We start from the raw sequence: 112483 nt of genomic DNA on the forward strand, positions 1-112483 counted from the left end.
GGGCAGTTTCTATTCGTGAATTTGAGGATTCGTGTCAGGCTCTGGCAGCACGGGCGACGAGCGCACTCTGGGCTACTAGCCGAATCAACTCAACATCTGATTGCAAAGAGTGCGTTTCAGCACTCGACGGTAGAAGGACATCCTGGCCTTTGTCGCCCATGTCCTGTTTGGAGTGAACGATCCGGCATCGGATAGTATAAATACGATCAGCTACTTGGTCGCGAATGTCAATCTGGTTGCCGACAAGTTGTAAGAACCCAACACCCTTAATTGCTTGGTGTTTTTTTGAGCAAAAGTGATCAGCATATTCTTCCGATGATTCAACAAAATCACGTATGCGCACCTCGGTCATGCATGCACGAATGGTTGCTCTTAGTTGTTCTCGCTCGGCCATACCGCTTCGCCCAGCTGATGCAGCCAAGTTTATTAGTCGATTCAAGGTGTTATCGTTTCTCGCATCGAAACCCGGATGAAGCAGCTCACTTCGCACAGACTGAACTGTTTGCTCCTTTGCAAAGAAAGGGAAGAAATACTCCAGCGATTGATAATAGGCCAAATACTCGAGTAGCGGGAGACCCGCGGCCGACCGACCATACTGGTAAAGCTCGAGTGCCTGCGCGGCGTACGCGTTGCGCGGAAATCTGGGAGGATGGCTTGGCCGCTCATATTGGCGCCTTCGATTCTGTCGGCGCCTCTTAGCCAGCTGCACAGGCGCTCCATAAACGACGTCAAGGTCGAAAAGCAGTGCGGCTGCATAGCGCTCCAGTGCATCACAACCCTCGTCATGGCTGGTCGTCGTGACACCATCAATTTTGATCGTGACCCCTCTTTCGAGAAGCGTCTGAAACTCAGACGACGCTGGTGAAATCTCTATTGAGACTCCGTCTTGTTCGATAGAAAGGCGCCAATTTTCCGCCGAGGAGCGGCGTGGGTCTCCTCCATCATCAAATGCCTCTATATCCAACTCTGAGTCACCTTCAGTAATGACCTCGACGCCAGGCAATTGTGAGAATATGCGTCCAGCGTTGACACGTCCGGCGACACTTGTTCCGGTCACCAGAGCTTCGATACGTCCTGAGGTCCTGTGAAGTGTAGCCACGTAGTCGCCGAGCACTATGTACTGCTCGAATTCGATAGCAAGGAAATCTTCCACATCACGTGGAAAGACTACGATCTGCCGTGTATGCCTTCCGTTCGGTAGCTGCATCCGAACATAGCGCGACCGACTAGGACTTTTGTTGTCGAGCGTTCTAACCTCGCTGGCGATTTTCGCTGCTTCGGCTCGCTGGACCAATATGTCAACTGCGGTTGGTTCGTCCAGTTTCGCGGCGTCTGCGTCGTAAATATTTGTCACATCCTGGAGCTTATCTGAAGAAAGCCAGCTTGCGGATTGTTCCACTTATTGATCTCCCACAACCAGCCGCATGCAGCACTTCACTGCATAAATTGGGATGACTTGGTGCCCTCAGGCGAGTTAACGGTCACCTGGCTGCTGCGCCCTGGATTGTCAACCACTGCCGCCGGCCGTTTTGGCAGTTCTCCTGGCGCCCCGGTGGAGGAACTTCCTGCCTGACACACCCCTTGACGTGACCCACCCCACAAGGCACACTAGATCGTATACGATTTCGTACTTGATTCAGGAGTGAGATGTCTACGAGCAGCACCGTCACACCGGAGACCCTGGCTAACGCCGGCAAGGTCATCGCCGTCCACATCAACTACCCCAGCCGGGCAGCAGAACGCGGACGCACCCCGGAACAGCCGTCCTACTTCCTGAAGCCCAGCTCCTCACTCGCCCTCACCGGCGGCACAGTGGAGCGCCCAGCCGGCTGCGAACTGCTCGGCTTCGAAGGCGAAATCGCGCTGATCATCGGCAAGACCGCCCGCCGCGTCTCCGTCGAAGACGCCTGGAGCTACGTCGGCGGCGCCACCGCCAGCAACGACCTCGGCGTGTACGACCTGCGCTGGGCAGACAAAGGCTCCAACCTCCGCTCCAAGGGCGGCGACGGCTTCACCCCCGTGGGCCCGGCCATCCTCGACGCCGCTTCCGTGGACCCCGCCGCCCTGCGCGTGCGCACCTGGGTCAACGGCGAACTCGCGCAGGATGACACCACCGGCGACCTGCTCTTCCCCTTCGCGCAGCTAGTCGCTGACCTCTCTCAGCTGCTCACCCTCGAACCCGGGGATATGATCCTCACCGGTACCCCCGCCGGCGCCTCCGTGGCCGTCCCGGGCGACGTCGTCGAAATCGAGGTGGACTCCCCCTCCACAGGCCTCACTACCGGGAAGCTCACCACCACCGTCACCGAAGGCACGACGCCGCTGGCCGCCTTCGGCGCGCAGGCCAAGATCGATGACAAGCAGCGCGAAGAAGCCTGGGGCTCCGCCGAGAAGGCAGGCATCGCACCCAAGCAGCCCGCCCTCACCCCCGAGCTCAAGGCCAAGCTGGAATCCGTGGCCACCGCCACGCTCAGCTCGCAGATGCGTGCCCGCGGCCTGAACAACGTCTCCATCGACGGCCTCACCGGCACCAAGACCGGCCGCAAGGTGGTCGGCACAGCCCGCACCCTGCGCTTCGTCCCCAATCGCGAGGACCTCTTCAAGTCCCACGGCGGCGGCTACAACGCGCAGAAACGCGCCATCGACACGGTCCGCGACGGCGAAATCCTGGTCATGGAAGCCCGCGGCGAAAAGGGCACCGGCACCCTGGGCGACATCCTCGCCCTGCGCGCCAAGCACAACGGCGCCGCAGCCATCATCACCGACGGCGGCGTCCGCGACTACTCCACCGTGGCCGGCATCGACCTGCCCGTGTACTGCGCCAACCCGCACCCCGCCGTGCTCGGCCGCCGGCACGTCCCCTGGGACACCGACCTCACCATCGCCTGCGGCGGCGCCACCGTGCAGCCCGGGGACATCATCGTGGCCGACGACGACGGCATCCTGGTCATCCCGCCGGCCATCGCCGCGGAACTCGTGGAGGCCTGCATCAAGCAAGAACACCAGGAAGAGTTCATCGCCGAGATGGTCAAGGCCGGGCACGGCGTCGACGGCCTCTACCCGATGAACGCCGCCTGGAAGGAAAAGTACGAGGCCTGGGCGGCGGAACAGGCGTGAGCCCTTCTCTGCCCAGCAACACAGCCAGCACCAGCAAGGCCGAACAGGCCTACCAGGCCGTCCAGTCCAAAATCGCCTCCGGTGAATACGGACCGGGCTACCGCCTGGTGCTCGGCCGGATCGCCAACGATCTGGGCTGCTCCGCCGTCCCGGTGCGCGAGGCGATCCGGCGGCTGGAGGCCGAGGGCCTGGTCCGGTTCGAGCGGAACGTCGGCGCCACCGTCACCGGCATCGACCCCACCGAGTACCTCTACACCATGCAGACCCTGAGCCTGGTGGAAGGCTACGCGACGGCGCTGTCCGCACCGCTCGTCACGCCCGAGGACCTGGCGAAGGCGAAGGCCATCAACGCAGAAATGCGCGGCTGCCTGGAGCACTTCGACCCGGTCCGCTTCACCGCCCTGAACCGGGACTTCCACTCCGCCCTGTTCACCAACTGCCCCAATCCACACATCCTGGACCTGGTCCACCGCGGCTGGAACCGGCTGGGCGCCCTGCGCTCCTCCACCTTCAGCTACGTTCCCGGCCGGGCCCAGGACTCCGTCGCTGAGCACGATGAGCTGCTGCGGCTCATCGAGGCAAAGGCCGACGACGGCACCATCGAGGCCGCGGCCCGCGCCCACCGCATCGCGACCCTCGACGCCTACCTGAAACACAACGCCGCTTCCCCCGAACCCGAGACCGCAACACAGACCACCCTCACCAAGACCACAGCATCAAAGGAGACGCCCCATGGCTGAGCACTACGTTCCGGAAAACCTGCCCACACACATCCAGCACTTCATCAACGGTGAGTTCGTCGACTCGATCAACGGCGCCACCTTCGACGTGCTGGATCCGGTAACCAACCAGAACTACGCCACCGCCGCCGCCGGCCAGAAGGAGGACATCGACGCCGCCGTCGCTGCCGCCCGCGAAGCCTTCGCCAACGGACCGTGGCCCAAGATGAAGCCGCGCGAACGCGCCCGCATCCTGAACAAGATCGCCGACGCCGTCGAGGCCCAGGAAGCCCGCCTGGCCGAGATGGAAACCTTCGACACCGGCCTGCCGATCACCCAGGCCAAGGGCCAGGCCCTGCGCGCCGCGGAGAACTTCCGCTTCTTCGCGGACCTGATCGTTGCCCAGTTCGACGACGCGATGAAGGTCCCCGGCAGCCAGATCAACTACGTGAACCGCAAGCCGATCGGCGTCGCCGGTCTGATCACGCCGTGGAACACGCCGTTTATGCTCGAGTCCTGGAAGCTCGCCCCGGCGCTGGCCACCGGCAACACCGTGGTGCTCAAGCCGGCCGAGTTCACCCCGCTCTCCGCCTCTCTGTGGGCGGACATCTTCACCGAAGCCGGCGTGCCGGCCGGTGTGTTCAACCTGGTCAACGGCCTGGGCGAGGAAGCCGGCGACGCGCTGGTGAAGCACCCGGACGTTCCGCTGATCTCCTTCACCGGCGAAACCACCACCGGCCAGACCATCTTCCGCAACGCGGCGGAGAACCTGAAGGGCCTGTCCATGGAGCTCGGCGGCAAGAGCCCGTGCGTGATCTTCGCGGACGCGGACCTCGACGCCGCAATCGACTCCGCCCTGTTCGGCGTCTTCTCCCTCAACGGCGAGCGCTGCACTGCCGGCTCCCGCATCCTGGTCGAGCGCCCGGTGTACGACGAGTTCTGCGAGCGCTACGCCGCCCGCGCCAAGAACATCGTGGTCGGTGACCCGCACGATCCGAAGACCCAGGTGGGCGCGCTGGTGCACCCCGAGCACTACAACAAGGTGGCGTCCTACGTGGAGATCGGCAAGACCGAAGGCCGCCTGCTGGCCGGCGGCGGCCGTCCCGAAGGCCTGGAAGAGGGCAACTACATTGCCCCCACCGTCTTCGCCGATGTGAAGCCGGACGCGCGGATCTTCCAGGAGGAGATCTTCGGCCCCGTCGTCGCGATCACCCCGTTCGATACCGATGAGGAAGCCCTGGAGCTGGCCAACAACACCAAGTACGGCCTGGCCGCCTACATCTGGACCGCCGACCTGACCCGCGCGCACAACTTCGCGCAGGACACCGAGGCCGGCATGGTGTGGCTGAACAGCCACAACGTCCGCGACCTGCGCACCCCGTTCGGCGGCGTGAAGGCCTCCGGCCTGGGCCACGAAGGCGGCTACCGCTCGATCGACTTCTACACCGACCAGCAGACCGTCCACATCAGCCTCGGCACCGTCCACACCCCCAAGTTCGGCGCCTAACCAGCCCACAGACGCTTAATCAGCCACAGACAGGACCCGGTCAGAGCAGACCGGCCCCGTAAGGAGAAACCATGAACGCCAACCCCAACCCCAACCCGATCCCCACGCCGTCCATCGCTCCGCCGGACATCGTCCGCTGCGCCTACATGGAACTGGTGGTCACCGACCTGGCCAAGTCCCGCGAGTTCTACGTGGACGTCCTGGGCCTGCATGTCACCGAAGAGGATGAGAACGCGATCTACCTGCGTTCCCTGGAGGAGTTCATCCACCACAACCTGGTGCTGCGCAAGGGACCTGTCGCCGCCGTCGCCTCCTTTGCCTACCGCGTGCGCACCCCGGAAGACGTGGACGTCGCCGAGGCGTACTACAAGGAACTGGGCTGCCGCACCGAGCGCCGGGCCGAAGGCTTCACCAAGGGTGTGGGTGACTCCGTCCGCGTGGAGGATCCGCTGGGCTTCCCGTACGAGTTCTTCTACGCAGTTGATCACGTGGAACGCCTGACCCAGCGCTACGACCTGTACTCCGCCGGCGAGCTGGTCCGCTTGGACCACTTCAACCAGGTCACCCCCGACGTTCCGCGCGGCCGCGGCTACCTGGAGGACCTGGGCTTCCGCGTCTCCGAGGACATCAAGGACTCCGACGGCGTCACCTACGCCGCCTGGATGCACCGCAAGGACACCGTGCATGACACCGCCCTCACCGGCGGCGACGGCCCGCGCATGCACCACGTTGCGTTCGCAACGCACGAGAAGCACAACATCATCCAGATCTGCGACAAGATGGGCGCCCTGCGCATCTCCGACCGGATCGAGCGCGGCCCCGGCCGCCACGGCGTCTCCAACGCGTTCTACCTGTACATCCTGGATCCGGATGACCACCGCATCGAGATCTACACGCAGGACTACTACACCGGCGACCCGGACAACCCCACCGTCACCTGGGACGTGCATGACAACCAGCGCCGCGACTGGTGGGGCAACCCCGTGGTCCCGTCCTGGTACACCGAGGCCTCTCTGGTCCTGGACCTGGACGGCAACCCGCAGCAGGTGGTGGCCCGCACCGACTCCTCCGAAATGGAAGTGACCATCGGCGCGGACGGCTTCTCCTACACCCGTGGCGACGAGACCGACTTCAAGGTCGGCTCGCAGCTGTAGGGATTAACTGAAGTACAACGGCGGGAGGGACAGCGGCTGGATTTCCGGCTGCCGTCCCTCCCGTTTCGTTTCGATCTCAGAGGGCTCTGGGCGACGTTCTTCAGAATGATCTGACTTTTCGACAGCTTGCCCTTACTTCCCTTTTTTCTTCGGCCCCGTTCTGAGAGATACCGCTTGAGTAATACTCAGCAACTCATTCAATAAATTCGCATTTATGACGTGAAATTTATGCCAGCCGCCGCGGTAAAACCTCTTTTGCAGAGAAGCTTTTCGAACCTCAAGCTTGAGGCGGAAAACCTCCCTGGATAAGTTATCGAGTCTTGATTCTAGTAATAGCTCCTTCACCGCCGCCTCGCGCTCTGCTGGCACGGCAGTAAAAGCCAGGACGACGGAGGCAGCACCAATAACACCATAAAGCTGGTTTCTAAGAGAACCGATTAAGGCCTGCGCCACGTCATCGCTCAGCTCCAACAACATATCAGCCGTCATGACGCACAAAACAAAAATTGGAAGTACCCATTGGAATATACGTGCAGTACGAAGGGCTGCCCTGCAATAGCGCCTAGTGAGCGGTAGTCCATACTGACGGACCTTATTTACAAACTTACGCACATTCCAGGCAATCGCAAGGGTCGAAATAACGTAGGCCGTCAATGTTACCCACAAAATAAACATTCGACTTGGATCCTGGAGCCCATTCTCGGGACTAGATTGGTTGACGAGCAAGCCGAGCGGCAAAACCAGCGGCCATAGATAATTGCGCGCTAACGGAGGCCTCCTACCAGTCAGATCTCGCGATTTACACCAGAGAACAAAACTAAGTATTCCACCTGACGCAAACACCAAGCTAAGAAACCACCAGGTGTCTATGTTTTCAAGGAACCATGCACTCGCTAGACAGAGACCTGAGCCGATCGTAACGAATCTGACGATGTACGCAAGTACTCGTCGAGATTTCACTCGTCCGTCTATTCCATCTAGCTGCTCTTTGCTTTTCAGTTGACGTTTATTTGTCCAACTATCAAAAAGGCTCATCCACTCTCATTCTTGACCGAAGTTAGCTCAGGACCATGTTCACTTTAACTTTTCGTTAGCAGCTTACCCGGGAGTAACCATGAGCGTGGAAACATTGTGCTAGAGGTGACGGTTCAAGAAATCGCTTCGTAGCTCTAAGGATGCGTCGGAACGCACACGGGACGGGACCGGCTGCTGCCGGTCCCGTCCCGTCTGGATGGAATTACATGGCCTCCCGGACCACTGCGGAATCCGGGATCTGTTCGAACGCAACCACCTTTCCGGCGTCCAGCCGCCACAGATGCGCGACCCTGGCGGTGAAGTCCCGGCCGGTAACCCGGTTCACCCCGGAGTACGTGCCCACGCCGATGACGGTGTTGCCGGCGTCGAGGACCTCGTCAATCGAGACGGACCAGTCGGCCCACGTCTCGGGCAGCTTCTTGAACACCTGCTCGATCACCGCGTCCGGCCCGGTGAAGGTGCCTGCCAGCGGAAAACCCGCAGCCTCCGTCCACCGGATATCCGGGGCGAAGTCCGCAACCATACCGGCGAGGTCGCCGCGGTCCGACGCCGCATAGTGGGCATCGATAACATCCTTGTTCCTGCTCATGGCCTGTCTCCCTTCCTGGAGTTCCCTAGATCGGCTGCACATCGGGGTACCGGACCGAGCCCAGCGGGTAAATGTGCCCGCCGGCGCGTGAATGCTCGGATTGGCCCTGGCCGTTCAGGCCCAGGAAGATGCCGGTGGTCCGCAGGTCATAGCCCAGGTCATGCACCCAGACGCTGGCGACCGCAATCTTGAATTCGCGGAAACAGAATAGGTACAGGCCGTCCTCGAACTTCCACACCGTGGACAGGTCCACGTCCCCGTGGCCCCGCTGCACCCCCTGCAGGCACTGCCAGGCGTACCGCTCCGAGGACAGGTACACGTGTTCGTAGAGGTGGTACGGGCTGTACCGGTACACATTGCGCTGGCCGATGAGATCCCGCGACGGCCCAGGCACGTCTCCCGCCGCGTCAGCGCCCGTGGTGCCGGCCCAGAAGGTCTGCCGGACCTGCGGAACGCCCTCGGTTGCCTCGCCCTGGATCTGTGACCGGACCGCCATGGCGCGGTGCGAGGTGGTCGAGTACACCACCGTCAGCGCCTCGCCGTCGGCAAATCCGCAGAGCAGGTTCACGAAGTGGACATCGTCCCGGACCGCGACGGCGTCATACCGGTCCTCCACAAACCCGCCGGTATCGAGGTCCCCGCTGGCGTTCCAGCGGACCGACTCCCCGTCGAGGAACTCCAGGAACAGCTCCGGCCCGCCCTCCAGCGCGACGGTCACCGTGGTTCCGCCCAGGTCCAGCGGCGGCAGCCGGTAAGTGTCGATTCCGGCGGCGAATTCGTCGTAGCTGCGCCACTGATCAGCGGGCGCAGCGGTGAGTCGATCAGTAGAGACCTTGGGCATGGGCTTGCCTTTCGTTTGAAACGGGAATCGAGGTTGGATCCAGGAGGACTTTGAGCACGTTCCCTTCCCGGGCTTCGATCACCCGGAAGGCTTCCGCGGCGTCTTCCAGGGGAAAGCTGTGGCTGATCAGGTCGGCGAAGGGAAACCCGCCCCGGCTGAGCAGTTCCACCGACGGTTCGTACCCGCCGGCTGAAAGGAACGAGGGAAGGATGTCTATCTCCCGGGTCAGCAGCTCCTCGTCGGCGAGGAACGTGACCGGGGCATTACTCCCGCAGGCGCCGGCCAGCACCACCCGGCCGCCCCGGCGGACCAGAGAAACCGCCAGCTGCTGGGCCGCGGGCACTCCGGCGATCTCAATAACGACGTCGGCCAGCCCGCCAAAGTGGCTCTGCACTGCCGCTGCTGGATCCTCCAGCCGGGAGTTCACCGCCGCGGAGGCGCCAAAGGCTATCGCGTGGCGGAGCCTTTCATCGCGGGTTCCGATCAGCATCACGCTGGCACCGGCGGCCCGCGCCGCGGCCGTCGCGAGCAGTCCGACGGGCCCCGGGCCGATCACAACCACCCGGTTTCCGGGCTCCACCCTGCCCCGGGCCAGGCAGCGGTAGGCGACAGCCAGGGGCTCCACCAGGGCCGCGATGTCCCAGTCCAGGTCCTTGGGCAGGACGTGGATAATGGCTTCTCCCGGCGCCATCAGGTACTCCGAGTAACCGCCCCACAACCCCGGCAGCACGGTCTGCGGAATGTTGACGCCCAGCTGCCGGCCGCCGGGCTTTCCGGGCCCCGGATCGTCCTGCTCGCAAAGGTTGTACCGTCCCTCCCGGCACCTTTCACACGTCCGGCAGGGAACCAGCATCTCCACCGCAACCCGGTCCCCGACGGCGAGCGGGCGCGTCCGGGCCGCGTTCTCGCCCAGCGCTGCGACTTCACCGACGAATTCGTGCCCCGGAACCAGGGGAAACGGATCCCCGATGTGCCCGGCCAGCAGGTGGAGGTCCGTTGCGCACACCCCGACCCGGTGGATACGGACAAGCACCTCGTCCTTCCCGGGCGGCGGCAGCTCCGTCTTGACGAGTTCCATCTCCCCCGGACGGGGAAAAACTACTTGGCGGCTGGCCGCAGGCAGAGAATGTTGGGTCATGCCCCCATCATTGGCGAACGGCAGCTTAACGTATTGATTTAGCCAGCACAGGAGTTGTCTGTCCGTGCAGTGACCGGCCGCCGCTGGTCCGGGGCGTTCCGGAAGCGCTGGGCAGCCCCGGGGAACGCCCCAGCGCGGTGTGCCGCTCTTCGCTCGGCGAGATGCTGAACCGTGCCTTATAGACCCGGCTGAAATGGGCGGAGTCGAGGAATCCCCAGCGCGAAGAAATCTCGGTCACCGACTCGTGGCTGAACAGCGGATCCCGCAAATCACGGCGGCAGTTTTCCAGGCGGCGGGCACGGATCCAAGCCGAAACCGTTGTTCCCTGTTCGTGGAAAATACCGTGCAAATGCCGGATGGAAATAAAATGCGCCGCGGCAATCTCCGCCGGACAAAGATCCGGAGAGGATAAATTGCCCTTGATGTAGGTCCGGATCTTTTCGAGCAGCACGTCCCGGGGGTTCACGGTGTCAGCGGACAGGTCCAGCTCGCTGCTCATCATGGCCGTAATTAGATCCAGGGCACTGTAGGAAAGCCGGCTGGCTGCAGCGTCGCCCAGCTGGTCCATGCTGTTGGCCAGCTGGATCAGGAAGGGGCTGATCAATGCGCCCGCTGCGGAGTCGCCGGACAGGCGGACGGCGGTCAACCGGCGCACCATGGATTCCGGGAGCCCCAGCAGTTTCTTGGGAAACCGCAGGACCACCAGCCGGACCTCCTCACGGTGCGAGAGATGGTACGGCCGGCTCGTGTCATAGACCGCGATGTCTCCGGGTTGCAGAATCGCTTCCCGGGAGTCCTGGGAGACCGCCTGCTCACCGGAGAGCAGCAGGCTGACCTTGTAGCTGTTGATGTCCCCCTGCGCGATCAGCGCCTGGGTCCGTTCGACGTTATGGCCGGCGGCGCAGATCTCGGAAACGCTTATCTCACCCAGGGAGCGGGTTTTGATCTGCCCGCCGAAAGTAAGGTGATGCGGGGAACGGACTTTGAGGGGAACAAAGGACCTGAGAATCGAATCCTGGAATTCAGCGAGATTGCTGGATGTTATCTTTGTCGCAGATTTCATTTTCTCCATGCCTAAAGCCGCCACAGAAAACCACCTCCGAAAGAGTGAAGAACCACAACGTCGTCGTCCCGGTTCAAGTCCCAGACCATACCAGAGCACCTCCCGGGGGTCATGGGGTGTCCACGCCCGGTCAGCGCAGCCGGTAGGCCTGCTCCAGCAGCCTGGGTTCGGCGAGCAGATCGGCGGACTGTGCTTCCAGGACCACCCGCCCCTGGGCCAGCGCAAAGGCCTCGGTGGACAACCCCAGCGCAACCTGCGTGAACTGCTCGATCAACAGCACTCCCACCCCGTCCTCGGCGATCCTGCGCAGGGTGGGAATCAGCCGCCGGACCACAATGGGGGCCAGGCCCAGGGACATTTCGTCGATGACCAGGAACCGCGGCTGATGGACCAGTGCCTGCGCGATGGCAAGCATCTGCTGCTGCCCGCCGGAGAGGGACCCTGCCATGCGTGAGCCCAATGGGCTGAGCTCCTCGAACAGGCTGTGGACCCGGTCCAGCCCCTCCCGGCGCCCGGCGGCCGGGGACAGCAGCGAGGCCACCCGCAGGTTGTCAGCGACCGTGAGGTCCTTCAGCACCCGGTGCCCCTCCGGCACCGTGGCCAGGCCGGCGGCCCGGATCTCCGCGGGGCTCCTGCCGGTGATGTCCTTTCCGGCCAGGACCACGCTTCCCGCCGCCGGCCGGAGCACGCCGGCGAGCGCCAGCACCAGGGTGGACTTCCCGGCGCCGTTCGGCCCCAGCAGGGACGTGATCACTCCCGGCTGGGCGGTGATGTCCACGCCGTGGACCACCTGGCGCCCACCGCGTTTGATCGTCAGGCCCGAGATGACCAGGGCATCGGGACTGCTCATGCGGCCTCCTCCGGTTCCACATCAGCTGTGCCAAGGTAGGCACGTTTCACTTCGGCTGATGCCAGCACCTCCAGGGTCGGCCCAAGGGCGATGCGTTTGCCGAAGTCCAGGACGGCAGTGGTTGAGCACACGGTGGAGACCAGGTCCATGTCGTGGTCAACCAGGACCACCAGGGCACCGAACTCTTCGGGGATCCGGGCGATCAGGTCCGTCAGGTACTGGGTCTCGGCAACGTCCAGCCCGGCGGCCGGTTCGTCCAGGACCACGATCCGGGGCGAGCCGCAGACGGCCTTGGCCATTTCCACCAGCCTCCGTTCCATCATGGTCAGTTCAGACCCCGGCCGGGCCAATCCGGTGAGACCGGTAAACCGGATGGCTTTCTCCACCGACTCCCGGTCGCTGCCGGTGTGCTCGGATGCAACCAGGATGTTCTCCCACCCGCTGAGGGTGTGAATCACCTGTTCCTGCTGGAAGGTCCGCCGGAGGCCCCATTTGGCCCGTTTATAGGCGGAGAGTCCGAGCAGGTCGACGCCGCCGGCCCGCACGCGGCCGCTGACCGGTGCCGCAAAGCCGGACAGGACGTTGAAGAACGTCGTTTTGCCGGCTCCGTTGGGTCCGATCAGGCCGCAGACACCGGAGACGAACTCCAGCGAGACATCGTTCAGCGGCTTGACCCCGCCGAACTGGACGGTAAGGCCCTCCACGATCAGCTGATTGTCCGTGTTCATTCGGCGTGGCCCTTCCTGACGCGTTCCGTAGCGCTAGCGTTTTCCGGAGTGCTGGCTTTTCCGGGGGTGCCGCCGGTTTCCCGTGCGGCGGTGGTTTCCAGTGCGGCCTGCGCGGACGGCAGCGGTTCCGGCGGTCCGGCCGCGGGCTCAGCAGGCTCAGCAGGCTCAGCAGACTCGGCGGGGGACGCTGGCTCCGCCGGGGACGCCGGCTCCGGCCCCGGTTTTCGGCGAAGCCGCCGCGCCATGCCCTCGAGCTGGCCGGCGATACCCTTTGGCGCCGTCGCAATGGTCTGGATCATTCCCAGCCCCAGCAGCACGAAGATCAGGTTCCCGTTGAGCCCGAAGCTGTCCAGCAGCGGCGGGACTCCCTGGAAGAACAGTCCGGCGATCACGGCGCCGGAGAGGCTGAACGCTCCCCCGATCAGCACTGTCGCGAACAACAGGATGGACTGCGAGGCCTTGAACGAAATGGGATCCAGGAAACCTGTGGTCCCCGCCAGCAGTCCACCCGCGAGCCCGGTGACGAACGACGCCAGGGCGAGCGCCCACAACCGGTAGCCGACGGTGTTCACCCCGGCGGCCAGGGCACCTGCCTCACTCTGCCGCAGCGCAGCCCACGCACGGCCCGGCCTCCCGCGAAGGTGCCAGGCGAGAAGCGCAAAGCAGAGGACCGCGGCCACCACCACGTAACGGAAGTAGGCGGCGTCGTCGCCCCCGAGCACCGGCCGCGGCAGCGGCTGCTGCAGCACACCTCCCTCTGCACGGCCCCGGAAACCGGTTCCGCCATTGGGAAAGCCCAGGTAGGTGAAAACGATTTCAAAGGCCCCGGCCAGCATCAGCGTGACAATTGCCAGGTTCAGGCCGGAGAGCCGCAGCGCCGGAAGTCCCACGAGCACACCGATGACGGCGGTCCCCACAGCTGCCAGGAGAAGCAGCACCTCGAAGGGCAGGGACGTGGCATGCCCAATCCGCAGGGTGAGCCACCCTCCGACGCCCACCAGAGAGATCTGGCCCAGGGAAACCAGGCCAAGACGGCCATAGAGCAGCGCAACGCCGGCGGCCACGATGGCGTAGATCGCCACCGACGTCAGTACCCGGGTCCAGTAGGCTCCGGCCAGGGACGGACCCGCGATCAGTACGGCTCCGATGATGACCACCAGCGCGGCGTTCCTCCCGGTCAGCAGTTTTGCTGCCCCGGGGCTCAGCTGTTCACGGCTCATGCCGTCACCTCGATCTTGACCACTTTTTTGCGCTGCAGGTAAAGGATGACGATGGTGGCCACCACGAACGGTGTCGCGTTGCTGAACGACGCCGTGGCCGGGTAGGCGGACGCGACCGCCTGCATCACCCCTACGATCAGCCCGCCGGCCAGGGTTCCGGCCAGGGAATGGAACCTGCCGATCACCACTGCGGCCAGGATCGGGATGATCAGGAAGGTCAGGAACCCCGGTTCCAGCCGGGTCTGGCTGGCCAGCAGGATGCCGGAGAGCCCAGCAAGGGCACCCGAAACGGTCCAGGCCTGGAGCTCCACCCGGCGGACCGGCACCCCGAGCATCGCCGCGAGCTCACGGTCGCTGGCCAGTGCCCGCATTGACGCGCCGGTGGAGCTGGCCCGCAGGAACAGCGAGGTGCCGATCACCACAGCCAGTGCCAGGCCCAGGCAGACCAGCTGCGTCAGCGTCACCCGGGTATCAAAGACGGTGAAGCCCACGGTGTCTGTTGGGAGGCGGAGTGTCCGGGCCTTGTCATTCCAGAGGAACAGCATCGTTCCCAGAATGACCAGGGCCAGCCCCAGCGTCGATGTTGCCTTCACGACTGTTGGCACGGAAGCGATGTAGGGGCCGGCCAGCCAGCCGAAGGCCAGCGAAAGCAGCGTCGCGCAGAGCACCCCGATGAGGTATGCCAGGACGGGCTGCAGCCGCATCTCCACCAGCTGCCAGGCCACCATCGCGGAGATCGCACCCAGAGCCCCGTAGCCCAGATTGAGGACCCCGGTGGTGCGGTACAGGACCAGCATTCCCACCCCGCAGAGGGCAAAGAGCGCACCCGTGACAAGCCCGGCGACGATAAACGGAAGAATCATCTCAGTGGCCCATCTCCCCGGTAACCTGGCAGCCGGCTGCTAGTCAGCAAGCCCCAGCGCCTTTTCCTGCTCAAGGATCGGGGCCAGGGCCGGATCGTTGATTTCAATGCACTCGGAGAGCTTCTCGAACTTGCCGTCCTGGATGATCGCCATCCGTGAGGCGTGATTGGCGTTGTGGGCGTCCCCCTCGCCGAAGTACCAGGGGGCGCACAGCAGGTCGGAGGAGTAGTTGGTGACGCCGACCATTGCTTCGGAGACGGTTTCACGGTTGATCTGCTCCACATCCAGCTCCAGCAGGGCGTCCGTGAAGATCTTCGCGGCCAGGAAGCCCGCCTGGCTGAAACTGTCGCGGATGGCATCCGGGGCGTAGGCGTCCAGGACTGAGCGCCACAGTTCGTTGTCCTCGCCGTCGGCGTCCACAAACTGGAGCTCGGAGTTCACGATGAAACCGTCCCAGTAGCTGCCGATCTGCTCGCCGAACTGGGCGTCGTAGCAGGAGGCGGTGCAGGTCCACATCATGTCCCCACGGGCGTCCTGCTGTTCAGCGGCCGAAAGGATAGACGCGGCAATCGGAGCCGGATCGGCGATGTTGAGGGACGTGGCGCCGGAGGCCTTCAGTTTTTGGATCAAGGGGAGCCAGTTGCTTTCGGCCGGGTCGCTGAGTTCTTCGCCGACAATTTCGATGCCGTTGGCAGCCGCATAGTCGTTGATGCCGGCAGCAACCCAGTCACCGTTGCCCTGGGTGTTCAGGCCCACGGTGAAGAAGCGGTCGGCATACCCTTCGCCTTCCAGATACTGCAGGGAGGCGATCGCGCTGAGCCGGGGGCCGGTGTTAATCGGCGCGATGTTGGAGGACTCGAAGCAGGCCTGGGGCACGCCCACCCCGGTGATGGAGTAGAGGCCCGCCTTCACGTACTCGGCGTTGGCGACGTCGCAGCCCACGAACGTGGCATCGCCGACCAGGCCAACAATGTCCGGGTTGGCCGCAAAGCCGGAGGCAATCTGGGCCGTTTTCCCGGGATCGAGGGCATCGTCCTCGAACTTGTAGTCGATGGGACGGCCGTTGATCCCGCCGTTCTCATTCACACAGTCGAAGTAGGCGGCCGCTGCCACCGGCGAGGAGGAGAAATCGACGCCGCCGGACGCCGTCGCGACGGCCCGCACCACAATCGGTTCGCCGGAGGCAGCTTCGCCGTTGGCCATACCGCACTGCAGTTCTGTCTTCTCGGTGCCGCCCTGAGCGTTACTGGCGCCTTCCTCCTCCGGCACGCAGGCGCTCACACTGAAGGCCAGCGCAAGCGCGGAACAGGCGGCGAGTGAAACCCGGATCCATTGTGATGCCATGTCGTACCCCTCTGTACTGTTGCACTGGTGCCGGCGGTTCATCCCCAGGTGCGTCCGTGCCCGGCCGGCCGAGTGGACTCTAAGACCAAGGATGGCCGCGGGCCCGGACTTCCACTTGTGCGCGAGTGAAAGCAACTTGTCTTTAGGCGCACAATCGGACTTCCCGGTGCAGGCCAAGTAAGCTTTTTGAACTATCACCCCGGGAATCCGGCCCGGCAATTTCCCGCGTTGGCCGGTCCCGCCCCAAGGAGGAACTGTGACGCTGGTCGACAACGCGGTGTACGTGGACGGTCAGCGCCTGCACAGCCCCCAGACGCTCGAGGAGACCTTCGAGCTCACCCGCGAGACCGGCGGCATGGCCTGGATCGGGCTGTACCGCCCGGACAGCGTGGAGCTGCTGGCCGTGGCCGAAGAATTCGGCCTGAACCTGCTGAGCGTTGAAGACGCCCTCGCCCTCCACCAGCGCTCCAAGCTGGAGCAGTATGGTGACCAGCTCTTCGTGGTGCTCCGCCCGGCCCGCTACCTTGACGACGTCGAACGCGTGGAACTTGGTGAGCTGCACCTGTTTGTGGGACCGAACTTCGTGGTGACGGTGCGGCACGCGGAATCCCCGGACCTGGCCCGGGTCCGCAAGCGGATGGAACAGGATGAGGCGCTGCTGGCCCTCGGCCCGCACGCTGTGCTCTACGCGATCCTGGACCAGGTGGTGGACGAATATGCTCCGGTGGCCATCGGCCTGGAGAACGACATCGATGAGATCGAGGATGAGCTGTTCGGCGGAGATGCTGAAGTCTCCCGCCGCATCTACGAACTCTCCCGCGAGGTGATCGCCTGCCAGCGGGCCATCACCCCGCTGGAATCCGTGGTGGGCGAGCTGCAGCGCAACCCCGGCGGCTACGGCATGCCGGATGAGCTGCGAGACAACCTCGGCGACGTGCTGGACCACGTCCTGCGGCTCACCGACCGGATCTCCTCCTACCGTGCCCTGCTGGACAACGCCCTGCAGCTGAGCTCCACCCTGGCGTCCAACCGGCTGGCGGAAACCTCCGTGGCGCAGAATGAGCAGACCAAGAAAATCTCCGCCTGGGCCGCCATCCTTTTTGCGCCTACCCTTGTGGGCACGGTGTACGGAATGAACTTCGAGAACATGCCCGAGCTCAACTGGGAGCTCGGCTACCCCATGGCTCTCGGCCTCATGGTCGTGCTGGGCATCATGCTTTACGCCGCATTCAAGCGGAACAACTGGCTCTAGGAGGCCCCGATATGCGTCCCCGTTACCTCATCCTCGCCCTGGCCCTTGCACTGGGGCTTTCCGCCTGCGCCACCGACGCCGGCTCCGGCTCCACCGGCTCGGAATCGCCGTCGTCCAAGCCCTCCTCCGAAGCGCCCGCTGCTTCCGCCGAGGGCGTGGAAGGCACCTGGGGAAACCCGGACAACATGCGCGAACCGTCCCTGAACCTCGGTTCCGACGGCCGGATCAGCGGAACGGACGGCTGCAACCGCCTGATGGGCAGCTGGACGTTCGAGGACGGCACGGTTCACTTCTCCGAAATGGGCATGACCATGATGGCCTGCCCCGACGTCGACCAGTGGCTCGGCGGCGCCGTCACCGCCGTGCCGGAAGCGGACACACTCCGGATTTACGACGGCGCGGGTAAGGAAATCGGTACCCTCACCCGCTAGCGCCCTCCCTGAGCGGCAGCGCCCCGGGCTGCTCCCGAGCGGCCGCGCCGCCGGTTCGGCGGTCGGCAGCTCAGGCGGCGCTGATGACCCGGTTTCGGCCCGCAAACAGGCCCGTCACCGCGAGGACCGCCATGATGGCTGCCGCTGCCAGCAGCGGCAGCGTCCAGTCCCCGCTCAGCTCCCGCAGACCGCCGAACATCACCGGGCCCATCGCGCCCAGGGTGTAGCCGACAGACTGTGCCATGCCGGAGAGCGACGCTGCCTGGGGGTAGTTCACGCTCCGCAGGCTGAACAGGGACAGGGCGATCACAATGAGGCTGCCGCATCCTATGGAGCCGAGCAGGACCCACAGCAGCGTCAGGTCCGGCGCTATAGCCAGTCCGAGGAACGTCACCACCATCAGCGCACCGCTGACGAAGGAAATGAGCCGCTGATCCGTTCCCCGGTGCAGCAGACTTCCGGCGGCGAGGCTGGCGAAGACGTTGACCAGGAGGAAAACGGACAGGTGGATGCCGGCTGTGGTGGCGGAAACCCCGTGATCCTGCTCGATGGTGGGCAGCCAGGCCATCAGGACGTAAAACGCGACCGACTGCAGCCCCATAAAGAGCGTCACCTGCCAGCCCAAGGCCGATCCCCACGGCGACCGGTAGGCTTCCTCCGCTTCTGCGGGTGCCTGCCGGGTGCCGGCGCCGGACGGCCCGCGGCGCAGCCAGGGCAGCAGGACGGCCATCGCGATGAGCGCGACACCCACCCAGATCCCGAGGGCCAGCCGCCATCCCGCCGGGGACGTCTGGGCCACCGGAACAACGACGGCGGCACCGAGCGCGGCGACCCCGGCCTGCACCGCGGTGTACTTGCCCGTAATCTGGCTGACCTTGAGGGGAAAGTCCCGCTTTACCAGCGATGGCACCAGAACGTTGAGGAAGGCGATGGCCAGCCCGATCATTGCGGTGCCGGCCCAGATGAACCCGGGCACCGGCAGGGAGCGGAGCACGATGCCTGCGGCGAGGATGAGCAGGGACACCCACATGGTCCGGTCGAGTCCGAGCCGGGCGGCCGCACCGGGGGCCATCGGTGAGAAGACCGCAAAGGCGATCAGCGGAAGGCCGGTCAGGAACCCGGCTGCGGTGGTGCTCAGGTCCAGGTCGGCGCTGATGTTTGACAGCACCGGGCCAACACTGACGAACGATCCCCGAAGGTTGGCAGCAATAAGCAGGACGCCGATGAAGGCGAACCCGAACCGTGCAGTGCGTTCCTGCCGTTGTACTTGCCGGGAGGTACCGAGCATCGTTGCGTCCTTCCATCCATCGGAAAAGCCCGCCCCCTGAACCACCGCTGGCGTCAGCGCAGGCTAAACGTCCATGTCTATCATGTTGCTTCGCTTGAATCCGGCAGGGCGGTGGCCGCAGCCAGCCACCGCGGCCAACACCCGGCCGGGACCTTGCCGCAGACAGAAGACCGGCCCCTTGACGCTCCAAGGGGCCGGTCTTCTGTTCTTTACTGCGTATTCACTGTGAGGTTTTTACCGGGGGGGGCAGAAAGCGGACCGGTTAGCCAGCCTTCGGAGCCCGGTGGGACTCCTCGACGCCAAGATCGGCGCCCTTGGTTTCCTTGACCATGGTCACTGCCACGAAGGAGATGACGCAGAGAACCATGATGTAGATGCCGATCGAGCCGGACCAGCCGGTCGCGTTCAGCAGCATCTCGGCAATCATGGGCGCAAATGCGCCGCCCAGGATGGCACCGAGCGCGTAGCCGATGGAGACGCCGGAGTAGCGGACGCGGGCCGGGAACATCTCGGCGTACAGGGCGGACTGCGGGCCGTAGGACAGGCCCAGGCCGATGGTCAGCACGAAAATCGAGAGGCCGAACAGGAAGATGTTGGCGGTGTCGATCAGCAGGAACATCGGGATGGCCCACAGGAACACCCAGGCGTAGCCAATCTGGAAGGTGCGCACACGGCCGATCTTGTCGGAGAGCATACCGCCGTACATGGTGAAGATCAGCCAGCCGAAGGAGCCTACGGTGGTGGCCAGCAGCACGGCAGGACGCTCCATGCCCAGGGCCTTGCCTGCGTAGGAGGCGAAGAACGCGATGACCAGGTAGCCGGCAGCGTTGTTGGCGATGAAGATCAGCGCGGCGAGGATGACTTCGCGGGAGTTGTACTTGAAGAGCTGGCCCAGCGGTGCGGAGGATTCCTTCTTGCGCTGCTGCATCTCCTTGAAGACCGGGCTCTCATCGACTGAGCGGCGGATGAAGTAGCCCACGAAGATCAGGACCACGGAGAAGAGGAACGGAATGCGCCAGCCCCACTCCAGGAAGGCCTCTTCGCTGAGGGTGCTGGAGATGACGAACATGACGAACGTCGCCAGGATCATGCCGACGGGAACGCCGATCTGCGGGTAGGCACCGAAGAAGCCGCGCTTGTTCACGGGTGCGTGCTCAACGGAGAGCAGGGCAGCACCGCCCCATTCGCCACCGGCGGAGAAGCCCTGCAGGATACGCAGGACAAGCAGCAGGATCGGTGCTGCGACGCCGATCTGCGCGTAGGTCGGGAGCACACCGATCAGGGCCGTGGCGGCACCCATCATGATCAGGGTGAAGACGAGCATCTGCTTGCGGCCGAGCTTGTCGCCCAGGTGGCCGGCCACGATGGCGCCCAGCGGACGGAACAGGAAGCTGATGCCGATGGAGGCGAAGGAGACAATCTGCGCCAGGGCAGTGCCCTCACCTACCGGTGCGAAGTAGAGGGTGGCCAGGACAAAGCCGGCAGCCTGGGCGTAGATGAAGAAGTCGTACCACTCAATGGTGGTACCAACCAGGGTGCCCGCAAGTACCTTGCGTTCCTCCCGGCTCATCCGCTGGGACGGCTCAGCAGACGCGCTTTTTGTAGTCATTGAAACTCCGTTGTTTAAGGCCTGGACAGTATTAACTGAAAGAACGGTCGGTAACCAGTCGCCCAAAGATACCGTTAACTGTGATGGGCGACACAGCTTTTTCTTTTTATGACAAAACCCGGCCCGCGAACGATCCGCGGACCGGGTTTTGTCCGGTTAGTGCCTAGTCTTCGCGGGTCAGGAATTCACGCACGCGGGCCCGGGCGGGCTCGGCGTCGTAGCTCTTGACCAGGGCGCCGGCCATGCGGACCGGATCACCGAAGAAGAAGTACTCGTAGAGCGACTGGCGGCCGGAGAACCCGGAGATCGAGGCGTCGTAGGCCAGCTTGAACAGGCGCACACGCTCGGGGCCGGTGAGGGTTTTGCCCTGCAGGTACTTCTCGATGTCGCCGCGGGCATCCGAGTTCACGTCAGCCTCACCCGGCAGAGCCATCAGCCCGGAGGCGGAGAACTTGCGGATGATCTGCGGGAAGCGCTGCGCGATCTTCGGGTACCAGTTGCGGGCGGCGTTCAGCGTGTCCCACTTCGGCAGGTAAACGCCTTCGTCGTTCAGTTCGCCGTCCACCTCGGCGGCGCGGATGAGCGCCTTGCCGATTTCGACGTCGACAATCAGTTCCGCAATATCCTCCTGGATGTGCTGGAAGCCGTCGATGCCGATCGATGCGGCCAGCTCCGAGGCGAGGCCCAGGAAGAAGGTGCTCTTGGCGATGGTGCGGGTGACCACCTGGTGGGTCATCAGGTGGCCGGCACCGGTCTCGGCGTACCAGGCGTTGCAGAGTTCCGGGTGGCCGAGCATGAAGATGCGCTCGTTCGGCACGAAGCAGTCTTCGAAGACCACGACGGCGTCCATCTCTTCGAAGCGGCTGGCCAGCGGCTCGTCGTGCGTGCTGCCGCCGTTGTGCAGCGAGGTGCGGCAGAGGTAGCGCATGCCGGGGGCGTCGTTGGGCAGCGCGAAGGCGAAGGAGTACGGAGCGTCTTCCGGGGTGCCGCGGAGCACGGTGGAGGGGAAGACCAGGATCTCGTCGGCGATCGGGGCGATCGTGGCGAGCATGCGGGCACCGTTGATGACAATGCCGTCTTCGCGCTCTTCGGTGATGCGCGCAGCCAGCTGGCCGCCGAGCTGCTCGGAGCCGGAGACGGAACGGTTGACCTGCGGCGGGATCAGGGTGTGGGTAGCGAGGAGGTCCTGCTCGCGGGCCTTCTCGTAGTACGCCTCGATGCGCTCACCGAAAACCGGATCAGCCTTGGAGAAGAACTTCTTGGCGGTGGCCAGGGCGGTCAGCGAGGAGTTCATGTAGTCGCCGGAGCGGCCCAGGAAACCGTTGGAGTATTCGGCCCAGCAGGAGATGGCGTCGCGGCGCTTTTCCAGGTCTTCCAGGCTGCGCGGCACCATAAAGGAGGAGTTCACCAGGTCACCCGTGGACGGGGAGGTGTAGGTCAGCCGGTCCTGGTAGGCCGGATCATGCTGCATGTCGAAGAGCTTGGCGTAGGTCCGCGCGTTGTTGCGGAAGGCCGGGTGCTCGGCAATGTTCTCGGTGACGACTTCGCCGTCGATCACAACGTGGGGACGCATGGCGTTGATTGCGTCGAGGTACTGCTGTCCGGTGCGGATGCCCATGGGCTTTCTCCAGTTCTGTTTGTAGCTTCTGCGCTGAGGCTGTTTTGGTGATTTACGGCAGGTGGTGCTGGTGGTCCGGGACCGACGGACTGCTTAGAGCAGCTCTTCGATGCCGAGCTGGCTTTCCGGAATGGTGGTGAAGGTGCTGTTGGCGAAGCACAGTGCGTCGCCGCTGCGGTAGTTGAAGTCTGCGACTTCGCCGAGATACAGGGTGTGGTCGCCGCCGTCGTACGCAGCCCAGGGCTTGCACTCGAAATAGGCAAGGACGTTGCTCAGCCGGGGCGCGACTTCGCCCTCGATCCAGGTGGGCTCGAAGCCCGGGCGTCCGGCGAAGTGCATGGCCAGGGCCTGCTGCTCAGCGCCGAGGATGTTCACGGTGAAGGGGCGGTCCGCGAGCTCGTCATGGGCCTTGGTGGTGCGGGCGATGCTCACCAGCACCAGCGGCGGATCCATGGAAACCGAGGTGAAGGAGTTGACGGTCAGGCCGTGGCGCTTGGAGACGCCGTCGAACGTCACAATGGCGACGCCGGTGGCGAAGCGGCCCAGGCTGCCGCGGAAGTGGTGCTCGCGGGGCCGCAGGACGGCAGGCGGGTAGTTGGGCACGCGCTCCGGCGTGCTGTCTTTCGGGCTGGCAATCATTGGCAATCCTTTGGACCTTGGCGGCCAACCGGCCGCAAGTTCGATAATCGAACATGTGTTTCGTATAGAGAACTAATGGAACCATAATTGAATGTGATGCGGCGCACAAGCCCAGGTGACTGGCATCGCTTTGTGACAGCCTCGGGCCTTGTGCCGGGGCTGGCTGTTTCGATACGTTCACCCCATCGACATCGGGGCGCAGTGCCGGCACGGCGGTCAGCCAAGGAAGGGATCATGGGCAAAGTCGCCTGGGGATTCACCTGTTCGCTCGATGGTTTCCTGGCGGGGCCGGGCCACGACATGAGCTGGTTCTCTGCCGCTGAGCCCCTGCCGGAGGGGATGACGGAGCGTCTGGCCGGCGAGGTCGCAGTGATTATCGCCGGCCGGGACGGATACGACGCCGCGAAGGCCCAGCGGGGCGAGCGGGACGAAACGACCTCCGAGGCATACGGCGGCGCCTGGTCAGGGACCGAATTCATCCTCACCCACCGCCCGGAAGAGCTTGCCGGCGACGATTCCATCACCGCACTGAACTGCGGCATCGTGGAGGCTATCCGCCGCGCCCGGGAAATCGCCGGCGACAGAGACGTGCAGATCATCAGCGCCGACATTGCCCGGCAGGCCCTGGAACACGACCTGATTGATGAGCTTCAGGTGTTCGTGGCTCCGGTCTTCCTGGGTGACGGCATCCGTATCTTCGACGTTCCCGGCGGGCGGCGCTACGACTGGGAGCTCGTCGAGATCCACGAGGGTGCCGAACGCAGCTTCGGCCGGACATACCACCCCAGGCGGGCTTCGCCGTCGTGAAGTGGGGCCTGGTTTCGTTGGATGCGCTGGCGGGTTGGGGTGCGTTGCCTGCGGGGCACGTGGGGCGTGGGGTTTAGCCGAACGCCCTAGCGGGTCGCGGGGCGTGGGGTTTAGCCGAACGCCCTAGCGGGTCGCGAAATGGACCCAGACGCCGATGATCCAAGCGGTTCCCGCGGCGAGGGCGAGCGCCAGTTCCACCAGCAGCCCCAGTCCGGTTGCCTTGAGGGCCGCCCAGGAGGAGGACGCTGCTGCGGAGAGGCTGCGCTGGCGGGCGAACTCGCTGATCAGCAGGCCGCCGGCGAATCCGACGATCAGCCCGACAACCGGAATCACGAACATTCCGACAATCCCGGCGATGAGCCCGATCAGCACCGACCGGTTGGGGATCTGCCGCTGCTTCAACCGGCGCCCGGTGAGGACGGCACTGGCGGACATGCCGGTCACGGCAAACAGCGCCCCGAAGGCGAAGGACCACCAGCCGGCGCCGCTGCTGACCCCGATCGCCCAGCCCAGGAAGGTGAGCAGGATCAGAATGCTCCCCGGCAGCACCGGCACCACAATGCCCGCCACTCCCACTGCAATCAGCAGGCCGGCTATGACGGTAATAAAAAGGTCGGTGTCCATGCAGGACAGTCTTTCATCTGCTGGTTCGGGGATAGCTTTCCGGGGCCATGCGCCTCCGGATCACCGTCTCCGGACCAGCCCGCGACACGGGTGCCCACTGTTCGTTACTGGTGTGACGCGTGTGGTCCCACCAGTAACGGGAGGCTACAAAGACTGGGAACGCGTGCTGCGACCCTGCCTAACCCCGCGCAGTTTCCCACCCTTCGTTACTGGAGTGACACACGTGACCCCATCAGCCACGGGGCAACACAGGCTGGGAAAACTGCGTGCGCCAAGCCCCGCCAACCTGCCGATCCACCCATACAGTAAGGTTACTTATGAAGTCATCACCTTCAGCCAGCCAGCACCCGACGGCAAGGAGCAGCAGATGAGCACGGATTCAGGCAGCACAGCCGCAGGCGAACGCCGACGGCGGGCAGAGGATGTCGCCGCAAGTGAGGACAGCAGCACCAACAGCAACGAGCCGGATGTGACCCGCCCGCTGAACACCAGCGGAGCTGCCGGAACGCCGCACAACAACACCAAGGTGTTGGGGAACGCCGGCACCCAAAACGACACCGAAGTACTGGGCACCCGAAACGACACTCAGGTTCTGGGGAACGCCCGGAACAGCGGCACCCGGCAGAACGATACCGAGGTGTTGGGGAACGCCGGGAACAGCGGCACCCGCCAAAACGACACTCAGGTTCTGGGGAACGCCGGCACCCGCCAAAACGACACTCAGGTTCTAGGGAACGCCGGCACCCGCCAAAACGACACCGAAGTCCTCGGCAACGGCGATACCCGCCGACACCACACCCAGGTTCTGGGGACCGCTGACACGAGGCGTTACGACGCCGAAGTCACCGGCACCCGCGACCCCAGCGATGCGGCCTACCGTACCGGCCAAACCGCACCTGAGCAGGGCGGAACCACGACCGGACGCACCGGCCGTGGCCCCCGGTCGCAGGGGCTGCCCAACCGCGAAGCCCTGCTGGCCGCGGAACGCGAGCGTTTTGGCGGCTTCAAGTTCGGAGCGGCCTTCTTCGGCTGGCTGACCGCAACCGGCATGGTCGTGCTGCTGTCCGCTGCAGCGGCCGCCATCGGCGCCGCCGTCGGGGTTTCCACCGACACGGACCTCGGGGCAGCCCTGGACCAGGCCGCAGCAAATCAGTCAGCCGGCCTGGCCGGCGCAATCATCACCCTGGCTGTGCTGCTGCTCGCGTACTACGCCGGCGGCTACGTGGCTGGCCGGATGGCACGCTTCAACGGTCTGAAGCAGGGCCTCGCCGTGTGGCTGTGGGCACTCGCGGCGGCCGCCGTCGTCATTATTGTGGGCCTGATCTTCGGCAATGACATCCGCAGCATCACCCAGCTGAATTCTGTGGCGCCGCTGCCCGAGGACCTGGGCAGCATTTCCGCTGGAACCTGGCTGGCTGTGATCGCCAGCGTGGCAGTGAGCCTGATCGGCGCACTCCTGGGCGGCCTGGCGGGCATGCGGTTCCACCGCCGCGTGGACCGCGCCCACTTCCCGCCGGTTCAAGAAACCGTCTAACCGGCGCCGGCTTCCAACCGCCTCCAACGCCAAACGGGGCCGCCTCCTCCTGGAGACGGCCCCGTTTCGCTGCAGTTAGACAAACTTACGGGCTGGGCATTCCGCCGTTGACGTTCAGGGTTTCCCCGACCACGTAGCTGGATTCAGAGGAGGCCAGGAACACATAGGCCGGGGCAAGCTCCGTCGGCTGCCCGGCACGGCCAAGCGGGGTGTCCTTGCCGAACTCCGGCAGGGCATCCTTGGGCTGGCCGTCGGAAACCTGCAGCGGCGTCCAGAACGGGCCCGGGGCGACGGCGTTTACCCGGATGCCCTTGGGCGCCAGCTGCTGGGCGAGGCCCTTGGTGAAGTTGTTGATCGCGGCCTTGGTGCTCGCGTAGTCCAGCAGGTGCGGCGACGGGCTGTACGCCTGGATCGACGTCGAGTTGATGATGCTGGAACCCGCGGGCAGGTGCGGCAGCGCGGCTTTGGTGATGCGGAAGAACGAGTAGATGTTGGTTTTGAATGTGTCGTCCAGCTGCTCGTCGCTGAGATCCTCGAGGCTTTCCACAGCGATCTGCTTGCCGGCGTTGTTCACCAGGATGTCGAGGCCACCGAGTCCGTCAACCGCATCCTGGACCACCTGGGCACAGTACGCCGCGTCCCGTACGTCTCCGGGGAGCCCGACGGCGGTGCGCCCGGCTTTGCGAATCACTTCCATAACGTGCGCGGCGTCTTCCTCTTCCTCCGGCAGGTAGGCGAGGGCGACGTCAGCTCCTTCCCGGGCGAAGGCGATGGCGACCGCCGCGCCAATTCCGGAGTCAGCACCGGTGACCAGGGCTTTGCGCCCTTCGAGCCGCCCGGTGCCGCGGTAGGAATCCTCGCCGCGGTCGGTTTTCGGCTCCAGGTCGGCATCCAGGCCCGGTTCCGGCTGGTCCTGCTTGGGCGGTGAAATGGACGGATACCGGGTGACCGGGTTTTGGAAGGTGTACTGGTCCGCGGTCTGCTTATTGGCCATTGACTATCCCAACTTTCCACAGTTCTTGGACGTGGAGCCGCACGCGGCGGCCCGCCAACCATTTAGGTAAGCATGCTTACTATCCTATGGCGGCGGCAGGGGCGGGTTCAACCCGGGCGGACCGGCTGAAGGCCCGAGAGGAAGGCCCGAGAGAGAAGCCCGCTAAAAGAAGAGGCCCAGGAACCCGACGCTGATGCTTCCCACCAGGCCGATGATGAGGAGCCAGACAATGGGCGTGCGGTACTTGTTCATGTGTCGCATGGTCTTCTCAGTCTACGCGGGACGCCGCTCGCGGGTGAGGACGACGGCGGAGCCGGCAATCAGCGCGGATCCGAGCATCACCAGGGCCAGCGGCAGCGCCGAATACTCGCCGCCGAGGCCGGTCAGGGGTGAGACGGCTGCGCCCATCAGGAACTGTGCTCCGCCAAGGACGGCGGAGCCGCTGCCGGTGGCGCCGGCTGCCTCGGCGAGGGCCAGTGCGGTGGTGTTGCCCATGATGAATCCCAGCGAACAGACCGAGCAGAACAGCGGCACAGCGAGCAGCAGCGGAGGTGCACCGGCCAGGACCAGCACCAGCATGGCCGCCGCCACTCCAATCAGGACCACCACCGCCCGGACGACCATGCGGCGGGCCGGAACGCGGCGGGTCAGGCGGGCGGCGATAAACCCTGCACTCACCATCCCGGCGGCGTTAAGGCCGAACATCAGGCCGTAGACCTCCGGGGAAAGGCCCATGAGGCTTTGATAGATAAAGGGGGACGCCGAGATGTAGCCCATCAGCACCCCGAAGGAGCTGGCGAAGAGCAGCACGTAGCCCAGGAAGCGACGGCGGCGGACCACCAGTCCCAGCCCCTTAAAGGCCGGACCCGGAATGCGTTTCTCCACGGGCAGGGTTTCGCGCACCACCGCGGCGGCGCAGGCGAACATGAGTGCGGCGATCCCGGCCAGCGTCCACAGGACTCCGCGCCAGCCCCAGAGTCCGGTGAGCACACCGCCGAGTGCGGGGGCCAGCACGGGTGCGACCCCGCCAATGGTCATCAGCAAGCTAAAGGTCCGGGCGGCGGCCGCACCGGACGTCAGGTCGGAAGCCACGGCCCGGGCGATCACGGGCCCGGCGGCGGCGCACAGCCCCTGCACGAACCGCGCTCCGATCAGGACCTCCAGGTTCGGCGCGGTGGCACACACCACCGAGGCGAGGACGAACGCACCGGACCCCAGCATCAGCGGCCGGAATCTGCCGTAGCGGTCGGAAACCGGCCCGAAGGCCAGCTGCCCTGCGGCCATACCGATCAGGAAGGCGGTCAGTGTGAGCTGGACACCGGACGCGGAAGACCCCAGGTCCCCGGCAATCTCCGGAAAGGACGGCAGATACAGGTCCGTGGTGAACGGACCGGTGGCGGCGAGGAACGCCAGCACCAGCAGCAGGCCGGTGCTCAGCGGAGCTTTGCTGGCTTGCGGGGCGGGGGTGGGAGGCACCTCCTGATCCTACGGACCGGCACCGGGGCTGGAGAATCCGTTACGCCCGTTCCAGCCCGGCCCGCCGTAGGCCCCGCGGCGGACCGTACGCCGTCCCTCCCGGAAGAACACATGGTGGGCCTAGTGCACCGGGCGGCAGCAGGGCAGACTTGGCGGGAGTTTCCCCACACCCCCGAGAGACAGGAAGCAACGCAATGAACGAGGAACATAAACGCATTGTTGTCGGGGTGGACGGATCCTCGCTGTCACTGGTCGCCCTGCGGACTGCCCACCGGCTCGCCGACCTGCTCGGCTGCCACATCCAAGCAGTGACGGTGTGGTCTTATCCGGTTGCCTTGGCCGTTCCCATCCCGTCCACGGAATGGACCCCACGGGTCGAGGCCGAATCCGCACTGGATGAGGCCCTGGCGGCGGCCTTCGGGCAGGAACTCCCGGAAGGACTCACGAAGACCGCCGTGGCCGGCCAACCGGTCCACGTCCTGGTGGAGGCCAGCAGGGGTGCGGAAATGCTGGTGGTGGGCAGCCGGGGCCGGGGAGGCTTCAAAGGGCTGCTGCTCGGCTCGGTCAGCTCCGCCGCAGCTGCGCATGCCCATTGCCCGGTACTGATCGTGCACCCCGGTGAAACCGACTCGTAGCCGTCTCACCGGGGCACCGAGACTCCTGGCTTAGGCCTTGCTGCCGGCGGCGGCCGGCGCGGGCTGTTCAGCTGCGGGCTGCGGTTCCGCGGCAGGCTCGCCGCGGTCCGGTGCCACGCGGCGCAGTGCCACCAGGGCAGCAGCAGCAGCGGCAACCATCAGGGCGATGCCGATGGCCGACGTCGCCACCACACCGGAGTCGAACGCGGCCTGGGCCGAGGCCAGCAGCTCCGCGGCCTGCGGACCGGGCAGGCTGTTTGCTGCTTCCACTGCACCGCCCAGGGTTTCCGATGCCGCGGAGGCCGCGGCGGGATCCAGGCCTTCCGGGAGCACAACGCCGTTGCGGTAGCCCGCCGTCAGAATGCTGCCCAGCACTGCGGTACCCAGGACCGCACCCACTTCATACGCGGTTTCAGAGATGGCCGACGCCGCTCCCGCCTTCTCGGACGGGACACTGGAGAGGATGAGGTCGTTGGAAATTGTCTCCGCCGAGCCGACGCCGATGCCCAGGATCATAAAGGCGATGATCAGGCCCAGCGGGCTTTCCTGGTGTCCGGTGAACAGCACCACGGTGTATCCGACGGCGCTGAACAGGAGCCCGCCGGCCACTGCGTAGGCGGGGCGCACCCGGCGCACCACCTTCACCACGGCCAGGCCGGCGACGATGGTGAGCATCAGCCCGGGCAGCATCATCACGCCGGCTTCCCGCGGCGTCTGCCCCAGGACGAGCTGCAGGTGCTGGGAGAAGAAGAAGATGAACCCCACCTGTGCGAAGACGCTGAGCAGGTTGGCCGAGATGGAGCCGCTGAACACCGGATTGCGGAACAGCCGGACGTCGAGCATCGGCTCGTCCCGGCGCAGCTGGCGCCGGACGAAAGCGGCACCGAATACCAGTGCCACGGCCATCGGCAGCAGGGAGTCGACGCCGATCCCGTGAGTGGACACGGTCTTGATGCCGTAGACCAGCGGGAACATGGTCGCCATGATCAGCCCGATGCTGAGCGGGTCAATCTTGCCCGGCTTCGGATCCCGGGACTCCGGCAGCAGACGCGGGCCGAAGACCAGCAGCGGAATGAGCACCGGTACGGCCAGCAGGAAGACGGAGCCCCACCAGAAGTGTTCCAGCAGGGTGCCGCCGACAATCGGGCCCAGGGCTGCGCCGCCGGAGAACCCGGCAGCCCAGACGGCAATTGCGATCCGGCGCTGGCTGGGAATCACGAACATGTTCCGGATGATGGACAGCGTGGCGGGCATCAGCATGGCACCGAAGAAGCCGAGCAGGGCCCGGGCACCGATCAGGACCTCAGCGGACGGCGCGAAGGCGGCGGCCACGGAGACCAGGCCGAAGCCGGCGGTGCCGATCATCAGCAGTTTCCGCCGGCCGAACCTGTCGCCGAGGCTGCCCATGGGCACCAGGAGGCCGGCCAGGATCAGCGCGTAGATGTCGATGATCCACAGCAGTTCGGTACCCGAGGGAGCCAGTGCCCGGGACAGTGAAGGCACGGCGAAGCTCAGCACGGTGTTGTCCACCGCCACCAGCAGGACGGCGAGCATCAGGACCGCCAGTCCCAGCCATTCACGTTGTCCAGCCCGCGCGAGCACGGGCCGTTCCTGTACCGCAGGCACAATTCCTCCTTGGATGCTGGCAGGGGTTTCGCCTGCCGAAAATTTGTGGGTTAAAAGACGCGACAGCACGCGGCCGGAGCGGCTGAACGTTACTGTACCGTCTAGACTGTACAGGAAGAGATGGCGTACCGTAAAGCCATGCCTGCACAGACATCCGCCCGGGACCGAGTCCTGTCCGCGTACGAGGAACTGCTGATCAATGAAGGCCCGCGCGGGGCCACGCTCGACGCCGTGACGGCACGGGCCGGCGTCTCCAAGGGCGGGCTGCTCTACCACTTCAAGAACAAGGAAGCCCTTGCTGCCGGCCTGCTCGAGCGGCTGAAGGAACTGGCCGCCGTGGACCTGGAACAGATGCGCACCGATCCGGAAGGGCCGGCGCGTTACCTGGTCCGCACCTCCGTCTACGTGGACAGCGATCTGGACCGGGCGCTGATTGCGGCGGTGCGGCTGGCCCAGGGCTCTGACCCCGCGGCATCGGAGCTCCTGCAGCAGATCCACCGGGACTGGTTCGATCTGGTGCTGGACGAAGTCGGGGACCGGCCGATCGCGCGGGCCATCATGCTCCTGGGTGACGGCCTGTACTACAACGAAGGCCTTCCCGGCGGCTGGCCCCAGGAGAAGAACTCGCCGACCTCGGGGCCGGTGGAGGAACTGCTGGAGATCGTCGACGTCCTCAAGGCCCAGGCCCCCGCCTGCCGCATCTGAGCTGCCCGGGATGCCCGGAACTTCCTGGCCTGGCCTGGCTCTGCCTGGCCGTGCCTGCCCGGGCTGGCAGGGTGCGGTGTGACACAGTTGTGCCATGGAAATGAGCACAGCTGACCTTTATGACGAACAGGGCGAGGCGCTGGCATCGGTCTCCCTGCAGTTCCAGGATCTGGGCGGACAGACCCGCTTCACCGGGACGGTGCGCACCGTCCGCTGCCTGGAGGACAACGGGCTGGTGAAGTCCGTCCTCAACTCCCCCGGCAATGGTGCGGTCTTGGTGGTGGATGGTGCCGGCTCACTCAACACGGCCCTGATGGGGGACATGATCGCCGAAGCCGCCGTGGCCAACGGCTGGGCCGGCGTCGTGATCAACGGCCCCATCCGCGACCGTGCCGCCGTCGCCAAGCTGCCCCTGGGCGTCAAGGCGCTGGGCTCCAATCCGCGCAAGAGTGCCAAGGAATCGGCGGGCGAAGTGGACGTGCCGGTGGAGTTCGGCGGCGTGACGTTCCGCCCCGGCGCCAGGCTCTGGGCCGATGAAGACGGCATCCTGGTCGAACGGTAGGAGCACAGCGTGGCCGACGTCCTGCTGTTCCACTCCGAACTGGGCTTGACCCCGGGAACGGATGCCTTCGCTGATCTGCTCCGGGACGCCGGCCACACCGTCACCGCGCCCGACCTCTATGACGGGCAGGTCTTCGGTACCTTGGAGGCCGGACTGGAGTATGCCGGGGAGATCGGGCTGGAGACAATCGAGGCCCTGGGCGTGCGGATCGCCGAGCAGCTGCCGGAGGACCTGGTCTACATCGGTTTTTCACTGGGCGTTCTCCCGGCCCAGCGGCTGGCGCAAACCCGGCCGGGAGCGCGGGGCGCCGTCCTGGTGAGCTCCTGCGTTCCGCCTGGCGCCTACGCCTACACCTGGCCGGCCGGCGTTCCCCTGCAGATCCATGCCATGGCCGATGACCCGGTTTTTGTAGAGGAAGGGGATCTGGACGCCGCCCGCAACCTCGTCGACTCGATAGCCGGGGACGCAGACTGGGCCGCCGCTGACACACTCAACGACGCGTCCGTCAAGCTCATCCTCTATCCGGGCAGTTCCCATTTCTTCGTGGACATCAGTTCACCGGACTATGACGAGGACTATGCCCATGCCCTGACGTTCAGCGTCCTGGAGCTGCTGGCCGGCATCAACGACGGGATGGACGGCTAACAGCCGCAGCCCGCCCCTGAGGAGGAGCAGGCTGCGGCTTTCGGCAGTTGAGGCGGGGAACCGCTACGCGTTCCAGAGACCGTAGGAATCCGCCAGCGAAGAGATCTTCTGTGCGCGGGCCAGGCGGGGAAGGTAGGAACCGTCACCGACCACGGCACCGGCGGCGTGTGCCTCCAGCAGTTCGTGCGCCCACACGATTTCCGACTCGCTCGGGGACAGGCCCTGGTTGATGGTGTCCGCGGCTTCGGGCATGAGGCACAGCTTGCCGGTCATGCCCATCGAAGCGGTGACCTTGCAGGCGTCCAGCAGCTTCTCGCCCAGGGTTCCCACCGTGGGCCCGTCGATCGGGCCCGGCAGCTGACCCACGCGGGATGCCACCACAAGTTTGGAACGGGCGTAGGCCAGCGCCATCGGATCATCCGACGCGCCGGTGTCGCGGCGGAAGTCGCCCACGCCGAAGGCCAGCCGGAAGGTGCCCGGAGCGCTGGCGATCGCCGTCGCGTTCTCGATGCCGAGCGCCGATTCGACCAGGGCCAGGACCGGGGTGCCGGCCTGCAGCCGCATGGCCGTGTGCGTGACCTGCTCCGGTTTTTCGGTCATGGCCAGCATGACTCCGCGCAGGCCCGGAGCCTTGGACAGCGCCGCGAGATCGTCTGCCCAGAAATCGGTTTCGATCCCGTTGACGCGGACCCAGGCCGTCATTCCGGTGGACAGGGCCTCGACCACGCGTTCACGGGCTGCGGCCTTGCTATCGGAGGGGACGGCGTCTTCCATATCGAAGATGACCGAGTCCGCTTCGGAGGCCAGGGCAGGCCCGAAATTTGCTTCGTCCGCGGCAGATGCCAGGAGCCAGGAGCGGGACAGTTTCGCAGGCAGCGCGGCAGCGCGGCTGTTTCGGAATGGAGCCATAGGAACGAGACTACTTTCCAGCCCCTGAGTTATCCCAACGCAGGGTCTGTTGATGTGACGGCGGTTACTTCATATCCGGACTGCCCTGTGGCTGGCCTGGAGGCACGACGGCGATCTCCTGGCCTTCCGCATCCATCAGCTTTCCATCCTTGATGTGGTCCCCTTCGCGCAGGGTCCGGAGCTGGTCGGTCCGGATCGCCCGGACCGGCGCCTCGGCGAAGACGCTCGGGTCCTCCGAATTCCCCGCCTTGATGTGGTTGAACAGGATATTGAGCAGGATCGCCATCACGGCGGCGGAGCTGATGCCGGAGTGGAAGATGGTGCTGAACCAGGAGGGGAACTGGTCGTAGAACGCCGGCGCGGCAATCGGAATCATGCCGAAGCCCAGGGAGGCGGCCACGATGATCAGGTTCATGTTGTTCTTGTATTCGACCTTGGCCAGGGTGCGGATGCCGCTGGCGGCCACGGTGCCGAAGAGCACGATGCCGGCGCCGCCCAGCACCGGGGTGGGGACGGCGGCAACGACGCGGCCCAGGACCGGGAGCAGGCCCAGGATCACCAGGATCAGGCCGCCGGCACTGACGACGAAGCGGCTCTTCACGCCGGTGATGGCCACCAGTCCCACGTTCTGGGCGAAGGCGCTCTGAGTGAAGGAGTTGAACACCGGGGAGAGGGCGCTGGAGAGCATGTCGGCCCGCAGCCCGTCGGCGATGCGCTTGGAATCAACCTTGGTATCCACGATTTCCCCGACGGCGAGGATGTCCGCCGTCGTCTCGGTGAGGGTCACCAGGATGACGATGCACATGGAAATGATTGCGGCGATCTCAAAGGTCGGCATCCCGAAGGCGAACGGGCTGGGCAGGGCGAAGACCGGGCCCTCTCCCACGCTGGAGAAGTCCGCCTTGCCGACGAACACGGCGAAGACCGTGCCGATCACGATCGCCAGGAGGATGGACAGCCGGGAAATGGCGCTGACTCCCACCTTGCTGAGCAGCAGGACCACCGCCAGGGTGAGTGCCGCCAGCCCAATGTTGGAGACGCTGCCGTAGCCGTCGGCCTTGGAGTTGCCGCCCATGGCCCAGTTCGCGGCCACGGGCATCAGCGTCAGCCCGATGGTGGTGATAACGACGCCGTTGACCACCGGCGGGAAGAAGCGGATCACCTTGGCGAAGATCGGGGTGATGAGCAGGCCGATCACCGACGCTGCGATCACCGCACCGAAAACTGCCTGGATGCCGCCGCCGCCGCTGAGGATCGCGGTCATGGTGGCAACCCCGGCGAAGGAGACACCCTGGACAAGCGGAAGCTGGGAGCCGAAGAAGGGCACGCCGATGGTCTGCAGCAGGGTGGCCGCGCCTCCGACGAAGAGGCACGCAGCGATCAGCAGGCCAATGTCCGCCGAATCCATGCCGGCGGCGGTGCCGATGATCAGCGGCGGGGCGATGATCCCGCCGTACATGGTCAGGACGTGCTGGAATCCGTAGGCAAACATGCTGCCGAGCGGAAGCACCTCATCCTCGGGCCGGGCCGGCCGGGATCCCTTGGCCGCAGCGGCCCTGCGCCGGGTCATCAGCAGAACCCCGCAATGCTGTTCCACACGGGGCTGTCCCCGGTGCTGCCCTCCCGCTGGACCGCGGCTTCGATCAGCCCGTAGGGACGGTCCGCGGCGAAGAAGACTTCGCCGGGGTTGTCCAGACCGAAGGGTTCGAGGTCGACCAGGAAGTGGTGGTTGTTCGGCAGCGAAAGCCGCACTTCATCGATTTCCGGGTGCGTATCCAGCACGGCCCGGCCCATTTCGAACATGGTCTGCTGCAGTGCCAGTGAATGGGTGTTGGCGAAGGTGTCCCGCAGGGCGGTGCGCACCGAGGCGTAGGCGGAGTTGAAGTCGACGCCGTCAAGAGTGTTGTAGCGCCATTTGGCCGTCACATCGGTGGCCAGGATCCGGTCGGTGGTTTCGGCGAGGGTGGTGTACCGGTCCCGCGGAAAGCCGTGGAATTCGGAGCCGGTGGATTTCAGGACGGTCAGATCCGAGATTCCAGCCACCAGGTGCCGCTGGTTTCCGGCGGCCAGCAGGACGGCGGTGCGGACTTCGCTTTTGTCCTTGGCGAAGGCGTGGTCGTGGTCGCTGATCCGGTTCCAGAAGTACTGTTCGGCGGCCCAGCGTCCGCCGGTGACCCAGTCGAATTCTCCGGTGAAGTGGCCGGCCAGGCGGAGCAGGAACTCCTCCGGGGAGCCGACGCCGTCCCGGGCAAAGGCATAGATGGTGTTCTTCTGCGTGTCGGTGGCAACCACCCGGGCATTGTCGCCCTCAGTGTGCGCGGCCTCGAACCCGCCGTGCAGCTGGGAGGTGATGCTGAGGTCTTCAAGGCTGTGGCGTGCCGTGTCCCGGGTGACCTTCACCAGCCGGACTTCGGCCTTGCCGTATTGGTTGGGGCCGAGCACGACCCGTGAGGTACCGGGTCCGCTGGCTCCGGCGGGGTGCGTTGTAGAGGTCATGGCTCAGCTTCCTCGATAGGTGGAATAGGCGAACGGGCTCAGCAGCAGGGGAACGTGGTAGTGCTCCCCGGTTCCAGCAACATTGAAAGTGAGGGTGACGGAGGGGAAGAACGACGGCGTTCCGGCGGCTTCGTACCAGGCCGCGGTGGTGAACTCGATCCGATAGGCCCCTGCCTCGAGCCGGTCCGGGCCGAGGTCGGTGACGCGTCCGTCAGCATCGGTGGTGCCGGTGGCGATCTCCTGCCAGCCCTGCGCCGTTTCGGCCTGCAGGGAGACCGGGATGCCTTGGGCCGGCCGGCCGGCGGCTGTGTCCAGGATGTGGGTGGTGATCTGGCTTTTCACTGGTTCAGGAGCCCTTCGAGTCGGAGGATGGCGATTTCACGCAGCTGCGCGGCGATGACTTCGAGTTCTTCTTCCGGAGAGTTCTCCAGGCGGGCGCCGAGCACTGCCAGGACTTCTTCGGCGCTGCGGCCGGCGGCACGGATCAGGAACACCCGGCCGAAGCGGGACTCGTAGGCTCGGTTGCCTGCTGCCAGCTGGGCCTGGACATCCGCTGAGGTCTCGACGCCGGACTGTTCGCGGCGGGACATTTTCGCTTCGCTGCCGCTGCCGGCCGCCCGCTCACCAATGCGGGGATGATGGGCGAGTGCGGCGTCGATTTCCGCTTCGGTCCAGCCGGGAGCAGCCAGTTCAGCAAACGAGAGCAGTTCCGCGGCTGTCCCAAAGGGCCGGGCCAGCGCGATTTCCGAGGTCCACCGGGGGATGTCGACGCATGGCTTCAGCGCCGCCTGGGCGTCGGAGATGGAGGCCGTGTTGAAGGCGGAGAGGAAGTCCGGGGAAACGTTTAAAGACGGGTCCGGAGACAGGGGCAGGGCCACGGGCGTCAGCTTTCGGTCAGGGATCAGACGGAGGGGACTTCCCGGCGCTGAACACCCTTGACCATCGGCGTTGGCCGACTTGATTCGATGTTCCGGTGAAGTTCCTGGTGATGTTTCTGTTGAAGGTGCTGGGGAGAATTTCCTCGATGCGGAATTTCTATTTCGAACAGTCTGGAGTCCGCCCTCCTGCGTGTCAAGGGTTTGTACTTTTGCGCTTTCTTTTAATCTGCGCGCAACCCACACTTCTTGAGCGTGATGTGGATTTTACAAAACAGTGAAAAAACTTTCGAAAGAGGGATTGCCCTTTTGGCGGCTGCAGCGCATAATCGCAGCGCCGCCTGCCAAAAAGGCCTCAGCCGGCTACCAGGCGGCGGGCAGCCCCGGTATGCCGCGCGGTGAGCTCTTCCAGATCGAGGCCCGGCAGTTCGCCGTCGACCACCTTCCATTCCCCGCCCACCATGACCCGATCTGCGCGGTCCGCACCGCACAGCAGGAGCGCGGAGAGCGGATCGTGGGAGCCGGAGAACCGCAGGTCATCGAGCCGGAAGAGGGCCAGGTCCGCCTGCCTGCCCGGTGCCAGTTCGCCGATATCGCTCCGTCCCAGGGCCCGGGCGGAACCGCGGGTGGCCCAGCCCAGTGCCCGCTCCGGTGTGATGGCTTCGGCTCCGTAGCGCAGCCGCTGCAGGTACAGCGCCTGCCGCGCTTCCAAGATCAGGTTGGAGGCGTCATTGGAAGCCGAGCCGTCCACTCCCAGGCCCACCGGCGCGCCTGCGTCTTCGAGCTCAGCCATCCGTCCAATGCCGGAGGCCAGCCGCATGTTCGACGTCGGGCAATGCGCGACGGCGGTGCCGGCGGCCCCCAGCCGGGCAATCTCGCCGTCGTTGAAGTGCACACCGTGCGCCAACCAGGTGCGGTCCCCCAGCCAGCCGACGCTTTCCAGATAATCGACTGTCCGGAGGCCGAACATCTCCAGGCAGAACGCCTCCTCATCCATGGTTTCGGCGAGATGGGTGTGCAGGCGGACATCGTGGACCTCTGCAAGGGCGGCGCTGGCCTTCATGATTTCCTGCGTCACCGAAAACGGCGAACATGGCGCCAGCCCAATCTGGATCACGGCGCCGTCTCCACGCTCGTGATAGGCGCCGATCAGCCGTTCGCTGTCCGCCAGGATCACCTCTGCGGCCTGGACCGTCCGGCGCGGCGGCAGGCCGCCGTCGTCCTCCCCCAGGCTCATGGAACCGCGGGTCAGCATGGCCCGCATACCCAGCCGCCGGACCACGGCAACCTGCACGTCCACGGCCTGCTCGAGCCCGTCCGGGAACAGGTAGTGATGGTCGGCTGCGGTGGTGCAGCCGGAGCGCAGCAGTTCCGCGAGCGCCACCGTGGTGGCCAGTTCCAGGTCCTCCGGGGACAGCCGGCCCCAGACCGGGTACAGGTTCTTCAGCCAGGGGAACAGCGGCGTGTTCACCACGGGAGCCCAGGCCCGGGTGAGCGTTTGGTAGAAGTGGTGATGGGTGTTGATGAGGCCGGGCAGCAGCACATGGGCGGAGGCGTCGAAGGTGGAGGTGACCGGTGCCGAGGGCTGGCCGCCGGCGGCCACCAGCTCGGTGATCCGGCCCGCCTCGATGACCAGTCCCCCGGCGGCATCGAGGCTGTTGGCGGTGAAGACGGCCAGCGGATTCCTAATCCAGAGGCGGGTGGCCGGGAAGGCGGCTGGGGAGGAGGTCTGCATGGGCGGATCCTTTGCGGGTCGATACCGCTGCGATGCCGCAGTTGCCGGACACCGTAAAAGGCGGCCAGCTCAGTGGAACTTGTCTGCTGATCCAAGAAGTCCGGCGGTTGCCGGCACTTGGCCGCCAGCGTAGACCGGGGTGCCGGAAACGGTCAAGAAAATTTCCTTCCACCGGTCAGCGGCGCCCAGGTGATGCGGCGGGTAACCCGTGGTAGGCTCCTTCCAATTCCGGCCCGGTATGCTGCCGTGCGCATTTCTTCGGACATGCAATGGACACGAAAATGTATTCGGCAACGCGGCATAGCGGCAATAGGAAAAAGAATTGGAAGCGCGGATTTAGGGCCCACCCGGAACCTCACGGGTGATCGGCAGCGGTGGCGGGGTGTGGGGGTCGGTGAGCGGCGGACGCGTGGAGGCCGCCGCGCTGCACGCCACCTGCACGCCCCCGTCGAGGCGATTGCCGAGTGAACTCCCGGGACCGAAGCTTGATGCTGCCACCCCCGGAGAAGTGACACCGTCAGTCTTGGCCGGAGCGACGGCCGCCGCCACATCGGCGCCGCCGGACTGCCACTGTCCGGCCTCACCGGCCCTGTCCACGCCTCATCCCGATCAATCAAACACCTCACAGCCAGCTAGGAGATCCCTGCGCGTGGACATCAACACCATTCCGGACCTGGTCCCTACCGGCGACCCGGCGCACTGGCGTCCCGGAGACGCCTGGCTGGGCGGAGGCACGGTGCTGTTCTCCTCCGGCAGCCAGAGCCTGCAGCGGGTCCTGGACCTCACCCGGGCCGGCTGGGAACCGCTCAGCACCTCGGACGGCGGCCTGGAGATCGCTGCCACCTGCACCGTTGCCGAGCTCTATGCCTTTGCCGGTGACCTGCCGGCCGCCGCCGACTGGACCGCATTGGAACTGCTCCGCCCCTGCTGTGACGCTTTTGTGGCGTCGTTCAAGGTCTGGAACGTGTCCACGGTGGGCGGCAACCTCTGCACTGCACTGCCCGCCGGTCCGATGACCTCCCTGACCGCGGCGCTGGACGGCCAGGCCCTGGTGCTCTCTCCGGACGGCACATCGCGCACCCTGCCGGTCACGGGCCTGGTCACCGGCGACGGGCAGACGTCCCTCGCCCCCGGCGAGCTGCTGCGGAGTGTGACCCTTCCGGCCAGGGCCCTGCAGGCACGCACCGCGATGCGGCGGCTGTCCCTGTCCAACCTGGGCCGGTCCGGAGTCCTGATCATCGGCAGGCTCGATCCGGGCGGCACCTTCGTCCTCACGGTCACCGCTGCCACCGTGCGCCCGGTCCAGCTGCGGTTCGGCAGTGTTCCCGGCCGTGCCGAACTGCGCGGGGCGATAGATGCCACGATTCCCTTCGCCCTGTACCACGACGACGTCCACGGGCTGCCGCAGTGGCGGCAGTACATGACCGAGCGGCTCAGCGAGGAGATCCGCGCCGAACTGGCGCAGGATCCGCAGAGAATGCCGACGCCACAGTGACCTGCGCCGGCACCGGACCGCGCCGTTTGCACCGAGTGCAACGGTGCACTTAGTGTAGTTATGTGCTTCCAGCCTGTTCTGTCCCGGACCGCCGGGCGGCCCTTAAAAGCCGCCACCGGCAGGCGATCGTCGATGCCTGCGCAGCCCTCCTCTCCGAACGGCGCGGCACGGACTTCTCAGTGGATGAACTCGCCCAGCGCGCCGATGTCTCCCGCCGGACGGTGTTTAACCATTTCTCCTCCCTGGATGACGTGGTCACCGAAGTGGGAACCGGCATCGTGGGCGCCGTACTCGCACTGCCGCCAGGCACGGCCCCGGAGGGCCGCTCCCCGCTGGACGACCTGGTGGAGCTGGTCAGCTCACCCTCGTTCATCGAAGCTGTGTCCTACCTGACGCAGGTCCTCGGCCGTGCGGACAGCCGGTCAACTCCGCAAAAGGCAATTCTGGCGTTCCGCTCGGTCACCATGGCAGGAAACCAGGTCATCGCTGCCCTGCTGTCCCGCCACCCGCACGCTGATCCGCTGGACATCGAACTCCTCGTCGGCACATTCGCCGGCGGCGTGAGCGTCATCTACGAGCGCTGGAGCGCCCAGACCGGCGCCGTCGACACAGCCGAATCCCGCGGCGCCTGGCTGGAACTGCTCCAGCGCCTCATTGCTGCCCTCCGCACCGGCCACGGCTCCGGCACACCACCCAGTGCGTCCTGAGCTCCCCTCGCCAATTGACCACCTTCCCCGCAGCAAACCACCATCCTCCGACAAGGACCTCCAATGGCTGAATTCCTGTACCGCCTCGGACAGGCCGCCGCACGGCGTGCCCGCACCGTACTGGCGGTGTGGATCGCTGTGCTGGCTGTCGCCGGAATAGCGTTCGCGCTGTTCGGCGGCACGCTCTCCTCCGCGATCTCCATTCCCAACACCCCCACCACCCAGGTCACCGACCGGCTGCAGCAGGAGCTTCCTGAAGCATCTGGTGGAACCGGTTCAATCGTGCTCCAGACGGAGGACGGCTCGGCCTTCACAGCTGAGCAGCGCGACTCGATCAGCACCCTGATCGAGGATGCCAAAGCCGTGGACGGCGTGGAAAACGCCGTCGACCCCTTTGCCACCGAGACCCAGCGTGAGGAACAGGCCCGACAGCTCGCCGATGGACAGGCCCAGCTGGACGCCGGGCTGCAGCAGATCGAGGCGGCGCGGGCCGAGCTCGACGCCGGCCAGGCGCAGCTGGACGCTGCCCGGGCCCAGGCCGAGGCGTCCGGGATGCTCGCCATGGCCGCACCGCAGCTGGACGCACAGCAGGCCCAGCTCGACGCCGGCCGGGCGGAGCTGGAAGCCCAGGCCGCCGCGGCTGAGGAACAGGCACCGCAGCTGGAGCAGGCCGCGGCCCTGCTGAACATGGCCAAGGAAATCCGCATGGTCTCCGAGGACGGCAGCACGGCAGTCGTGACCGTGGTCTTCGAGGACACCCAGATGGAGATTCCGCAGGAGACCAAGGATGCCGTGGTTGCCGTGTTCGACGGCACCCCGGTGGACGGTGTGACCGCCGACTTCTCGGCCGACATCACCCAGGGCATCCCCAGCATCGTGGGCGTCGGCGAGGTCGTCGGCCTGGTCATCGCTGCCATCGTCCTTGTGGTGATGCTCGGCACCCTCGTCGGTGCCGGACTTCCGCTGGTGACCGCTCTCATCGGCGTCGGCATCGGCGCCCTCGGCGCCCTGGCCTTCTCCGGCGTGGTCGAAATGATCTCCGTGACCCCCGTGCTGGGTCTGATGCTGGGCCTGGCCGTGGGCATCGACTACACCCTGTTCATCGTCAACCGGCACCGCCGGCAGCTCAAGAACGGCTTCGAACTCGAAGAGTCCATCGGCCTGGCCAATGGCACTTCCGGCAACGCCGTCGTCTTCGCCGGCGCGACCGTGCTGATCGCACTGCTCGCCCTGAACATCAGCGGCATTCCGTTCCTGGGCCTGATGGGCACCGTGGGCGCTGCGTGCATTGCGATTGCCGTGCTGATCGCCGTGACCCTGACCCCGGCGCTGCTGAAGCTCGTTGGCATGCGCATCCTGAGCAAGAAAGAACGGGCCTCCATCTCCTCCGCGGCCGAGGCCGGCACGCCCGCCCCCGCAGCTGCTCCGGTGAAGCCCATGTCCACGCTCAGCGCGGTTCTGACGGCGGTGGCGGCGATCGCCGCCCTGCTCGTCATCGCAGTCCCCTCGATGGATATGCGGACCGGCCTGCCGGACGGCTCCTCCGAGCCGCATGACTCCACGCAGTACCAGGCATACTCCGCCCTGTCGGAGAAGTTTGGCGAGGGCCAGAACGGCACCCTGCTGGTTGTGGCGGAGCTTCCGTCCGAACCGACCGATGCTGAAGCAACCGCCGCACAGGCCGAGATTGCCCAGATCCTCTTCGACCAGGACGGTGTGTCCGCGGTAGCGCCCGTCGGCTCCTCCGAAGACGGCAGCACGGTCGCCTTCCAGGTGGTCCCTACCGAGGGGCCCACCAGTGAGTCCACCGAAAACCTGGTCCACACCCTGCGGGATATGTCCCCGCTGGATGGAACGTATGAGATCGGCGTGGCCGGCTCCGCGAGCGGCAACATCGACATCTCGGACAAGCTCTCCGATGCGCTGCCCATCTACCTGGGCGTCGTCGTCGGCCTCTCCCTGCTGATCCTGATCCTGGTGTTCCGGTCCATCTATGTTCCGGTCATCGCCACGCTCGGGTTCGTGCTCTCCTACTTCGCGGCCCTCGGCGGTGTGGTGGCGATCTACCAGTGGGGCTGGCTCGCAGGAGTCTTCAACGTGGAGACCCCGGGCCCGATCCTGAACTTCCTGCCGACCATCCTGGTGGGCATCCTGTTCGGGCTGGCCATGGACTACATGCTGTTCATCGGCTCCGGAATGCGGGAAGCGTATGCCCACGGAGCGCCGTCGCGCGTCGCCGTGGTCCAGGGTGTCCGGGCCGGGAGGTCCGTGGTGACCGCCGCAGCCATCATCATGGTCTCGGTCTTCGGCGGCTTCGTCTTCTCCCACAGTGCGATGATCCGGCCCATCGGCTTTGCCCTCGCCTTCGGCGTGCTGCTGGATGCCTTTGTGGTGCGGATGCTGCTGATCCCGGCGCTGATGCACTTGGCCGGGGACAAGGCCTGGTGGCTGCCGAAATGGCTGGACAAGATCCTGCCGGACGTCGACGTCGAGGGTGCTTCGCTGGAACGCCGGCACCCGCACGAGGTCCCTGAGCAGGCCGAACCGGTGAAGCAGGCCTAGCCGCCCGCTCTTCCCCCTCAGATAAAACAGCAGCTGCCCCCGGCCCCGGCCGGGGGCAGCTGCTGTTTGGCGGGTCCATACTGGTGGCGTGGCTGCGGCAGCCCCGTCATATTGCGCCTGCATTCGACATAAAATATTGGACTGGGTCCAAAACGTTTTACGCTGGCAGCGGCAGCGGATGACCCTGGGGGGACGAATACCCATCCGCTGCGGCGTCCTATCCTGCCTCTCCCCCGGCACATCATTTCTGCCGACCGAGGAGAAGCCAGCTTGAACCGCCCACGCCCCAAACATCTCTCATTAGCCGCTGCAGCGGCGGCCGCAGTCCTTGCACTCGGCGCCTGCACACCCGCCTCGTCAGCTGAGGATGCCGCATCAATCCATGCCTGCCTCGACAGTTCGACGCTGGATTTCTCCAGCATCACCTCGGAGGCCGGCACGTTGTCCTGTGGCCCGAATGAGCTGCCGGTGTCGTGGCTGGCTGCTGGGCCTGTTGACGGAACAGTACCCACTTTTGCCGCGACCGCCGGGCCGTCCAACGGCGCCGACGGCGCGTCAGGCAAACCCGGAGACAAGGGCGAAAAGGGCGATGCCGGCGAGAAGGGCGATGCGGGCGAGAAGGGCGATGCGGGCGCCTCCGGAGCACAGGGTCCAGCCGGATCCAACGGATCCAACGGATCCAACGGCGCCGACGGAACGGCTGGAACTGACGGGGCAGCCGGGACCAACGGCGCTGACGGGGCACCGGGAGCAGCAGGACCGGCCGGCGCCGATGGGACCGACGGTGCTGACGGCGCTGACGGGGCACCCGGAGCAGCAGGACCGGCCGGTGCCGATGGGACCGACGGCGCTGACGGCGCCGTCGGTGCACCGGGACCCGCCGGAGCAACAGGCCCCGCCGGGGCCAACGGCGCTGACGGGGCGGACGGAATTGACGGGGCGGACGGGCTTCCCGGCCGTGACGGAAATACCATCCGCAATGGCGTGGGTGCGCCGGCTGCCGCCCTTGGTGTGGACAGTGATTTTTACCTGGATACAACAACCTTCGCCGTCTACGGACCAAAATCCTCCGGCACGTGGCCCGGAGGAACCCAAAGCCTTATCGGACCACAGGGACCAATAGGTCCGGAGGGGCCGCAGGGTCAGGCTGGCCCGGAAGGGGCCCAGGGCACCCAGGGCGTGCAGGGCATTCAGGGTCCAACCGGCCAGATAGGAGCCGTCGGACCGGCAGGACCGGCCGGGCCGCAGGGGCCTCAGGGAGCCCCCGGCGACGGATCAGTTTTCACCGGGTCCCTGCCGTTCATCGATCCTTCGGACACCGCCGCCTTCATCCCGCTGTCCGGCACCTCGGCGGTCGCCGCTGAGCCTGACGCAGCAACCGCACTGCCCCTGGGCGGCACCCTGTCCGGTTTCACCGGCGCCGTCACCCCACGGGCCGGCACGGTGACCCTCACTGTCCGGGTCAACGGCTCGGACACCGGTCTGGCCTGCACGCTGGCGGACATGATTGCTGCCTGCACCGCCCCGGCCACACCGGTCACCGTCTCCGCCGGCGACTCGGTCAGCATCGGCTACGCTTCCACCGGCGGGCTGCCGGTGAAGAACCTCCGGTACGCACTTGGCTTCAACGGCGCGCAGCCGTGATCCCGGCCAAGGGGCCCCGCCGGCGGATTTTCCTGGCCGCGACGGCCGCGCTGGCAGCAGTCGCAGCCAGCGGGGTGCCGGCGTACGCCGCCACCGGGAAGCCTGATCCCTATGCGGCCCAGACGTGGGAGCGGCTGGTCGGTGACACCCTGTCCGTCGGCGGCCTGCAGGTTCGACTCACCGGCGTCGAGCGCTCCACAGCGGGCTTCCGGCTGGTGATGGAGTCCGATTCCGCGGACATCGCCGAAGGACTCCACTCCGTCCGCCATCCGGGAATCGGCCCGGTGGACCTCTTCCTGACCTCACACGGGCGGCGTGCGCTGGCCGTCTTTACCCACCTACCCAAAGGACAGCAGTTATGAGCGATCAGTATCTCGGTGAGATCCGCATGGTTGGGTTCAATTTCGCCCCCGATGGCTGGGCACACTGCAACGGACAGATCCTGCCGATCCAGCAGAACACTGCACTGTTTGCACTGCTTGGAACCTTGTACGGCGGGAACGGAGTGACCACCTTTGCACTGCCGAATCTCCAGGGCACCTTTCCGCTCCATATGGGACCAGCTCCCAGCGGCTCCTATTACAGCCAGGGGCAGCGGGGAGGCCAGGAAGCGGTTGTGCTTAATCACCAGGAGATGCCTGCCCACGCACATGCTCAGTACGGGTCGGTTGAGCAGGTTTCCGACCGGCCCGCAGGAAAGGTTCCCGCCCGCGGGGGCAGTTACGGGACCATCAGCTCAGGCGCCGACATGGCACCAACAGGGGTAGCGGGCGGCAACCAGCCGCATAACAACATGCCCCCGTATCTGGCAATCAATTTCATCATCGCCCTGCAAGGCATCTTCCCGCCGCGGAGTTAGGACGCCCGGGGCCTAGCGGCGTCCCACTGAAGCGAAAACATGGTGCCCGTTTCTCCGCAGAGAAGCGGGCACCACGCAACCAGCCGAGCGGGCTAGTCCTTCCAGCCCAGTTCCCGGGCAACATCGGCGATGTTTCGCATCAGATGCGCGTTGTAATCCACGCCGAGCTGGCTGGGCAGCGCGAACAGCACGTAGTCGGCCTCCGTCACGGCATCATCGGCGGCCAGCTGCCGGGCTACCTGTTCCGGAGCGCCGGCAAAGGTCGGCCCGGAGCGCGCGGCCAGGCCGTCGATCACACCAACACCTTCCTGGGACTCGTTCCGCAGGCCGAAGTACCGCCGGTCCGCATCCGTGGTGATTGGGAACGCACTGCGGGTCACTGCGGAAAGCCCAGATCCGGCATGCCCGCACTCAGCGTAGGCCTTGCGGTAGTCCCGCACCTGGTCAGCCTGCTGGACATGGAAGGGACGCCCGTCGTCCGCCAGCAGCAGCGTGGAGCTCAGCAGATTCATGCCGGAGCGGGCAGTCCACAGGCCCGAATCATAGCTGGCCGCTCCCCACCAGATCCGGTCCGGGAGCCCAGGCGACTGGGGCTGGACCGCCAGGTCCGGCGCCAGCCCCCGGCTGAGAGCGGGCTGCGAATGAGCCACTGGCTGGCCGCTGATGGCGCGGCGGAAAAGACTGGCCCGGGCCCGCGTGTTTTCTGCCCAGGTTTCGTTCTCACCGAGGGTGTACCCGAAGACAGCCTGTCCATCGGCGGCAGGTTCGGGTGATCCCCGGCTAATCCCCAGCTGCAGCCGTCCGTTGCTGAGCAGATCAACGGCCGCTGCCTCCTCTGCCATGTAGAGCGGGTTTTCGTAGCGCAGGTCGACGACGCCCGTACCGACGTCGAGCGTTGTGGTCCGTGCTGCCATCGCGGCGAGCAGCGGGAACGGGGCTGCGAGTGACTGATCAAAGTGGTGGACCCGGACCCAGGCGCCGTCGAACCCTGCCTCCTCGGCAGCCACGGCCAGTTCCACGCTGTCGCGCAGCGAGGCCCCCGCCGTCCCCACGCGGGCGCCTGGCACGTCCCGGTAGTGACCGAAGGAGAGGAAGCCGATTTTCTTGGGCATGGATAAGGCCTTTCATGCTGGTGCGGCAGATTGGCTGCAGCCAATCTAACTGTATGCATATGCATGAATAGAAGCCAATTCCCGGGCGGGATATTCCCGGACGAGGGAGGGGCGGACAAACGGTCAGCCTAGATCGCCTTGCCCGGGTTCAGGATGCCCAGCGGGTCCAGTGCCTGCCGGACCGCGTGCATTACCTCCAGGGAGACACTCCCAAGCTCCTCTTCCAGCCAGTCCCGCTTGAGCAGGCCGATGCCGTGTTCACCGGTGAGGGTGCCGCCCAGGGACTTGGCCAGGTGGAACATCTCCCCCAGCGCCGCTTTCGGCGGGCCTTCCGTGACTGAATCCTCCGGATCCATCACGATCATCGGATGCAGGTTCCCGTCCGAGGCGTGGGCAACGGTGAAGATCCGCACCCCGGTCCGCGCCGAAATCTCCTCCAACCCGGCCACCACCTCCGCCAGCTTGCCGCGGGGCACGCCGATGTCTCCGATCGAGACCCGGCCCAGCTTTTCCAGCGACGGAATTGCTTCCCGCCGGGCTGTGACCAGGGCGGCTGCCTGGGCATCATCGACCGCCTTTTCACAGGTGCCAAAGGGCGCGACGGCGTCCATCACCACATCCTGTTCCAGGAACGCGCCGTGGCCGTCGGTCTGCACCAGGAGGAATGAGGCGCCGCGGGAACGGTAATCCGTGCCCAGCGCGGCATCCACGGCCTCCAGGGTCTGCCCATCCATCAGTTCCATCATCGAGGGCTGGATCCGGGACGCAACCACCGCCGAGGCAGCGCGCGCAGCCTGCTCCACGGAGGAGAAGAACGCCGCGACCGTAGCCGTCTGGACCGGGAGCGGCCGCAGCCGCAGGGTCGCCTCGACCACGATGCCGAGGGTGCCTTCCGAACCGATAATCAGTGCGTTGAGGTCGTAGCCGCTGACCCCCTTGATGGTTTCGCGCCCGGTGCGCAGTTCCCGCCCGTCGGCGAGGATGACGCGCAGCGCCAGGACCGCTTCCCGGGTGACACCGTACTTGGCGCAGCGCATTCCGCCGGCGTTCGTGGCGATGTTCCCTCCGATGGAGCAGATGGCGGTGCTCGCCGGATCCGGAGCGTAGAAGAGTCCGTACTCCCCCGCTGCCGCATTCAGCTCAGCATTCAGGACGCCGGGCTGGACCACTGCCAGCTGCTCCTCCGGATCGATCCGCAGGATCTTGTTCATCCGGGAGACGTCCAGCACCACTTCCCCGGCCCGCGCCGTGGAACCTGCGGCCAGCCCGGTTCCGGCACCGCGTGGCACCACCGGAACCCGGTGCGCAGTGGCGAGCCGGAGGACGCTGGCAACCTCCCCGGCGTCGTACGCGAAAACCACTCCGTCCGGCAGGCTGGGCGGCTGGTACCCGGACCGGTCCGTGCCGGCTGCCTCCCGGTCCGCGGAATGGACTGAGGCATGCGCCGCTTCCGCCAGCAGGGCCGCCGTCCGGCCGGCCGCAGGTTCGGAAACTGTGCGGGACGGCAGAGATTCGGTGCTCACTACGGGACCATCCAACCCAGAACGGGCGTGGACTGCAGCCAGATGAGCAGGGTCATCAGGACCAGTAGGCCCAGACTCCAGCCGATGAGCTTGCGCAGCAGTGTGCCTTCGACGCCGTTCAGGCCCACCGCGGCTGCCGCAATGGCCAGGTTCTGCAGCGAGAGCATTTTGCCCAGGACGCCTGCCGAGGAGTTGGAAGCCGCCATCAGCGTGGGCGACAGCCCGGTTTCATTGGCCGCTGCGACCTGCAGCTGGCCGAAAAGCGAGTTGGAGGACGTGTCCGAGCCCGTCAGGGCCACACCGATCCACCCCAGGAGCGGCGACAGCAGGGCGAAGAAACCGCCGGCAGAGGCGAGTGCCACGCCCAGGGTGGTGGTCTGGCCGGACAGGTTCATCACGAAGGACAGCGCAAGCACCGAACACACCGTCACGATGGTCCAGCGCAGCGTCTTGAGGGTTTCCCCGTAGATGCGTATACCCGCGGCCGGCTTGACGCGGTAGAGCAGCATGGTCAGGAGGCCGGAAACCAGCAGCAGCGTTCCGGTCGCCTTCAGATGGTCGAACCGCAGGTTCTGCGCCCCCACGGGATCACCGGCGGAGTTCACCACGTCCAGGCCCGGCCAGTGGAAAGTAACACCTCCGACGGCGGTCAGCCACGCCTTGATCGGCGGGATCTGCGCAAGGGAGAAGATCACGATGATGATCAGGTACGGAGCAATGGCGAGCCACACACTGCGGCCCGGGGGCCTCGCCGAGTCCTGCTCCCCGCTGTCACCGCTTCCCGCCGGGGAACCCGTTTCACTCCCGCCTCCGGTCCGGGTCAGGGTGGCCGTTGCCTCCGCGGCGCCGAGCCTCGCGCCCTCGCCGCGGAGCCCCTCGGCGTCGTCATTAACGGCTTCCCCCGACATTCCGATGAGTTCCTTGGGCTGCCAGACCCGGAGCATGGCCAGAACGGCGATCACGGTTGCCACGGCGGCTACCACATCGGTCAGCTCAACCACGAAGAAGTTCGAGGCCACAAACTGGGCGAGCCCAAAAACGAACCCCGCCACCAGTGCCACGGGCCAGGTCTGCCGGACACCCCGTCTGCCGTCGACCAGGAACACCAGGATCAGCGGGACGACCAGGGCGATGAACGGAGTCTGCCGGCCGGTCATGGAGGACAGTTCGTGCAGCGGGATCCCGGTTACCCCATTCAGCGCGATAATCGGGGCGGCCATCGCGCCGAACGCCACCGGCGCGGTATTGGCCAGCAGGGACACTATGGCTGCCTTCAGCGGTTTCATCCCTGCCGCCATCAGCATGGCCGCCGCAATCGCCACCGGTGCGCCGAACCCGGCCAGGGATTCGAGCAGGGCACCAAAACAGAATGCAATCAGGATCGAAAGGATGCGCAGATCATCCGAGATGGAGCGGATCGTCCTGCCCAGGACATCGAACCAGGGTGTTGCCACCGTCAGGTTGTAGATCCACAGCGCGTTGATAAGGATCCAAAGGATGGGGAATACCGCGTAGAACGCACCCAGTGCCGTGGCCGACAATGTCTGGTCCACGGGCATTCCCCAGCCGAAGATGGCCAGCAGAATGGACAGCACCAAGGCAATGATCCCCGCCTGGTACGCCTTCAGGCGGAAGACGCCCAGCAGGACGAAAAGCAGGAGGAGCGGCAGCGCAGCCAGGATGGCTGAAAGTACCAGGGAACTGCCGACCGGATCGAGCATCTGTTCAAACTGCGCCGTAGGGACACCCACAAAAACTCCCTTGTTTTTGCTCGGCCGGATCACTCCGGTCCTGATCGGGACTTAGGTTGGGTTGACCCTAGGCTTGCGCCTCCGACGGGTCAACGCTCTCCCGTCTCCTTTTGCCGCCGAAACGCCAGAAACTCTTCCTTTGGGTGCCTAATAGATCCATTTCCGCTATTCCGGCGGACGCCTTTTGCCGCGCTGGGGCAGGATGTATTCATGAGTTCAAACAATTCCCGCACCGCTGTTATTACCGGGGCCGGCTCCGGTATTGGCCGGGCCACGGCCCGCGCCTTCCTCGCCGCCGGCTGGCAGGTGGCACTGGCCGGCCGGCGCGAAGAAGCGCTGGTTGAAACGGCCGAAGCTAATCCGCGCGCCCTGGTGGTACCCGCGGACGTCACGCGGCCCGACGACGTCGAGCGCCTGTTCAGCGCCGCCGCCAGCGCATTTGGCCGGGTGGATGTGCTCTTCAACAATGCCGGCAGCTTCGGACCCGCCGGGTCCGTTGACGAAATCAGCCTGAGCGACTGGAACAGCACGCTGGCCGTAAACCTCACCGGGACCATGCTCTGCGCGGCCGCGGCAATGCGGCAGATGAAACGGCAGGAGCCGCGGGGCGGCCGGATCATCAACAACGGCTCGGTCTCCGCCATCGCGCCGCGCCCGCTGGCGGCCGCGTACACCGCGACCAAGCACGCCGTCACCGGCCTCACCAAGTCAATCGACCTGGACGGGCGCAGCTTCGGAATCAGCTGCGCCCAGATCGACATCGGCAACGCCGCCACCGGCCTGCTGGACGGGATCACCAACGGCGGGGCACTGCAGCCGGACGGCTCCCGCCGGGTGGAACCGACATTCCCGGTGGAAGAGGCTGCCCGGACGGTTCTGTTTATGGCCGGACTGCCGGCCTCAGCAAACCCCGGGTCGGTGGTTCTGACCGCGGCCGGCATGCCCTTCCTGGGCCGGGGCTAAACCGGCGCATCCGGGTTAGTCCCCTCGCGCTTCCCGGGTCTTCTTCTCGTTGGCCTGCTGGATAGCGGTTACCAGCTCATCCTTGGTCATCTTGGAACGCCCGGAAACCTCCAGCCTCGACGCGATCTCATAGAGATGCTCCTTGGACGCGTTCGCGTCCACCCCGCCGGCAGTGTCCGCCGTAGAGTTCCTGCCTTCAGCGGATTTTTGATCAGACGGTCCGCTGGCGGCCTTGGGTTCCCAGTGGTCGCCGACCTTCTCATACGTGTGTTTGAGCGAGGCGTAGGCAGTCTGGGCCGCCCGCTGCTCGTCGCCGTATTCCTCGATCGCTGAGTCGTAGGTCTTCGCAAAGGTGTCCTGGGCCTTTTTGTCCGACCGCTGCAGGGTCGAGGGCAGTTCGCTCTTTTTCGCGTTGCCGCGCTGGGAGGTCTTTGGCACTCCTAGTCCTCCCCCTCGGGAACGCCGGCCCGCGCTTCCGTTTCCGGAGCGGCTTCCGCGGACGCGAGGCCCATAGCCGACTGGACCTCGGCGCTGTCCGTGTCATCCGCCATGGGTTCGGGGTTCCGCCATTCCTGCGTGTGGTCAGGGACGGCGCTGCGGGTGAGGTTCTGTGTTTCGTGCTTCAGTTCCTCGTCCATACGGCGTCCGTGGGTGCTGTTTCCGCGTTCGGCCATGGTGCTTTCCTTCCGGTCGGCAGGTTACTAAGCGTCCTTACGGTCTATCACTCTTCAAGGAGCCGCTCAAGCCACGGACCATGCCGTGTGTCAGCACTCCACCACATTCACGGCAAGGCCGCCCAGCGCGGTTTCCTTGTACTTGGAACTCATGTCCTTGCCGGTTTCCCGCATGGTCACAATGACTTCGTCGAGCGATACCCGGTGCTCCCCATCGCCCCAGAGCGCCATTTTGGCAGCGTTCACCGCCTTGCCTGCGCCGATGGCGTTGCGCTCGATGCAGGGGACCTGCACCAGACCGCCGATCGGATCGCAGGTCAGCCCGAGGTTGTGCTCCATCGCGATCTCTGCGGCGTTTTCCACCTGTTCGGGCGTGCCGCCCAGGATTTCGGCCAGCCCGGCGGCGGCCATGGACGACGCCGACCCCACCTCGCCCTGGCAGCCCACCTCGGCGCCGGAAATGGAGGCCTGCTCCTTGTAGAGCACCCCCACGGCACCGGCGGCGAGCAGGAAGCGGACCACAGCGTCGTCCTTCTCCTCCGGCGTGGCCGTGTCCATGCCCGGAGCGTAGTGCGTCGCGTAGAAGAGGACGGCGGGAATGATGCCGGCAGCGCCGTTGGTGGGGGCGGTGACCACCCGTCCGCCGGAGGCGTTCTCCTCGTTGACGGCCAGCGCGACCAGGTTGACCCACTCCTGCCAGAACCGCGGATCCCGGTTGGGGTCCTCCTGGCGCAGCCGGGTGTGCCATTGGGGTGCCCGACGGCGGACCTTCAGACCTCCGGGCAGCAGGCCGGTGCGGGCGATCGCGGAATCCTTGCAGTCATCCATCACGTCGCGGATGTGCAGCAGCCCGGACCGGATCTCTTCCTCCGGGCGGGAAACCAGCTCGTTGGCCAGCATCACCCCGCTGATGTCCAGGCCGCTGGAAGTACAGTGCACCAGCAGTTCCGCGGCCGTGCGGAACGGGTAGGGCAGCTGCTGCTTGGACGCGGCGAGCTCCAGCGCGGCGGTGTCTTCCTCGCCGTCGCGCACGATAAAACCGCCGCCGACGGAGAAGAACGTGGCTTCATGGAGTGCGTCGCCGCCCGAGCCCACGGCAGCGAAGCGGATGCCGTTGGTGTGCCGCGGCAGCACGGTCAGCGGATGCAGGACCATGTCCCCGATGCCGTAGTCGAGCGGGGTTCCGCCGCCCTCGAACTGGCCGCCCAGCACGATTTTGCCGGAGGATTCGATGGCGGCGAGCCGGTCCTGCATTTCCTCCGGAAGGATTTCCTCCGGGGCAAAGCCCTCAAGCCCCAGCAGGACTGCGGGGAAGGTGCCGTGCCCGCGGCCGGTCGCCGCGAGGGACCCGTAAAGGTCCACGCGGAGGCCGGCCACGGACTCCAGGACACCGGCTGCGGCCAGTTCGCCGGTGAAGGCAGCGGCGGCCCGCATAGGCCCCACGGTGTGGGAACTTGAGGGGCCGATGCCTACGGTGAAGAGATCGAAAACGCCAACAGCCATGCGGGTGTCCTTTAGTTCGCGCCTAGACGCGGGTGGGTGCTCCGGCGAGGTCGGCGACCTGCGGGTAGAGCGGATGGGCCGCGGCCAGCGCGTGGACCCGGTCCTTCAGCGCACTGAGGTCCTCGTCCTCCCCGGCGATCAGGGCCAGGGCGATGATGTCGGCGACCTCGCGGAACGCTGCCTCATCGAAACCGCGGGTAGCCAGCGCCGGGGTGCCGATCCGCAGGCCGGAGGTGACCATGGGCGGACGCGGGTCGAACGGAACAGCATTGCGGTTGACCGTGATGTCGATCTGCGCCAGCCGGTCTTCGCCCTGCTGGCCGTCGAGCTCCGCGTTGCGCAGATCCACGAGGACCAGATGGACGTCGGTGCCGCCGGAAACCACGGAAATACCCTTGGCCGCCACGTCCTCGGCGAGCAGCCGCTCGGCGAGGATACGGGACCCGGCCAGGGTACGTTCCTGGCGTTCCCGGAACTCCGGGGTCGCAGCGATTTTCAGTGCGGTGGCTTTGCCCGCAATCACGTGCTCCAGCGGACCGCCCTGCTGCCCCGGGAAGACCGCAGAGTTGATCTTCTTGGCAATCTCCGCCTCATTGGAGAGGATGATGCCGCCGCGCGGACCGGCCAGGGTCTTGTGCGTGGTGGACGTGACCACGTGGGCGTGCGGTACCGGGCTGGGATGCAGGCCGGCGGCCACCAGTCCGGCGAAGTGCGCCATGTCCACCATCAGGTAGGCGCCAACCTCGTCCGCGATCCGGCGGAACTCCGCGAAGTCCAGCTGACGGGCGTAGGCGGACCAGCCGGCCACGATCAGCTTGGGCTGGTGCTCGCGCGCCAGGCGCTCCACTTCCTCCATCCGCACGGTGTGGGTGGTTTCATCCACACCGTACGGGACGATGTTGTACAGCCGGCCGGAGAAGTTCAGCTTCATACCGTGCGTCAGGTGCCCGCCGTCGGCCAGTGACAGGCCCAGGACCGTGTCACCGGGGCGGATCAACGCATGCATCACCGCAGCGTTGGCCTGCGCACCGGAGTGCGGCTGGACGTTGGCGAAACCGGCACCGAACAGGGACTTGGCCCGCTCGATCGCCAGCTTTTCAATCACGTCCACGAACTCGCAGCCGCCGTAGTAGCGGCGCCCGGGGTAACCCTCGGCGTATTTGTTGGTCAGCACGGAGCCCTGGGCTTCCATAACCGCGACCGAAGTGTGGTTCTCGGACGCGATCATTTCCAGGCCGTCCTGCTGGCGGCGCCGCTCGTTGTCGATCTGCTCGGCAACCTCGGGGTCGATCTCCGCCAGGTGGGCGTTCAGGTAATCGGTCACAGTTCGCCGCCGTTCTTCTCCGCGTACTCGGCAGCGCTCAGCAGCTCACCCTCCTCCGAGACCTCAACGGTGAACAGCCAGCCGGCGCCGTACGGGTCTTCGTTCAGGATGGCCGGGTTATCCACGGCTTCCTGGTTGATTTCCACGATCGTGCCGGACACCGGTGCGTAGAGGTCCGAAACGGACTTGGTGGACTCCACCTCGCCGCAGGTCTCGCCGGCCGTGACGGTGTCGCCGACGGCGGGGAGGTCAACGTAGACAACATCGCCCAGCGCGTCGGCGGCGACGGCGGAGATGCCAACTTTTACGGGGCTGGAGCCGTCCACCCATTCGTGTTCGGCCGAGTAGCGGAGGCCTTCAATTACTTTGCTCATGGTGTGTGCCTTTCAAGTGGTGAACAACTGGTTCAAAGTCTAGGAGGGAATGCCAAGGGGGCGGCGCGGTGTTCTGTGTAGCCCCGCATCGCCGAGCGAGGAACGAGCGAGGTGTCTAAGGGGCGGCAGAATGCCGTGCCGCCCCCGATACCTACTTTTCGCGCTTGTAGAACGGGAGCTGAACCACTTCGAAAGGTTCGGGTTTGCCGCGGAGGTCGACGTCGAGGGGGGTGCCGGGTTCGGAGAGGGCAGCGTCGACGTAGGCAAGGGCGATCGGAAAGCCGAGGGTCGGGCTGGGAGCGCCGGAGGTGACTTCGCCGACCACTTGCCCGTCCTTGAGGACCGGGTAGTGTGCGCGGGCCGAACGGCGGCCGGAGCCCTTCAGGCCCACCAGCTTACGGGCCGGGACCTGCTGCTTTTTGGCTTCCAGCGCCGTACGGCCGACGAAGTCGCCGTCCTTGGACAGGGCCACCACACCGCCGAGGCCGGCTGCGTAGGGGTCCAGGTCCAGGCTGAGCTCGTTGCCGTAGAGCGGCATGCCGGCCTCGAGGCGCAGCGAGTCGCGGCAGGCCAGACCTGCGGGAACCAGGCCCCGTTCCGCTCCGGCGGCAAGCAGCGCCTGCCACAGCGCCGGCGCGGCGTCGTTGGGCACGTAGATCTCGAACCCGTCCTCACCGGTGTAGCCGGTGCGGGCCACGAGCAGGCTGTGCGCGCTGCCGTCCACGTTCAGCTCAACCGGAGCGGCCGCGTAATACTTCATGCCCGTGACCAGCTCCCGCTGCGCGGCGGGGACCAGATCGAGCAGGATCGCTTCGGCAACGGGTCCCTGGATGGCCACCAGCGAGGTGGCCGCTGTTTCATCCTTGACCGTGACGTCGAATCCTTCGGCGCGGGCGGTCAGTTCGGCGGCGACGACGGCGGCGTTCCCGGCGTTGGGGACCACCAGGTACTCGTTGTCCCCCAGCCGGTAGCTGATCAGGTCATCGATGATCCCGCCGTCGGCGTTTGTGATCAGCGAGTACTTGGCCCGGCCAACGGCCACAGCGGAGAGTTTGCCGGTGAGCGCGTAGTCCAGGAACGCGCCCGCCTGCGGACCCGAGACCCGGACTTCGCCCATGTGGGAAAGGTCGAACAGGCCGGCGGCCTTGCGGACGGCGTGGTGCTCAGCAAGTTCGGAACTGTACTTCAGCGGCATCTGCCAGCCGCCGAAGTCGGTGAAGGAGGCGCCGAGGCGCTTGTGCTCTTCGTAAAGCGCTGTGTATTGCTCGGTCATTGTCAAAGTCTCCTAGTTCTCGAACTCTTCGATCGGCGGGCAGGAGCAGATCAGGTTGCGGTCCCCGGCGGCGCCGTCGATGCGGCCCACGGGCGGGAAGTACTTATCCGTCCGCAGGCTGCGCAGCGGGAAGGCAGCCTGTTCGCGCGGGTAGGAACGGTCCCAGTCGTTGCCGGCCACCACCGTGGCGGTGTGCGGTGCGTTCCGCAGCGGGCTGGCCTCGACCGTGAAGTCGCCGGCGGCAACCTGGTCGATCTCGGCGCGGATGGCAATCATCGCGTCGATGAACCGGTCAATCTCGCCCTGGTCCTCGGACTCGGTGGGTTCGACCATCAGGGTTCCTGCCACCGGGAAGGACAGTGTGGGGGCGTGGAAGCCGTAGTCGACCAGGCGCTTGGCCACATCCTCGGCGGTGACGCCGGTCTTGGCGGTGAGGTCGCGCAGGTCCAGGATGCACTCGTGGGCCACCAGCCCGCCCTTGCCGGTGTAGAGCACCGGGAAGTAGTCGTTCAGCCGGGCGGCAACGTAGTTCGCGGCCAGCAGCGCACTCTTGGTGGCGGAGGTCAGACCGTCCCCGCCCATCAGGCGGACGTAGGCCCAGGAGATCGGCAGGACGCCGGCGGAACCGAAGCGGGAAGCCGAGATCGGAATGTCCTCGCCGCCGTCCCAGGCGGCTGCGTTGCCGGGCATAAACGGAGCCAGGTGGGCCTTGGCAGCCACCGGGCCGACGCCGGGGCCGCCGCCGCCGTGCGGGATGCAGAAGGTCTTGTGCAGGTTCAGGTGGGAGACGTCGCCCCCGAACTCGCCCGGCTGGGCCAGCCCGACCAGGGCGTTGAGGTTGGCGCCGTCGATGTAAACCTGGCCGCCCGCTTCATGGATGGCGTCGCAGACGTCGCGGACGTCGTCGTCGTACACACCGTGGGTGGAGGGGTAGGTGATCATGATCGCGGCGAGGTTTTCGCGGTGGGCATCGATCTTGGCGCGCAGATCCGCGTGGTCGATCGCGCCGTCGCCGGCGGTTCCGACAACCACGACCTTCATGCCGGCCAGAACAGCGGAGGCGGCGTTGGTTCCGTGGGCGGAAGCCGGGATCAGGCAGATGTTGCGCTGCACGTCCCCGCGGGAGTGGTGGTAGCCGCGGATGGCGAGCAGACCCGCCAGCTCGCCCTGGGAACCGGCGTTGGGCTGGATGGACACCTGGTCGTACCCGGTGATGGTGGCCAGCTGGGCCTCAAGGTCGGAAATGAGTTCACGCCAGCCCTCGGTCTGGGAATCCGGGGCGAAGGGGTGGATCGAGGCGAATTCGGGCCAGGTCATGGCCTGCATTTCCGCGGTGGCGTTGAGCTTCATGGTGCAGGAGCCCAGCGGGATCATGGTCCGGTCCAGGGCGAGGTCCCGGTCCGAGAGGCGGCGCAGGTAGCGCAGCATCTGGGTTTCGGAACGGTAGGAGGAGAACACCGGGTGGGTCATAAACTCCGAGGTGCGCAGCAGCTCCGCCGGAAGTTCAAACCCGGCAGCCTCAGCCGGCTCGGCACCGAAGGCGGCGGCGACGTCGGCAATCACGGCGCCTGTGGTGGTCTCGTCAGCGGACACACCGACTGTGTCGGCGTCGACCAGCCGCAGGTTGATGCCCTTCGCCTCCGCAGCGGCAACGATGTCGGCTGCGCGGCCGGGAACCCGGGCGGTAACGGTGTCGAAGAAGGTGTCGGAGACCAGCTCGATGCCGGCCGCGGAAAGGGCGCCAGCCAGGGCACGGGCGTGACCGTTGACGCGCAGCGCAATTGCCTTCAGGCCTTCCGGCCCGTGGTAAACGGCGTACATGGAGGCCACGATCGCCAGCAGCGCCTGTGCGGTGCAGATGTTGGAGGTCGCCTTTTCCCGGCGGATGTGCTGCTCGCGGGTCTGCAGCGCCAGGCGGTAGGCCGGGGTGCCGGCGGAATCCTTGGAAACGCCGACCAAGCGGCCGGGCAGAGAGCGCTCGAGCCCCTTGCGCACAGCCATGTACGCGGCGTGCGGGCCGCCGAAGAAGAGCGGAACGCCAAAGCGCTGCACGGACCCGACGGCGATGTCCGCGCCCTGCTCTCCGGGAGGAGTCAGCAGGGTCAGGGCCAGGAGGTCGGCTGCCACGGTGACCAGGGCACCGCGCTCCTTGGCCTCGGCGATAACGGCGGCCTGGTTTCGAACGGCGCCGGAGACGCCGGGCTGCTGCAGGACAACACCGGTGATCTCGCCGTCGGGCAGGCCGGCGGAAAGGTCAGCGACCTCGACGTCGAACCCGAGGGCCTTGGCCCGGCCGCGGACGATCGCGATGGTCTGCGGCAGGGCGTCGGCGTCCAGGACGATTTTGCCTTCCGACTTGGCCTTGTTGGAGCGGCGCATCAGCAGCACGGCCTCCGCGACGGCGGTGGCTTCATCCAGCAGCGACGCGTTGGCGACGGGCAGGGCGGTGAGGTCCTGGACCATGGTCTGGAAGTTCAGCAGGGCCTCCAGCCGGCCCTGGGAGATTTCAGGCTGGTACGGGGTGTAGGCCGTGTACCAGGCGGGATCCTCCACGACATTGCGCAGGATCACCGGAGGAGTGTGGGTGTCGAAATAACCCTGGCCGATCATCTGCACGGCGGTTTTGTTCTTCGCGGCAATGCGGCGGAGCTCGGCCAGCGTTTCCTGCTCGCTCTGGGCCGTGCCCAGCACCAGCGGGGTGTCCTGGCGGATGGCGGCCGGAACGGCAGCGTCCACGAGGTTGTCGAGGGTGTCATATCCGACGGCCTTGAGCATGGCGTCGGTTTCAGTCGCGCGCGCACCAATGTGGCGGTCGACGAAGGCTGCGGTGGACGGAACTGCTGTCATGGGAGGCTCCAAAAGGCGGGCGAGGGTACGCCGATGAGACGATTGGTTCCTCCCCGCTCTGTATTGGACCTGAGAGATTCCGCGGGAATGGCCCGCTTGCACCGTCGGTGAGGATCCGGAGTGATCCGGTCCTGCTTTCCAGAGTTGCCTCGCTGTGGCGGTACAGGGGCCTGAGAGATTCCCGGGGAGGGTTTGCTCCTACGGCGCCCGCGGCGTCGGATGTTCGCTGCTGCAGGACTCTCCCGCCACGGCTGATAAAGGCATATTCAGTTGTAGCTGCGTAGCTGACTCTAGTCGGCCGCACCCGCGCCTTCAAGGTATGACTCAGGACCCTTGCCAGCCCTGGCGCGCCCGTATATAAACCAGCCGCCGCAAACTCCCAAATTGACATGTCCGCAGGCACTCCCGAAACTGAAATGATCGGCGGTGACGCCGCATCTCATGAAGCTTCACCGGCAACGGTGAGCGCAGCGTGTCTTGGCGGCGGCGCCTCGAATTGGTGCCTACGAGAAAGAACTCCATGTCAGGTAGCTCCACCCGCCCGTCCAGCACTGCGCAGTCCGCAGCTGTTTCCAGTTCCAAGGACCCGGACCTCTCCCGGTCGCTGTCCAGCCGCCATATCCAGCTGCTCGCGATCGGCGGTGCCATCGGCACCGGCCTGTTCATGGGCTCCGGTAAGACCATTTCCGTTGCGGGCCCCTCGGTCATCTTCGTCTACATGATCATCGGCTTCATGCTGTACTTCGTGATGCGGGCCATGGGCGAGCTGCTGCTCTCCAACCTGGAGTACAAGTCCTTCAGCGATTTCGCCGCTGACCTGCTGGGCCCGTGGGCCGGTTTCTTCACCGGTTGGACCTACTGGTTCTGCTGGGTGGTTACCGGAATCGCCGACGTGGTGGCGATCGCCCACTATGTCACCTACTGGTGGGCCGGTGCACCGCTCTGGATCCCGGCCCTGGCCTGCATCGCTCTGCTGCTGGCGCTGAACCTTCCCACTGTGAAGGCGTTTGGCGAAACCGAGTTCTGGTTCGCCCTGATCAAGATCGTGGCCATCATGACCCTGATCGTGGTGGGCCTGGTGATGATCCTCACCGGATTCCAGTCCGGGCCGGCCGAGACAGCCAGCTTCGGCAATCTCTGGGAAAACGGCGGGTTCTTCCCCACCGGTCCCATGGGCTTCGTGGCAGGCTTCCAGATCGCCGTTTTTGCCTTCGTGGGCATCGAACTGGTGGGCACCGCCGCGGCCGAGACCAAGGATCCGACCAAGAACCTGCCCAAGGCGATCAACTCGATCCCGCTGCGCATCATGCTGTTCTACGTAGGCGCCCTGGTCATCCTCATGTCGGTGATCCCCTGGACCGATTTCAGCGCGGACGAAAGTCCGTTCGTGGGTATGTTCACCCTCGCCGGGCTGGGTACGGCTGCCGCCGTCGTGAACTTCGTGGTGCTGACGTCCGCGGCGTCCTCGGCGAACTCCGGCATCTACTCGACCTCGCGTATGGTCTACGGCCTGGCGCGCGACGGCGATGCCCCCCGCCCGTTCAGCCGCCTGTCCCGGCGCAAGGTTCCGCAGAACGCACTGTTCTTCTCCTGCACTTTCCTGCTCGCCGGCGTGGTGCTGCTGTACGCGGGCGAATCGGTGAGCGCAGCCTTCACGCTGGTCACCACGATCTCCGCGCTCTGCTTCATGTTTGTCTGGACCATCATCCTGTTCAGCTACCTCACCTACCGGCGCCGCCGTCCGCACCTGCATGCGGAATCGAAGTTCAAGCTTCCCGGCGGCCGGGTCATGGTCTACGTGGTGCTGGCCTTCTTTGTGTTCATCGTGTGGGCTTTGACGACGCAGGCGGACACCCTGGTGGCACTGCTGGTCACGCCCATTTGGTTCGCCCTCCTGGGCGGTATTTACGCGGTGCTGCGCCGCACGCCGCTGCACCAGGCCCGGGTGGCCGAATACAAGGCGATGGCCGCCGGAGAGCGGGAAGCCGCGGAGTCCCTTAGCCGCGGGTGAACTTCAGGTAGCGGGTAGCGGAGTCCTGGACAATGCGATCCGCGGCCCGCGGCAGGATGAAGTCCCACCAGGCGCCGTACAGCCGTTCGTAGGCCAGCGGGGCCAGCAGCTCCGCGGCGGCCTCGACGACGTCGGGCCGCTCCGGGATGAGATTGGGATAGCTGTACATAAAGGCCACATGCGTGAAGTCGGGGATGACCTGGATGATGTCGCCGCTGAAGAGGGCGCCCAGGCCATCGGGGTCGTCGTCCCAGTGCATCACTGTGCCGCCCGGGAAATGGATGCCCGGGCGGTACAGGACCAGGCCCGATGCCAGCTCCAGCCGGTCTCCGTCCCAGAACTGCAGCACGGGGTCGCTGCGGCCCACCCACTGCCGGTCCGCGGTGTGCAGGTAGACCGGCACCTCGAATTCACGGGCCCAGTCCACCATGGTCGAGTAGTAGTGCGGATGGCTGATGGCAATGGCAGACAGTCCGCCTTCGGCGTTGACGATGTCGATGAGTTCCTCGTCGAGGTAGGGTACGCAGTCCCACAGCACATTGCCGTCCGCGGCCTTGACCAGCAGGGCCCGCTGCCCGATTGCAAACTTTGGTTCGCAGCCGATGCCGAGCACCCCGGGGCCCTGCGGGTGCACGCTGGCCCGCCGGGCTCCTGAGCGGAGCCTGGAGAGCGTGGTCCAGGCCTGGCCGGACAGCGGCACGTACTGGCGTTCGTCCAGGCACACCGGACAGGTGGCTCGCGGTTCCGAGTACTGCGTGCCGCAGGTGACGCAGATCGGGTAGTCGTTGGGAGGAAGCGCTTCTTTGTAGTGCTGCACCATCGTCGTGGACCCGTTCGTGAGCAGGTTTTTTGCCGAAGTGCCGGTCACGCTACCGCCTCAGTCCCGCCGGCAACACCTGATCAGGCAGATTCCGGGCCCCTGTCCGAGTAACGATTTGGACTCGCCCCTGCTCACTGGACCACTGTTTGTTCAGTGGACGACTTGTTCAGTAGACCACCGTTCCGGTTGATCCGACGGTGCTGCCCAGCTGGGCCGGCTTGGCGCTGACATCAAGCTGGATGCCCACGGAGTGCAGCGGGGCCTCCAAAGCAAGGCTGAGGTTGGGCAGGACCTCCGAGCGGATCCGGCGCAGGGTCTCCTGGATATCCGCGCGCTCATTGACCGTGACGCGCAGGGCGAGGTCCGGCGCTCCGGCCGTCCCCCGAAGCACTGCGGAGGAATTGACGACGCCGGGCATCCGGTTGACGTCGTACTCGACGGCGGCGGCCAGCACCCCGGGGTCGCACCGGGTAATGCCGCGGGCCGGGTCCTCCTGCAGCCGGTAGCCCGCGGCTTCGCGCCGGCGGGGGATTTCGGCGAGGATCCACCACAGGCCCAGGATCCCAAGGATCAGCCCGCCAATCAGTACGGCGGGAGCCACCCAGTCCGGTGCCAGCAGGGTTTCAGGGTCCTGCTGCAGCACCGGTGACTGGGCTCCGGCGACCGCTCCCCCGGTGACCTGGTTCAGGAATCCCGCGGAAACCAGCAGTGCGAAGATTCCAGCGGCCAGAAGCAGCACGCCGATGATGATCAGCCACGTCCGGTTCATCGCCCCCGCATGGTGTCGCATGGCGCGTCCTTTCCGTTCCTGGCCGGTCCCGGGTCAGTCCCGGGAGCGGATGAATACCTTGACGCGGGGTGCCGGGTCCAGGCCCGAGGCAACCAGCCGTGACCGGACGCCGTCGCCCACCCAGCGGTGGAGGTCCCGGGTGTCGTGCAGGGCCGTGTTAACTGCCACCCGCACTTCCCGGTCCGTTGCCGTGGCTGATGCCGAGGAGACGCCGTCGATGTGTTCGCAGGTTGCCGCGGCAAGCTGTGCCACGGCCCGGCTGGACATCACCACTGAGGCGTCACCTTCCACTGCTGCCTCCGAATCAGCTTCATCAGCAGCGGGGAGACGTACGCCCAGGTCGCGGAACCGGCCGGGAAGGATGCCGGCCAGCAGCAGAATCAGCCCGGCCGCGGCCACGGCGGCACCGATGGTCCAGACGGCGGGATCATTCCAGTTAACCCCCGCAAACCAGGTGAACGGAGCAATAAATGCCTCCGGCCAGGCCCCGGAGGTCAGGCGGACGAGGGCCACCCAAACCAGCACGATTCCCAGGGCAAGAAGCACGGCGGCACAAATGGTTGCCGGAACCGATCTGCTCGGACGCTGGCGCAGCGCCACCGGAGGCGCGCCCGGCCGGCTCACAGCAGCTGCCTTCGGCCGGAGGTGAGGGCCTTCGGCCGCAGCCAGGCGACGGTGATGTCCACCTGCCGCACCTGCACCCCGGTGAGGTCCGTGACCCGTTCTGCGATCCGCTGGCGCAGCTGGTCCGTTGCCCGTCGCAGCGGCAGCGGGTACGGGAGTCCCACTGTCACCTTGAGGCTGGCGATGTTCCCGGCCAGTTCGACGTCGGCATCCGGCCGGGCCGTAAAGTCCGCCCGCGAGCCGATGCCAAGGAACCCGCCGGAGGTTCCGCCTGCCTGCGTCTCATCCCGGGCCACCTGGCTGGCAATCTTTTCCAGCACCTTCTTGGACATGGATGTGCTGCCCCGGCTGCCCACGTCGCGGCGGGAGCGGCCGGCAGCGGGCACCTCCGTGGTGGTCATCGGCTCGAGGCCCGGCCAAACAACCCGGCCATGTCGAGCTTGCCGTCAGCCGTGAGCCCCACCAGCAGGCCGATCAGGCCGAAGAGGAGGGTGACCAAAAAGGCGAACCACCCACCGAAGGCCAGCACGATCCCCAGAACCAGACCAACAGCCAGGCACCATCTTGTTGCAGACATGGTGTTCTCCTTAGTTCCCTAGTTGAATCCGCCGCAGTGCACCGGGCGGATGCCCGCTACTCCAAACGGTTCGAGGGCGCCTTCTTGCCGCCGTCGTCTCCGTCGTCACTGGAATCCCCGGGCAGCTGCACATCGGTGACGTTGACGTTCACTTCCAGTACTTCCAGGCCGGTCGCGTTCTCCACTGAGCGGATGACGTTCCGGCGGATACCCTGGCTGACTTCCACGATTGAGTAGCCGTACTCGACGACGATGCTCACGTCGATAGCCGCCTGCCGTTCGCCCTTTTCCACAGTGACGCCGTTGCTGACGTTGGTTTGTGAACCGGGGATCCGGTCAGTGACGGCGCTGAAAGCCCGCCGGGCCGCGTTACCCATGGCATAGACTCCGGGAACTTCCCGGGTGGCCATACCGGCCAGTTTCTGCACCACGGTTTCTTCGATTGTTGTATCTCCCCTGGGCGTGTGGAGCGGCCCCGAACGCCGCTGCTGCTCAATCTCGTGTTCACTGCCGGTACGTTCACCGGACACCGCTTCTGCGGTCGGGGCGGATGATGGTCCAGGGTTTCTGGCGGTTTCTGCCATGACACTCATCTCCTGCTCGATGGGGATCCGGGCCGGATCGCCTACCTCCATTAAGACGGCCGAAAGCCCGTACCGTCACTCCCGGCGGAACTATTCGGGCCTTGGACCCCGGATATTCCCATTTCACGGACGAGGTTCCGCTGCCGCCGTGCGGGTGGGATATTTGCAGGACCGGCAGCATTCGAGGGCCTCTGTTGGAACACCCGGCTGAAGCGCCCCGCTGCAACACCGCGTGGCGAAGCGACTGGCAATCGGGGCCGTGGATTGGAAGGTGGGGACATGCCCGACAAACCCCTCCGCGGTCAGCTGGTGGACAGTGCCCTGGTGGCAGGCATCGCCGCACGTGCGGCGCGTGAGACTCCGGGGGTGCTGCGGCTGGCTACCGCCCGCAGCCATGTCCTCTCCCGCCTGCGGACGGGTGCCGCCCGGTCCTGGCGTACGACGGCGGGCTGGGCTGCGCGCCGCCCCGGAGACCCTGATGCCCCCAACCTGCGGGACGGCGTCGTCGCTGTGATCCGCGGCGGCACGGCAACGATCGAGGTGGACCTCGCCACCGACGCTGCCTACAACGCGCTCGACGTCGCGGCCAACGTGCAGGACCGGGTGGCCCAGGCCCTGCGCGCCACCGGAGTTGCCGCGGGTCCGGTGAACGTCACCGTGCTGGCGATTGAGCGTGCCGGCGAAACCTAACCCCCTCCGGCTTGGGATGTACCGGCCGTCTGGCGCAGTTTTCCCTCCGGACGCCGCACGATTCTCGCCTGTCATTGTCGGGCCAGGAGCTCCCAGCCGTGCAAGTGTTCTCCCAAGCACGGATCTCCCGAAAGCGCACCAGAGACCCTTGCTATTCCCTCACCCGGCACCGTATTATCACGATACGGAAGAACTTTTTCATTTTTCATTGAAGTCCTCGGTTACGTTAACTGGCGGACCAGCGCGACGAAGCAGACCTGCAAGAGGGAGTAAGGCCATGGCCATTGAAGTAACTGATCCGAACCCTGCCAAGGGTGGCGAAACCATCCTCACCCCCGAAGCACTGGCCTTCGTCGAAGAACTGCACAGACGCTTTGCGCCGACCCGCAACGACCTCCTTGCTGCCCGCACCGCCCGCCGGGAATCCATCGCCGCCGGCGGATCGCTGGACTTCCTGCCCGAAACCGCCGCAATCCGCGAAGGGGATTGGAAGGTCGCCGCCGCACCGCCCGCTCTCCAGGACCGCCGGGTCGAAATGACCGGCCCCGCGTCCCCCGCGAAGATGGCAATCAACGCACTGAACTCCGGGGCCAAGGTCTGGCTGGCCGACCTGGAAGATGCTTCCACTCCCACCTGGCACAACGTGGTGGACGCGGAATACAACCTGTACCAGGCCGCACGCGGTGAGCTGTCCTTCACCTCCCCCGAGGGCAAGGAATACGCGCTTCGCACCGACGCGCCCCTCGCCGTCGTCGTGATGCGCCCGCGCGGCTGGCACCTGCCGGAAAAGCACGTGCTGATCGACGGCGAACGGGCCGTGGGAGCACTGGTCGACTTCGGCCTGCACTTCTTCCACAACGCCAAGCAGCTCCTGGAAAACGGCCAGGGACCCTACTACTACCTGCCCAAGATGGAAAGCCATCTGGAAGCCCGGCTCTGGAACGACGTTTTCGTGTTTGCACAGGACTACGTGGGTATTCCGCAGGGTTCGGTGCGGGCCACTGTCCTCATCGAAACCATCCCGGCCGCCTTCGAGATGGAGGAAATCCTCTACGAACTGCGGGACCATGCCTCAGGCCTTAACGCAGGGCGCTGGGATTACCTTTTCAGCATCATCAAGGTCTTCCGGGACGCCGGCAAGGACTTCCTGCTGCCGGACCGGGCCGACGTCGCCATGACCGCACCGTTTATGCGCGCCTACACCGAACTGCTGGTCAAGACCTGCCACCGGCGCGGAGCCTTCGCCATGGGCGGAATGGCCGCGTTCATCCCGAACCGCCGAGAACCGGAAATCACGGCGAAGGCGTTCGAGAAGGTCACCGCGGACAAGACCCGGGAAGCCAACGACGGCTTCGACGGCTCCTGGGTTGCCCACCCGGACATGGTCGCCACCTGCCGTGAGGTCTTCGATTCCATCCTCGGCGACAAGCCGAACCAGGTGGACCGGCTCCGGGAGGACGTCTCCGTCACCGCGAAGGACCTGCTCAACGTCACCACCGCCCAGGGCTCCATCACCGAAGCCGGGCTGCGCTCCAACCTGTACGTAGCCGTCGCTTACACCGCGGTCTGGCTTTCGGGCAATGGCGCAGTGGCGATCCACAACCTCATGGAAGACGCCGCCACAGCGGAAATCTCCCGCTCCCAGGTCTGGCAGCAGGTCCGCAACGGCGTGGTGCTGGAGGATACCGGAGAGACCGTGACCGAGGACCTGGTGACGCGGCTCCTGGCGGAGGAGACCGAGCGGCTGCGCTCTGAAGTGGATGAGGAGAAATTCAACCGCTTCTACGCCCCGGCCAGCGAACTGATTGGCCGGATCAGCCTCGCCCCGGATTACCCGGACTTCCTCACCCTTCCCGCCTACGAGCTGGTGGACTGATTCCTTAGTCGAATTCCTCAGTCGAACAGGATCACCTGGCGGACGGCCCGTCCGTCCGCCAGGGTATCCATCGCCTGGTTAATGTCCTGGAGCCCCACTTCGGCGGAGACCAGCTCCTGGACCGGGAGCTTTCCCTGCCGCCACAGCTCCGCGTAGACCGGAATGTCCCGCGCAGGCACCGCCGATCCCAGGTAGCTGCCGATGATCGTACGGGCTTCCGCGGTGAGCGTGAGCGGCGTGATTTCGGCCCGCTGGTCCGGCGCCGGCAACCCAACAGTGACGGTGGTTCCGCCGGGCGCGGTGAGTTGGACGGCGGTTTCAAAGGCCCGGGGATGCCCGGCCGCCTCGATCACCAGGTCCGGCCGGATTCCGGCCTCGAGCGCCTGCTCCGGGGTATAGGCAGCGTCCGCACCGAGGTCAAGGGCCCGCTTCAGCTTCTCCTCCAGCGCGTCAATGCCCACCACGCTGCCCACCTCCAGCGACCGTGCCGTCAGCAGGGCCGCCATGCCCACGCCGCCCAGTCCAACGACGGCAACATCATCACTGGGCCCCGGACGGGCAGCGTTGAGCACTGCCCCTCCCCCGGTGAGCACCGCGCAGCCCAGCAGGGCGGCAACCGCCGGCGGAACGTCGTCGTCAACCGCAACTACGGAACGGTAATTGACGACGGCGTGGGTTGCGAAGCCGGACACCCCCAGATGGTGCCGCACGGGTTCACCGTCCCGGTGCAGGCGCTGCGCGCCGCCCAGCAGGGTGCCCGCGTTGTTCGCTGCGGTCCCCGGGGTGCAGGGCATCCGGCCGTCTGTGCGGCACGCGGCGCACTCACCGCAGCGGGGCAGGAAGGCCATCACCACCCGCTGGCCCGGCTCCAGGCCCGGCACCCCGGGTCCGGTTTCTTCAATCCGGCCGGCGGCCTCATGCCCCATCAGCATCGGCACCGGCCGGACCCGGCTGCCGTTAACCACTGAAAGATCCGAATGGCAGATACCTGCGGCTTCGATCCTGACGAGCACCTCGCCCGGGCCCGGCGGGTCCAGTTGCAGGTTGCAGACCGTGAGCGGCCGTGAGCGGGCAAACGGCGGTTTGGCTCCGGTGCGTTCCAGGACGGCCCCGCGGATGGTTCGGCTGCTCATGGGTTCCCCTTTGAATCCGTGACTGGGCCCGGCCGTTGCGGCCGGGCGGGTCGATGCTGCTGCCCATTCCAGCACGGCCCCGGCAAGCCGCCAAGCCGTTCCGGTCCGACGCGCACGGGGTTGGAGCCCCGGTTCGTGTTACCCGGCCCTCGCATTTGGCAAGATGATGTCCATGAGCCAAAGCACCACGACCACCCAGGCACTTCCCGGCAAGGACGCCAAGATGCTGGCCCGGGCACTCTCCGCCGGTGACGTTACTGTTTTCGTGGACGGCACCGCCCTGCGCCTTCCGCCTGCGGCCCGGGACGCGGTCCTGGACCTGCTCGGCCGGCTGGGTTCCGGAGCGGCCGTGAGCGTCTCCTCCGTTGCTGCTCCTGCTGCGGAGGGCGCGGGCCACGATCCGCTGCTGACGACATCGCAGGCGGCATCCGCCGCCGGCATCTCCCATACCTACCTTCGGAACCTGACCGACGCCGGTGTGATCCCGGTGGAATACCGTGGAACGCACCGGCGTATCCGAATGTCCGACGTCGAATCCTGGCTGCAGGCGCAGCGTGCCGCCAGTGCGGCGAAGGCCGCCGGCCAGGAGAAGTAGCTGCTTCACCTGAATGTTTTTTCCGCCCTGAAGAACCGGAGCTAAAACGTGATTATCGGTATCCCCAAGGAGATCAAGAACAACGAGTTCCGGGTGGCCATCACCGCATCCGGCGTGCATGAGCTTTCGTCGCGCGGCCATACCGTCCTGATTGAGGCCGGAGCGGGCGCCGGATCGAATATTACCGACACGGAATATAAGGCTTCGGGGGCCGAAGTTGTCCCTGCCGCAGACGCAGTCTGGAACCGGTCGGACCTGATTCTCAAGGTCAAGGAACCGGTCGCCGCCGAGTACGGGCACTTCCGTCCGGGCCTGGTTCTCTTCACTTATCTGCATCTCGCCGCTGAACCGGAACTCACCCGGGCCCTGCTGGATGCCAAGGTGACCGCGATCGCCTATGAGACCGTTCAGGAAGGCCGTGCCCTGCCGCTGCTGGCACCGATGTCCGAAGTAGCCGGACGCCTGGCGGTGCAGGTGGGCGCACAGTCCATGATGGCACCGGCCGGCGGACCCGGCCTGCTGCTGGGCGGCGTTCCCGGGGTGCGCCCGGCGAAGGTGGTGGTGCTGGGCGCCGGCGTTGCCGGCACCAATGCCACGGCCATCGCCGTCGGCGCACACGCGGATGTCACCGTGCTGGACATCAACATTAACCGGCTCCGGGAGCTCGACGCCCAGTACGCCGGGCGGATCAAGACTGTGGCATCCAATGCCTTCGAAATCGAGCGCGCGCTGCTGGATGCGGACCTGGTGATCGGATCGGTGCTGATTCCGGGTGCCCGCGCCCCGAAGCTGGTTACCAACGCCATGGTCGCCCGGATGAAGCCCGGCAGCGTCCTGGTGGACATTGCCGTGGACCAGGGCGGGTGTTTCGAGGACAGCCGGCCCACCACCCATGAGGACCCGACCTTCCGGGTGCACGGTTCCCTGTTTTACTGCGTGGCCAACATGCCCGGCGCTGTGCCGAACACCTCCACATACGCGTTGACCAACGTGACACTGCCCTACGCCGTCGCCCTGGCGGACAAGGGCGTACGGGAAGCCTTCGACGCCAGTCCGGCCCTGGCCCGCGGGCTGAACGTCGCCGGCGGAAGGGTGGCCCACCACTCGGTTTCCGAAGCCCATGGCCTGGAACTGGCCGGGAGCTGGACAGAGCTGCTGACTCCCTGACCCCACGGGTCTCCGCAAAGCAGGAAGAGACCGGCAGCCCCTCGGGCTGCCGGTCTCTTCCGTTGGCCAGGGTCTAGTGGGCTGCCGGGATTTTGGCTGCGGCACCGCGCAGCACGGGTGCGCCGAGCATCGAAATGACGACGGCGCCGAGGCCCATCGGAATCACGAACAGGAAGTACAGGTCCCCCGGAGTCCAGCCGCCGTCGATCAGGGTGCCGGCCAGGATCGGGGAAACGATGGCGCCGACCCGGCCCATGCCGATGACCAGGCCCAGGGCGGTGCCGCGGACATCCGAGTCGTAGTACGTGGGGCTGATGGCGAGCATGCCGGCAATCGGGGCATTGGAGCCGAAGCCGACCAGGGCCGCCGCGAAGAGGGCCAGCGGCAGGGAACCCTCGGTGGAGTTCGCGAAAGCCACGAAGGTAGCGGCACCGACGACGAAGAACACCGCCAGAACCTTGCGCATCTCATACCGCGCACCGAAGACGCCCAGGACGACGGCGCCGGCGATGGCACCGACGCTGAACAGCACACCCGCGGTGATTCCGTCCTGCGCGGTGAAGCCGCTCGCGGTGATCAGCTTCGGCGTCCAGGAGTTCGCGAAGTAGAAGCTTGCCATCAGGATGAAGTAGGCCAGCGAGAGCAGGATGGTCCGGCGCGCGTTCTTGCCGGTGAGGACGTCGGCGAAGCGGGACTTTTCGCTGCGCGGGGCCGGCTCGGGCAGTTCACTGACCGGTTCCTGGCCGATACTGCGCAGGGTCTTGTTGATGCGTTCCAGTGCGTTGGCGGGGCGGCGCACCGCCAGGTAGTCGATCGATTCCGGCAGGACCTTCAGGACCAGCGGGATCATGATGAGGGTCGCCACGGTGCCGAAGACGAATGCCGAGCGCCAGCCGAAGGAAGTGATCAGCACGCCGGTGACCAGGCCACCCAGGACACCGCCGATCGGCTGGCCGATGCTCACAATGGCGAGCGCGGTGGACCGGCGTTTGGCGTTGGAGAACTCCGAGGCGAACACGTTAATGGTGGCCTGCAGCGTGCCGATGGCGACACCGGTGGCCAGACGCAGGATCAGCAGCACTTCGTAGGACGGGGCGAAGACCGAACCCAGCATGCCCAGGGCGACGACGCAGACACCGAGCAACAGTGTTTTCTGCCGGCCGATCACGTCGGCGATGGTGGAAACGAAGATCGATCCGACCGCCATGCCCACCAGGGCCGCGCTGAGGAGGAAACCGAGCTGGGCGCCGTTGAGGCCCCATTCCTTGGAGACATCCGCTGCGCTGAAGGCCATGACCAGGACGTCGAAACCGTCGATCATGTAGAGAGCTGTACAAATTGCAATGATTCCGACTTGCCGCCGGCTCAGGGTGGAATCTTCGATCCGGTCTTTGAGGTGCATTCCTAAAATGCTAGGGGAGACGAGCGCCACACCGTGATTTGGGTCGCGTCGGCGGCGGCTGGTTACGCCCGGGCCGCCCGCGGATTTACAGGCCGGCGTGGAGCAGGCGTATGATTTCCAACCCGCGCAGCGAGTCCGCCGGATCGACCGGCACCGCATCCCCCCGTAGGAGGGCGCCGGCGAGACCGGCATAGAAATCCTGGTAGCGGCCTGGCTCGGTCGGCACACGCACGGCTGACCCGTCCCGCCCCAGCAATCCCCAGCGTGCCGGTTCCTCAGCCCCGTAGCCTGGCTCGCCGGGCAGCAGCCCGGCATCGAGCTGCTCTTCCTGGGGATCCATCCCGCGCTTGACCCAGGACGCCCCGGAACCGGTCACCCGGAAACGCTCTCCGGACTGAGGGGCGAGCGAATTCATCCACAGATGTGTCTGCACGCCCGAAGCATGCCGCAGGACGGCGAAAACGTCGTCATCCGGTCCCCCGTCGCCGCGTCGTGCGGAAATTTCGGCGTACACCGGCTCGGCCGGCCCGAAAAGCGCCAGCGCCTGGTCGATCAGGTGCGGGCCCAGGTCGAAGAGGATCCCGCCGCCGTCGGCAGCGGGAGAGGCAATCTTCCACGGTTTGCTGACGGCAGGTTTATAACTCTCCATCCGGGACTCGAAGCGGGTCACCGTACCCAGTTCGCCGCGGTTCAGGATCCCGCGCAGGGTGAGGAAATCCCCGTCCCAGCGTCGGTTTTGGAACACCGTCAGTGCCTTGCCGGCGGCTGCGGCCTGTTCGATGAGGCCCGCGGCAGCGTCCGGGGTGTGGGCAAAGGGTTTGTCCACCACAACGCTGAGCCCCGCTTCCAGTGCAGCCCGGGCCAGCGGCGCGTGGGTGCCCGGCGGGGTACTGATGACGGCGAGGTCCAGGCTGCCTGCGCGTTCCAGGGCTGCTTCGGCGGAAGGCACGACGGCGGCTGCCGGGTAGGCAGCTGCGGCGGCGGCTGCGCGTGTGGGATCGGCAGTGACGATCACGTCCAGTGAGTACTGCGGGTCCTGCCTGATCAGCGGGGCATGGAACACCCTGCCGCCCAGCCCGAAGCCAAACAGGGCCGTGCGGATGGGCGCGGCTTGCTCCAGGCCGCCGGTCATGAGGGCTGGAAGTGGGTTTCGGATGGAGCGCCGTTCAGCCGGGCCACCAGCTCACCGGCCAGGACCTTGAGCTTGAGGTTACGGCTGTTTGAAGCGCGTTTCAGCGTCTCGAACGCTTCGCGCTGGGTGCAGCGGTTCTGCCCCATGATGATGCCGACGGCCAGGTCTATGTCGGTCCGGGACTGCAGCACTGCCTGCAGGTCTTCGACCGTGGTGGCGCGCTGGGACATCCGCACGGCCAGCCGCAGGGCCAGGGATGCTTCGGCCGCGTAGGTCCGGGCTACGCGCTGGAACTCCTCGTCAAATACCCCGGCGGAGCGGGAATAGAGGTTCAGAGCGGCCCGCGAATGCCCCTCAAGGTCGAGCGGCACGGCGTACATCGTGTTCACGCCCTGGGCCACGACGTGCTGCAGGTACTGCGGCCACCGCTCGTCGAGGGAGGTGTCGGGGACATGGACGGGTTCGTGGACGCGGAGTGCGTGCAGGCAGGGACCGTCGTCGAAGGCGTACTGCATTTCGTCCATCTCCAGCGCAGTACTGTCGCTGCTCGCGACGGTGAAGCTGAGTTCGCGGGAGCGCTGCAGGGTGATGCCGCAGTACACCATCCCCTTGGAGGACAGCGAAGATGCGCTCAGCCGGGCCAGGTGCTGGAGGAACTCCAGGACGTCTTCGTGGTGCACCAGCAGATCCTGCAGCCGGGCCGCCGTCGCCGTCCCGGACCTGAGGTCATCCATGTTTTATTTCCCCGCCCTGTGCCCGCACTGAGTTCCCCGATTGTCGTGTCCGAGGTTAGATACTACGATATCGGGATACGGTCAAGACGCGGCCATGGCTTCTGGATACCTTACGGAGTTATAAATGGGCCTTCCGGTGCATTTGCCGCAGTGCCATGACTGCGGCGTCGACGATTATTTGATCTATGAGTACTACACGGCCCCGTCCGACGGCGGCCCCGGTGTGGTCAGCTACACCTGTTCAGCCTGCGAGACCTTCGCCGGCCACGAAGTTCCAGCTGGCTGGACTCCCCCCGGGTGGCGCATTGGGCGCTGATCAGCCCGTGCCTGCGGCCGGTAACCTGCACCTGCTCCTGGGTGCTGCCGCCCACCTTTCAGGACAGGCCAGAATCCACTATCTGGCCGGTTTGTCACTGACGGAGGACTCCCTCGCCGCTCTGAGGGCGCTCTCCGCAGGCGGGGTTCCGGTGGCCGAGGTTGCCGACAAGGCGGGCCTGACCGCGGGCGACGCAGCGGCCGGTCTGGCTGCCCTGGATGCCGCCGGTTATGCGAACCCGTCCCCGCAGGAGACGTGGTCCAGGAGCGGGGCTGGGCAGCAAATCCTGGATGACCTTGCGCTGAGGAAGCAAACCTGTGAGGGCAAGCCGGAGACGGACGACCTGCGGCAGGCGCTGCTGGTCCTCATCAAGGCGATGGAGCACCCCGCCCCGCCGCAGGAACGGAACCCCGCCTAGCAACCGGACGGCCCGGGCACCGGCTCCGCTGGCTGCCGCCGCCGCCGTCTCCCTTTGAAGCTGGACGTTGTCCATTGAAACGGGCCGTTTCCCTTTGACACTGGCCGTTTCTCTTTGACGCTGGCCGTTTCCCTTTGACACTGGCCGTTTCTCTTTGACACTGAGCGGCGGGCCCGGAGCAGGATTCCCCGCTCCGGACCCGCCGTTGGTGCTTGCCGGTCCGCCGGCAGCCCGGTTAGGCGCTGTGCGCCGCCGGGAAGCGCTCCCATACCCGGTGCTGCGCCAGCAGCTCCGTCAGTGCCGGGACGATCTGCGCGGGAGAGGCTGAGACGATGCCCGGGGCATCTCCCGGAATGCCCGAGGCCGCCAGCACCGCCGCACCCGGGCCCCAGGCCGCCAGCGCCTTGGAATGCCGGTAGGCCTCGGTGAGGAGGATCGCGACGCGGGGATCAATGGCGGGATGTCCGGCCGGGTTTCCGGCCTTGGCATCAAGGCTGTCCGCGTCATCAGCGCCGTGTTCGCCTGCGCCGGCAACGATCACGGCGTCGAACTCAGTGGAACGGGCCGTAAGGTAGGTCCGCTGGGCCGGCACCTGGCCCGCCAGCTTTCCGCCCCGCGGCGCGATGATCAGCGGAACCATATCCGCGGCATCAATCGCTGCGCGTATCTGCTCCAACGCGGCGAGGTCGGTGGTGTCGTCGGCCAGGATGCCGATGATGCGGCCGGCGACGGGCCATGATTTTCCGACCTGGCTCAGGGCCGGGCTCGGATCAGTGTCTTCGACGGTCACGGCCGGCGCCGGTGCGGGTAGGCCCAGACCGGCAGCCACTTCAGCGCAGAGCCGCTCGTCGATGTTCGCCAGTTCCTGCAGCTGGCGGATCCGGATGTTTTCCTCATAGCACTTGCCCAGCTCGAAGGTGTAGGCCTGAATCAAATGGTCCTGCTCCACCGGCGTCAGCGAGCGGAAGAACTGCCGCGGCTGGCTGTAGTGGTCATCGAACGTGGCCGGATTTTGCCGGACCTTCCGGGACTCCGCCACCGGGACCGGCACATCGATAAAGGCCCCCATGTCCGCACCCGCCAGGAAGGGGCACCCGCCGTCCAGGGAATTGGGCCGGTACGGAGCAACCCCGCTGTGCACAGCATCCTGATGGAACCCGTCCCTGAGCATGTCATTGACCGGGGCCTGCGGACGGTTGATCGGGATCTGGTGGAAGTTCGGTCCCCCCAGGCGCGTCAGCTGCGTATCGATGTACGAAAACAGCCGCCCCTGCAGCAGCGGGTCGTTGGTCACGTCGATGCCCGGGACCAGGTGGCCTGGATGGAAGGCGACCTGCTCGGTTTCGGCGAAGTAATTGGTGGTGTTCCGGTTCAGGGTCATGGTGCCGATAATCTGCACCGGAGCCAGCTCCTCCGGAACAATCTTGGTGGGGTCCAGGAGGTCGATCCCCTCGAACATCTCCTCTTCTGTGTCCGGGAAGACCTGGACTCCAAGGTCCCACTCCGGGTAGGCGCCGGCTTCAATGGCGTCCGCCAAGTCCCGGCGGTGGAAGTCGGGATCCATACCGTTGATGATTTGGGCTTCTTCCCAGACCAGCGAGTGGACGCCAAGCCGGGGCTTCCAGTGAAACTTCACCAGGGACGTTTCACCCTTGGCGTTGACCATACGGAAGGTGTGGACGCCGAACCCTTCCATGGTCCGGTAGGAACGCGGGATACCCCGGTCGGACATGTTCCACATCGTGTGGTGCTGCGCTTCGGTGTGCAGCGAGACGAAGTCCCAGAAGGTGTCGTGGGCGCTCTGCGCCTGGGGGATCTCCCGGTCCGGGTGCGGTTTGCCGGCGTGGATTACATCGGGGAACTTGATCGCGTCCTGGATGAAGAACACCGGAATGTTGTTGCCGACCAGATCGAAGGTTCCCTCGTCCGTATAGAACTTCGTGGCGAACCCGCGCGTATCGCGGACCGTGTCGGAGGATCCCCGTGAGCCGAGGACCGTGGAGAAACGGACGAAGACCGGCGTCTGGGCGTTTTTGGCGAGGAACCCGGCGCGGGTGATTCCCTCTGCCGCGCCGTTGGCGGTGAAGACACCGTGCGCGGCTGCCCCGCGGGCGTGGACCACCCGCTCGGGGATCCGCTCGTGGTCGAAGTGGGTGATTTTCTCCCGCAGGTGATGGTCCTGCAGCAGCACCGGCCCGCGCGGGCCGGCCTTCAGGGAATGGTCGGTATCCTGCAGCCTGGCACCCTGCGCGGTGGTCAGGTAGCGGCCGGACTGCGCATTCGCGGTCTTTGGAGCTCCCGTCGGTACCCCCGTGGGGGAAACCGTCTCCGGCCCGTCCTGATCGGGCTTGGGGGGCAGGGGTTCATGCGGCTCGATCGGTTCCGCCAGGCTCGGGGCCTGGGGAGCCGGTGCACCGGGAATGGGCAGTCCGTTTGCGGAAGTGCTCTGATCAGCCATGAAAGCCTCCATCTCGTCGAACATTGCAGCGGCGCACTGCGCCGCCCCACCACTACCCTATACAAAATTAGTAAGGTTACTGAACAACTGGGGGGATGGAATCAACATAAAGGACGGATCCGCCTGTAGGGGGGACACAGGCAGATCCGTCCTTGTGGGGGTGTCATACCCCTCGCCGCCGCTTCGTCATTGGCTCCCGCAGTGGAACCGTCCCGATTCGGCGGACGTTTGTGTGGTGCAGTTCAGTCCCAGAGACCGTCTGCCCAAGCCGCGTCCCTCAGATAGTCACGTGCCGGCCCGACACTCCAGAGCTCTCCGCGCGACTCGACGTACCCCATGTCGCGCATGTCTTCGATCGTGTCTTCGCTGCATCCCAGGACGGCTCCCAGATCTTTTTGGTCCGCGGCCAGAACCAGTTCATTCCGTTGTGCCACAGCAACGACCTCTTTCTTCTGCAAGATGTTCCCCCGGACCATCCGGATCGGCTAGTGCTTGTCCAGGAGCAGGGCTTCGCGCTCTGTGCTCCAGGTCCTCGCGTAGAGGCCCATGGCAGCCTCTTCACGGAGGGACAGGCCAAGCCGGTTCAGCAGCATGTGCGCCTGGTAAACGGTGAGGTGCTGGGCGCTGCGGCTGACGCGGGCCTTGTCTGCCCGGTAAAGGTAGGTATCCATCGTGCGGAACCAGCGGCGTCGCCAGTTCTCTACCGCTGATTCAGCGGCCGTGGCTGCCATCAGGCGGTGCGTAGGCATAACCTTCGCACTGACCTGGACCGTCATTGCCTGACGGACGCTCGCGGCGCGGGGGCCGAAGCCAGCGGTGCAGCTGCGCAGATGGCTGTCCCAGTAGTAATCCCAGGAAAGCCGCCGCCGGTCCGGCCAGCTGGAGGCGCGCGGACCCTTCATCATGCTGCGGGCCGAATCGAAAAGAAGCAGTGAGCCCAGCGCCCACCTGTTCTGAACCTTGGGGAAGCGGGCGGTTGCCCAGGTACCCAGGTCAGAGGAGAGTTCAAAAACTTCTTCGGCCAGAGCCAGCCCGTCTACACCGCCATATTTGGCAAGATCGGCCTCCACCCGCGGGTCCTGCTGCTCAGCGCCGCCGGGACCAAGCCGGTCGCAGGCCGGATCTCCAAAAGCATGCGTCACGCTCAGGTGCCCGATGACACCGCTTGCCTGTTCCTGCAGCGCACCGAGAAGCGATTGCAGCCGCTCCAGGGTTTCATGCGGAGCAAGGATCTTAATCCTCACGTGGGCGTTTGAGGGCTCGGAGCAGCGGGTGTAAAACCAACGCTGCGCTCCCCAAAGCTGCGCCTGCGCCGCCAGCGGGGTAACCAGTTCTCCAATGATGCCGTCCGCTACATCGAAGCCGCCGGTATAGATGGAAAGCGTCCACCAGTGAGTGCTTGCATTAGTTCGCGAGGCGTTTCGAACTGCTGTTAGCTGGCTCATGGCGATCTTCCTCCGGGTTCAAAGCTGGTTACCACCGCTGGGGCGGGTCTATATGTGTGCTGCTGGTTGGTTCTTCCCCCAAGGCGAGGGGACTAAATCAGAACCATTCCCAGCTCTTGATGGAAACCGTTGATCCTGTAACTTTCTCCATGGTCGTATCCCCTCTTTTAGTTCGGCTGGTTGCACAGCCGGTCGTGTTTGACTCCGAAAGCTTCCCCCGCCCCGAGAGGGCCTGTCCACACTTCCCAATTTCAGCTTCCTGTCATGGCCGGTTGATGCCCGTAACCGTCTTGTAACCTGTTCGCAGGAGCTCGGCGACACGCTGGAAAGCACGGATTTCACAGACTTAGGTGCCCAAACTGGGGAATTCCATGGAGAATGGCATTAACATGCCATGTCATTTTCTCCGGGTTCCAATTTCGACCCGGGAACGCTTTGCCCTTGCTGGGATGGCAACCCGCCGGCGCTGACAGATGCAACGGCCCGTACACCGCGGCTTGAGGAGGAACAGGTGCTTGATCAGGTGTCGGTTGAGGTCTACCGCTATGCGGTCGCCCACCCTGGCTGGACCCCGGCCGAAGCCTCAGACGCCCTGGGGTACACCACGCGTTCCATTGACCAGGCAGTCGACGAGCTCCGCGCCCGCTGCCTGCTCTTTGCGGAAGGAACGGACGCTCCCGTCTACACAGCGGTGTCCCCCGACGTCGCACTCGCGGAACTCGTGGACCCGGACGAACGCGCCATGCTGGAACTGCGCTCCCGCATTGGCGCCAAACGCCGGGAGCTGGCCAGCCTGGTGCCCACCTTTACCGAAGCCAGAAAGCAGGCGGCGGCAGATGCCTCCGTTGAGGTGCTGGAAGATCCGGAGCAGGTGCAGCGCGTCCTCATCGAGTACGGCCGCTCGGCATCCGACCGGGTGCTGATCGCCCGGCCCGGGCACGGCTCCAACGCGGACTTCCAAGAGGAAAGCGTCCAGAAGGACCTGGACCTGCTTCGCGCCGGCGTCCGGCGGCAGACGCTCTACCACGCCAGCACCCGTGACCACGTGCCCACCCGCAAGGCCGTGGAAATGATCAGCGGTGCCGGCGGCGAGTTCCGGACCTTGCCCTATGTCCCCCTCCGCACCCTGATTTTCGATGACAAAGTGGCGGTGGTGGCCCGGCAGCTGCACAGCTATGACCGCGCGGGCCTGGTCATCCGCGACCCGAACCTGATCGGCTTGTTCGCGATGCTCTTCGAGTTCGCCTGGAGCCTCGCGGAACCCTTCCTCGACGAGGACCCAGGCAAAGCCGGACTCAACAGCACTCAGCGGTCGGTCCTGGCAGGACTGGCCTCGGGGCACTCCGACGAAGTGATCGCCCGCCGGGTGGGAATCAGCGTGCGGACCTGCCGGCGCCATATCGCCTGGATGCTCGAGGAGCTGAAGGCCGAAAGCCGGTTCCAAGCTGGCGTGAAGGCGCATAAAGCCGGTTGGATCTAGGAAACACGTGTTGCTTCCCAGTCAACTCCGATGCCATGATGTGGCATGACTTTCGAGGAAACCACGGGATCTTCGCTGACCCCGGAAGCACAGGTGGCCCTGGACCGGGCCACCGATTCCGCCCACCGGCACCATGACCTGCTCTCAGACCGGGCCTTCCACATCAAGCAGTCGGCCGTCCGGGATGTTTTCGACATCTCGATCCAACCGGGCCTGATTTCCCTGGCTGGAGGAAGCCCCTACCTCCAGTCGCTCCCGCTGGACCAGCTGGCCGATGTCTCCGCGGATATCATCCGCAATCACGGCCTGGCCGCTCTTCAGTACGGTCCGGGCCAGGGCCTGCAGGAGCTGCGGGAACTGGCCTGCGAGGTAATGGCTGCCGAAGGGATCATGGACGCTGACCCGGCCGACATCGTCATCACCACCGGTTCCCAGTCCGCACAGGACGTGGCCGCCAAGGTGTTCTGCAATCCCGGCGACGTGGTGCTCTGTGAGGATCCGACCTACGTGGGCGCGCTGAATGCCTTTGAGGCCTACGAAGTGGACCTGCAGCCGGTCCCCATGGACTCCGACGGGCTCATCCCATCGGCGCTCGAAGAACGGATCCAGGCCCTCCGGGGAGCCGGGAAACGGATCAAGTTCCTCTACACCATCCCCAGCTTCAACAATCCCAGCGGGATCACCCTCTCCGCCGAGCGCCGGGACGCCGTCGTCCGCATCTGCCGGGAGAACAACATCCTGGTGCTCGAAGACAACCCCTACGGGCTGCTGCGCTTCGACGGGGAACCGCTGGTTCCGCTCCGTGCCGCGAACCCCGAGGACGTGCTGTACCTCGGTTCCTTCTCCAAGATTTTCGCGCCGGGCCTCCGGCTGGGCTGGGCGCTGGTGCCCAAGCATCTGTTCCGCCGCTTCTACCTGGCCTGCGAGGCCGTGGTGCTCTGCCCCTCGCCCCTGACGCAGATGATTACCGCAGCGTACCTTCGGGACTTCGACTGGATGGGGCGCGTGGAGGCCTCACGGACTTTCTATGCCGAACGCTGCACCGCCATGCTCAACGCACTCGGCGATCATATGCCCGACGGCGTGACCTGGACGGTGCCGGACGGCGGCTTCTTCATCTGGGTAAGCCTGCCCGACGGCACCGACACGTACCCGCTGCTGACCGAAGCCATCGACGCCGGGGTGGTATTCATCCCCGGAGCCGCCTTCACCCCGGGTGATGCCCCGAGCTCCCAGCTGCGGCTGGCCTTCAGCGCGGTTTCACCCGAGGACATAGCCGAGGGCGTCCGCCGGCTCGCCCCGGTGATCCGCCGGGCCGTTGAGGGCCCGGCCACCTAGCCCGGAGTCCCCACCCGGAGCAGCCGGCCTGCTATTTCCGTCGCCGCTTGTCCACCATGGGCACCACGATCACAAAAAGCAGAGCCATGATGGCCAGTCGCCAGAGCGTGCCAAGGCCCGGGAAGAGGATAATCAGCAGGCTGGAGACGATGAAGGCACCCACGAGGATCCACAGCGTCCGCTTCCAGTCAATTTTGGGTCCGCCGCCGCTGCCGCCGGGTCCGGGGTTCATTGCCATACTGCTCCGATCGTTGCCTTGCCCTCGAGCCTAGTCCAGCAGCAGGGCCGGTTCCTCCAGGATGGCAGCGACGTCGGCCATAAAGCGGGCGGACAGGTCCCCGTCCACTACCCGGTGGTCGAATGAACCGCCCAGGGTGGTGATCCAGCGCGGGATGACCTCGCCGTCGAGCACCCAGGGCTTCTGCTTGATGGTGCCGAAGGCGACGATCGCGACCTCTCCGGGGTTGATGATCGGAGTACCGGTGTCGATGCCCAGGGCGCCGATGTTGGTGATCGTCAGCGTTCCACCGCGCATGTCGGCCGGCGGAGTTTTGCCCGCCCGGGCCGTGGTTGCGAGGTTGTTCAGCGCGATGGCCAGTTCCTTCAGCGAGAGATCCTGGGCGTCCTTGATGTTCGGGACCATCAGGCCCCGCGGGGTAGCCGCCGCAATGCCGAGGTTCATGAAGTGCTTTACATGGATCTCGTCCTCCGCCCACGTAGCGTTGACGGAGGGGTTGCGGGCCGCGGCCCAGATTACGGCCTTGGCCAGGATCAGCAGCGGGGATACCTTGATGCCCTCAAAGTCCCGCGAGGCCTTCAGCCGTTTGACGAACTCCATGGTCCGGGAGGCATCCACGTCCACGAAGATGCTCACATGCGGGGCGGTGAAGGCGCTGTCTACCATTGCTTTCGCCGTGGCCTTGCGGACGCCCTTGACCGGGATGCGCTCGATCCTGCGCTCCTGCGGTTTCGTGGCGGGCGACCAGAAGGTGTCTGCCGAGTCCTGCTCCGACTCGCGCTGGGCCTGGTAGCTGATCAGGTCCTGCTTGGTGACCTCTCCCCCGGCTCCGGTGGCCGGAACGTCTGCCAGGTTGATGCCGAGGTCCTTCGCCGCCTTGCGGACCGGAGGCTTCGCGAGGACGCGCTGGAGCAGCTGATTGAGGCGGTCCTGGACGGCTGCTCCGGCTGTGGCGACGGCCTGGGTCCGCGGATCCTGGCGGGCCGGCTGCTGGGTTTCGGGCGCCGGAGAGGCAGCAGTGCCGGCGGGGACCGCCGGGGATGCCGGCTCCGGGGACGCCGGCGCGGTCTCAGGGGCCGCCTGCGTGGCTACCTGTGCGTCCTGGGCCGGCGTCGGGACGCCCGCACGCCGGGGACGGCGTGTGACGGCGTCTGCCTTGGGGCCGCTGCCGGTGAGCGAGGACGACGGCGGACTGTCATTACCTGCCGGAGCGGCCGCCGGCGCTGCGGGAGCCGGTGGCTTGGCCGCTGACTCTGCCGGCGCGCCGGAGGAGACCTGGAAAATGGGGGTGCCGACGTCCACGGTCTGTCCCTCCTGCACGAGGAGGCCGGTGACAGTCCCGGCGAACGGGGACGGCAGTTCCACCAGGGACTTAGCCGTCTCGATTTCCACGATCACGTCATTGATCGCGACAGTGTCGCCTTCCTTGACCTTCCACTGGACGATCTCGGCTTCGGTGAGTCCCTCACCGACGTCGGGCAGGTTGAACGTTTTCTCAGTCATGGAATCTCGATCTGGCGTTGGCCGGCGCACCGGCGGGATGGAGGATGTCAGGGGCCGGCTGGCTAGTAGGAGAACGCGGTGTCGAGGGCGTCCATCAGCCGGTCGATGTTCGGCAGGTAGTGCTCCTCGACGGCGGCCACCGGATAGGGCATGTGGAAGCCGCCCACGCGGATGACCGGGGCTTCCAGGTGCAGGAAGGCCCGCTCCGTGATGCGTGCCGCGATTTCTCCGCCGATCCCGCCGAAAGTCGGGGCTTCGTGCGTCACGATAAGCCGCCCGGTGCGGCGCACGGATTCCGTGACGGTGTCGAAGTCGATCGGCGAGATGGAGCGCAGATCGATGACTTCGATGCTGCGTCCGTCTTCCTCGGCAGCGTTCGCGGCCGCCAGGGCCACCGGCACCAGGGGTCCATAGGCGACGATGGTGGCGTCCGTCCCCTCCCGCAGAACCTGGGCCGTGTACGGGTCGCCCGACGGCGCAGTGGTGTCCACTTCACCCTTGAGCCAGTAGCGGCGCTTGGGTTCAAAGACGATGACCGGGTCCTTGCCCTGCATGGCCTGCTGGATCATCCAGTAGCCGTCCTGGGGGCTGGAGGGCGTGAGGATGCGCAGCCCGGCCGTGTGCGCGAACAGGGCTTCGGGCGACTCGGAGTGGTGCTCGATCGAGCCGATTCCGCCTCCGTACGGGATGCGGATGACGACGGGAGCGCTGAGCGCGCCGTCGCTGCGGGAATACATCTTGGCCAGCTGGGTGGTGATCTGGTTGAACCCGGGGAACACGAATCCGTCGAACTGGATTTCGCAGACCGGGCGGTAGCCGCGCAGTGCCAAGCCGATCGCCGTGCCGATGATGCCGGATTCCGCCAGCGGGGTGTCCACCACCCGGTCAGCGCCGAATTCCGCCTTGAGTCCCTCGGTTACCCGGTAGACCCCGCCGAGGGAGCCAATATCCTCACCCATCAGCAGTGCCTTGGGGTTGTTGGCCAGGCCCGCCCGCAGACCCGCGTTAATGGCCTTGGCCATGGTCATGGTGCTCATGCGCCGGCCTCCTTCGCGTTGTCTTCCGTGATGTGTTCCGTATCGGCAAAGCCGGCTTCGTAGGACCTGTGGAAGGCCCGTTCCTCGTTGATCAGCGCATGGGGTTCCGCGTAGACACCTGCAAAGGACTCCTCAAACGCCGGCGGTTCCATGGCCTGCACATCGGCCCTCAGCTTGGCTGCCAGTTCGTCGCCCTCGGCAGCCAGGGAAGCGAAGAATGCCTCGTCTGCGGCTCCGCTGGCACGCAGGTGCTTTTCCAGCCGGCTCAGCGGATCGCGCCCGATCCACGCTTCCTCGTCGGCCGAGACCCGGTATTTGGTGGGGTCGTCTGCGGTGGTGTGCGCGCTCATGCGGTAGGTAAAGGCCTCGATCAGCACCGGGCCCTTGCCGGCGCGTGCGTGTTCGAGCGCCCACCTGGTAACGGCGTGCACGGCCAGGACGTCGTTGCCGTCCACCCGGATACCCGGGAACCCGTATCCCTGGGCCCGGTTGGCCAGCGGGATGCGGGACTGGACCTCGGTCGGCACCGAGATGGCCCAGTGGTTGTTCTGGCAGAAGAAGACCACCGGGGCGTCGTAGGACGCGGCGAAGACCATCGACTCGTGGACGTCTCCCTCGGAACTGGCACCGTCGCCGAAGTAGGCAACGGTTGCTCCGGCGGGCTGCGACGGATCCAGTTTCTGGTCCCGTGCCATGCCCATGGCGTAGCCGACGGCGTGCGGCACCTGAGCCGCGAGCACCAGGGTGTAGAGGTGGAAATTGGCTTCCCGCGGATCCCATCCGCCATGGGAGATGCCGCGGAACCGCCTCAGGAGGTGGGAAAGCTCAAGGCCGCGGGTCAGGGCGACTCCGTGTTCCCGGTAGGTCGGGAACACGTAGTCCTGCGCTGCCAGAGCGCGGCCGGAGCCGATCTGTGCGCCTTCCTGGCCGGTCAGAGGAACCCACATCACCAGTTCGCCCTGGCGCTGGAGCGCAGTGGCCTCAGTGTCAAAGCGGCGGATCAGGAACATGTCCCGGTAGAAGGAACGCAGCGCCTCGCCGTCGATGTCTTCGGCGTACCGTCCGTAGAGCTCATGGCCGGTACGCACGCCGTCCGGTGACAGCAGCTGGACCATTCCGTCCGGCGGGCTGCCGGCAGCGCGCATGAGGGAATCGTCCAGCTCCGCCGAATCGAATTCGCTGGCGGGCAGTTGCTCCAAGGCCATACCTCTCCTCGCCGGGCGGGTTTGCGACCCTGCCCCGCTAGAAATATGCCTGCGCAGGAATAAGTACCTGACAAGACATATACGTGGAAGTTACTCCACACAGCCTAACGAGGGCAGGGATCACAAAAGCACTTAAGACACGCTAGGAAAGCCGGGGACCTTTTGTATAGGTCGCACATAGAGCGAGGAAACGGGTGTTCGCTTCGGCTTCTCCGATCGAGACCCGGATACCCTCGCTGCCGAATGCACGCACCGAGAGGGCCTGCTGCTCCGCCAGCGCCGCGAACTCGGGGGTATTCTCCCCCAGGTTGAGCCAGACGAAGTTGCCTTCAGCCTGTGGGATTTCCCAGCCGAGGTCCTTGAGACCGGCCACGACGCGTGTCCGCTCAGCCACCAGTTCTTGTATTCTTTCGACAATTTCACCGTGATGGCGCAGGGAAGCGATTGCGGCTTGTTCGGCGATCTGCGAAACAGCAAACGGCACAGCCGCGACCCGCAGGTACTGGGTCAGGTGCGGGTGTGAGATCGAGTAGCCAACCCGGAGCCCGGCAAGCCCTGCACCCTTGGAGAACGTCCGCAGGACCACTACGTTCGGGTGGCGGCGGTATACATCGACGCCGTCCACGGCGTCGGTGTCCCGGACGAAGTCTTCGTAGGCCTCATCGATCACCACGATCACGTCTTCCGGAACCTTGGTGAGGAAGGCCTCCACCTCGTCCCTGGCCAGGACCGGGCCGGTGGGGTTGTTCGGTGTGCAGAGGAGCACCATCTTGGTGCGGTCAGTGACGGCGGCGGCCATCGCGTCGAGGTCGTGGCGGCCGTCTGCCAGGAGGGGGACCTGGACGTCGCGGGCGCCGGCGAGTCCGACGCTGATGGGATACGCCTCGAAGGAGCGCCACGGGTAGATCACTTCATCAGCAACGCCGTCCTCATTCTGTCCCGCGAAAGTGGCGAGCAGCTGGTTGAGGGCGCCGAGGCTTCCGCCGCCGGTCACGATGTCCTCGGCAGGAACATCCAGGAACGCAGCAAGTTCCATCCGGAGTGCCGTGGACAGCGGATCCGGGTAGCGGTTCACGTTCGGATGCGCACTGATGGCCTCCAGCACGGACGGGAGCGGCGGGAACGGGTTTTCGTTGGACGAAAGCTTGTAGCTCTGCAGCCCTTCAATCGCGACCGGCGGCTTGCCGGCGGCATATCGCGGCAGCCGGTCGACAAACGGACGCGGACGGATTCCAGGCGCCGGAATTCCAGCAGCGTTGATGTCATTCTCGGTAGTGGTCATGGCTTAACACTAAGCCTGATTCCGGCACCCCCGTGTGACATAGTCCACAGCTGCGAACGGCAGTGTCTTGGGAACCGGGCATCCCTGTGCCAGCATTGGGCCATGCGCCTGCTGCTTCGTATCATCATCAATGCCCTGGCCCTCTGGGCGGCCAGCTGGATCCTCCCCGGGATCACGCTGGGTGAAGAAGGGGCCTCCGCGACCGGTAACTCCACTCTGGACCTGGTGCTGGCGTATCTCTTTATCGGCCTGATCTTCGGCGTGGTCAATGCTTTTGTCCGCCCGATCGTCCGCTTGCTGGCACTGCCGTTGACCATTCTGACGCTGGGCCTGTTCACGATCATCATCAATGCAGCCATGCTGATGCTCACCGCGTGGCTGACCAGTTTCACGCCGGTCCACTTTGAGGTGGATTCCTTCTTCTGGACCGCCATCCTGGGCTCGATCATCATCAGCGTCATTTCGATGGTTGCGGGTTCCCTGACGGGCGCCCGGAGATAATTCCGGGAATCACCCGCTTTTACTGTTGCAGCCGCTGCGGGCCCGGCGGACGCGGCAGGGGCGGCAGCCCGCGGGGGACCGGCTTCACCGTGGGCCGGGTTGGTGTCCGGGTGAACCGGTACAGCTCCCGGGTTGCGATGCTCCCGGCTCCCACCACAGCGCTCACCCCTTCCAGCGATGCCCGCAGAGACGGGTCAGAGCTGGCATCGGCGGAAGCCGCTCCGTTGAGATAGACCGGCAGCTTGTGGGCCGGTCCCAGCCCGCCGGTCTCGCCCGGGGTACCCGGTACGGGGTCGGTGAGGGTCATCGTCGTGCGGGTTGGGGTATCCGGGTTGGAGGTGCCGTCCACCCCGGCGACCCAATCCTGCTGGTGTTCCAGGTGCAGTACCTGCGTGCGGGACGGTATCTCGGCGTCTCCCGCCGGGGCGCCGGCGGTCAGGACGTAGCGGACTTCGACTCCCAGCTCGGTTTCCAGCTGCCCTGCCGCATTTGCTGCATGGATTCCGCCCTGGCTGTAGCCAACCAGGATGACGGCGTCCCCTGCCCCGGCCTGCGCCTGCCGCAGTGCTTCTGCCACGGCTGCCGCGATGTATCTGCTTTGATGGGCCCGGCCTTCAGCATTGCCGAAATTGTCGAAGGGGTTGGCTCCGGCCGTGCGTCCGCCGGGCTGCGTCCCGGGCAGGGTGACCACAAATACCGGGCCGCCGCTGCGGTCAATGCGCAGGACCTCAATAACGCCCGGATCGTTCTCCTCCAGGAGCACGGCGCTGCGGTTCAGGAGGCCTGCCGCACTGCCGTCCACCGGAACCCTGGCTCCTGGCTGCGGGGACTTTTCCACCGTGATGGGGCGGAGCCCGTGGCTTCCCGGTGAGGCGGCGCCCACAGCAAGCTTCAGGATCCCCGCATCGATGAACCGCAGCGGGAGGCGCTCCACCACCGCCCGCTCCGGAAAGCCCCCGGCTCCGCGGCCGGTAAACAGCAGGGCGAGGGTCGGAATCAGGCCGGATGCCCCGCCCATGCGCTCCGACCGGCCCTCGGCACCGCGGTACCTTTCGGCCGCAGTCCGCAGATCCGCGGCGCTGTCCCTGGCAGCCTCCAGGCACCGGAGAAGATGCGGCACCGCCCGGGCCAGTTCCTCCACCGCGGCCGCGGCGGCAGCGGGCGGCTGCAGATACGCCAAATCGGCCTCGTCCGACCAAATCCGCTGCAGGTTGTCCCGGATGCTTGCCAGTTGCTCAGCTGCCCGGTCAAGCCGGGCGCCGTGATCTTCAAGGTCCGCATACTCCACGAGGATGCTGCCCTTTCCACCGGTGACCGTATAGCCGGAACCCGGGGCCGGGATCTCCGCCATATCCCTATCCCCAAGCCCTGTCCTGGGGAGTATCGGCAACCTGCCGGCGCGCCTTTGCCGCCAGCGTCAGCGCCTCGCCGCACGCTGACAGGTCGTGGACCATGTTCCGCACCCGTTCCAGGAAGAGCCGGCTGGAAGGCGACCGCCAGCTCTGGTGCTCGAACTGCGCGAATTCACTCTGAAGCCGGCGGAGGTCGCCCGCGTAAAGCTCCAGCACCTGCGCCGTCCGCCTGGCGTTCTCCGCCTTTCCCTGGACGTGGGCCTCCCCGGTTGGCAGTGTCACCTGGTTGTTCCGCCTTTCCCGTTCCGCTGACCGTGGACTAACTGGCGCCAATCTACGGTCCGGGTTCCGGCTCCGCCGCCTTCCAGCGGTCCGCTGGGGATATCCCGGCATCCCGCTCCAGCTGTGCAGGACCAGTGCCGGAGATGTCACAGAGCCGGGCGCTGCGGAAGGACGTGAAAGAATTGCTCCATGGCCGATTCTGCTCCCGCACCCCGCGTCCCCCTTGCCTCCGTGACTCCAGCGATTGCGCTGGGCCCGCTGGACGGGCGCTACCGTTCCGCAACCGCCCCGCTGGTGGACTTCCTCTCCGAAGCAGCCCTGAACCGGGACCGCACCCATGTGGAGGTCGAGTGGCTGATCCACCTGACCTCGAACTCCGTCCTTCCGGGCACCTCGCCGCTCTCAGCGGAACAGCAGGCCGCACTCCGGGACATCGTCTCCGGCTTCGACGGAAACTCCGTGAATGAGCTGGCGGAGATCGAGCAGGTAACCGTCCACGATGTGAAGGCAGTTGAGTACTTCATCGGCCGCCGGCTGGCCGCCATCGGGATCGAGGACCTCACACCCCTGGTGCACTTCGGCTGCACATCCGAGGACATCAACAACCTCTCCTACGCCCTGGGCATCAAGGGTGCCGTGGAGAACGTCTGGCTGCCCGCGGCCCGGAAGATGGTCGCGCAGATCGCCGCCATGGCGGAGGACACCCGTTCGGTGCCGATGCTCTCCCGCACCCACGGCCAGCCCGCCACCCCCACCACCCTGGGCAAGGAACTGGCCGTGACGGTCCACCGCCTGACCCGCCAGCTGGACCGCGTCGCCGCCACCGAGTTCCTCGGCAAGATCAACGGCGCCACGGGCACCTACGCCGCTCACTACGCCTCCGTTCCCGGTGCCGACTGGCAGCAGGTCGCAAAAACCTTCATCGAAGGCCTCGGCCTGACCTGGAACCCGCTCACCACACAGATCGAATCCCACGACTGGCAGGCCGAGCTCTACGCTGACATGGCCCGCTTCAACCGCATCCTGCACAACTTCTGCACCGATGTCTGGAGCTACATCTCCATTGGCTACTTCGCCCAGGTTCCCGTCGCCGGCGCCACCGGCTCTTCCACCATGCCGCACAAGGTCAACCCGATCCGCTTCGAAAACGCCGAAGCCAACCTGGAGATCTCCAACGGCCTGCTGGACACCCTGGCATCCACCCTGGTCACCTCCCGCTGGCAGCGCGACCTCACCGACTCCTCCTCGCAGCGGAACATCGGCGTCGCCTTCGGCCACTCACTGCTGGCGATCTCCAACGTAGCCAAGGGCCTGGAGCGCCTGAACGTCGCCGGGGACGTCCTGGCTGCGGACCTGGACACCAACTGGGAGGTGCTCGGCGAAGCCATCCAGATGGTGATGCGCGCCGAGGCCATTGCCGGTGCCCCGGGCATGGAAAACCCCTACGAACGGCTCAAGGACCTCACCCGCGGCAACCGCGTGGACGCCGAGCGCATGAAGGAATTCGTCTCCGGACTGGGCCTGCCCGCCGACGCCGAAGCGCGCCTGCTTGCACTGACGCCGGCCAGTTACACGGGTATCGCCGATGCGCTGGTGGATCACCTGAAGAAGTAAGGCTTTAACGAACGACGGCGGGGCGCCGGGTTTATCACCCGGCCTCCCGCCGTCGTTCGTTTAAGCCAGGCGTTAGTCCGCCGCTGCCAGCTGGCCGCAGGCGCCGTCGATCTCCTTGCCGCGGGTATCGCGGACTGTGGTGGGAATCCCGGCGTCGAGCAGGTGGTCAATGAACTCCTGGATCACCTCCGGCTCCGGGGAGGTCCAGATGGAGCCCGGAGTGGGGTTCAGCGGAATCGGGTTCACGTGGACCCAGCCGCGGCCGCGGGAGTTCAGCTTCTTGGCCAGCAGATCGGCACGCCACGCGTGGTCGTTCATGTCCTTGATCAGGGCGTACTCGATCGAGACACGGCGTCCGGTGACCCGGTAGTAGTTGTACGCGGCGTCGAGGGCCTCGTCCACTTTCCAGCGGCTGTTGACCGGGATCAGTTCATCACGCAGTTCATCATCCGGAGCGTGCAGGCTCAGCGCGAAGGTGACCGGGATGTTCTCCTCGGCGAGTTTCTTGATCGCCGGCACCAGGCCCACGGTGGAGACGGTGATGTTCCGGGCGCTCATGCCCAGACCTTCGGGAGCTTCCGCAGCCATCCGGTGGACGGCGTTCATCACCCGCTTGTAGTTCGCCAGCGGTTCACCCATGCCCATAAAGACGATGTTGGTGACGCGCTCGGCGTCGTGCCCGCCGTCGCGGCGCTTGCCGCCCAGTCCGCCCTCGGCGATGACCCTGTTGGCCTGGACAATCTGGTCCAGGATCTCCGCGGCGGACATGTTGCGGGTCAGCCCGGCCTGGCCGGTGGCGCAGAACGGGCAGTTCATGCCGCAGCCGCACTGACTGGAGACGCACAGGGTGATGCGGCCCGGGTAGCGCATCAGCACCGACTCGACGAGCGAGCCGTCGAACAGGCGCCAGAGGAACTTGATGGTGTCGCCCTTGTCCGTGGTCAGCCGCTTCACCTCGGTGAGCAGGGTCGGGAACATTTCCTTCACCAGCTCGTCGCGGCGCTCCTTCGGGAGGTCGCTCATCTTCTCCGGATCGGTGGTGTAGTGCTGGAAGTAATGCACCGAGAGCTGCTTGGCCCGGAACGCGGGCAGCCCCAGGGACTTCAGCTTCTCCTGGCGCTGGGCAAGCGTCAGGTCCGCCAGGTGTTCCGGCGGCTGGGACACACGCGGCGACTTGAACTGCAGCAGGGGGCGGCCGTCGGGCTCCTTGGCCTGCTCCCAGCCTTCGGTTGCGGGGCGCACCTGCGGCTTGTTGCCGGGCACGCTCAGGGCAGCTGGGGGAATGTTAGGGGAAGTCATCCCTTCCATTTTGACATGCATCCGCCGGGGCTGTTTTTTACCGCAACCGGTTCTCGCCTAGCGGAAAACCGCGCCGGGTTTAATACTCGGTCCGGTCAGCGGCAGCGTTCCAGGCGTCGAAAGGATCGTTGCGGGTCTGCCCGGGAATCTGGGTCACCGGCATGGAACGCTCCTCCAGCGGGGTTTCGAAGTACTCGTAGAAGACGGCGTCGTCGAACCCGGCCCTGGCGGCGTCGTGCCGGTCCGCAGCGAACACCACCCGGTCCACGCGAGCCCACAGTGCCGAGGCCAGGCACATGGGGCAGGGTTCGCAGCTGGTGTACAGCACGGCCCCGGAGAGATCGAACGTTTCCAGGGCGGCGCAGGCGTTGCGGATCGCGGTGACTTCGGCGTGCGCTGTCGGATCGTTGTTGGCGGTGACGCGGTTAACCCCGTCAAAGGCCTGCCCGTCCGCGGCGACGATCACCGCTCCGAACGGTCCGCCGTTGCCGGCGACGTTGCTGGTGGCCAGTTCAATGGCCCGTTCCAGGTAAGCGGCATCTGTGGTCATGGGAACTTCCCCCTCGATCAGAATCCCGGCGGTCTTTCCGCCACGGGAAAATGCCAGGTTGATAGCAACGATCGTGCCCGCCTTCGCAGTGATGAGACTAACATCCGCTGCCGCATAGCGGGGACCGACTAGCCTTAGTGGCTACCGCAGGAAGGCACCGCATGAGCACAGAGGCATGGACCCGGATCAGCTCCCACCGCCACGAGCTGGGTGAAGGACTGCGCCGCGCCCCGGACGGGATCCGGTGGGTTGACCTGCTGAAGGGGGAAATGTTCGCCTGGACGCCCGGCAGCCCGGCGTCCCCCCGCCGCACCCACAGGCTCGGTAAGCCCCTCGGTCTGGCCGAGGAGGACGGCACCGGCCGCCTTATTGCTGCTGCCGGAACCGGCGTCGTTGAGCTTCTGGACGACGGCACGGACGTTCCGCTGGCAGACACCGGACTCGATCCGGCCCGCTACCGAGTGAACGACGGCGCGCTGGCCCCTGACGGTTCTTTTTGGTTCGGCACGATGGTGCACACCGGATCCGAACCGGACGGCGCGCTCTGGCGCTGGGATCCAGCAGGCGGCGGTGCGGTGAAAATGCTGGCCGGCATCGATATCCCCAACGGTCCGGTTTTCCTGCCGGATGGGCAGGGTATGCTCATCGCCGATTCGGCAGCGGGCCGGATCCTGCGCTCCACGCTGTCGGATCCCGCGGACGCAGTGCCCTTCGCGCAGACAACGGGTGGATCCCCCGACGGTATGCATGTTGACGGACTGGGCCGGATCTGGAATGCGGTTTGGGGCGCAGCCCGCCTGGACGTCTATGCCGCCGATGCCTCTATTCTGGCTTCGCTGCCCCTGCCGGTGGTACAGCCAACCAGCGTCCTCCTGACGGATGGACCGGACCCGCGGGTTATCGTCACCAGCGCAGCAACAGGCCTTTCCGCCCCCGGCCAGTTCGACGGCTGCACCATCGCGGCGCCGTTCTCACGCGTGGCTGCCGGTCTGGGGCGCTAACGGCCCGGGACTCCCCCGGACGCGGAACGGGTTATCCGCCCACGAAACTACCTACCCACAAAGACCTACCCGCCCACAAAGCGGCGGCGTCCGGACAGGCTGCCCATCACGGCAGCAGCGGCGCCGATGAGCAGGAACATGAGCGCGGCCGGGGTGAAGGATCCGGTGGCGGTGTGCAGGACACCCACCAGCAGGGTGCCGGAAGATCCCACGCCGTAACCCACGCACTGCATCATGCCCGATACCCGTGCCGCGGTTCCTGCGTCACGCGTGCGCAGCACAATCATGGTCAGTGCGAGCGCGGTCAGACTGCCCTGCCCAACACCGAGCAGGACCGCCCAGAGCCACACCAGCTCCAGCGGGCCGAGGATCACCAGGGCGAATCCGGTGCCGGTGAGCAGGGCGATCACGGCGTTCAGCCAGCTCTGGCCGCGCAGCCGCGCGGCCAGCGGCGGAGCGAGGAAGGACCCCAGGACCTGCACCACGATCGAGCCGGCCACAATGTAACCCGCAGTGCCGCCGTCGATCCCCCGGTCACGCAGGATCGGTGCCAGCCAGGCGAAAACACTGAAGGACATCATGGCCTGCAGGGCCATAAAGCCGGTGATCTGCCAGGCCAGCGGCGAGCGCCAGACCGGCGGACCGGCGGCTGCCTGCCGGTCACTGCGGCTGGGGCGGCGCCGCAGGGCCAGCGGGGCGAACAGCAGGACGACGACGGCGGCGGGCAGCGCCCAGAATCCCAGGGCTGCCTCCCAGGAGCCGGTGGCCTCCAGCAGCGGGTGCGTCAGCCCGGCGCCGAGTGCGGCAGCGGCGCAGATGGCACCGGTGTACAGGCCGCTCATCAGGCCCAGCCGGTGCTGGAAGTCGCGCTTCACGAGGGTGGGCAGCAGGACATTAACGACGCCGATCCCCGCTCCCGCCGCGATGGTTCCGGCGGTCATCGCCGCGAAATCTCCGGCTCCGCGCACAGCCAAACCCGCGGTCAGCAGCAGCATCGCTGCCAGGATCGTCCGTTCGGTGCCGAACCGGCGGGCCAGCGGCGGTGCGGCCGGGGCCGAAAGCCCAAGCAACAGCACAGGGCCGGTGGTCAGGACCGTCACCAGGCTGGCAGGAATCCCTGATGCCGCGGTGATCTCCGGCAGGATCGCGGAGAAGCTGGAGAAGACCGTGCGGAGATTCAAGCCGATCAGCACAATGCAGACAGCCAGCAGAACCAGCCCGGCCTTTCCGGCTGGTGCATCCGGTGCCTTCGTCCGGTCCGGCGCCGCGACCACGGCAGTACTGTTCCCCATGTGGATCCGGTGTCCTTTCCGCAGGACGACGGCGCGCACCTACGGAACCACGGTAGGGGGACACGGTCCGGCGGACAAAACGGAGGGGGCCGGGAGTCGTTCCGGTTGAACGAAGGCCATATAAGCAAAACCGATGAACTTGGACGGATATTACAGTTTTACAGTGGTTAGTGTGATCTCCATCATGGAGGGAGGTTCCGCGGCCTTTCCTGCGGATTGGCCCTCTCAGGAGTTGAAATCATGTCTACGTCCCTCAATCCGCACGTGGTCACACTGGGGACCGCCGGCGGCCCGCGCTGGTGGACAGGCGAGAATGCCGGGCGCCGCAGCGGCATCGCCACCGCCGTAGTTGTTGGTGAGGCCGTGTACCTGGTCGATGCCGGCACCGGCGTGGGACGCCAGCTTGCCAGAGCCGGGCTGCCCATTTCCTCGCTCCGCGGCATTTTCCTGACCCACCTGCACTCCGACCACACCATTGATCTGGCCGGACTGGCGGTCTTTGGCCTCTTCACGCTCGCGAAGGACCAGCAGCCGATCAGAATCCTGGGCCCGGGCAACCGGGGGGCGCTTCCCCCCGTGTCGCCGCGGGCCGCGGTGCCGCCGTCGCCGGTTTTTCCAGGCCTGCCGACGCCGGGTACCAAGCAGATGTTCCACCACCTCATGCAGGCATACGCCACGGATCTTAATGACAGGGTGATTGATGCCCTGCGTCCGTCACCGCTGGACCATTTCACCGCCGGGGACATCGTGATTCCTGCCGAGGCGGGGTACCACCCCAACGAAAACCCGACACCGGCGCAGATGGAGCCGTTCGAAATCTACCGCGATGATCTGGTCACAGTGACCGCCACCCTGGTGCAGCATCCGCCGATCGCACCGGCCTTCGCTTTCCGCTTCGAGACGACGGAGGGATCCGTGACCATCTCCGGAGACACGGCGCCCTGCGAAAACCTGGTCCGGCTTGCCCAGGGAACCGAGCTGCTGCTGCACGAGGCGATCGACTTCGACTGGGTGCAGCGAGCCTACGGGGACGCCGGGTCCGAGGAGGCCCAGGCCTCGATCGACCATCACCGCAAGTCCCACACATCGCCAGCGCAGGCAGTGGAGATAGGCCACCGCGCCGGTGCCCGCACCTTGGCGCTGCACCACCTGGTGCCGGGGACCACACCGGACGAAGTCTGGCGGTCGCATGGCAGCAGCTTCAGGGGCACCTTTCTGGTTCCGGATGACCTGGACGTGATCCCCTTTTCTTTCCCCATCCCGGCGGCCACAGGGACGTCCGCTGCCGCTGGCGCCGAAACGGCGGCCACCCGATGACCCAGGACACAACGGCGCCCGGAACTTCAGCCAAGGGCCGGCCGGAAGATGAGCTGAAAATCCCCAGTCTGAACACCCCGGAGATGCGGCGCATCCTGGCCTCAAGCTTCATCGGCAGCGCCATCGAGTTCTATGACTTCATCCTGTATGCCACGGCGGCAGCCCTGGTCTTCAACAGCGTTTTCTTCGTGGACCTGGATCCGGCCGTGGGCATCCTCGCATCCTTTGCGACCCTGGCCGTGGGCTACCTTGCCCGCCCGCTGGGCGGCATTATCTTCGGGCATTTCGGTGACCGGCTCGGCCGCAAGGGTGTGCTGATCACCTCCATGCTGCTTATGGGCATTGCCACCACCGTGATTGGCCTGCTGCCCACCACCGCCCACATCGGGATGGCTGCCCCGGTGGCTTTGATCTGCCTGCGCGTCATCCAGGGACTCGCCGTCGGCGGTGAATGGGGCGGCGCCATGCTGATGGCCCTCGAACATGCACCCAAGGAACGCCGCGGCTTCGCAGCCAGCTTCGCGAATATGGGCGGGCCCGCCGGAGCTGTGATGGCTACCCTCGCGGTGTCCGCCGTGTCAGTCCTGCCGGACGAGCAGTTCCTGGCCTGGGGATGGCGGGTCCCGTTCCTGCTCAGCGTGGTGCTCATCGGCATAGGCCTGGTCATCCGGCTGAAGGTCGCCGAATCCCCGCTGTTCCTGGCCCTCGAGGACAAGGCCGAGGAGAAGAAAATCCCTATCCTCGAGGTCCTGACCAAGTACCCGAAGAACGTCATGATGGGCACCCTGGTCGGCATGAGTTCCTATACGGTGCAGGGGCTGATGACGGTGTGGGCGGTCTCCTATGTAGTTGAGACCGCAGGCATGGACCGCACCAGCGTGCTCAACATCAAGGCCGTGGGCGCAGCGCTGACAGTCGTAGCCATCTGGTTCGCGGCCAGATACTGCGACCGGATCGGCCGCCGCCCGGTGATGCTGATCGGCATCACTGCCGGCGCACTGCTGGCTTTCCCGATCATGTGGATGCTGGACGCCGGAGAGCTGTGGCTGTTCGCCGTCGGATTGTTCCTGGCCAACGGCGTTATTCAGGGGACGATCTTCGGTCCGTTTGGTGCGTTTACCGCCGAGCTGTTCCCCACCCGGGTGCGCTACACCGGCGCTTCCCTGGTGTATCAGCTCTCCTCAACGCTCGGAGCGGGCTTTACGCCCATGATCGCCACCGGCCTGGTGCTGGCAGCCGGGGGCGAACTCTGGCTGGTGGCCACTGCGTGGTGCGGTGCGTTCGTCCTCGCCGGGCTGTGCCTGCTTGGAGTGAAGGAAGGCAAGGACCAGGACCTCACTGCGGAGGACCTTTAATCCTTACGATCTTGCCTGTCCGGCAACGGGGCTGCCGGCACTGTCGCCGGCAGCGCCCGTCTCCGAGCAGAAATCGAGGAAGGCCCGCAGCCGGAGGCTGGGCCGCGTGACGCTGGCATAGGCAACGCAGATGTCGCTGTGACCCACCGGCCCGTCGATCTCCACGGTTGCCAGGGGCAGGCCGTCGTAACTGGTGTTCACCGGTGGCCGCTGCACCAGCACGGTATAGCCGAGGCCTCGGGCCACCATGCCGCGGACGGCCTCAAAGCTGGAGGACCGCCAGGCGATTTTCGGATCCAGCCCGGACAGCCGGAGGTTTACCAGCTGGTTATCCCGGACCGAGGGAATGTCCAGGGAGACGAAATCCTCGGTGGCAAGTTCCGCCAGCCGGATACTCTTCCGTGAGGCGAGCGGGTGGCCTGCCGCGAGGAGCACATAGGGGCGGCCGACCTTCACTGTGCGCGCCTGCACCCCGGGCAGGAGGTGGCGGGTGTGGGTCAGTACTGCATCCAGGGATCCTTCCTGCATGCGGTGCTGCAGCTGCACAGCTTCGCCCTCCTCCATGGTGACGTTCAGCCGGGGATTGGGTTTGATGAACCGTTCACTGATCACAGGAACCCAGAAGGCCGCCAGAGTGCTGTAGCAGCCGATCGCCAGCGGACCCACCAGGCCCTGCTGACGCTCGATAATACTGTTCTGGACTTCACCGGCATGGCGGACCAGGCCCCGGACGTCGGCCAGGAACTGCTGCCCCACACCGGTTAGCACCACCCCGCGGGAGCGGTGCCGGACCACCAGCTGGGCTCCGACAACCCGCTCCAGATCCGACAGTGCCTGCGACATCGCCGCCTGGGAGATGTGGCTGGCCGTTGCAGCGGCGGAAATTGAGCCGTGATCGGCAACGGCAACGAAATACTGGATCTGTTTGAGGGTGAACTTAACCACTCAGCCAGCGTACAAGCGCCGCGGTGTCTTCTGCCGGGACCACACAGCGGGCAGCACGGCCAGGATGCCGACGACGGCGGCGGCGGTGAAGGCCAGCGCCGGAGCATCCTCCCGGAACAGGGCTCCCAGCACCGCTGAGCCCGCTGCCTGTCCGGCGGCGAGGGCGATGAACAGGACCACCGTGCCGGCGGAGGCCTGGTCCGGGACCGCGCGGACCGCCCAGACGATGAGGACACCGCTCATCGCGGTGTAGCCTCCGCCGAAGAGTGCGGCTGCGGCATAAGCGGCCACCGGAGCCCCCGGCGCCATGCCCAGGAGGAAGGTCGCGGCGGCCATGGCCAGCACCGTCCCGGTCCAGGCTGTTCGCAGGCTGGCGGCCTGGACCAGCTTGCCCGCGAAGGCGCCCAGTACGCCGAATGCTCCCAAAACCATCCACGCCGCGACGGAGTACATCTGCGTGCCGGTGCCCGAACCGGCGATGATGGTGCGGCCAAAAGTCCAGACGGCGGCACTGGAGGCACCGGCCAGGAGGGCCGCGGCCAGCGGCTTGGCCAGCGCAGCCAGGAGGCCCAGCCGCAGCCGCGGCAAATCGCCTGTCCCTGATTCTCCTGCGGCCGGTCCGGGAGAAGACCGGTCGGAACGGAGGACGGCGGCGGCTGAAAGGGCGGAGAGGATGGCGATCCCGGCCCAGCCCAGCCGCCACTGCCCCGCCGTGAGGACCAGCAGGACGCCGGCTGCTACGATTCCCGCTCCGGTTCCGGCGTTGACGATTGTCTGCGCGCTTTCCTGCCGTGCGGCAGTGATGTTGCGCTCGATCAGCCTGACGAGTCCCGGGGTCGCAAAACCGGCTCCGGCCCCGGCAATCACCACGCCGGCGGCCAGGACCCCGGCGTTTGGTGCGGCAGCAACTCCCGCAGATCCGAGGGCCGCTGTGGCACCGGCGCAGGCGACGACGAGGCGCGGCCGGGCGCCCAGGCGCGCTGCAGCAGCGGCAGTGACGCAGTAGGACAGGAAGCTTCCGGCCTGGATCGCCCCGGACACGGACGGCGCCAGCTGGAAGGCTTCGGTAAAGCGCGGCAGGAAGAAGCCGAAACCAAACCGTGCCAACCCATAGGTGGCCGCAATCAAAACCATGCCGCTGATAACCAGGGGCCGCATGTTTCACCTCCGCAGAACCAAAAATAAGAACGCTCGTTACGCTACACCAGAACTATCGTTCTATGCGTGGTGTGGCTACAGTGGAAAGATGACCACCGTCCAGCGACCGTCCGCCCGCACCAGGCTGCTCCAGGCTGCCGACCGGGTGTTGTTTGACCGGGGCATCCGGGCGACGCCGGTGGATGAGCTGCTGCGCCAGGCGGATGTTTCCGCGGCGACGCTGTACGCGCAGTTCGGCAGCAAGGACGGGCTGGTTGCCGAGACGCTGCGCCAGCGGCTGGCGGAGTGGAGAGCGGTCTGGGACCAGCACATCATTGCGGCCCGGGATGACACGGGCCGGCTGCTGGCTGTGTTCGACGCCCTGGCAGCCTACCGGGCAAGGCCCGCCCAGACGGCCCGGTGGTGTGCCTTCCTTGCCGCTGCCACGGAGCTGCCCGATGCGGCCGGAGAAATCGGCGAGGTGCTGGCCGCTGACACCACCCTGCTGACCGATCGGCTCCGGCACCTTTCCGAACCGATCGCCGGCCCGCTGGCGGACAGCCTGGCAGATGAAGTGCTGCTGGCGTACACCGGTACGCTGGCCGCTTTCCTGCGGGGTTCACCGGCTGACCCCGTCGAAACCGGCCGCCGATTGGCCCGGGCAGCGGCCGGGGCCCACCAGACCCCCTAGCTTCACGGCCCTGGTGAGGGACAATTGGATCCGGAACCGGCCGCCGTTCCGGGAGGTATTCCATGCAGGTTCCCAGCCGAATCGCCGTCGTTGTGGGCAGCACGCGGCCCGCCCGGATCTGCCCGGTGGTGGCCGCCTGGGCGCAGGCCGAACTGCAGTCCGGCAGCCCGCTTCAGTACGAGCTGCTGGACCTGGCGGACGTGAACCTGCCGCTGCTCGATGAACCGCTTAAAGCCGCGCTGCAGGAGTATCAGCACGAGCACACCCGGGTCTGGAGCCGGCTGGCCACATCCTTTGACGGTTTCCTGTTTGTCTTCCCGCAGTACAACTGGGGTTACCCGGCCGTGCTGAAGAACGCCCTGGACTACTTATACGTGGAGTGGCGGGACAAGCCGGCAAGCGTTTTCACCTACGGCACCCGCGGTGGAAACAAGGGCGCCCAGCAGCTGATCACTGTCCTGCACGGCCTCCACATGGCCGTGCTTGAAAGCCATGTGGAGGCCGTGATCACCGACGACGACGTCGACGGAGACTGGCAGCTGACCGCTCCGGAAGCGACTCTGCGTCCAGTGCTTCCGCAGCTGCGCAGGGTCGACGAAGATTTCCTGGCGGTCCTGACCGACGGTCAGTGAGGCTAGCCCAAGGTGGGAAGCGTGTACGGCAGCACCAGCCGGGACAGATGTTCGGCGTCGCGGTAGATCTTGTGCGTCACCGGACGGCCCACCGGCAGGTGGAAGGCGTCCGGAGGCAGCAGCGCGTTGTGCTCGTCGGCCAGTGGCTCATTGTTGGAGAGCTCCGCGACCAGCTTGTGGCCGGGCAGGAACGTGTTCGCGAACGGATAGAGCCGCACCACATACTCCTCGATCTTCCCCGGCTCGACCGGGACGGAACGGGTGTGCGGGTGGTAAGGATTGCCCTCGGTGGTCCGCTGCTCGTCGAGCTCGCGGTGCGAGGCCTTGAGGTACCCGGTGGTGATCAGCTGCCGCTTGCCGTTCGGCGCCGCATCCCAGAGCCGCAGAATGAGATTGGTGTCCGGCTGGTCGATCTCGACGAAGAGATGAGCTGCCCCGGTGCCGATCATTTCCGTGGGCTCCTCGAACACATCAGTGGACCAGTCCAGGATCTCCACCTTGTCCGTGACGGTCAGCGGCGCCTGGTAGAAACCGTCCGGGGCAGCGTACTCCGTACCCATCAGCTCCGGTTCGGAGGAGAGCCTGCGGCGGGTGCGCAGATACAGCGGCTTGTACTCCACGTCCTTGGGCGGCCAGGCAGCCGCGGTAACCACCTCGCGGGATCCCTCCACAAATACGCTCACGGCGGGCTCGTCCATCACCCCGTTGTCGATGCCCTTGATCCAGTAGTCGTACCAGCGGAACATCTTGTCGTGCTCTTCGATGAAGGGGCGGGACTGCATGGGCGGGTAGGGGCCGATGTCCAGCTTCTTCGGCCCCTTCAGAGCGTTGTAAAGCTCCACCGTGCCGTCCAGTGTCCAGCCGCGGCCCTGGTCCAGCTGCAGCCAGACCGGAATGTCGATGTTCGGTGCCAGGGTGACCGGATTGCGTTCCTCGTACCAGTCGCCGTCGACGTCGTTCATCACGATGTCGAACCAGGCCTCGTGGTTCGTGGGATAGTTCAGCACGTGCACCAGGTTGGGCCAGGCGGCGACGTCGGGATCCGCCAGGCGCTCGGCGACCAGCTTCTTCAGCTCTTCCGGTGAGTACTTTTCCACCATCCGGGACTTCACCCGGTCCGTGAACGCCCAGCCGGAGTCTCCGCCGCGGCCTTCGCGGGCGGCGCGGGGCATAAACCACATCACTCCGCCGTGGTACGTGGTCTCGTAGAAATCGTAGTGGCCGCCGGAAACGAAGATGGCTTTCAGGTGCGGCGGGCGTTCGGCGGCGGCGAGCACCTGCATGGAGCCGAAGTAGGAAATCCCGACCATCCCCACGTTGCCGTCGCACCAGGGCTGCGCGGCGACCCATTCGATGAAGTCATACGCGTCCTGGCCGAGCGAAACCCCGCCGGCATTGTAGTTGCCGATGTGCTCGCCCCCGGACGCTCCGGAACCGCGGAGGTCGCCGATGACGTGGACGTAGTCCTCCTTCACGATCCGGGCAATATCCCCGGCCTCGATGCAGCCGTCCCACATGGGGCTGGGACGGCGCTGCGGCGGCATGGTCAGTGCCAGTGCCTGCAGCTCCTTGCCGTACGGGCTGAGCGCGACCAGCGCCGGGCGCGGTTTGTCCGCGGTGCCCTGGTAGGCATCCGCGGCGAGTTCGACGCCGTCGCGCATCGGCACCCGCAGGTCCTTCTGCACGGCGATCGGCATTCCGCCGGCATTGATCGTCTGGTAGCTGGGCATCATCCTGGGGTGCTCCTTTAGGCAGGCTTCTGGTTGAACAGCGTGAGGTAGCCGTCGAGCGTCGTAAAAAACGGCGACGGTTCCAGGGTGGGGTCGGAGCTGTAGCCAAGTTCGGCGGCCACCGGTTCAAAGGGCGAGTACACCGAATCCGACTCCTGGAGCCCGGCTCGCAGCGCCCGGCCGGCGCTGGTCCGGATGCGGGCCTCGAGTTCCAGGCTCTCCTGGAGCGCGCGGTGTGCCTGCGCAGCGTCGAGTTCGACGCCGTTCGGCTCACCGTCCGCTCCGCGGTACGGGTGGCCCAGGTACAGGTGCTGCGGGCGGAGTACGTCCCGCAGGTACTCGAGGCTTCTGCGGTAGGCGTCCGGGTCGGTGTAGCCGGGGAACCGGTTGGCGGCACCGTGGATCTGCACGGCATCACCCACAAACACCGAACCGTCCAGCCCATAGGCAACCGAGCCGGGGGTGTGCCCCGGCACGCTGTGCACCGAGACACGCACGTCCCCGCCGAGGGACAGTGTCTCGCCGCCCCTGAGCAGGACATCGGGTTCCATCTCGCCTGAAATGACCGCGTCTGCGGTTTCGGCCTGCTGTTCCGCGCCGCCGGGCGCGTTCAGGTAGCGGCTGCGGCCGTGCAGGTATTCGTCCACGTGGGCCTGCCGGGAGCGCAGCAGCGGAGCATCGGCTTCATGGATTACAACTTGGGCTTTGCCGCCGGTGAGCTCATGGAGCGCCCGGGCTCCACCGAGGTGGTCGATGTGCCCATGCGTGAGCAGGATCCAGCGGACTTCCTCGATGCTGCGGCCAAGCGCCTTCAGGGCAGGCAGCAGACCTTCGGCCGGGGAGGAGGCAATGCCGGTGTCCACAATCGCTGGTTCCGGTGCGTCGATGAAGTAGCTGTACAGCCCGAACCGGCCCCAGGGCGAGACCAGCGGATGGATGGCGGCGGGCATCAGGATTCGCTCTGGCGCAGGAACTTCCCTGCCTCGGCGAACGCACCGTAAAACTCCGGGATCCAGGAGAAGTTCGCCACGAATCCGTGGTTCGCCCCGGCGTAGCGGCTCAGGACTGCCCTGGTGCCGGCGGCGCGCAGGCGCTGGGCGTACAGCTCACCCTCGTCGCGCAGCGGATCGAACTCCGCGGTGATGACCAGCGCCTGCGGCAGGCCGGCGAGATCCTTGCGCTTGATGGGTGACACCAGCGGATCAGCAGGGTCGGCGCCGCTGTTCAGGTAGAAGGCGTTGAACGGCTTGAGTCCCGCGGTTTCCAGGCCGTATCCCACCGCGTTCTCCCGCATCGAGGCATAGCGTTCGACGTCGAAATCCAGGTCCAGCGACGGATAGAAGAGGATCTGGTGCGAGATCGCATCGAAACCGTCGTCCTTGGCCATCGCGGCGACGGCGGCAGCGAACGTGCCGCCGGAACTGTCGCCGGCCACGGCGAGGTTCGCCCCGTCCCACTTCAGCATTTCGCCCTGCTCCGCCGCCCATTTCACGACGGCGTAGCAGTCCTCCAGGCCCGCCGGGAAAGCAGCCTCCGGGGCCAGCCGGTAGCCCACGGAAACGACTTTCCAGCCGCTTTCCACCGCGAGGGCCCGGGCCATGTGGTCATGGGTGTCCAGGCTTCCGAGGAAGAACGCGCCGCCGTGGAAGTAGACCAGCACGCCGTAGGATTCAGCGTCCTCCGGGGTGTAGATCCGTACCGGAACCTCCCCGGAGGGGGTCGAGGCGACCGAGTCTTCGACGGCGTGCAGCGGCAGGCGGTCTTCCAGCGGCGGGACCTCGGCGGCTTCGCCGGCACGCATGGCGTCTGGGTTAAGCGGGCCCTGGGGCGGTGCCGGAAGGGCGGCGAGGAGCTTGGCTATTTCGGGATGAATTGGCATTTCTGACCTTCGTTACTTGGCTGCGGCCTGCTCGGGGAACGCCGATTCGACAGCGTTGGCGTTCCAGCCCAGCCGGGAGAGGCGCTGCAGTTCGTCGGTGACCGGCTTGCGGGTGGCCTGGTACAGCGCCAGCGCTTCCTTGACCGAGGCGGCTTCCAGCAGAGCATCGGTGAGGCCGCCGGCGTCCAGGATCGCCGAGTTTGCACCCTGGCCCTGGTGGTGCAGCATGGCGTGGGCGGCGTCGCCGAGCAGTGCCACGCTGTCCGTGTGCCAGTTTTCGACCGGGTCAATGTCGAACACTGAGCGGCTGGTGACCGTGCTGAGGTCCAGGTTGCGGGCGATGTCCACGATCCGCGGGTCAAAGCCTTCCAGCAGGGAGACCAGGTAGTCGTTGGTGATTTCCGGTGCCCAGGAGCCGTCCTGCGAGGGTGCGGTGATGTCATAGGAGACCTCGCCGCGGTGGCGCAGGGGCAGGTTGTAGGCGATCGTGCCGTTTTCGCCCATGTAGAAACGGGGGTTGTTGTCGTCCGCGGCGAGGCCAAAGGCATCGTCCAGGGAGATCACCGCACGGTAGGCGTGCTCACCGGCGAAGACGGGTTCCTGGTCGGAGAAGAGTTCCTTGCGGACCAGGGAGCGGATACCGTCAGCCCCGATGACCAGGTCCGCGGTGACGGTGGCGCCGTTTTCGAACGTGACCCTGGCCTTCTCCCCCAGGTCCTCGATGCCGGAGAACTTGTGGTCGAGGTGCACCATTTCCGCCGGCAGGACGCCGAGCAGGGCGTCAATGAAGTCTCCGCGGTGGATGATGCGCGTATGGTTCGGCTGCTCGAAATCGTTGAGCTGGGGCCAGATTTCCTGCGCCAGCACATGCTTCCCGTCGGCGCTGAGGATCTCCAGGTAGTCACTCGGCGAGCTCACCGCAGCGATTTTCTCGAAGATTCCCCACTTGCGGAACAGCTCAACCGTGATCGGGCGGAGACCGATACCGGCTCCAACCTGCCCCAGGGCCGGGGCCTGCTCATAGACATGGACGTTTTCGGCGCCGATGTTCCGCAGCGCGATGGCAGCGGCCGCGCCGCCGTACCCGCCGCCGATGATGGCGATCTGCAGGTCTTTGATCTCGGAAATCTTCATGGCTGGGTCGCTTTCTTTGGGACGGACGCGTCGCTGCGCCGTCGAAAATTGAGGAGGTGGGCTAGGCGTGGATGGAGAGAAAATCGGCGGGGTTGTCGACGAAGAGGGTGTTGATGGACGCTTCGTCGAAGCCCGCTGCCCGCAGATCGGGGATGAGGTCTTCGAAGATGTAGTTGACCGTGTGGCCTTTAACGCCCGGCCAGCCCAGCGGGCTGCAGTTGGCGTCGGCCGAGGCGAGCAGCCGGTCGAGATGGCCCTTCTCCACCAGGTCCAGGAAGTGGTTCAGGCGCTCCTTCCGGGGACGTGCCCAGAACGGCGGATCCGGCAGTTCGGTCTCATAGCCGAAGGTGTCGAAGCCGATGCGGCCGCCCTGGCCCATGATCCATTCGCTGGGCGTGTTCGGGGCGTTCAGCCCGTCGTCGGCGTGCCCGAAGAGCACCCGGTCCAGCGGCAGGCCTTCCTGGTCGAAGATCTCGATCGCCGGCTGCGGATCGATGGCCAGGTGGGTGAGGATCGGAACGCCGGTGACGACGGCGGCGCGGGCGGCCGCGCGGTAGATGCGCTTATCCAGCTCGGTCATGCGCCCGCCGCGGCTCACGCCGACTTTGATGACGCCGGCCCTGCTGCCGGTGTTGCCGATGCCTACGGTGATCTCGTGGATGAAGACCTTGGCCAGGTAATCCACGGAGGCCCGGGCGAAGTGCGGCAGGGCGGTGTCGCCGCCGACGAACCCGGTGCAGGCAATGATGTGGACGCCGGTCTTGGCGGAGAGGGACTTGTAGTAGTCCACGTCGCGGCCGTTGCAGATGCCGGTGGCATCAACGAACGTGCCGCCGCCGTGGTCGTGGAACCGGCGCAGTTTCGGCACCGTTTCGCCGTAGCGCTGCTCCGGCGTCTTCCACCACTTTGCATCCAGCTCACTGCCCGGCATGCCGTAGCCGATGTGCTCGTGGATGGCCACGATGCCCAGCTCTTCGGCCGGGACGGTTCCCAAAACTGTGTTTACCTTCGACAAACCAACACCTCGATAAATAGGAGAAATCTGAACGTCGGCGCGGCTAGCGCACAGACAGCAGAGCCTGGGGGTTGTCCGAGACGATGCACCGGGCATCCTCTGCGGACAGGCCCATTGACTGCAGGAACGGGACAAAGCTGGTCAGGACGTAACCGAAGGGCAGGTCGTAATCCGGCTGGCCCTTGGCAACACCAATGGCGTTGGAAGAGAGCAGGATCCGGTCCCTGTGGCCTGCTGCCACGAGTTCGAGCACCAGGTTGGCCCGCGCGGAATCGTCGAGGTAGGCGTCGTCGTCGTTCAGGCCTACGTGGTCGATTCCCACGTAGGCGCCGCGGCGGGCGATCTCCAGGGCAGCACCGGCACCGGCGGCGTCCTTCCGGTCCAGCCCGCCCACGACCACACGGTCCGCCGGGAGCTTTTCGTCCAGGACGACGTCGAGGTCCCGCACCGCATCTGCTCCGAACCGCAGAGACACCGGGATCCCGGTGGCGAGCGCTGTCCGGGCTGCGCCCCGGAACAGGCTCTCCTCAGTCGGGGTGATGCCGCTGCGGTCTGCGGCGGTGGCCACCAGTCCTGCGGGAGCGCGCCGTTCGAGGCGCGGTATGACCATGCCCTCCGTCACTTCCTTAGTGAAAAGGTCCGCGAATTTCTCCGCCGGCCACGGGGTGGGCGGGTTGGTCTGCGGGGTCAGGAAATATCCGCCCAGCATTTCCTCCGGGCCCATGCCGGTGGAGGCGATGATGTGGATGCCCGTGGCCTTGGACAGCGCCTCGTACAGGCGCAGGTCCCGGCCGTGGAACATGCCGGTGCTGTCCACGATGGTTTGTCCGCCCTGCCGGCCGAACTCGCGGAGTTTGCCGGCAAGGAGCTCGAAGATCTCCGCACGGTCCATGCTGATCTCCGGCGCATATTCGGCACCCGGAACGACTGAGAGCAGGGCTTCGTGGATCGAGGTAACCCCCAGCTCGCCGGCGGGAACGGGGCCCAGGACGGTGTTTACCGTCCCGCCTCCTGCGGAAGTGGTGGATGTGCTGGCGTCTCCGCCTGCGAAGTGGCTCACGGGGCCTCTCCTTTGAAGCTTGGATACGGATGCGGGGTTGTGACCAGGGCCATATTTCCGCTGCGGTGTGGCTATCCTCACAGTTTCCTTTACACGATGTCAAGCAAACTCTTTGCGTCTCGTTTGTTACGCAGACGCTCTGTTGGCGCTGTTGACACGATGTAAAGGGTGACCCACACTGTGTGCTGTGACGCCAATCACCTCTCCGGCGTCCACTCCATCCCTCCCGGTGCCAGCCACCAGCCCACCCCAGTTCGCAGGTCACGCGGAAACAAAGGAGTTTTCACCGATGAGCCAGATCAGCACAAAGACGAGGGCAGGTTCGGCACGGGCCACGTTCCTGGCCGCATACGGCGCCGTCACCCTCGCCCAGATGACCAATGCCCTCCCCGGAGCTCTCAACGGCACTTTCGCCGCAGAGTTTCACACCTCCGGAGCCGGACTGACCTGGATTGCCGGCGTTTTTATGGTTGGTGTGGTGGTGTTCGAGCTCAGCTGGGGAGTCCTGGGAGACCTGTTCGGGCGCAAGAAGCTGCTGTGCGCCGGTGCGGTGCTCAGCATCGCCGGTTCCGTTCTCGCCGCCCTCGCCCCGGTAACCGGGGTCATGATCGCCGCGCAGGCCATCGGCGGTATCGGTGCCGGCATCCTCTTCCCCATCTCGCTGTCCATGATCGCTGCCATCACGCCGGATCCCCGTGCCCGTGCCCGCGTGATCGCCACCTGGGCCGGGTTCCTCTCCCTCGGCGCGGTCATCTCCCCCGTGCTGGCCGGGCTCACCGCCCAGATCTTCACGATTCCCGGTGCCGAACCGGGCGCTGCCAATGTTTTCAGCGGCTGGCGCGTTGCCTACTACGCCGCGGCCGGACTGGCCGTCCTGCTGCTCATCGTGGCTGTGCGGGCCAAGGATTCCGCTGCACCGCAGGGACGGAAACTGGACCTCCCCGGCCAGGCCACCCTGGCACTGGGCCTGATCGCCGTGCTCTTTGCCACCGTCACCGCCGTCGACTCCGGTTTCGGCGCTCCGGTCGTCATCGCCGGTTACATCACCGGCGCCGTCCTGATTGCCCTGTTCATCCTCATCGAATCACGGACACCGCAGCCGCTGATCCATCTCTCGCTGTTCAAGAACCGCGCGTACTCGATCACCGGAATCGTGGCCGTCACCGGCATGTTTGCTTTCCTGGCTGTCTGCTTCAGCACCTCAGTCGCTGTCGGCGGGCTGGCGCTGACCGAGACGTGGAAGGTCGGCGTGCTTTTTGTCTTCATCCAGGGCCCGGCCTTCATCTTCATTCCCGTGGTGGGCTGGCTGATCCACCATGTAGCCCCGCGCTGGGTCCTGACCTCCGGCTTCGCTTTGATGGCCGCTGCAGGCTACTGGCTCTCCACCTTCTCCCTCGGAACACCCGAAGCCTTCGGCGGCACCCCCTGGACCGCTTTCATCCCGCCGCTGGCGCTTCTGGGCACCGGATTCGCCCTGACCGTTGGTTCCGTGACCGCGGTGGCGATCAATACGGTGCAGCCGCAGGAGATCGGCATGGCGTCGGCCACCACCAACCTGCTGCGTGACCTCGGCTTCGCGCTGGGCCCGATTGTCGGCTCGGCTATCGCCTTCAGCGTCGGTGCTTCCCTGTTTGCCGCACCCCTGGCCGGGCTCCTGGGCGGGGCCGGACTCCCGGCGGAAGCCGCCGCCGGTCTCGCCCAGATTCCGCCGCTGGCCTTCCTCTCCGGCTGGCCCGACATCATTGCCGGATTCACCGGCCAGGCACTGGCCTCCGGCGCACCGCAAACCGCCGTGGACGGTATGGTCCAGGCGCTGAACGCTGCCCAGCCCGGCATCCAGGGAGCGGCCGGTTCATCGCTCGGACAGGGGTTCCAGACCGTCTACCTGGTGGCCGGAATCACGGCAACGGTGTCCGCGTTCCTGACCCTTTTTGTCCCGGGACGTTCCTCTTCGGCCCCCGCGGCCCAGGCCGCGGAAGCTGCCCCCGCCGATTCAGTGCCTGCCCTTGACTGACCCGAACCGGCTGCACCGATCCACAACCGTCCACTACCTTTTCTCCACCCTTTCCCCAACAGGAGGCTGCCGTGACTACACGCACTGAATCAGATATCGACATTTGGGATGACGCCGTCCTGGTCGATCCCTTTCCCACCTACACTGCGCTGCGGGAGCAGGCCGGTGTTGTCTACCTGCCGAAGAACGACCTGTACGTCCTCACGCGCTACGACCTGATCCGGGATGCCCTGGGAGACCCGGAGACCTTCTCCTCCACCTCCCTGGGCTTCAACCCGATGGTAAACGAAGCCCTGCAGGGCACTTCCTTGGCATCCGATCCGCCCCAGCACACGCAGCTGCGGGCCGCCCTGTCCGAAAACCTCACACCCCGGGCCCTCCGCGGGCTCAAGGTGGTCATCGACGAGAAAGCGGACAAACTGGTGTCCGAACTCGCAGCACGCGGCAGCTTTGAGGCGATCGACGATCTGGCACGGGCCTTCCCGCTCGAAATCGTGGCGGACCTGATCGGTTTTAACGGCCAGGTCAAGGACAACATGCTGCGCTGGGGCCAGGCCGCCATGCAGGTGCTGGGTCCGCTGAACCAGCGCACCCAGGAGAACTTTCCGATTGCCGGGGAGCTCTACGGCTGGTGCGCGTCAGTCACGGCCGAGGACCTGACGCCCGGCTCGATTGGCCGCGGTATCTTCGAAGCCGAGGCACGTGGCGACATCCCCGAGGGCTCCGCCGGGCACATCATCCACCAGTACCTTGGCGCCGGCGTGGACACCACGATCGCTTCGATCGGCAATGCCGTGGCCCTGTTCGGCCGCCACCCGGAGCAGTTGGCGCTGCTGCGGGAGAACCCGGAGCTGGTGCCCTCAGCGTTTGCCGAAGTGCTGCGCTTCTGGCCGCCGATCCATGTGTGGGGACGCACCGCCACCCGTGACGTCGAAGTCGACGGAACGCTCATCCCGGCCGGTGCGCAGCTGGGCATTCTTTTCGGCGCCGGAAACCACGATCCACGCCATTACGACGACGCCGGCACGTTTGACGTCACCCGCAATCCGGTGGATCACCTGTCCTTCGGCTACGGCCCCCACGGCTGCGCAGGCCAGGGTCTGGCCCGGCTCGAAGGCCAGGCCGTGATTGCCGCCCTGGCCCGGCACATTAAGGAAATCCAGACAGGAACCGAGGTTACGGTACCCAGTAATATCACCCGCAGCTTCGAGGAACTGCCGGTGGTAAAGGTGGTGGCCGCATGAGGATCGAACTCGACCGGCCCCGCTGTGAGGGCCACGGCCTCTGCGAAGAGGCGGCACCGGACCTCATGCACCTTGACGACGACGGTGAGCTCATCATCGACGTTCCGGAGGTGGACGGCCCGGACGCTGCCGCCGCGAAGGCCGCCGTCCGGGTCTGCCCTGTAGCCGCGCTCCGGCTGGCCTCATGACGCTGCGGAGGATCGTCGTCGCCGGCAACGGCATCGCGGGCCTGACCGCCTGCGATGCCCTGCGGGCTGCCGGTTTCGACGGAGAACTTACCGTAGTGGGCGCGGAACGGCATCAGCCCTACAGCCGCCCGGCCCTGTCCAAGGCCCTGCTGCACGGCGATGACCAGCTCACCACTCATGAGCTGCCCGCGCCGTCGCACGGGGCCGACGAAATCCTTGGCGTCAGCGCCGCCGGCCTGGACCCCGACGCCCGGATCGTGCGGCTCGACGACGGCACGGATCTGCCGTATGACGGGCTGGTCATCGCCTCGGGATCGAGCGCCCGGAGACTGACTCCCGGGCATAACGGCGGGCCGCCGGAACTCACGCTGCGCACCATCGAAGACGCGGTGGCCTTGAAGGAACGGGTTGCCGGACGGCCCTCGGTGGTGGTGGTCGGCGGCGGTGCACTCGGCATGGAGGTGGCTTCGGGATGCCTGGCCGCCGGTTGTGACGTCACCCTGGTGTCCGACGCTCCGCCGCTCTCCCGCCAGTTGGGCGGACATCTGTCGGGACTCTTCACAGCTGCGGCGGAACGGCGGGGCCTGCGCCTGGTCCTCGGCGGGCGGGCGCAGCTGGCTGAGTCCGGCGGTGCGGCCCGGGTGGTCCTGGCCGACGGCACCGGACTGGAGGCAGACCTGGTTGTCTCTGCCATTGGCGATCAGCCGAACACCGGCTGGCTGGCCGGTACCGGCCTGTTGACCGCCGGCGGCGAGCTGCACGCGGATTCCCGCGGACGCGTCCGTCCGGAAATCGCCGCCGCCGGGGACGTTGCCTGGTTCCCCTCCCCTCAGGGGATGGCCCGTGTTCCGCTCTGGACCAGCGCGATCGAACAGGCCAAGGCGGCGGCGCTGGGGCTCCTGCACGGGGATGCCGCCCCGGAGCTGGAGTTCCAGCCATACTTCTGGACGGAAGGATTCGGGTTGGCGCTGAAGGTTATTGGGCCCACTCCGGCTGTGGGTGACCCGGTTTTCAGCGAGTCCGGCAGTTCGGAAGATGCGAGGCTGCTCCGCTGGGAAAACCCGGAGGGTTCGGGCACCGCAGCCGCCGTCAACTACCGGATTCCGGTCCCCAGGCTGCGCCGGCTCGCGGACAGCGGACCAGCTGCACTCCGCCCGGCTGCCCGGGCGTAATCCGGGCAGCCGTACCACCAATGTCAGGTTAGGGTTGTCCCATGTCGTCGCTGCGAGAAGCCCAGAAACAACTCACGCGGGACACGATCGTTGAACGCGCCCTGGAGCTCTTCACTGCCAAGGGCTACGCGGCCACCACCATCGATGAAATCGCGGCGGCGGCGGGGACCACCCGGGTGACTTTCTACGCGTACTACCCTTCCCGCACCGACCTGATGCGGGACTTCATGTCACGCGTGAACGCGTTCCTCGACCGTGCCAGCGCTCCCGACAGCACGTCCACCGCCGTCGAACTGGTTGACGCGGTGCGGGCCGGGGAGCTCTCCGGCATCCTGTCCTGGCTCGAATCCCGCGCCGCCCTGTGGCCGGTGTTCCGCCCGTACCTCGATGTTCTCGACGAAGCGGCGGCCGTGGACCCTGAGGTCCGGACCATGGTGGAAGCCTGGCATGAAGAAGTCATCTCCGACCTGGTGCGCGGTATGCAGCAGGCCGGCCGTTTTTCCGAAGAGACCCACCATATCCGCGGGACCCTCGCCTTCACGCAGCTGGATTATGTGGCCACCCTGTGGACCCGCCGCAAGCTCGAACCCAACCGTGAACACGCGATCGAGGTGCTGGCGGACAGCTGGTACCACCTGCTCTGTGATGAGGGCCACGCGGTCCTGCCGCGCAGCTGACCTTCGCCCCCGGCTAGGCGAAGACCACCAAAGCGTAGACGCCGAACACCGCCAGGTGCGCTGCCCCGTGCATGGCCGTGGTCTTCTTCGCCGCGAAGGTGGTGATGGACAACAGCAGGCTCACGCCCAGCAGCAGCAGGTTGGCGGGTGATTCGCCCAGCACAACGGTCTGGCCTGTCAGGGCGCCGATGATCAGGACCGCCGGAATCGTCAGGCCGACCGTTGAGACGAGGGCCCCGTGGCACAGGTTGCTGACCCGCTGGACCTCGCCCTTCAGCGCGGCCCGGACGGACGTGATCGATTCGGGC

The 112483-nt window shown here is 66.0% G+C and carries 106 protein-coding genes and 1 riboswitch (1 of these 107 running past the window's edge); of the genes, 39 read left to right on the plus strand and 67 right to left on the minus strand.

The window, feature by feature from the left end; translation table 11 throughout:
* Nucleotides 1-34: 34 nt before the first annotated feature.
* Complete coding sequence (locus ArtHe_RS13770; protein WP_248317473.1) at nucleotides 35-1399, minus strand: hypothetical protein; 1365 nt, start codon at nucleotides 1397-1399, stop codon at nucleotides 35-37.
* 248 nt (nucleotides 1400-1647) lie between these two features.
* Between ArtHe_RS13770 and ArtHe_RS13775 the strand changes: the two genes are divergently transcribed.
* From ArtHe_RS13775 to hpaD, 4 genes are all read left to right on the plus strand, one after another.
* The gene (locus tag ArtHe_RS13775; protein ID WP_248317474.1) at nucleotides 1648-3117 is read left to right on the plus strand and encodes a fumarylacetoacetate hydrolase family protein; all 1470 of its coding nucleotides are present in this window, start codon (nucleotides 1648-1650) and stop codon (nucleotides 3115-3117) included.
* Nucleotides 3114-3857, plus strand: coding sequence for a GntR family transcriptional regulator (locus ArtHe_RS13780; protein WP_248317475.1), 744 nt, complete (start codon nucleotides 3114-3116; stop codon nucleotides 3855-3857). The genes ArtHe_RS13775 and ArtHe_RS13780 overlap by 4 nt, the downstream gene beginning before the upstream one ends.
* Nucleotides 3850-5343 carry a 5-carboxymethyl-2-hydroxymuconate semialdehyde dehydrogenase gene (gene hpaE / locus ArtHe_RS13785; protein WP_248317476.1) on the plus strand — a complete coding sequence of 498 codons (1494 nt, stop codon included), beginning with the start codon at nucleotides 3850-3852 and terminating at the stop codon, nucleotides 5341-5343. Before ArtHe_RS13780 ends, hpaE begins: the two co-directional genes overlap by 8 nt.
* Before the next feature lie 71 nt (nucleotides 5344-5414).
* Nucleotides 5415-6497 carry a 3,4-dihydroxyphenylacetate 2,3-dioxygenase gene (hpaD, locus tag ArtHe_RS13790; protein WP_248317477.1) on the plus strand — a complete coding sequence of 361 codons (1083 nt, stop codon included), beginning with the start codon at nucleotides 5415-5417 and terminating at the stop codon, nucleotides 6495-6497.
* A 132-nt stretch (nucleotides 6498-6629) separates the two neighbouring features.
* Here the strand turns inward: hpaD and ArtHe_RS13795 are convergent, their stop codons facing one another.
* From ArtHe_RS13795 to ArtHe_RS13840, 10 genes are all read right to left on the minus strand, one after another.
* Nucleotides 6630-7532 carry a hypothetical protein gene (locus ArtHe_RS13795; RefSeq protein WP_248317478.1) on the minus strand — a complete coding sequence of 301 codons (903 nt, stop codon included), beginning with the start codon at nucleotides 7530-7532 and terminating at the stop codon, nucleotides 6630-6632.
* A 202-nt stretch (nucleotides 7533-7734) separates the two neighbouring features.
* Nucleotides 7735-8121, minus strand: coding sequence for a nuclear transport factor 2 family protein (locus ArtHe_RS13800; protein WP_066302268.1), 387 nt, complete (start codon nucleotides 8119-8121; stop codon nucleotides 7735-7737).
* A 25-nt stretch (nucleotides 8122-8146) separates the two neighbouring features.
* The gene (locus ArtHe_RS13805; protein WP_248317479.1) at nucleotides 8147-8962 is read right to left on the minus strand and encodes a MoaF C-terminal domain-containing protein; all 816 of its coding nucleotides are present in this window, start codon (nucleotides 8960-8962) and stop codon (nucleotides 8147-8149) included.
* Complete coding sequence (locus ArtHe_RS13810; protein ID WP_248317480.1) at nucleotides 8943-10100, minus strand: alcohol dehydrogenase catalytic domain-containing protein; 1158 nt, start codon at nucleotides 10098-10100, stop codon at nucleotides 8943-8945. The genes ArtHe_RS13805 and ArtHe_RS13810 overlap by 20 nt, the downstream gene beginning before the upstream one ends.
* A 25-nt stretch (nucleotides 10101-10125) precedes the next feature.
* Nucleotides 10126-11163, minus strand: a complete 1038-nt coding sequence (locus ArtHe_RS13815; protein WP_248317481.1) for a helix-turn-helix domain-containing protein — start codon at nucleotides 11161-11163, stop codon at nucleotides 10126-10128.
* A 130-nt stretch (nucleotides 11164-11293) separates the two neighbouring features.
* Complete coding sequence (locus ArtHe_RS13820) at nucleotides 11294-12013, minus strand: ATP-binding cassette domain-containing protein (protein ID WP_248317482.1); 720 nt, start codon at nucleotides 12011-12013, stop codon at nucleotides 11294-11296.
* Nucleotides 12010-12741, minus strand: coding sequence for an ATP-binding cassette domain-containing protein (locus tag ArtHe_RS13825; RefSeq protein ID WP_066302261.1), 732 nt, complete (start codon nucleotides 12739-12741; stop codon nucleotides 12010-12012). The genes ArtHe_RS13820 and ArtHe_RS13825 overlap by 4 nt, the downstream gene beginning before the upstream one ends.
* A complete protein-coding gene (locus ArtHe_RS13830; RefSeq protein ID WP_248317483.1) occupies nucleotides 12738-13961 on the minus strand; it encodes a branched-chain amino acid ABC transporter permease in 1224 nt (407 codons plus the stop codon). The genes ArtHe_RS13825 and ArtHe_RS13830 overlap by 4 nt, the downstream gene beginning before the upstream one ends.
* On the minus strand, nucleotides 13958-14824 hold the full coding sequence (locus tag ArtHe_RS13835; RefSeq protein ID WP_248317484.1) for a branched-chain amino acid ABC transporter permease: 867 nt from the start codon (nucleotides 14822-14824) through the stop codon (nucleotides 13958-13960). The genes ArtHe_RS13830 and ArtHe_RS13835 overlap by 4 nt, the downstream gene beginning before the upstream one ends.
* 39 nt (nucleotides 14825-14863) lie before the next feature.
* Nucleotides 14864-16168, minus strand: coding sequence for an ABC transporter substrate-binding protein (locus ArtHe_RS13840; RefSeq protein WP_248317485.1), 1305 nt, complete (start codon nucleotides 16166-16168; stop codon nucleotides 14864-14866).
* A 256-nt stretch (nucleotides 16169-16424) separates the two neighbouring features.
* Here ArtHe_RS13840 and corA point away from each other — a divergent pair, with 256 nt between their 5' ends.
* A complete protein-coding gene (gene corA / locus ArtHe_RS13845) occupies nucleotides 16425-17420 on the plus strand; it encodes a magnesium/cobalt transporter CorA (RefSeq protein ID WP_066302252.1) in 996 nt (331 codons plus the stop codon).
* Nucleotides 17421-17431: 11 nt separating this feature from the next.
* Complete coding sequence (locus ArtHe_RS13850) at nucleotides 17432-17851, plus strand: META domain-containing protein (protein WP_248317486.1); 420 nt, start codon at nucleotides 17432-17434, stop codon at nucleotides 17849-17851.
* Between the two features lie 70 nt (nucleotides 17852-17921).
* On the opposite strand, the gene ArtHe_RS13855 is transcribed toward ArtHe_RS13850, so the two are convergent.
* The 4 genes from ArtHe_RS13855 to ArtHe_RS13870 all read right to left on the minus strand — a co-directional run bounded on the left by ArtHe_RS13855 (nucleotide 17922) and on the right by ArtHe_RS13870 (nucleotide 23005).
* On the minus strand, nucleotides 17922-19139 hold the full coding sequence (locus ArtHe_RS13855) for an MFS transporter (RefSeq protein ID WP_248317487.1): 1218 nt from the start codon (nucleotides 19137-19139) through the stop codon (nucleotides 17922-17924).
* A 262-nt stretch (nucleotides 19140-19401) separates the two neighbouring features.
* Entirely contained in the window at nucleotides 19402-20748 is a 1347-nt protein-coding gene (locus ArtHe_RS13860) for an MFS transporter (protein ID WP_248317488.1), read from the minus strand.
* Nucleotides 20749-20911: 163 nt separating this feature from the next.
* Nucleotides 20912-22366 (minus strand): 4-hydroxyphenylacetate 3-monooxygenase, oxygenase component, encoded by a 1455-nt coding sequence (gene hpaB, locus ArtHe_RS13865; protein WP_248317489.1) that lies wholly within the window; start codon nucleotides 22364-22366, stop codon nucleotides 20912-20914.
* Nucleotides 22367-22459: 93 nt separating this feature from the next.
* Nucleotides 22460-23005, minus strand: a complete 546-nt coding sequence (locus tag ArtHe_RS13870; RefSeq protein WP_248317490.1) for a flavin reductase family protein — start codon at nucleotides 23003-23005, stop codon at nucleotides 22460-22462.
* 234 nt (nucleotides 23006-23239) lie between these two features.
* Here ArtHe_RS13870 and ArtHe_RS13875 point away from each other — a divergent pair, with 234 nt between their 5' ends.
* Nucleotides 23240-23812: a dihydrofolate reductase family protein gene (locus ArtHe_RS13875; RefSeq protein ID WP_248317491.1), complete on the plus strand. Its 573-nt coding sequence runs from the start codon at nucleotides 23240-23242 to the stop codon at nucleotides 23810-23812.
* Nucleotides 23813-23935: 123 nt separating this feature from the next.
* Here ArtHe_RS13875 and ArtHe_RS13880 read toward each other — a convergent pair whose 3' ends face one another.
* Nucleotides 23936-24436: a DUF456 domain-containing protein gene (locus tag ArtHe_RS13880; protein ID WP_066302244.1), complete on the minus strand. Its 501-nt coding sequence runs from the start codon at nucleotides 24434-24436 to the stop codon at nucleotides 23936-23938.
* A 367-nt stretch (nucleotides 24437-24803) separates the two neighbouring features.
* Here ArtHe_RS13880 and ArtHe_RS13885 point away from each other — a divergent pair, with 367 nt between their 5' ends.
* A complete protein-coding gene (locus ArtHe_RS13885) occupies nucleotides 24804-25970 on the plus strand; it encodes a hypothetical protein (protein WP_248317492.1) in 1167 nt (388 codons plus the stop codon).
* A gap of 85 nt (nucleotides 25971-26055) precedes the next feature.
* Here the strand turns inward: ArtHe_RS13885 and ArtHe_RS13890 are convergent, their stop codons facing one another.
* Together ArtHe_RS13890 and ArtHe_RS13895 are read right to left on the minus strand one after the other, a co-directional pair.
* The gene (locus tag ArtHe_RS13890) at nucleotides 26056-26964 is read right to left on the minus strand and encodes an SDR family oxidoreductase (RefSeq protein WP_248317493.1); all 909 of its coding nucleotides are present in this window, start codon (nucleotides 26962-26964) and stop codon (nucleotides 26056-26058) included.
* Between the two features lie 273 nt (nucleotides 26965-27237).
* Nucleotides 27238-28440 carry a multidrug effflux MFS transporter gene (locus tag ArtHe_RS13895; protein WP_248317494.1) on the minus strand — a complete coding sequence of 401 codons (1203 nt, stop codon included), beginning with the start codon at nucleotides 28438-28440 and terminating at the stop codon, nucleotides 27238-27240.
* 194 nt (nucleotides 28441-28634) lie between these two features.
* Between ArtHe_RS13895 and ArtHe_RS13900 the strand changes: the two genes are divergently transcribed.
* A complete protein-coding gene (locus tag ArtHe_RS13900) occupies nucleotides 28635-29075 on the plus strand; it encodes a universal stress protein (RefSeq protein ID WP_248317495.1) in 441 nt (146 codons plus the stop codon).
* Between the two features lie 30 nt (nucleotides 29076-29105).
* Here the strand turns inward: ArtHe_RS13900 and ArtHe_RS13905 are convergent, their stop codons facing one another.
* Entirely contained in the window at nucleotides 29106-30629 is a 1524-nt protein-coding gene (locus ArtHe_RS13905) for an MFS transporter (protein ID WP_248319809.1), read from the minus strand.
* 192 nt (nucleotides 30630-30821) lie between these two features.
* Between ArtHe_RS13905 and ArtHe_RS13910 the strand changes: the two genes are divergently transcribed.
* The 3 genes from ArtHe_RS13910 (at nucleotide 30822) to ArtHe_RS13920 (ending at nucleotide 32613) form a co-directional block, all read left to right on the plus strand.
* Complete coding sequence (locus ArtHe_RS13910) at nucleotides 30822-31406, plus strand: TetR/AcrR family transcriptional regulator (protein WP_248317496.1); 585 nt, start codon at nucleotides 30822-30824, stop codon at nucleotides 31404-31406.
* Between the two features lie 100 nt (nucleotides 31407-31506).
* Complete coding sequence (rraA, locus tag ArtHe_RS13915) at nucleotides 31507-31968, plus strand: ribonuclease E activity regulator RraA (RefSeq protein WP_248317497.1); 462 nt, start codon at nucleotides 31507-31509, stop codon at nucleotides 31966-31968.
* 9 nt (nucleotides 31969-31977) lie between these two features.
* Nucleotides 31978-32613 carry a dienelactone hydrolase family protein gene (locus ArtHe_RS13920; protein WP_066302233.1) on the plus strand — a complete coding sequence of 212 codons (636 nt, stop codon included), beginning with the start codon at nucleotides 31978-31980 and terminating at the stop codon, nucleotides 32611-32613.
* 63 nt (nucleotides 32614-32676) lie between these two features.
* Here ArtHe_RS13920 and ArtHe_RS13925 read toward each other — a convergent pair whose 3' ends face one another.
* From ArtHe_RS13925 to ArtHe_RS13950, 6 genes are all read right to left on the minus strand, one after another.
* Nucleotides 32677-33522, minus strand: a complete 846-nt coding sequence (locus ArtHe_RS13925; protein ID WP_248317498.1) for a CoA ester lyase — start codon at nucleotides 33520-33522, stop codon at nucleotides 32677-32679.
* Nucleotides 33523-33586: 64 nt separating this feature from the next.
* Entirely contained in the window at nucleotides 33587-35092 is a 1506-nt protein-coding gene (locus tag ArtHe_RS13930) for a nucleobase:cation symporter-2 family protein (protein ID WP_248317499.1), read from the minus strand.
* Nucleotides 35092-36018, minus strand: a complete 927-nt coding sequence (gene pucL / locus ArtHe_RS13935) for a factor-independent urate hydroxylase (protein ID WP_248317500.1) — start codon at nucleotides 36016-36018, stop codon at nucleotides 35092-35094. The genes ArtHe_RS13930 and pucL overlap by 1 nt, the downstream gene beginning before the upstream one ends.
* Before the next feature lie 3 nt (nucleotides 36019-36021).
* Nucleotides 36022-36360 carry a hydroxyisourate hydrolase gene (gene uraH, locus ArtHe_RS13940; RefSeq protein WP_248317501.1) on the minus strand — a complete coding sequence of 113 codons (339 nt, stop codon included), beginning with the start codon at nucleotides 36358-36360 and terminating at the stop codon, nucleotides 36022-36024.
* On the minus strand, nucleotides 36357-36896 hold the full coding sequence (gene uraD / locus ArtHe_RS13945) for a 2-oxo-4-hydroxy-4-carboxy-5-ureidoimidazoline decarboxylase (RefSeq protein WP_248317502.1): 540 nt from the start codon (nucleotides 36894-36896) through the stop codon (nucleotides 36357-36359). The genes uraH and uraD overlap by 4 nt, the downstream gene beginning before the upstream one ends.
* Nucleotides 36897-37248: 352 nt before the next feature.
* Nucleotides 37249-38628, minus strand: a complete 1380-nt coding sequence (locus ArtHe_RS13950) for an 8-oxoguanine deaminase (RefSeq protein ID WP_248317503.1) — start codon at nucleotides 38626-38628, stop codon at nucleotides 37249-37251.
* A 649-nt stretch (nucleotides 38629-39277) separates the two neighbouring features.
* On the opposite strand from ArtHe_RS13950, the gene ArtHe_RS13955 reads away from it, so the two are divergent.
* The 6 genes from ArtHe_RS13955 (at nucleotide 39278) to ArtHe_RS13980 (ending at nucleotide 45895) form a co-directional block, all read left to right on the plus strand.
* Complete coding sequence (locus ArtHe_RS13955; protein WP_248317504.1) at nucleotides 39278-40123, plus strand: FAD binding domain-containing protein; 846 nt, start codon at nucleotides 39278-39280, stop codon at nucleotides 40121-40123.
* A 62-nt stretch (nucleotides 40124-40185) separates the two neighbouring features.
* Nucleotides 40186-40830 (plus strand): TetR/AcrR family transcriptional regulator, encoded by a 645-nt coding sequence (locus tag ArtHe_RS13960; protein WP_248317505.1) that lies wholly within the window; start codon nucleotides 40186-40188, stop codon nucleotides 40828-40830.
* A 63-nt stretch (nucleotides 40831-40893) separates the two neighbouring features.
* A complete protein-coding gene (locus ArtHe_RS13965; RefSeq protein ID WP_248317506.1) occupies nucleotides 40894-43392 on the plus strand; it encodes an MMPL family transporter in 2499 nt (832 codons plus the stop codon).
* Nucleotides 43393-43662: 270 nt separating this feature from the next.
* A complete protein-coding gene (locus ArtHe_RS13970) occupies nucleotides 43663-45036 on the plus strand; it encodes a hypothetical protein (RefSeq protein WP_248317507.1) in 1374 nt (457 codons plus the stop codon).
* On the plus strand, nucleotides 45033-45398 hold the full coding sequence (locus ArtHe_RS13975) for a hypothetical protein (protein WP_248317508.1): 366 nt from the start codon (nucleotides 45033-45035) through the stop codon (nucleotides 45396-45398). Before ArtHe_RS13970 ends, ArtHe_RS13975 begins: the two co-directional genes overlap by 4 nt.
* A complete protein-coding gene (locus ArtHe_RS13980; RefSeq protein ID WP_248317509.1) occupies nucleotides 45395-45895 on the plus strand; it encodes a tail fiber protein in 501 nt (166 codons plus the stop codon). The genes ArtHe_RS13975 and ArtHe_RS13980 overlap by 4 nt, the downstream gene beginning before the upstream one ends.
* Before the next feature lie 92 nt (nucleotides 45896-45987).
* Here ArtHe_RS13980 and ArtHe_RS13985 read toward each other — a convergent pair whose 3' ends face one another.
* From ArtHe_RS13985 to ArtHe_RS13995, 3 genes are all read right to left on the minus strand, one after another.
* Nucleotides 45988-47007, minus strand: coding sequence for an LLM class flavin-dependent oxidoreductase (locus ArtHe_RS13985; protein WP_248317510.1), 1020 nt, complete (start codon nucleotides 47005-47007; stop codon nucleotides 45988-45990).
* Between the two features lie 128 nt (nucleotides 47008-47135).
* A complete protein-coding gene (locus ArtHe_RS13990; RefSeq protein WP_248317511.1) occupies nucleotides 47136-48530 on the minus strand; it encodes an FAD-linked oxidase C-terminal domain-containing protein in 1395 nt (464 codons plus the stop codon).
* On the minus strand, nucleotides 48530-50251 hold the full coding sequence (locus ArtHe_RS13995; protein WP_248319811.1) for an L-lactate permease: 1722 nt from the start codon (nucleotides 50249-50251) through the stop codon (nucleotides 48530-48532). Before ArtHe_RS13995 ends, ArtHe_RS13990 begins: the two co-directional genes overlap by 1 nt.
* A 240-nt stretch (nucleotides 50252-50491) precedes the next feature.
* Between ArtHe_RS13995 and ArtHe_RS14000 the strand changes: the two genes are divergently transcribed.
* Nucleotides 50492-51244, plus strand: a complete 753-nt coding sequence (locus ArtHe_RS14000; RefSeq protein ID WP_248317512.1) for an SDR family oxidoreductase — start codon at nucleotides 50492-50494, stop codon at nucleotides 51242-51244.
* 15 nt (nucleotides 51245-51259) lie between these two features.
* Here ArtHe_RS14000 and ArtHe_RS14005 read toward each other — a convergent pair whose 3' ends face one another.
* From ArtHe_RS14005 to gcvP, 7 genes are all read right to left on the minus strand, one after another.
* Nucleotides 51260-51682, minus strand: a complete 423-nt coding sequence (locus ArtHe_RS14005) for a ChaB family protein (protein WP_248317513.1) — start codon at nucleotides 51680-51682, stop codon at nucleotides 51260-51262.
* 2 nt (nucleotides 51683-51684) lie between these two features.
* Nucleotides 51685-51918 carry a hypothetical protein gene (locus ArtHe_RS14010; RefSeq protein ID WP_248317514.1) on the minus strand — a complete coding sequence of 78 codons (234 nt, stop codon included), beginning with the start codon at nucleotides 51916-51918 and terminating at the stop codon, nucleotides 51685-51687.
* Nucleotides 51919-52008: 90 nt separating this feature from the next.
* Nucleotides 52009-53421, minus strand: a complete 1413-nt coding sequence (locus tag ArtHe_RS14015) for an L-serine ammonia-lyase (protein WP_248317515.1) — start codon at nucleotides 53419-53421, stop codon at nucleotides 52009-52011.
* Nucleotides 53422-53443: 22 nt separating this feature from the next.
* A complete protein-coding gene (glyA, locus tag ArtHe_RS14020; RefSeq protein WP_282568690.1) occupies nucleotides 53444-54745 on the minus strand; it encodes a serine hydroxymethyltransferase in 1302 nt (433 codons plus the stop codon).
* On the minus strand, nucleotides 54742-55119 hold the full coding sequence (gene gcvH, locus ArtHe_RS14025; protein ID WP_066302203.1) for a glycine cleavage system protein GcvH: 378 nt from the start codon (nucleotides 55117-55119) through the stop codon (nucleotides 54742-54744). Before gcvH ends, glyA begins: the two co-directional genes overlap by 4 nt.
* Before the next feature lie 151 nt (nucleotides 55120-55270).
* A complete protein-coding gene (gcvT, locus tag ArtHe_RS14030; RefSeq protein ID WP_248317516.1) occupies nucleotides 55271-56392 on the minus strand; it encodes a glycine cleavage system aminomethyltransferase GcvT in 1122 nt (373 codons plus the stop codon).
* Between the two features lie 12 nt (nucleotides 56393-56404).
* Entirely contained in the window at nucleotides 56405-59239 is a 2835-nt protein-coding gene (gene gcvP / locus ArtHe_RS14035; RefSeq protein WP_248317517.1) for an aminomethyl-transferring glycine dehydrogenase, read from the minus strand.
* A 148-nt stretch (nucleotides 59240-59387) separates the two neighbouring features.
* Nucleotides 59388-59494: riboswitch (glycine riboswitch) on the minus strand.
* 265 nt (nucleotides 59495-59759) lie between these two features.
* Here gcvP and cycA point away from each other — a divergent pair.
* The gene (gene cycA, locus ArtHe_RS14040) at nucleotides 59760-61250 is read left to right on the plus strand and encodes a D-serine/D-alanine/glycine transporter (protein WP_248317518.1); all 1491 of its coding nucleotides are present in this window, start codon (nucleotides 59760-59762) and stop codon (nucleotides 61248-61250) included.
* Here cycA and ArtHe_RS14045 read toward each other — a convergent pair.
* From ArtHe_RS14045 to ArtHe_RS14070, 6 genes are all read right to left on the minus strand, one after another.
* Nucleotides 61237-62118, minus strand: a complete 882-nt coding sequence (locus ArtHe_RS14045) for a hydrolase (RefSeq protein ID WP_248317519.1) — start codon at nucleotides 62116-62118, stop codon at nucleotides 61237-61239. The two genes, cycA and ArtHe_RS14045, sit on opposite strands and share 14 nt — an antisense overlap.
* A 118-nt stretch (nucleotides 62119-62236) precedes the next feature.
* The gene (locus tag ArtHe_RS14050) at nucleotides 62237-62860 is read right to left on the minus strand and encodes a hypothetical protein (RefSeq protein ID WP_248317520.1); all 624 of its coding nucleotides are present in this window, start codon (nucleotides 62858-62860) and stop codon (nucleotides 62237-62239) included.
* 33 nt (nucleotides 62861-62893) lie between these two features.
* Entirely contained in the window at nucleotides 62894-63484 is a 591-nt protein-coding gene (locus ArtHe_RS14055; RefSeq protein WP_248317521.1) for a DUF6286 domain-containing protein, read from the minus strand.
* Nucleotides 63481-63885: an Asp23/Gls24 family envelope stress response protein gene (locus ArtHe_RS14060; RefSeq protein WP_248317522.1), complete on the minus strand. Its 405-nt coding sequence runs from the start codon at nucleotides 63883-63885 to the stop codon at nucleotides 63481-63483. Before ArtHe_RS14060 ends, ArtHe_RS14055 begins: the two co-directional genes overlap by 4 nt.
* Nucleotides 63882-64061 (minus strand): hypothetical protein, encoded by a 180-nt coding sequence (locus tag ArtHe_RS14065; RefSeq protein WP_066302190.1) that lies wholly within the window; start codon nucleotides 64059-64061, stop codon nucleotides 63882-63884. Before ArtHe_RS14065 ends, ArtHe_RS14060 begins: the two co-directional genes overlap by 4 nt.
* Nucleotides 64062-64117: 56 nt before the next feature.
* Nucleotides 64118-64645: an Asp23/Gls24 family envelope stress response protein gene (locus ArtHe_RS14070; RefSeq protein ID WP_083521767.1), complete on the minus strand. Its 528-nt coding sequence runs from the start codon at nucleotides 64643-64645 to the stop codon at nucleotides 64118-64120.
* Nucleotides 64646-64924: 279 nt separating this feature from the next.
* On the opposite strand from ArtHe_RS14070, the gene ArtHe_RS14075 reads away from it, so the two are divergent.
* Both ArtHe_RS14075 and aceB read left to right on the plus strand, forming a co-directional pair.
* The gene (locus tag ArtHe_RS14075; protein WP_248317523.1) at nucleotides 64925-65335 is read left to right on the plus strand and encodes an Asp23/Gls24 family envelope stress response protein; all 411 of its coding nucleotides are present in this window, start codon (nucleotides 64925-64927) and stop codon (nucleotides 65333-65335) included.
* Nucleotides 65336-65612: 277 nt separating this feature from the next.
* Complete coding sequence (gene aceB, locus ArtHe_RS14080; protein WP_248317524.1) at nucleotides 65613-67211, plus strand: malate synthase A; 1599 nt, start codon at nucleotides 65613-65615, stop codon at nucleotides 67209-67211.
* A 17-nt stretch (nucleotides 67212-67228) separates the two neighbouring features.
* Here aceB and ArtHe_RS14085 read toward each other — a convergent pair whose 3' ends face one another.
* The gene (locus tag ArtHe_RS14085; RefSeq protein ID WP_248317525.1) at nucleotides 67229-68344 is read right to left on the minus strand and encodes an alcohol dehydrogenase catalytic domain-containing protein; all 1116 of its coding nucleotides are present in this window, start codon (nucleotides 68342-68344) and stop codon (nucleotides 67229-67231) included.
* A 166-nt stretch (nucleotides 68345-68510) separates the two neighbouring features.
* Here ArtHe_RS14085 and ArtHe_RS14090 point away from each other — a divergent pair, with 166 nt between their 5' ends.
* Together ArtHe_RS14090 and ald are read left to right on the plus strand one after the other, a co-directional pair.
* On the plus strand, nucleotides 68511-68939 hold the full coding sequence (locus ArtHe_RS14090) for a helix-turn-helix domain-containing protein (protein ID WP_248319813.1): 429 nt from the start codon (nucleotides 68511-68513) through the stop codon (nucleotides 68937-68939).
* A gap of 48 nt (nucleotides 68940-68987) precedes the next feature.
* Nucleotides 68988-70106, plus strand: coding sequence for an alanine dehydrogenase (gene ald / locus ArtHe_RS14095; RefSeq protein ID WP_248317526.1), 1119 nt, complete (start codon nucleotides 68988-68990; stop codon nucleotides 70104-70106).
* Nucleotides 70107-70179: 73 nt separating this feature from the next.
* On the opposite strand, the gene ArtHe_RS14100 is transcribed toward ald, so the two are convergent.
* From ArtHe_RS14100 to ArtHe_RS14110, 3 genes are all read right to left on the minus strand, one after another.
* Nucleotides 70180-71508, minus strand: a complete 1329-nt coding sequence (locus tag ArtHe_RS14100) for an MFS transporter (protein ID WP_248317527.1) — start codon at nucleotides 71506-71508, stop codon at nucleotides 70180-70182.
* Between the two features lie 85 nt (nucleotides 71509-71593).
* Nucleotides 71594-72640, minus strand: a complete 1047-nt coding sequence (locus ArtHe_RS14105) for a Gfo/Idh/MocA family oxidoreductase (protein WP_248317528.1) — start codon at nucleotides 72638-72640, stop codon at nucleotides 71594-71596.
* Nucleotides 72637-73374 carry a GAF and ANTAR domain-containing protein gene (locus ArtHe_RS14110; RefSeq protein ID WP_066302170.1) on the minus strand — a complete coding sequence of 246 codons (738 nt, stop codon included), beginning with the start codon at nucleotides 73372-73374 and terminating at the stop codon, nucleotides 72637-72639. Before ArtHe_RS14110 ends, ArtHe_RS14105 begins: the two co-directional genes overlap by 4 nt.
* Before the next feature lie 323 nt (nucleotides 73375-73697).
* Here ArtHe_RS14110 and ArtHe_RS14115 point away from each other — a divergent pair, with 323 nt between their 5' ends.
* Nucleotides 73698-74108: a hypothetical protein gene (locus tag ArtHe_RS14115; protein ID WP_248317529.1), complete on the plus strand. Its 411-nt coding sequence runs from the start codon at nucleotides 73698-73700 to the stop codon at nucleotides 74106-74108.
* 235 nt (nucleotides 74109-74343) lie between these two features.
* Here the strand turns inward: ArtHe_RS14115 and ArtHe_RS14120 are convergent, their stop codons facing one another.
* The 3 genes from ArtHe_RS14120 to ArtHe_RS14130 form a co-directional block, all read right to left on the minus strand.
* A complete protein-coding gene (locus ArtHe_RS14120; RefSeq protein ID WP_248317530.1) occupies nucleotides 74344-76566 on the minus strand; it encodes a catalase in 2223 nt (740 codons plus the stop codon).
* 242 nt (nucleotides 76567-76808) lie between these two features.
* Entirely contained in the window at nucleotides 76809-77000 is a 192-nt protein-coding gene (locus tag ArtHe_RS14125; protein ID WP_066302166.1) for a hypothetical protein, read from the minus strand.
* A gap of 51 nt (nucleotides 77001-77051) precedes the next feature.
* Nucleotides 77052-78011: a lantibiotic dehydratase C-terminal domain-containing protein gene (locus ArtHe_RS14130; RefSeq protein WP_066302162.1), complete on the minus strand. Its 960-nt coding sequence runs from the start codon at nucleotides 78009-78011 to the stop codon at nucleotides 77052-77054.
* Between the two features lie 511 nt (nucleotides 78012-78522).
* Between ArtHe_RS14130 and ArtHe_RS14135 the strand changes: the two genes are divergently transcribed.
* Both ArtHe_RS14135 and ArtHe_RS14140 read left to right on the plus strand, forming a co-directional pair.
* Nucleotides 78523-79491 (plus strand): helix-turn-helix transcriptional regulator, encoded by a 969-nt coding sequence (locus tag ArtHe_RS14135; RefSeq protein ID WP_248317531.1) that lies wholly within the window; start codon nucleotides 78523-78525, stop codon nucleotides 79489-79491.
* A 45-nt stretch (nucleotides 79492-79536) separates the two neighbouring features.
* Nucleotides 79537-80829, plus strand: coding sequence for a PLP-dependent aminotransferase family protein (locus ArtHe_RS14140; protein ID WP_248317532.1), 1293 nt, complete (start codon nucleotides 79537-79539; stop codon nucleotides 80827-80829).
* Nucleotides 80830-80860: 31 nt separating this feature from the next.
* Here the strand turns inward: ArtHe_RS14140 and ArtHe_RS14145 are convergent, their stop codons facing one another.
* The 5 genes from ArtHe_RS14145 to ArtHe_RS14165 all read right to left on the minus strand — a co-directional run bounded on the left by ArtHe_RS14145 (nucleotide 80861) and on the right by ArtHe_RS14165 (nucleotide 86094).
* Nucleotides 80861-81061: a hypothetical protein gene (locus ArtHe_RS14145; RefSeq protein ID WP_248317533.1), complete on the minus strand. Its 201-nt coding sequence runs from the start codon at nucleotides 81059-81061 to the stop codon at nucleotides 80861-80863.
* 36 nt (nucleotides 81062-81097) lie between these two features.
* Nucleotides 81098-82570: a dihydrolipoamide acetyltransferase family protein gene (locus ArtHe_RS14150; RefSeq protein WP_248317534.1), complete on the minus strand. Its 1473-nt coding sequence runs from the start codon at nucleotides 82568-82570 to the stop codon at nucleotides 81098-81100.
* A 62-nt stretch (nucleotides 82571-82632) separates the two neighbouring features.
* Nucleotides 82633-83607, minus strand: coding sequence for a transketolase C-terminal domain-containing protein (locus ArtHe_RS14155; RefSeq protein ID WP_248317535.1), 975 nt, complete (start codon nucleotides 83605-83607; stop codon nucleotides 82633-82635).
* On the minus strand, nucleotides 83604-84752 hold the full coding sequence (pdhA, locus tag ArtHe_RS14160) for a pyruvate dehydrogenase (acetyl-transferring) E1 component subunit alpha (protein WP_248319814.1): 1149 nt from the start codon (nucleotides 84750-84752) through the stop codon (nucleotides 83604-83606). Before pdhA ends, ArtHe_RS14155 begins: the two co-directional genes overlap by 4 nt.
* 202 nt (nucleotides 84753-84954) lie before the next feature.
* Nucleotides 84955-86094 (minus strand): histidinol-phosphate transaminase, encoded by a 1140-nt coding sequence (locus ArtHe_RS14165; RefSeq protein WP_248317536.1) that lies wholly within the window; start codon nucleotides 86092-86094, stop codon nucleotides 84955-84957.
* 102 nt (nucleotides 86095-86196) lie between these two features.
* On the opposite strand from ArtHe_RS14165, the gene ArtHe_RS14170 reads away from it, so the two are divergent.
* The gene (locus tag ArtHe_RS14170; protein ID WP_248317537.1) at nucleotides 86197-86595 is read left to right on the plus strand and encodes a phage holin family protein; all 399 of its coding nucleotides are present in this window, start codon (nucleotides 86197-86199) and stop codon (nucleotides 86593-86595) included.
* 19 nt (nucleotides 86596-86614) lie between these two features.
* Here ArtHe_RS14170 and ArtHe_RS14175 read toward each other — a convergent pair whose 3' ends face one another.
* Both ArtHe_RS14175 and ArtHe_RS14180 read right to left on the minus strand, forming a co-directional pair.
* Nucleotides 86615-87946, minus strand: a complete 1332-nt coding sequence (locus tag ArtHe_RS14175) for an alpha/beta hydrolase (RefSeq protein ID WP_248317538.1) — start codon at nucleotides 87944-87946, stop codon at nucleotides 86615-86617.
* Nucleotides 87947-87950: 4 nt separating this feature from the next.
* Nucleotides 87951-88229: a hypothetical protein gene (locus ArtHe_RS14180; protein ID WP_248317539.1), complete on the minus strand. Its 279-nt coding sequence runs from the start codon at nucleotides 88227-88229 to the stop codon at nucleotides 87951-87953.
* Nucleotides 88230-88418: 189 nt separating this feature from the next.
* Between ArtHe_RS14180 and purB the strand changes: the two genes are divergently transcribed.
* Nucleotides 88419-89843, plus strand: coding sequence for an adenylosuccinate lyase (gene purB, locus ArtHe_RS14185; protein ID WP_248317540.1), 1425 nt, complete (start codon nucleotides 88419-88421; stop codon nucleotides 89841-89843).
* Between the two features lie 72 nt (nucleotides 89844-89915).
* On the opposite strand, the gene rlmN is transcribed toward purB, so the two are convergent.
* A complete protein-coding gene (gene rlmN / locus ArtHe_RS14190) occupies nucleotides 89916-91142 on the minus strand; it encodes a 23S rRNA (adenine(2503)-C(2))-methyltransferase RlmN (RefSeq protein ID WP_066302137.1) in 1227 nt (408 codons plus the stop codon).
* Nucleotides 91143-91221: 79 nt separating this feature from the next.
* Nucleotides 91222-91692 (minus strand): nucleoside deaminase, encoded by a 471-nt coding sequence (locus tag ArtHe_RS14195; protein WP_066302135.1) that lies wholly within the window; start codon nucleotides 91690-91692, stop codon nucleotides 91222-91224.
* Nucleotides 91693-91853: 161 nt separating this feature from the next.
* Between ArtHe_RS14195 and ArtHe_RS14200 the strand changes: the two genes are divergently transcribed.
* Entirely contained in the window at nucleotides 91854-92693 is an 840-nt protein-coding gene (locus tag ArtHe_RS14200; RefSeq protein ID WP_248317541.1) for an SMP-30/gluconolactonase/LRE family protein, read from the plus strand.
* A gap of 65 nt (nucleotides 92694-92758) precedes the next feature.
* Here the strand turns inward: ArtHe_RS14200 and ArtHe_RS14205 are convergent, their stop codons facing one another.
* On the minus strand, nucleotides 92759-93985 hold the full coding sequence (locus tag ArtHe_RS14205) for an MFS transporter (protein WP_248317542.1): 1227 nt from the start codon (nucleotides 93983-93985) through the stop codon (nucleotides 92759-92761).
* A 240-nt stretch (nucleotides 93986-94225) separates the two neighbouring features.
* On the opposite strand from ArtHe_RS14205, the gene ArtHe_RS14210 reads away from it, so the two are divergent.
* The gene (locus ArtHe_RS14210; protein ID WP_248317543.1) at nucleotides 94226-95302 is read left to right on the plus strand and encodes an MBL fold metallo-hydrolase; all 1077 of its coding nucleotides are present in this window, start codon (nucleotides 94226-94228) and stop codon (nucleotides 95300-95302) included.
* Nucleotides 95299-96657, plus strand: coding sequence for an MFS transporter (locus ArtHe_RS14215; protein WP_248317544.1), 1359 nt, complete (start codon nucleotides 95299-95301; stop codon nucleotides 96655-96657). The genes ArtHe_RS14210 and ArtHe_RS14215 overlap by 4 nt, the downstream gene beginning before the upstream one ends.
* Nucleotides 96658-96660: 3 nt before the next feature.
* Here ArtHe_RS14215 and ArtHe_RS14220 read toward each other — a convergent pair whose 3' ends face one another.
* A complete protein-coding gene (locus tag ArtHe_RS14220) occupies nucleotides 96661-97602 on the minus strand; it encodes a LysR family transcriptional regulator (protein ID WP_248317545.1) in 942 nt (313 codons plus the stop codon).
* Nucleotides 97603-98760, minus strand: coding sequence for an MFS transporter (locus tag ArtHe_RS14225; protein ID WP_248317546.1), 1158 nt, complete (start codon nucleotides 98758-98760; stop codon nucleotides 97603-97605). It abuts the gene before it with no gap.
* Between the two features lie 88 nt (nucleotides 98761-98848).
* Between ArtHe_RS14225 and ArtHe_RS14230 the strand changes: the two genes are divergently transcribed.
* The gene (locus tag ArtHe_RS14230) at nucleotides 98849-99430 is read left to right on the plus strand and encodes a TetR/AcrR family transcriptional regulator (protein ID WP_248317547.1); all 582 of its coding nucleotides are present in this window, start codon (nucleotides 98849-98851) and stop codon (nucleotides 99428-99430) included.
* Nucleotides 99431-99492: 62 nt separating this feature from the next.
* The gene (locus ArtHe_RS14235) at nucleotides 99493-100062 is read left to right on the plus strand and encodes an NAD(P)H-dependent oxidoreductase (RefSeq protein WP_248317548.1); all 570 of its coding nucleotides are present in this window, start codon (nucleotides 99493-99495) and stop codon (nucleotides 100060-100062) included.
* A gap of 2 nt (nucleotides 100063-100064) precedes the next feature.
* On the opposite strand, the gene ArtHe_RS14240 is transcribed toward ArtHe_RS14235, so the two are convergent.
* The 6 genes from ArtHe_RS14240 to ArtHe_RS14265 all read right to left on the minus strand — a co-directional run bounded on the left by ArtHe_RS14240 (nucleotide 100065) and on the right by ArtHe_RS14265 (nucleotide 106880).
* Complete coding sequence (locus tag ArtHe_RS14240; RefSeq protein WP_248317549.1) at nucleotides 100065-101795, minus strand: CocE/NonD family hydrolase; 1731 nt, start codon at nucleotides 101793-101795, stop codon at nucleotides 100065-100067.
* A gap of 14 nt (nucleotides 101796-101809) precedes the next feature.
* Complete coding sequence (locus ArtHe_RS14245) at nucleotides 101810-102742, minus strand: MBL fold metallo-hydrolase (protein WP_248317550.1); 933 nt, start codon at nucleotides 102740-102742, stop codon at nucleotides 101810-101812.
* Nucleotides 102742-103671, minus strand: a complete 930-nt coding sequence (locus tag ArtHe_RS14250; RefSeq protein ID WP_248317551.1) for an alpha/beta hydrolase — start codon at nucleotides 103669-103671, stop codon at nucleotides 102742-102744. Before ArtHe_RS14250 ends, ArtHe_RS14245 begins: the two co-directional genes overlap by 1 nt.
* Before the next feature lie 12 nt (nucleotides 103672-103683).
* Nucleotides 103684-104805 carry an FAD-dependent monooxygenase gene (locus ArtHe_RS14255; RefSeq protein ID WP_248317552.1) on the minus strand — a complete coding sequence of 374 codons (1122 nt, stop codon included), beginning with the start codon at nucleotides 104803-104805 and terminating at the stop codon, nucleotides 103684-103686.
* 61 nt (nucleotides 104806-104866) lie between these two features.
* Complete coding sequence (locus ArtHe_RS14260; protein WP_248317553.1) at nucleotides 104867-105799, minus strand: phosphotriesterase; 933 nt, start codon at nucleotides 105797-105799, stop codon at nucleotides 104867-104869.
* Between the two features lie 64 nt (nucleotides 105800-105863).
* Entirely contained in the window at nucleotides 105864-106880 is a 1017-nt protein-coding gene (locus ArtHe_RS14265) for a phosphotriesterase (RefSeq protein ID WP_248317554.1), read from the minus strand.
* A gap of 289 nt (nucleotides 106881-107169) precedes the next feature.
* On the opposite strand from ArtHe_RS14265, the gene ArtHe_RS14270 reads away from it, so the two are divergent.
* From ArtHe_RS14270 to ArtHe_RS14290, 5 genes are all read left to right on the plus strand, one after another.
* The gene (locus ArtHe_RS14270) at nucleotides 107170-108894 is read left to right on the plus strand and encodes an MFS transporter (protein WP_248317555.1); all 1725 of its coding nucleotides are present in this window, start codon (nucleotides 107170-107172) and stop codon (nucleotides 108892-108894) included.
* A gap of 71 nt (nucleotides 108895-108965) precedes the next feature.
* The gene (locus ArtHe_RS14275; protein WP_248317556.1) at nucleotides 108966-110138 is read left to right on the plus strand and encodes a cytochrome P450; all 1173 of its coding nucleotides are present in this window, start codon (nucleotides 108966-108968) and stop codon (nucleotides 110136-110138) included.
* Nucleotides 110135-110326 (plus strand): ferredoxin, encoded by a 192-nt coding sequence (locus tag ArtHe_RS14280; protein WP_248317557.1) that lies wholly within the window; start codon nucleotides 110135-110137, stop codon nucleotides 110324-110326. The genes ArtHe_RS14275 and ArtHe_RS14280 overlap by 4 nt, the downstream gene beginning before the upstream one ends.
* On the plus strand, nucleotides 110323-111498 hold the full coding sequence (locus ArtHe_RS14285) for an FAD-dependent oxidoreductase (RefSeq protein WP_248317558.1): 1176 nt from the start codon (nucleotides 110323-110325) through the stop codon (nucleotides 111496-111498). Before ArtHe_RS14280 ends, ArtHe_RS14285 begins: the two co-directional genes overlap by 4 nt.
* Nucleotides 111499-111539: 41 nt before the next feature.
* On the plus strand, nucleotides 111540-112175 hold the full coding sequence (locus ArtHe_RS14290) for a TetR/AcrR family transcriptional regulator (RefSeq protein WP_248317559.1): 636 nt from the start codon (nucleotides 111540-111542) through the stop codon (nucleotides 112173-112175).
* A 13-nt stretch (nucleotides 112176-112188) separates the two neighbouring features.
* On the opposite strand, the gene ArtHe_RS14295 is transcribed toward ArtHe_RS14290, so the two are convergent.
* Nucleotides 112189-112483, minus strand: the final stretch of a protein-coding gene (locus tag ArtHe_RS14295; protein ID WP_248317560.1) for a calcium:proton antiporter. Its footprint extends 869 nt past the window's final position; only the last 295 of its 1164 coding nucleotides appear in the window; its start codon lies off the right edge, out of view — the gene reads right to left on this strand; its stop codon occupies nucleotides 112189-112191.

It is taken from the genome of Arthrobacter sp. Helios (genome assembly GCF_023167125.1).
In the GTDB taxonomy this organism is placed as follows: Bacteria; Actinomycetota; Actinomycetes; order Actinomycetales; family Micrococcaceae; genus Arthrobacter_B; species Arthrobacter_B luteolus.

What these genes read in the sequence shown, in the direction of transcription:
- ArtHe_RS14170 (WP_248317537.1), top strand. Translation starts at nt 86,197, where the DNA reads ATGCGCCTGCTGCTTCGTATCATCATCAATGCCCTGGCCCTCTGGGCG.
- ArtHe_RS14105 (WP_248317528.1), bottom strand. Translation starts at nt 72,640, where the DNA reads ATGACCGGCGGCCTGGAGCAAGCCGCGCCCATCCGCACGGCCCTGTTT.
- ArtHe_RS14165 (WP_248317536.1), bottom strand. Translation starts at nt 86,094, where the DNA reads ATGACCACTACCGAGAATGACATCAACGCTGCTGGAATTCCGGCGCCT.
- ArtHe_RS14065 (WP_066302190.1), bottom strand. Translation starts at nt 64,061, where the DNA reads ATGTCTGCAACAAGATGGTGCCTGGCTGTTGGTCTGGTTCTGGGGATC.
- ArtHe_RS14140 (WP_248317532.1), top strand. Translation starts at nt 79,537, where the DNA reads ATGACTTTCGAGGAAACCACGGGATCTTCGCTGACCCCGGAAGCACAG.
- ArtHe_RS13870 (WP_248317490.1), bottom strand. Translation starts at nt 23,005, where the DNA reads ATGATTGCCAGCCCGAAAGACAGCACGCCGGAGCGCGTGCCCAACTAC.
- gcvT (WP_248317516.1), bottom strand. Translation starts at nt 56,392, where the DNA reads ATGACCGAGCAATACACAGCGCTTTACGAAGAGCACAAGCGCCTCGGC.
- ArtHe_RS14000 (WP_248317512.1), top strand. Translation starts at nt 50,492, where the DNA reads ATGAGTTCAAACAATTCCCGCACCGCTGTTATTACCGGGGCCGGCTCC.
- ArtHe_RS14050 (WP_248317520.1), bottom strand. Translation starts at nt 62,860, where the DNA reads ATGCGACACCATGCGGGGGCGATGAACCGGACGTGGCTGATCATCATC.
- ArtHe_RS14235 (WP_248317548.1), top strand. Translation starts at nt 99,493, where the DNA reads ATGCAGGTTCCCAGCCGAATCGCCGTCGTTGTGGGCAGCACGCGGCCC.
- ArtHe_RS14070 (WP_083521767.1), bottom strand. Translation starts at nt 64,645, where the DNA reads ATGGCAGAAACCGCCAGAAACCCTGGACCATCATCCGCCCCGACCGCA.
- ArtHe_RS14145 (WP_248317533.1), bottom strand. Translation starts at nt 81,061, where the DNA reads ATGAACCCCGGACCCGGCGGCAGCGGCGGCGGACCCAAAATTGACTGG.
- aceB (WP_248317524.1), top strand. Translation starts at nt 65,613, where the DNA reads ATGGCCATTGAAGTAACTGATCCGAACCCTGCCAAGGGTGGCGAAACC.
- ArtHe_RS13925 (WP_248317498.1), bottom strand. Translation starts at nt 33,522, where the DNA reads ATGGCTCCATTCCGAAACAGCCGCGCTGCCGCGCTGCCTGCGAAACTG.
- ArtHe_RS13850 (WP_248317486.1), top strand. Translation starts at nt 17,432, where the DNA reads ATGCGTCCCCGTTACCTCATCCTCGCCCTGGCCCTTGCACTGGGGCTT.
- rlmN (WP_066302137.1), bottom strand. Translation starts at nt 91,142, where the DNA reads ATGACTTCCCCTAACATTCCCCCAGCTGCCCTGAGCGTGCCCGGCAAC.
- hpaE (WP_248317476.1), top strand. Translation starts at nt 3,850, where the DNA reads ATGGCTGAGCACTACGTTCCGGAAAACCTGCCCACACACATCCAGCAC.
- gcvH (WP_066302203.1), bottom strand. Translation starts at nt 55,119, where the DNA reads ATGAGCAAAGTAATTGAAGGCCTCCGCTACTCGGCCGAACACGAATGG.
- ArtHe_RS14210 (WP_248317543.1), top strand. Translation starts at nt 94,226, where the DNA reads ATGTCTACGTCCCTCAATCCGCACGTGGTCACACTGGGGACCGCCGGC.
- ArtHe_RS14155 (WP_248317535.1), bottom strand. Translation starts at nt 83,607, where the DNA reads ATGAGCACCATGACCATGGCCAAGGCCATTAACGCGGGTCTGCGGGCG.
- ArtHe_RS13815 (WP_248317481.1), bottom strand. Translation starts at nt 11,163, where the DNA reads ATGAAATCTGCGACAAAGATAACATCCAGCAATCTCGCTGAATTCCAG.
- ArtHe_RS14150 (WP_248317534.1), bottom strand. Translation starts at nt 82,570, where the DNA reads ATGACTGAGAAAACGTTCAACCTGCCCGACGTCGGTGAGGGACTCACC.
- ArtHe_RS14205 (WP_248317542.1), bottom strand. Translation starts at nt 93,985, where the DNA reads ATGGGGAACAGTACTGCCGTGGTCGCGGCGCCGGACCGGACGAAGGCA.
- hpaD (WP_248317477.1), top strand. Translation starts at nt 5,415, where the DNA reads ATGAACGCCAACCCCAACCCCAACCCGATCCCCACGCCGTCCATCGCT.
- ArtHe_RS14100 (WP_248317527.1), bottom strand. Translation starts at nt 71,508, where the DNA reads ATGCACCTCAAAGACCGGATCGAAGATTCCACCCTGAGCCGGCGGCAA.
- ArtHe_RS14010 (WP_248317514.1), bottom strand. Translation starts at nt 51,918, where the DNA reads ATGGCCGAACGCGGAAACAGCACCCACGGACGCCGTATGGACGAGGAA.
- ArtHe_RS13950 (WP_248317503.1), bottom strand. Translation starts at nt 38,628, where the DNA reads ATGCAGACCTCCTCCCCAGCCGCCTTCCCGGCCACCCGCCTCTGGATT.
- ArtHe_RS14285 (WP_248317558.1), top strand. Translation starts at nt 110,323, where the DNA reads ATGACGCTGCGGAGGATCGTCGTCGCCGGCAACGGCATCGCGGGCCTG.
- ArtHe_RS13900 (WP_248317495.1), top strand. Translation starts at nt 28,635, where the DNA reads ATGAACGAGGAACATAAACGCATTGTTGTCGGGGTGGACGGATCCTCG.
- ArtHe_RS13885 (WP_248317492.1), top strand. Translation starts at nt 24,804, where the DNA reads ATGAGCACGGATTCAGGCAGCACAGCCGCAGGCGAACGCCGACGGCGG.
- ArtHe_RS14110 (WP_066302170.1), bottom strand. Translation starts at nt 73,374, where the DNA reads ATGGATGACCTCAGGTCCGGGACGGCGACGGCGGCCCGGCTGCAGGAT.
- ArtHe_RS14215 (WP_248317544.1), top strand. Translation starts at nt 95,299, where the DNA reads ATGACCCAGGACACAACGGCGCCCGGAACTTCAGCCAAGGGCCGGCCG.
- ArtHe_RS13855 (WP_248317487.1), bottom strand. Translation starts at nt 19,139, where the DNA reads ATGCTCGGTACCTCCCGGCAAGTACAACGGCAGGAACGCACTGCACGG.
- ArtHe_RS13805 (WP_248317479.1), bottom strand. Translation starts at nt 8,962, where the DNA reads ATGCCCAAGGTCTCTACTGATCGACTCACCGCTGCGCCCGCTGATCAG.
- ArtHe_RS14090 (WP_248319813.1), top strand. Translation starts at nt 68,511, where the DNA reads ATGTCCATGAGCCAAAGCACCACGACCACCCAGGCACTTCCCGGCAAG.
- cycA (WP_248317518.1), top strand. Translation starts at nt 59,760, where the DNA reads ATGTCAGGTAGCTCCACCCGCCCGTCCAGCACTGCGCAGTCCGCAGCT.
- ArtHe_RS13905 (WP_248319809.1), bottom strand. Translation starts at nt 30,629, where the DNA reads ATGCTCGCCGTCCTGCTGGTGGCGGTGGACAACACCGTGCTGAGCTTC.
- ArtHe_RS14270 (WP_248317555.1), top strand. Translation starts at nt 107,170, where the DNA reads ATGAGCCAGATCAGCACAAAGACGAGGGCAGGTTCGGCACGGGCCACG.
- hpaB (WP_248317489.1), bottom strand. Translation starts at nt 22,366, where the DNA reads ATGGGCATCCGCACCGGACAGCAGTACCTCGACGCAATCAACGCCATG.
- ArtHe_RS14245 (WP_248317550.1), bottom strand. Translation starts at nt 102,742, where the DNA reads ATGCCCGCCGCCATCCATCCGCTGGTCTCGCCCTGGGGCCGGTTCGGG.
- ArtHe_RS13995 (WP_248319811.1), bottom strand. Translation starts at nt 50,251, where the DNA reads ATGCTCGATCCGGTCGGCAGTTCCCTGGTACTTTCAGCCATCCTGGCT.
- ArtHe_RS13980 (WP_248317509.1), top strand. Translation starts at nt 45,395, where the DNA reads ATGAGCGATCAGTATCTCGGTGAGATCCGCATGGTTGGGTTCAATTTC.
- ArtHe_RS13825 (WP_066302261.1), bottom strand. Translation starts at nt 12,741, where the DNA reads ATGAACACGGACAATCAGCTGATCGTGGAGGGCCTTACCGTCCAGTTC.
- ArtHe_RS13795 (WP_248317478.1), bottom strand. Translation starts at nt 7,532, where the DNA reads ATGAGCCTTTTTGATAGTTGGACAAATAAACGTCAACTGAAAAGCAAA.
- ArtHe_RS13930 (WP_248317499.1), bottom strand. Translation starts at nt 35,092, where the DNA reads ATGACCCGGCGCAGGGCCGCTGCGGCCAAGGGATCCCGGCCGGCCCGG.
- ArtHe_RS14250 (WP_248317551.1), bottom strand. Translation starts at nt 103,671, where the DNA reads ATGCCAATTCATCCCGAAATAGCCAAGCTCCTCGCCGCCCTTCCGGCA.
- ArtHe_RS13810 (WP_248317480.1), bottom strand. Translation starts at nt 10,100, where the DNA reads ATGACCCAACATTCTCTGCCTGCGGCCAGCCGCCAAGTAGTTTTTCCC.
- ArtHe_RS13910 (WP_248317496.1), top strand. Translation starts at nt 30,822, where the DNA reads ATGGCGTACCGTAAAGCCATGCCTGCACAGACATCCGCCCGGGACCGA.
- ArtHe_RS14175 (WP_248317538.1), bottom strand. Translation starts at nt 87,946, where the DNA reads ATGGCGGAGATCCCGGCCCCGGGTTCCGGCTATACGGTCACCGGTGGA.
- ArtHe_RS14280 (WP_248317557.1), top strand. Translation starts at nt 110,135, where the DNA reads ATGAGGATCGAACTCGACCGGCCCCGCTGTGAGGGCCACGGCCTCTGC.
- ArtHe_RS14075 (WP_248317523.1), top strand. Translation starts at nt 64,925, where the DNA reads ATGCCCGACAAACCCCTCCGCGGTCAGCTGGTGGACAGTGCCCTGGTG.
- pdhA (WP_248319814.1), bottom strand. Translation starts at nt 84,752, where the DNA reads ATGCGCGCTGCCGGCAGCCCGCCGGACGGAATGGTCCAGCTGCTGTCA.
- pucL (WP_248317500.1), bottom strand. Translation starts at nt 36,018, where the DNA reads ATGACCTCTACAACGCACCCCGCCGGAGCCAGCGGACCCGGTACCTCA.
- ArtHe_RS13800 (WP_066302268.1), bottom strand. Translation starts at nt 8,121, where the DNA reads ATGAGCAGGAACAAGGATGTTATCGATGCCCACTATGCGGCGTCGGAC.
- ArtHe_RS14085 (WP_248317525.1), bottom strand. Translation starts at nt 68,344, where the DNA reads ATGAGCAGCCGAACCATCCGCGGGGCCGTCCTGGAACGCACCGGAGCC.
- ArtHe_RS13840 (WP_248317485.1), bottom strand. Translation starts at nt 16,168, where the DNA reads ATGGCATCACAATGGATCCGGGTTTCACTCGCCGCCTGTTCCGCGCTT.
- ArtHe_RS13985 (WP_248317510.1), bottom strand. Translation starts at nt 47,007, where the DNA reads ATGCCCAAGAAAATCGGCTTCCTCTCCTTCGGTCACTACCGGGACGTG.
- ArtHe_RS13835 (WP_248317484.1), bottom strand. Translation starts at nt 14,824, where the DNA reads ATGATTCTTCCGTTTATCGTCGCCGGGCTTGTCACGGGTGCGCTCTTT.
- ArtHe_RS13880 (WP_066302244.1), bottom strand. Translation starts at nt 24,436, where the DNA reads ATGGACACCGACCTTTTTATTACCGTCATAGCCGGCCTGCTGATTGCA.
- ArtHe_RS13860 (WP_248317488.1), bottom strand. Translation starts at nt 20,748, where the DNA reads ATGACTACAAAAAGCGCGTCTGCTGAGCCGTCCCAGCGGATGAGCCGG.
- ArtHe_RS13890 (WP_248317493.1), bottom strand. Translation starts at nt 26,964, where the DNA reads ATGGCCAATAAGCAGACCGCGGACCAGTACACCTTCCAAAACCCGGTC.
- purB (WP_248317540.1), top strand. Translation starts at nt 88,419, where the DNA reads ATGGCCGATTCTGCTCCCGCACCCCGCGTCCCCCTTGCCTCCGTGACT.
- ArtHe_RS14255 (WP_248317552.1), bottom strand. Translation starts at nt 104,805, where the DNA reads ATGAAGATTTCCGAGATCAAAGACCTGCAGATCGCCATCATCGGCGGC.
- gcvP (WP_248317517.1), bottom strand. Translation starts at nt 59,239, where the DNA reads ATGACAGCAGTTCCGTCCACCGCAGCCTTCGTCGACCGCCACATTGGT.
- ArtHe_RS14120 (WP_248317530.1), bottom strand. Translation starts at nt 76,566, where the DNA reads ATGGCTGATCAGAGCACTTCCGCAAACGGACTGCCCATTCCCGGTGCA.
- ArtHe_RS13875 (WP_248317491.1), top strand. Translation starts at nt 23,240, where the DNA reads ATGGGCAAAGTCGCCTGGGGATTCACCTGTTCGCTCGATGGTTTCCTG.
- ArtHe_RS14060 (WP_248317522.1), bottom strand. Translation starts at nt 63,885, where the DNA reads ATGACCACCACGGAGGTGCCCGCTGCCGGCCGCTCCCGCCGCGACGTG.
- ArtHe_RS14225 (WP_248317546.1), bottom strand. Translation starts at nt 98,760, where the DNA reads ATGCGGCCCCTGGTTATCAGCGGCATGGTTTTGATTGCGGCCACCTAT.
- ArtHe_RS14290 (WP_248317559.1), top strand. Translation starts at nt 111,540, where the DNA reads ATGTCGTCGCTGCGAGAAGCCCAGAAACAACTCACGCGGGACACGATC.
- ArtHe_RS13775 (WP_248317474.1), top strand. Translation starts at nt 1,648, where the DNA reads ATGTCTACGAGCAGCACCGTCACACCGGAGACCCTGGCTAACGCCGGC.
- ArtHe_RS14015 (WP_248317515.1), bottom strand. Translation starts at nt 53,421, where the DNA reads ATGGCTGTTGGCGTTTTCGATCTCTTCACCGTAGGCATCGGCCCCTCA.
- rraA (WP_248317497.1), top strand. Translation starts at nt 31,507, where the DNA reads ATGAGCACAGCTGACCTTTATGACGAACAGGGCGAGGCGCTGGCATCG.
- ArtHe_RS14130 (WP_066302162.1), bottom strand. Translation starts at nt 78,011, where the DNA reads ATGAGCCAGCTAACAGCAGTTCGAAACGCCTCGCGAACTAATGCAAGC.
- ArtHe_RS14230 (WP_248317547.1), top strand. Translation starts at nt 98,849, where the DNA reads ATGACCACCGTCCAGCGACCGTCCGCCCGCACCAGGCTGCTCCAGGCT.
- ArtHe_RS14195 (WP_066302135.1), bottom strand. Translation starts at nt 91,692, where the DNA reads ATGACCACAGATGCCGCTTACCTGGAACGGGCCATTGAACTGGCCACC.
- ArtHe_RS13965 (WP_248317506.1), top strand. Translation starts at nt 40,894, where the DNA reads ATGGCTGAATTCCTGTACCGCCTCGGACAGGCCGCCGCACGGCGTGCC.
- ArtHe_RS13830 (WP_248317483.1), bottom strand. Translation starts at nt 13,961, where the DNA reads ATGAGCCGTGAACAGCTGAGCCCCGGGGCAGCAAAACTGCTGACCGGG.
- ArtHe_RS13820 (WP_248317482.1), bottom strand. Translation starts at nt 12,013, where the DNA reads ATGAGCAGTCCCGATGCCCTGGTCATCTCGGGCCTGACGATCAAACGC.
- ArtHe_RS14240 (WP_248317549.1), bottom strand. Translation starts at nt 101,795, where the DNA reads ATGATGCCCAGCTACCAGACGATCAATGCCGGCGGAATGCCGATCGCC.
- ArtHe_RS14200 (WP_248317541.1), top strand. Translation starts at nt 91,854, where the DNA reads ATGAGCACAGAGGCATGGACCCGGATCAGCTCCCACCGCCACGAGCTG.